Source organism: Limnothrix sp. HT2024, assembly GCF_059138625.1.
This window is the reverse complement of sequence record NZ_CM181121.1, coordinates 3,253,385-3,368,727: the sequence shown is the minus strand read 5'-3', so window position 1 is coordinate 3,368,727 and position 115,343 is coordinate 3,253,385. Positions and strand designations below refer to the sequence as shown.

Genomic DNA, 115,343 nt, shown 5'->3' with positions numbered 1-115,343 from the left:
TGCAAGCCCTCGAAGATGCCTGCCCCCATCGCGGCGTAGAACTGAGCCGGGGCAAGGTAATGGGCGACCATCTCGCCTGTCGTTACCATGGCTGGGAATTTGACGGGGCGGGCCAATGCCGCAAGATTCCCTACTTGCCGCCGAGTCAGAAGCTGCCCTGTGCCCAGGCCCAGAGCTATCGCGCGGTCGATCGCTACGGGATCATTTGGGTGTTTCCCGGCGACCAGAGCCTAGCGAATCAAGTGCCGCTGCCAGAAATCCCTGAATTCGATGATCCCCAATGGCTGGCTGTGCCGGTGACGGGGCAGTTTCGGGCCCATTTTTCCGTTTGTAATGAAAACTCGATGGATGTGTTCCACGGGTTTTTGCATGAGGAATTACAGGGTTGGTTTGATCCGGTGTTGCTGAAGCTCAAGGACGAAGGCAACGCGATCGTGGCTGATTACCAAGTGTCCTATAAAGGGCAAATGGCCAAGTTTTTGGGCTTTACGGACTCGGCCGATCAAGTCACCACCAAGACCGTGACGGTGCAATATCGCTACCCGCACTTTTTCAGTCGCCTGGAAGGGGTGTCTAGTTTGTACTTGATGCGCCTGCCGGTGGGGCTGCGAGAGAGCCGATCGTTTGCGATTTTCTTTTTGCGGTTGGGGCTACCCGGTTGGCTGGTGCAGGCGGTGCGACCCTGGGCCGCTAAGCTGATTGAGCAAAAAATCTTTATGCGCTTTCTGAATCAAGACATTGAAATGATGGAAAGCGAACAACGGGCGATCGATCGCGATCCACAGCGGCGGTATGTGGAAATCAACCCGGCAATTATTGCGGTTCAGCGCATGATTTTGCGCCAATATCAGCACTTTTTAGCGACTAAGCCCAACTCTCAAGGTGAATCAGCCCTCAGCCATAAGCTGGATCGCCAACCTAAAGCGGATCAGAAACCTTAAGCGGATCAGAAATTTGTGATCTACATCACTCTTTGATCCTGAGCGGGGGATCACCACAGCATCCCAATCACAACCGAATTGCCTCCATGCCCCAACTCGCGATCGGGGCCAGAAAACCTTGACAGAGACCTAGCTTCCAATCCCGATCAATCGGTAAACTAGGTTACGATCGCACCGATCGAAGTCAGGTTGTGGTAGAGCTTTCTTTCGATGCGGTCATGCTGCCCACCGTTTACTCTTCGCCTGTAGAGGTTCCTGCTCGTGCGATCGCGAAACGCTTCCCAAATTGACTCTTCGATCGTGCCTGTGACGCGGCGCACGGGCGCTTATGCTCTGCTCGATAGCCTGTGCCGTCATGGTGTGAAGCATATTTTCGGCTATCCCGGCGGCGCGATCCTGCCGATCTATGACGAACTCTACGGCTTTGAAGTATCGGGCCAACTGAAACATATTTTGGTGCGCCATGAACAGGGCGCGGCCCACGCGGCGGATGGCTATGCCCGCGCCACCGGTCAGGTGGGGGTTTGCTTCGGAACTTCCGGCCCCGGAGCCACCAACCTGGTGACGGGGATTGCCACGGCCCACATGGATTCGATTCCCTTGGTGGTCATCACCGGGCAGGTTCCCCGCACGGCGATCGGAACCGATGCGTTCCAAGAAACGGACATTTGGGGCATTACGCTGCCGATCGTTAAGCATTCCTACGTGGTGCGCGATCCGGCCGATATGGCGGCGATCGTGGCGGAAGCGTTCTATATTGCCTCGTCGGGTCGTCCGGGCCCGGTGCTGATTGATGTGCCCAAGGATGTGGGCCTCGAAGAATTTGACTATGTGCCAGTGGAGCCGGGATCGATTCGGCCGGCGGGCTACAAGCCGACCGTGAAGGGCAACCCGCGCCAAATCACCCAGGCGATCGAACTGATTCGCCATAGCCAGCGTCCCTTGCTCTATGTGGGTGGCGGGGCGATCGCGGCCGGGGCCCATGCGGAAATTGCCCGTTTGGCTGACCATTTCCGCCTGCCCACCACCACCACCCTGATGGGTAAGGGGGCCTTTGATGAGCATCACCCCTTGGCCTTGGGCATGTTGGGGATGCACGGCACGGCCTACGCCAACTTTGCCGTTACCGAGTGCGATTTGTTGATCGCCGTGGGGGCACGGTTTGACGATCGCGTCACCGGCAAGCTCGATGAGTTCGCCAGTCGCGCCAAGGTGATTCACATCGACATCGATCCGGCCGAGGTGGGCAAAACCCGTGTACCGGATGTGCCGATCGTCGGGGATGTGAAGCAGGTGCTGATTGAACTGCTCGATCGGGTGCGGGAGCTGGAAATCGCCAGCGATCCGGCCCAAACGGCCGCTTGGCACACCCGCATCAACCAATGGAAAACCGACTATCCCTTGGTGGTGCCCAGCTACGACAACGAAATCGCCCCCCAAGAGGTGATTGTGGAATTGGGTCGCCAAGCCCCCGATGCTTACTACACCACCGATGTGGGTCAGCACCAAATGTGGGCAGCTCAATTCCTGAAGAACGGCCCCCGTCGTTGGATTTCCAGCGCTGGCTTGGGAACCATGGGCTTCGGGATTCCGGCAGCCATGGGCGCAAAGGTGGCGCTTCCGGATCACCAGGTGATTTGTGTGGCTGGCGATGCCAGTGTGCAAATGAATATCCAAGAGCTGGGAACCCTGGCCCAGTTTGGAATCAATGCCAAGACCGTGATTGTGAACAACGGCTGGCAAGGGATGGTGCGCCAATGGCAGGAAGCCTTCTATGGTGAGCGCTACTCCTCGTCCAACATGGAAGTGGGGATGCCGGACTTTGGCAAGTTGGCCGAAGCCTTTGGGATCAAGGGCATTTTGGTGACGGAGCGCAGCCAGCTTGCGCCAGCCGTGGCGGAAATGCTGGCCTACGATGGCCCGGTGCTGTTGGATGTGCGGGTGCGGCGCGATGAAAACTGTTATCCGATGGTGGCTCCGGGCAAGAGCAATGCCCAAATGTTGGGTCTGCCGGAAGTGAAGCGGGAAACCCCCGTTAGCCACCAAACCTGCGCCAACTGCCAGACGGATAATCACCCGAGCCACCAGTTCTGTTCCCATTGCGGGGCCAAGCTGTAGGGCTTGAGAGTTGGCTAGTAGCGTGACAGGCTTAAGGCATTGGGTCAAAGTTGCGGAGCCAGTCGTGGTAACAAGGGGCTTGAGCATCTTGCTGCTTAACGATTGGGTGACGGTAACAGTCATGTAATTTGACCCAGCGAATTAAGGTAGCCGTGCTACTAGGAGCTGTTGAAAAAGCCTATTGGATCTACTGGAGTTGGATCTACTAGCTGGATCTACTGGAGTTGGATCTAATAGTTGGATCTAATAGACCGCTTTCGATGGGCCTATCCGATCAAAAACAATCAACAGGTTTCAACAGCCCGGCTCGCAATCACTGCCCAAGTCTGAAATTACAGCGGCGATCGACCCATTCTCCATACCAGATCTACGCGATCGGGCTGGAGATGAGTTGGTGGCCGCTCTTTGTTGTGGGTTTGGGTTCCCGGTTTCCCGATCGCCCGCACTGGCCCTTGCTGACGATCGCGTTACGGATCGCGCTCTTCAATCCACTCAATGCTTGATGATTCGATCAATACCCCTCCTGGATATGGTTGCCATGCCCTCTGATTTGCCCTGCAATTCCCAAGCCCCATCCCCGATCGCCCCTGGAACCCCGATCGAGACTGAAACACCCAAGCGGCAATCACGGATAGAAAACAACAATCTAAGTAATGATTTATACATCTCCTGGGAAGAGTATCATCGGGCGATCGAACGGTTAGCCTGTTCAGTACATCAATCGGGCTGGGCATTTGACCAAATCGTCTGCTTAGCCCGTGGGGGTCTGCGAGTGGGTGATATTTTCTCGCGCCTGTTTCACAAGCCTTTAGCCATTCTGTTTGCCAGTTCCTATGCCGGAGAGTTGGGGCGGGAGCGGGGGCAGCTCAAATTTGCCCAAAGCCTGGCCATGACGGGCGATCGCCTGGGGCCGAGGGTGTTGGTGGTGGATGATTTGGCCGACTCGGGAGCAACCCTAGAGGCTTCGATCCAGTGGCTGCGCGATCGCTACGATCTCAGCGACCTGCGCACGGCCGTGATTTGGTACAAGGGCTGTTCATCGATCGCCCCGGATTATTACGATTGCTATTTACCCCATAATCCCTGGATTCATCAGCCGTTTGAGCGCTATGACGTGATGGAACTGGCTGAGCTTGCTTCCTCGATCGAGGCAGATTAATCAAAGTTAACGACCATTCATGGGGCGATCGCATGACCGGGGCGCACCATTGGGGCATGTTACGCTTGGGGCGGAGCCTAGAATCTCAAAAATTCTCCGTAATTACTCGGATGACAAATCCAGTGCCATAATATTCTGAACATGGTCAGATTCAACGATGGCAACCCCCTAGGGGGCGAAACCCCGCTGAACCCTCCGTTAACTCTGTAATAACGTGGATGGTCAGTTCCGTTGCTCCGTTGCAATCCAGTTCCTTTCCTTCTCTGGTGGTTCCCGAATTCGGCTTTTGCGGAGGGACGCATCTGGATTCTGCCCTGCCCTGATTGCGCTCCCGCTTGTATCCCTTGTCGTAGTAGAGGTTGGCTATGGAGAATCAACCGTCTCCCAGCACAGATCGATCGGTCTCGGGACAGCCAGCAGCCTGGCCCCGGTCGATCGGCCTTAAGCCCCTGGGTCAATACCTTGTGGAGGCGGGTTTGCTCGCGCCCGCTCAAGTCACGGTTGCTCTGAATGATCAGAGTGTGACGGGGTTGCGGTTTGGGGAAATTTTGTCGAAACGGGGTTGGGTTCGCGAACAAACCATCGAATATTTCATGGACAAAGTGATCGAGCCGGAACGTCGATCGCTCCGTCAGTCCATGGCTGCGGCAACCCAGCGCACCAGTGCCGCCCGGGCCGCCGCGCCCGCCAGTCCCCACCGCAAAGGGTTTGTCCGATCGGCCTCGACCTCGGTGGAACCTAACAAGCGGCCCCCGGCTCCCCCATCCGCCCGAATGCCGATTGCTGTGTCGGATCCGGCGGGCAGTTTCCGCACCGACGATGCTAGTTTGCGCCACCGCAAGCATTACGGCCCCACCAGCGCAACAACCACGGCGGGCTTAACTCCACCACCACCGCCGCCGCCTTCCTTTCCACCACCGCCGCCCCCACCCGATCGCCCCCGCGATGGTGAGGAGTCCCCGGAAATTACCACCTGTAATGGTGTGTCTGCGTCCGACGATTTTCGAGATGCGGCTGAGAATTTGGTCTGGATTGGCTAGCAAGTCGCTCAAGGTGAGTGAGAGCGCGACTAGGAAGCATGGGGGCGTTTGGGTAGTGCTGTAAGTGGTAGTGCCGTAATTCAGGCATGATCAGCTTGTGAAAGCCTTGCAGCGTCAACGATCGCTCGCCGTAAGTCACCACCTCACAGGCACTACCAAACGCCAGAAAATCCGCCCCAGCAGGGCCGGGCTTTTTCCCTTTTTTGGGGTCAGCTTCCCAGCTTGAAAGCCTCTAAGAACAGGCCGTAAACCATTCCTAATTTCAGTAAATTCAAAACCGACAGCCACAGGGGCGATCGCCCGTTCAAATCTGTAACCCGAGCATTCCAGCGGCGATAGACCACAATGCTCACCACCTCGCAGAACACCGCCAAAATGCCCGCCATGGACAAGTCCCAGGCGGCCTCTTGGCCCGCTGTGGTGATCAATGCGGAAGCCCCAAAGAACCCCACCAACACCGCCAAACACTGTACAGAAGTGCGCCGCCAAGGATTTTGGAGCCATCCTCCTAATCCCCGGGCGATCGCGCCTAGGAGGTTGTTGAGCCTGGTATCTTGCACGATTTCAACGCCAGCTTCAATAGATAGTGTTAACGCCGGTTCAATTCAATATCGCATCTCAATATCGCATTCCAATATCGCCCCAACAGCGCCTTAACATCGAATTGCCACCAACTCGCCACTCAATCAAGACTCAATCAGGACTCGCTAGCATTCAGGTTCCCAGATTGGAGGCTGCCCATAGCCGGCAATCACAAGCTCGCTCAACCCTACCCCAGACGAATCTGGGGCAGATCCTGGACTGCTGCCAAACCTATCCTGAGCAGTTCCGAAAGGGACTGAGATCTAGGAATGGGATTTGGGAATGATGATTGAGAACTGCTTGGGGATATCGTATTTTCGGCTGAACTCTCGGTCAAAGCTAGTTAAATCCTGCTGAAAAGTTCCGGCGAATTTTTGCTCAGTCTTCTCCGGATGATCCACCGCGATCGCACCAAAACGCCGCTAAAATGACGGCAGTTTTGCGCACCCATCCCCGATGATTGCGCTAAAGCAGTTGCACCTAGAGGTTTTCCCGCTCATACGGCCGGGCCGCTGTGCTCTGCTTCCCATGGTCAGAACGGTCAGATTGGTGTCTGGGCAGCCACCCCACACCGCACTTCCAGCGGTTCTCAGAGCCTCATCAAGTGGAGATTGCCCTGCCAGAGCCACCCGAGTGCCCCTGCCCGATCGCCCATTCAGTGCGCTACTCTCTCATCAACTCTCCGCCCTTGACCCCCTTTTGAGGAACTCCGTGTCCACTCGCCATTCCAACCGCGCCTCCTCACCCTTGACCGATCGACATTCCCAACCCCACGCTACCGATATGTCTCGCTCCCAAGCGCCGCAACCCAAGCCTCGGGCCAATCGCTTCCGCTGGTTCTGGTTGTTGTTTAGCCTCTTGGGCGTGGCCACCATCTCCGCAACCACGGGGGCGTTGCTGGCCGTTTCCCTCAGTTCCCCCAGCCTCAGTCAACGGGAATTGAGCAAAGAGGAAAAGGCGGTTTTTGGGAACAATCAACCCATTTCCAGCCTGGGTCTGCAACTGCCGCAACTGACCCGGCCGGTCAATATTTTGGTGCTGGGGATTAAGGTCATTACCTCCGACGTGGATGATAGCCTCAGCCGCAAGTATGGCTACCATGCGCTGGTGAACTCCTTTGAGGGCTTGTCGGACACGATGTTTTTGGTGCGGTTTGACCCCAGCCAGAAAAAACTATCGGTGCTGTCGATTCCTCGGGATACGCGGGCTTGGGTGGATGGCCTGGGGATGACCAAAATTAATGCCGCTAACAGTCGTGGTGGGCCGGCCCTGAGCGCCAAGGCGGTGAGTGAGCTGCTGGGGGGTGTGCCGATCGATCGCTACATGCGGATTAATGTCCAAGGGGTGGAAAAGCTGCTGGATGCCTTGGGGGGCTTAACGGTCTATGTTCCCCGCGACATGAAGTATCAAGACGACAGCCAACACCTTTACATCAATTTGAAACAGGGACGGCAACACCTGAACGGGGAGCAGGCGCTGGCGTTTTTGCGGTTCCGCCACGATGAGTATGGAGACATTGGCCGGGTACAGCGCCAGCAGATGGCCATGCGCAGCCTGAAGGAACAGGCCCTGAACCCCACCACGCTGCTGAAGTTACCGGACATTTTGTCGGTGATTCGGGAGAATTTGGACACCAACCTGAGCATGGAGGAGATTGTGGCGCTGGCGGGCTTTGCCACCCAGGTCGATCGCCAAAATGTGCAAATGCTGGTGACTCCGGGGGATTACGGCGATATTGCCCGCTACGGAACGAGCTATTGGTTGCCTTACCCGAATCAGATTCGGGACATGATGGCTAAGCATTTTGAACATGGGGTCGGTTCCGGCGACAGTCGATCGATGTCGCAGGTGCGCGTGGCGGTGCAAGATGCCAGCGGCAATCCGGAGGCGGCCAGGGCGGTGGCGCGGCAATTGGAAGCCATGGGCTATCGCCAAACGTTTGTGGCTCGATCCTGGAAGGAAACGATCAGCACGACGCGGGTGATTGCCCAAAATGGGGATGCGGATACGGCGGAACAGGTGAAGGCGGCGATCGGGCGGGGTGATGTGCGGGTGGATAGCTCGGGCATTTTGGGATCTGACGTGACGATTCAAATCGGCAGCGACTGGCAAGGCACGGGTTCCAACGCAAATCCTTAAGCGCCCATTCGCGGGGCCTGGCAATTGCGGCCGCGGCAATGGCCCTTAAAATGGCCTTTTTTCCATGGGTTCTGTCATGGCTGATGTGCGATCGCCCCTAGACCACTCACCAAACCAGGAAGCTCAAGCCGATCGGGGGGATTTTCCAAAATCCTCCCGGTTGCGATGGGACTGGGAATCTGATTGGTGGTGGATCCTGGGGGCGATCGTGCTGGTGGGGGCGATCGTGCGGTTTTGGAATTTAGGCCACCTGAACACCTTGGTGTTTGATGAGGTTTATTTTGCCCAGTTTGCCCGCGATTACTTGGTGGGAAAACCCGTTGAAGATGGCCATCCCCCCCTCAGCAAGTATCTGATTGCGATCGGGATTGCCATCAGTGAGCATTTTCAGTGGGGCCGCGACAACACCAACCAGGCCACCGGTTCCCTGCTAGCCACGGTCAGCTATCGCTGGCTGAATGCGCTGGTGGGATCTTTGATGCCGTTGGTGGTGGCTTGGTTGGCTTGGTTGATGTCCGGGCGGCGGCTGTTGGCCCTGGTGGCGGCGGGGGCGATCGCCCTGGATGGGCTGTTTTTGGTGGAATCCCGCTATGGGTTGAATAATGTTTATCTGGTGACCTTTGGCCTGTTGGGTCACTGCGGTTGGCTAATGGCGGCGCGGGCCATGGCCGGGCGATCGCGCTATCACTGGCAGGTGTGGGCCTGGTTAGGGCTGGCGGGCTTGGGGTTTGGTTGCACGGCCAGCGTGAAGTGGAATGGCTTGGCCTTTTTGGTGGGGGCTTGGGGCAGTTGGGCCCTGTGGCGGGTTTGGCATTGGCTCGATCGCCCCGGTTTCACGACCCGGCAATCAACTGAGCCGATCACTGAGCCGATCGAGAATGCCGAACCACCGGAGAGCATGGCCAACAGCCCCAGTTCCCGCACGGGGCGATCGGTCGCAAATCCCCTGACACTCCTCCAGCGCTTCAGCCCGATCCAAATGGGATTGATGTTGGGACTGCTGCCGTTGGTGATTTATTGGCTGCTATGGATTCCCCATGCTCAACTGAATCCCGGCAAAAGTATTTGGGAGTTTAACCAGGATCTATTGCGCTACCACCATCGGGTTGGGGGTGATGATGCCCATCCCTACTGTTCTCGGTGGTTCACTTGGCCCCTGCTGTTGCGCCCGATCGCCTACTTCTATGCCCGCACCAGCGGCCCCACCGCCCCGATCGATTACCAAAACCCGATCCCCAAAGATCTTCCGGCCGGCACGCCAACGGTTTATGACGTACATGCCCTGGGAAATCCACTGCTTTGGTGGCTGACGGCGGGGGCGTTGGTTGTGGCCCTATGGTGGTTGGGGCGGCACTGGTGGCGATCGATCGCGCAACCGGCCGCTTTGGCACCCCCCCTAGTCAGCACCGATTATTTGGAAAGTCCCGTGGTGCGGTTGGGATCCCACCGCTGGCAATTGCGGCTGATGTGGGAGCGATCGGGCGCGATCGGGGCCGCCGTGCGATCGCCCGAAGTCTTGATGTTGACCTATTGCCTGGTGAACTATGGGGCGAATTGGTTGCCCTGGGCCAAGGTCTCCCGCTGCACGTTTCTCTACCACTACATGGGCGCGTTTGTGTTTTCGAGCTTGGTCTTGGCTTGGCTGCTCGATCGGCTCTGGCAATCCCGCCCCGATCGCCCCCTTTCGATCGCCGCCATGGTTTTGATTGGGCTGTCTTTTCTGTTTTGGCTTCCCGTTTATCTGGGCTGGCCTCTCACCCCCTTTGACTGGCAACTGCGGATTTGGGGAATTGAGGGTGTGCGCTGGTTGCCTTACTGGATTTAACGATCCTCGGGTGGGCCGTAGCGGGGCGATCAGGCCGATCATGATCAACCGCCGCGCCGCAGGAAGTCACAAGCTACGCCTAGGTGTATCACCCCACAAGTTCCCCCGAGAATGCCAGAATCAAACCACCGTCCTCAACGAGTCTGATGCCTGCGCGAAGGCTGCAACCCAGACTCGTTCAAGTCTCGGCACGTTTTTCATCGGAGCACTTTCGTCGGCTGCTGCAATTTGCTGCGCAGGTTTCTTTCAGCCGCAACAAATTGCAACATGGAAACCCAAGCGAGGCCTGGTTTTCCATTCCTGATCCTGACCATGCCCCACCTGCACCGTTAGACACCCTATGAAACTCGTGCAACCCATCCAGTCGATCCCGAAGCGGTTCCGACAACTACGCTTGCGCTGGTTGGTCGTGCCGCTCGTCCTGCAAGTGGCCGGGGCCGTTGGACTCACGGGATGGCTCTCGCTGCGAAATGGCCAGCGGGCCGTGAATGACCTCGCAGCCAGGCTCAGTGGCGAAATTGCGGCCAAGGTGGAACAGCATGTGCAGGGGTATTTGGGCACATCCGAGCTGTTTTTGCGCATTGATGCCGCATCCGTGGCGGCGGGCAACCTCAACCTCAACGACTTCACCGCCCTTCAGCGCTATTTTTGGCATCAGGTACACATCACACCAGCGGTTTCCGCCCTCTACTACGGCAATGCGGAGGGTAATTTTTTGCAGGTTGAGCGCGGCAACCCTTCCACAGTTTCCGTGCGCACAACGGCCACGGCCCCCAACTGGAGAATTTACACCCTGAACAAACAGGGTCAGCGCGATCGCTTCGTCAGCTCTCGTCCCTACGATCCCCGCAAACGGCCTTGGTATCGAGCCGCCGTAGCACGGGGTGGCTTGGCCTGGTCGCCCATTTACGTGTTCACGGAGCCACCGGTTTTGGGCATTACTCCGGCCTTGCCCATTTACACCAGCAATTCCAGTACGGTGACCGCCAGTGGCACGCCGCTGACCACGGAAACCCTCAAGGGCGTGCTGGCGATCGACCTTCCCTTGGAACAGCTTTCCACCTTTTTACGGGGTTTGAAGGTAGGGCGAACCGGAGAAATGTTTATTGTGGAACGGTTGACCGGGGCCCTGGTGGCCACGTCATCTGAGGAACCCCTGTTTTTACGGGATGCCCAAAACCAACCCCAGCGGCTGAAGCCGGAGGAGAGCCGCGATCCTCGAATTCGGGCAGCGGGCGAGTTTTTGCGAGAGCGCTTTGGCACCTATCGCCAGGTCAGCAAGCGATATCAGGGCATTGTGCGACCGAAGGGGAGCGATCGTGTCTTTATCGATGTGTTGCCCCTGGAAAATGACTATGGACTCGATTGGGTGACCGTGACGGTTGTTCCCGAGCGGGATTTCACATCCCAAATCCAAGAAAATACCCGCATCACCGCTCTGCTCTGTTTGGGCGCTTTAGGCTTAGCCGTCTTAATGGCGATCGCCACCACCCGCTGGATTGTGGATCCCGTTAGTCGCATCAGCCGGGCCGCCGAGGCGATCGCTGAGGGCAACTTGAATCAGACCGCCGCCGCCAGCCCAATCCTGGAGGTCGATCGCCTGGCCGAGTCCTTTAACCGCATGGCTTTTCAGTTGCGGCAGGCCTTCGCCGCCTGGGAGGAGGCCAACCAAAATCTAGAGCTGAAGGTGCAACAGCGAACAGCCGCCCTCACCCTTTCGGAAGCCAAGCTGCAAGAAAAGGAACGATATTTGCGGCTCATTCTCGACAGCATTCCCCAACATGTGTTTTGGAAAGATACCGATCTGGTCTTTCAGGGGTGCAACAAAAACTGGGCAGAGGCGGCGGGACTGGAAAACCCGGAAGCGGTGATTGGGCTAACGGATTTTGACCTGGTGCGAGATCCAGAGGCAGCGGAGGCCTTTCGGGAGCAAGATCGCCGGGTGATTGAGAGCGATCGACCCGTTTGGCACGCGATCGCCCCCAAGCAAAAACCGGGAGCCACGGGCGAAACCATTTGGCTCGATATCAGCAAAATTCCGATTCACGACAATCAACGCCGCGTGATTGGGTTGTTGGGGGTGGTGGAAGATATCACCTTACGCAAACAGGCCGAAGAAGCCCTGCGCCGGGAACAGGAAAAATCGGAGCGATTGCTGTTGAACATCCTGCCCCGCACCGTGGCCGATCGCCTGAAGCAAAATGTGCAGCCCGATGGATCCACGGAATCGGAACCGATCGCCCAACATTTTGAAGAAGTCAGCATTCTATTTGCGGATATCGTGGGCTTCACGCCCCTGTCTTCCCAACTGCCCCCGATCGACCTAGTGACCTGGCTAAACCGGATCTTTTCCCAGTTTGACCACCTGGCAGAACGCCATCGCCTGGAAAAAATCAAAACCCTCGGAGATGCCTACATGGTGGCGGCCGGGCTGCCCCTACCCATGGAAGATCCCACCGCCGCCATGGCCAACATGGCCCTAGATATGCAGCGGGTGATTCAAAGCTTTCAGGAAGAGTTTCAGCAAACCTTGGGGCGATCGCTGGAAATTCGCGTGGGCATGAACACCGGGCCCGTAATTGCAGGTGTGATTGGCATTCGCAAGTTTATCTATGACCTTTGGGGCGATACGGTCAACATTGCCAGCCGCATGGAGTCCCAGGGCTTGGCTAGCCGAATTCAGGTGACCGAAACGGTGTATCAGGCCCTCCGCGATCGCTATGAGTTTGAATCCCGAGGCGAGATTGACGTGAAGGGCCGCGGCCCCATGCGCACCTATTGGCTCACGGGTCGCAAAACTACCGCTGCTTTGGATGTGGTGGCCGCTGTGATCGACTCTGGCCCAGAGTTGTAGCGCTCGCTCGCTTCAGAAAATCCTCATTATTTGTTGATTAACCCCTGGCGATCGCTCCTCTGGGCCCGATCGAGGCCCAATTGGCGATCCTGACTTTCCCCCAACGGCTGCGAAGTAATCATTTGGCGGATTCGATCGCCCGATCGAGTCCTTCCGTTGGCACTCACAGTCTTCCGTTGGAGAAGTTGGTTATGGCTTGCAAATGGACTTGCGCAGTGATGGGTTCGATCGCCCTTTTGGCCACCACCGCCACCTTGGCCCCCTTGCCCGCCCGGGCAGAAATGCCGGAAGTGGTGTGGATGGTGGGGCCCGCTGAGAATGTGGAAATTGTGACCGGCGAGATTCAAGATTTGGTGGGCGATCGGGTGCGACTGTTGCTGACCGATGGTTCCACGCGCTTGGTGGGCATCACCCAGCTCGATCGCACCCGTCTGGGCTTGGATCCGGGAGATCAAATCACCTTGGCCTTGGTCGATGGTCGTTTCTTTGCCCAGGCCGTGGCCCTGGGAAACGATGCCCTCGTGATTCGCAATGGCTACATTCAACTGGCCAATGCTGACAGCGCCTACGTCAGCACCAGTCAAGCCAGCGTGACCACAACCACCACCGTTCAACAACGCACCGTGCAACGCAGCGGCCAACAAACCACCGTTCAACAAACTACCGTCACCCCCGATCGCCCCGCACAACCGATTCGCGGCATGTGGTAACTGTTGACTGACCTGATTAACCCACTGACTGAGCTATTTTTTCGCTCCCTGCTGTCCCAGGTTGCCTAGATCGAGAGCACAGCACAACCCCAAACCCCCACCCCTGCAAACACATAAAAAACCAGCAACGCCCACTGATCAGCAGCCTGATCGCGGACGTTGCTGGATTTTTTTGAATTGGAAGCACCCAGGGCCGCACAAGGCCATCGCGCAAGAAGCGATCGCGCTTAGGCCCGTCGTCAGTCGGCTATTGAGCTTTTTGCTAATGAGAGATTGATGTGTCAACTGTGATGCACTCGATCGTCCATTGGCGCTGCGACATGAGAGTCGATCGCCAATTGAAAATCAACAGTCATCACCCACCAATCAATAACAAATCACCAATTAATCCACGTTTCCGTGCATCCATCCCCAAGACGATTTGCACCTCAACTGGGCCCGAATTGCAGAGCAGCCACGACCTCAAACGTCTGATTTCAGGCTCCACACAACGCGGATTTCAGTTTTGTTGCCATGGACTTAGCGAGCCGCAGCGGCCACCATTCCCAAAGCAGGCACATCCCCTTCTTGATCGCCCCAGAGCCGAAGACTCGGGAACAGGAAGTGGTTTTCTTCAACGTATTGCGCTCCGAACAACCCTTTTTCGGCCCAAAAGTAGCGATCCGTGGTGTGTTCGTTACGCTTTACCAACACCAAAGCGGGGGGATGAATTCCCTCTGCCTTAATGAATTTGCGAGCGGCCGTGACCGGCTTATCTTCGCCACATTCGATGCTATACTGTGGCACATTCTCAAGAATCCGTCGCCCTTCTTGCCGCCGACGGCTCTTGCGCTTGCGTCTCCTTGCCAACCTCCTTACCTCCCGTGCCAAGATAAGTGTAGTGACGGTTACAAAAGCCGTGCAAAGTATATCGCCTTTGCGCCAAAATTTCAACTTGTTTTAATTGATCGACATGGATTCAATTACAATTGTTTATTCTGTCGATTTCTTAGCAGTTTCATTTTGAGCGCCGGCCCATCCAGAAACCTAGAGGCTGCCTGGATTTTGCACAATTGCCGCCCCAGGTTCTTGCGATCCCTCGCGGCTTTTTAATGATTTTTAATCAGTTTAAATGGAGCAATTTGAATAGAAGCGGTTTGAGATAGATCCAGCTTAAGGAGTTCTCAAGCCTTGGGGAGAGCAACGCCGTAATTCTTCACAAAGCCGGCGATCGCCCCATGCGGGAAACCGGGTGCGGCCGCTCCCCAATCCCTGGCAACCGCGAATGTTCCCCGATGGAGGCCCCCAGGGGGGAGTGGCGAGCAATGGCGAGTTCAACCTTTTTGGCCCTGTGCCAAGCGCAGTTAGCCTTGATGGCGGAAACGCTGCACCTGGGACGGGGTGTGGTTTATCTGGCGCAGGATTGGTCGGGAACGGCGGAACCGGCTTGGATGCCGGTGTTGGAATATCCGGCTCGGGCCAATACGCAGCTTTTGGGGGAAGCGGGAACGGGCCGATCGCGCGGTCGGGGCCGATCGCGGTTGCTGTCGGGGTCGGGCCCTTGGGCCATGGCTCCTGCGGAGATTACTGCTGCGATCGCGCCCGGGGCCGAGGTTACGCACCAAGGGGGCGATCGGCCGGACGTGGTGGACTTCTCGATCGCGCCGGAAGCATTCCCCCCGGCGGCCAATCAGATCACGGATGCTGACCATTCGGCCTCTGCCCGTTCCACCGCGCCCCCAATAACCGATTTTGACCATTCGGCCGTTGACCCCGCACTGAATCCCCTATTCAATCCCCAACCCCACCCGGGCCGATTGGTGCTGCCCTTGGCCCGAGGGGGGATGATGTTGGGGTTGTTGGTGCTCGATCGCCCTAAACCTTGGACTCCCAAGGATCGCCAACAGGCGGGCCGAGTGGCGGTGACCTTGGCGGCGGCCTGCGAACTCGATCGCCGCAATCAATTGTTGGAGGCGGCCTATCGCCAACAACAGACCACGCAACAGCGCCAGGCGGAATTACTACACAATTGGCTGCACCAGTTTCGGAATCCCCTGACGGCCATTCGGACATTTGGCAAGTTGGTGCTGAAGCGGTTGGGCGGCGAGGATCGATCGCGCCCACATCTGGAGAGCTTGCTGCGGGAGGGCGATCGACTCCAAGGCATGTTGACGGACTTTAGCCAAGTAATTGACACACCGGATTGGACGGGCCCAGCGGCCCCCAGCACCGAACAGCCCCCGCCGTCGGAGTTGCCCGCCGCCACCGAAAACAGGGCGGCCCTGCTGTTGCCGGGGGTGACGCTTGCCCCTTGGCCCGTCGATGCCTTGGTGATGGATGCGATCGCGGCGGCCGAGGCGGTGGCGATCGAGCGCGGGCGATCGTTTCAAATTTCGTTACCCGCCGATTTGCCGCCGGTTTTGGCCGATGGCACGGCTTGGCGAGAGGTGTTTAGCAATTTGCTGGATAACGCCATTAAATACGCCTGCGATCGGGGTCGGGTGCAGGTGCTGGCCCGGGTCGCTGCTTGGCAGGATGCGCCCGCGGCCGGCTGGGGGCTGGCGCTGGTGGTCAGCAATCAGGGCCACAATATCCCGCCAGCGGACTTGGAACGGCTGTTTCAGCGTGGCTTTCGGGGCATTCAGGCCGCTAGCGCGATTCCGGGCACGGGGTTGGGCCTGGCGATCGCCCGTCAGTTAATGGTGCAAATGGGCGGCCGCTTGGAACTGTTTAGCCCCCCGATCGCCCTATCTGCGCGGTTGCGGTTGCGGGAAACCCCCGATCGACTCCTTCCCCCGATCGCCCAGGGAACGATGGTTGTGGCTTGGTTGCCCCTGGCAGAAACGAATCCAGCGCCTCCTAAATCACCCCCTGAATGAACGGCTGAATGAATAGCTAAGTCAGCGGCTGAATCCACCGCTAAACCGACTGGTTAACCGGCCGAATGCCCACCGCACTGAATTGGGTGACCCAAAATTCCAAATCCGGATCCGGCAGGGCCGATCGCGCGGCGGCCTGGATTTCCTGAGCTTGGCTAGCGGATTCGGCCAGGGCAAAAACCGAGGGGCCAGAACCGGACATCATCGCTCCCAGCGGAGCCAGGCGATCGAGCAAATCCCGCAACTGCGCAATTTGGGGATGGGCCGGCAACACCACCCGTTCCAGGTCATTGCGCAACAGGGGCCGCAACCCCGAAAGTCCCGCCCGATCGCCCGCAGCCAAGGCCTGGAGCGATCGCACGAGGGGCCCGGACTTGGCCGCCGTATGCCGGGCCGCTTGGGCCTCCGGGGTGCGAGCATAGTCCGCCCCAAATTGAGCGCGATAGGTTTGATAGGCCCAGGGTGTGGAAACGCCCAAACTGCGATATTTTGCCAGCACTAACCACACCTGATCCACCCCCGCGAGGGGATCCAGCACCTCGCCGCGTCCCGTGGCCAAAGCTGTCCCCCCGCCCACACAGAAGGGCACATCGGATCCCAACTCAGCCGCCAACTCCTGCAATTCTCCTTGGGTGAGGCCCAGGCCCCAGGCCAAGTCCAGCCCCACCAACACCGCCGCCCCATTGCCCGATCCTCCGGCTAAGCCAGCGGCCACGGGAATTCGCTTTTCAATTTCGATCGCCACGCCCCCAAATTTGGCGAAGGCTTCGGGGAACCGCTCGCTCATCAGGGCGGCGGCCCGATAGGCTAAATTGCTGGCATCGTTCGGCACCCCCTCGGCGGCGCACTCCACTTGGATCACGCCCTGCATTCCCGATCGCACATGGACGAGATCCGCCAAGTCAATGCTCTGGAACACGGTGGCCAACTCATGGAAACCATCGGGACGATCGCCCACAATTTCCAAATAGAGATTAATTTTGGCGGGCGATCGCAGCGAATAGGATTTCATCGGCACACAAGCATCAGGACAAAAGCGTCCCCATTGTCTCAGAAGGGGCCCACGAGACCATCGATGGTTGATTAACCTTGCCTAGCTTGGGGGCGATTGGCGCGATCGGGGCGATCGGCGCGGCTTGCTCAACTGCTCCACACTCAGCAGCGTCACCCCAAGGGTCACCAACCCAATGCCCAGCCACTGCCCCCCGGCCAGGGATTCTTGGATCAAAATCCAGGCCGCCAGCGCCGTTAGGGCATTACCCGAGGCACTGAGAATTGCTGTCCAAGCGGCCCCCACCCGCTGCACCGCCAAGTTATTGAGCAGGTAGCCCCCCAAGGTCAACAGCCCCAAAATGACTCCACCCAACAGCAGTCCGCCCCAAGTTCCCGGCAACACCTGCACCGTCACCGCCTCTGGCCGTGCAATGAGTCCAAAGCAAGCCAGCACAAACACCCACAGGAAGGAAACCAGGGTGAATGGCACGGGATGCAAGGTTTTGGTTCCCCATTGCACCGTGAGCAGATAGCCCGCAAAGGCTGCACCGGCCGCTAATCCACTGGAAAGACCCACCCAGTTATCGCCTGCGGCCGGGCCGCCCTCAGGCAAGGCCAAGCCGCCCCCCAACAGAATCAGGGCCGTGAGAAACAAGCGCAGGGCCGTGGGTCGATCGCCCAATAACCACCAGGACAGGGGCAAGGTAAAGACGGGATAGAGAAAAAAGAGGGTGACCGCCAAGCCCGTCGGCAAATTCCCGATCGCCACATAGAGCAGCACTTGGGACACAAACATGAAAAAGCCGTTCAGCAAAATCATTTGCCAAGACCGACGATCGCGGCTTTGGCAGAGGTGGCGAATTTCCTGCCAAGTGGCGGGATACAGCCAAGTGGCCAGCACCGGAAACACCAGCACGATCGCCAGGGTGCGCAACAGCAAAATCAGCAGGGAATTGCCCAGCCCCGGCGCAATGATGCCGGGTAGGGTCACCACCCCTAATAGGGTTTCCGGAGCATTGCCCGTAAACAACAGCTTCAGGGCGACATTGAACAGGGCCAACAACAGGGCCGCCACCAGGGCCAACAGCCAGCCCGGTTGCCGCAGGGTCTGAGGATGGGGGACGGAGGGTTTCACGGCCGCAAGGGGGTGAGGGAACAAAACGGGAGCCGGAGCGGGCAAGGGGGCGATCGGGGAGGCGGCCCGATCGGGCGCGGTTGATCCAGGCTCAGGAACCGCAGAATTGGGAACCGCAGGATCAGTCCCAAGGGAATCGGGGGCGATCGGGGTTTCCCAACGAGCCATCAACTGCTTCAACAACAATTCCCCCTGCTGTTGCCGACGGGCCAACCGGCTGAGTCGTTGGGCCAGCGCCTGTTCATAGGCCGCTAAGTCTTGATGGAGATGGGTGAAAACTTGGGCCAGGGTTTGATCCAGCGCCATCAATTGTCGCTCGATCGCAGTGCTGCTGAGACGACCATGAATCACCACGGGCGCGCCGATCGTGGCGGCATCCCCCGATCGCAGTTCTTGGGCCAAGGCCTGAAACCGTTGGTCGATCGCCCTTTTCAGGTGGGATCCCATATGTTGAGCCAGTTGTTTTGCCCACTGTTGGGCCCAAGCTTGGCTGGTGGGATCCAGCAGGGATTGGCCCGGGGCAGGCTGTGCTCGCAGTTGTTGGCGATAGCGAGCGAGGCGATCGAGATCCAACAGTAATTGGGTTTTCTCGGCGCTCAGGCGATCAAGATCTTGGGCAAGCTGGTCAAGTTGCGATCGCTGAAGAATCTGCAATTGCTCCATCACTGCCGACCAATCCGGTGCTGCTTCTGGGTCGATTGGGGCCAGGCTCGATCGATCATCACCAACATCCCCCGCCGCCGATCGGGTGGGATCCAGATTGGGATTGAAACCCATAGGGTCGATCGCGGGTTCTTCAATGGGCAAGGGTGGTTGCTCCGATGGCCTGTTGATTAACCCCATGGAAATGGCTCAGGTCAGTGGCTCAGGTCAGTGGCTTTGCGGTTGAACAGCTCCGCATTTTGCGCCTCTAGCATTGCTCAATCATGATGGCTCAATCCTGGGCCAATTGGGCATGGCCGCCTTGGGCCCGGCTCAGCGGGACAGCCTCAAGATGGCCCAGCGGTGACCGATGCGCTGAAGTGCTGGAAGCTGGCCGATCGCCCGATCGGCTCGATCGCCCCTGGATCCACCACCCAGGCGATCGGCTGCTGCGTTAACGCCTCTGGATCCGCCTCTGGAGCCACCATCTCTCCCACAATGGCCGCCGAACCGCCCAAGGACTGCACCAAAGCAGCAGCCAAATCCGGCGGTAAACACAGCACCAATTCAAAATCTTCGCCCCCGTAAAGCGTCCAATGGCGGGCCCGCGCCAGCCCCACCGCCGCCGCTAATCCCGCCGGAATGGGCAGCCGATCGCCCCACAGTTTCGCCCGCAGTCCGCTGGCTTGGGCCAATTGCACCACCGCATCGGCCAGCCCATCGCTGGAGTCCATGGCAGCCAGGGAGCGATCGGCCACCAGGGGTCGCAGTTGATCCAGCAGTTGATCCAACTGAGCAATTGCGTCCAACCGGGGAATTGGGTATTGGTGGGCCTGAATCCAGGCCGATCGCGCCGCGGCCGAAGGTTCCACAGCCTCCGGGGGCCAATCAGCCCACAGCAGGGCCAACCCCGCGCGGGAAGCCCCGTGCTCACCCGTCACCACGATCGCATCTCCCGGTTGGGCTGTGTGGCGCTGGAGGGAGCGATCGGGCAAAACCGACCCGATCGCCGTGATGGCCACCGTGGCCACGGTCGATCGCGTCACATCACCCCCCACAATCGCCCCGCCAAACTGCGCTAAACAATCGGCCATCCCCCCATAGAGGGACTCCACCCAGTCGATCGTACAATTCCCCGGCAGAGACAGCCCCACGGTAATTGCCCGAGGCGTTGCCCCCATGGCCGCCAAATCGGACAAATTAGCCGCCACCGCTCGCCACCCGATCGACCTAGGAGGCGTGGTGCGATCGCTAAAATGCACCCCGTCCACCAGCACATCAGTCGTGACCACGAGCGATCGCCCCTCGGGCCAATCCAACAGGGCCGCGTCATCACCCACCACCGAGCGATCGCAAAAGGCAAACAACCGCGCCAGTAGCCCCGCTTCTCCCACATCCGCCAACCGCAACGATTCCACCGCGTCCACAACCTCCCGCACTCACTCCAAGCGCACCCAACCAAAACATAACGACTCTGCAACCCAGGCAACCCAGCCCATCGGAACGGTTCCCAACGCCCAAAGCAAAGTCCCCCTTGGCATCCAGGCCAAGCGGGGACTCAATCCTCGGGGAGGCGTTCGCTGCAAGACAGGTTCCGAGCAAACGGCATCACTCAGAACCTGCTGTCACTCATAGGACTTACGCAAAACTTCAGGGGAGTCAGCATTCTTCCAGTTCCCCTCGCCCTTTTTGGGAGAGGGGCTAGGGGTGAGGGTCTTAGCAAATCCTGCGTAAGTCCTGACTAACTGGGCTGCACCAGATTTTCCAGCCCATCCACCACCGTTGCCTTCACCACCTTGTCACCGGGGCGAATCTTATCCAGCACCGCCTTGGCATCGCTAATCGAATAACCAAATACCGCATAGCGACCATCCAGCAGGTTGGCCCCGGCGGGGGTCAGTTCCGGTTCAAACAGGAAGAAAAACACCTGAGACGAACCACCGTCGGGATCCGGCTCCGGTCGGGCCATGGCCAGGGCCCCATAGGACGAGAAGGGCAGCACGGGCAAATCGCCATAGCGGCCCGCATCTTCAAGCGTGATGCCGTAGGTGGGTTCTTTGTCGCCGCTGGCCAGAATTTCTAGGGGAATGGCGCGATATTCGTTGGTTTTGGGATCGATGAAGCCTTCGGCGGGGCCGGCCGGATCGCCAAATTGCAACACGTAGGAATCTTCGGCGCGGGTGAAGGGCAACCCGTCATAGAACCCCCGTTGCACCAAGTCCACAAAGTTGCCGGCCGTGACAGGGGCGCTGTAGCCATCCACCACCACGGTGACGCTGCCTTTGCTGGTTTCAAGGTCGATCGTGGCGCGGCCCTTCAGTTGGGGCAAGTTGGCATATTGGGCGGGCACTTCAAAGGGGAAACCCTGCACCATATCCGCTTCGATCGCCCCCACTGCGTCCAGAATCTCCCGGCGCAGTTCCCAAACCGTGGATTTATCTTTGGTTTCCACGGCGGCTTGGGCCTTGGCGATCGTCTCGCTAATTTGACCGAGCTTTTGGGCGGCGGCTTCCTGGCGATCGGGACGAACGGCCGCCAAAATTTGGTCGCGCTTGTAGGTCACCGTCCGATCGGCCGTTTTCAAGCTGCTGGCCATGGGACTCCAACGCTTAGCCCGCAGGGAACCGGCGATCGATTCCACCTCCGATTGCACCTTGCGAATGGGCGCATTGTCGATCGGCAAGGAGTAGCGCAGCAGGGCCTTACCGTCGGTGATCGCATTCCCGGCCGGCAGCGCTGCCCAAGCGGGAGCCACCCCGATCGTCCACAGCACCATCACCAGGCTCAGGGCGATCGCCCAACCGCCCATCCCTCCTTGCTCCCGTCGTTGCAGTTGTCGATCGACCACCGCTGTCCAGGTTTCGATCGTCTTCGCCCACCCGGAGCGGGTTTGCCCTGCCTTAAGTCGCCTTGGAATAGCCATGATCGAAGATAAATCGAGGTCAATCGAAGTGAATGAAAAATATTGCTGGCTGAACCATGCTGGCTGAACCACGCTGGCTGAACCGGCAATTTCGGTAGCCAACCCGCAAGCCAGCCCCCAGGACTCGCAAGGAAACCAGCCCTAAAAACTAGCCCGCCAGCCCGAAAACCATCGCAACAGCATTAAGCTTGATCGCCAGTTTTCACTAGCCCATCGAGAGGCTGCCAATCTTCCAATCTTGCCATAGCCCGGTCGATTCCAGATTCCTGGCCCCAATACCCAACGGCCCCAAAAAGCGGTAGAGTGTATCCCGTCCTATGCCCGCCTGCGGTGCTTTGTAAACCAGCTTCCGATGATTTCCAGTAACGATTTCCGCCCCGGTGTCACGATCGAGCTAGACAATGGTGTCTGGCGAGTTGTCGAGTTTTTGCACGTCAAACCCGGCAAAGGCGCAGCGTTTGTTCGCACGAAGCTGAAAAACGCGCAGACCGGCAGCGTGGTTGAGCGCACCTTCCGCGCAGGGGAAACGGTTCCACAAGCGACCCTGGAAAAAAGCGACATGCAGCACACCTACATGGACGGTGAGCAGTATGTGTTCATGGACATGAAGACCTACGAGGAAATGAACATTTCCGCCGCCCAAATTGGCGATCGGGTCAAATACCTGAAAGAAGGGATGGAAGCTCAGGTGGTGACCTGGAACGGCAAGGTGATTGAAGTGGACTTGCCCAACACCGTGGTTCTGGAAGTGGTGGAAACGGATCCCGGCGTGAAGGGCGACACCGCCACCGGGGGTCAAAAGCCCGCCAAACTGGAAACCGGCGCAACGGTCATGGTTCCCCTGTTCATTTCCGTGGGCGAAAAATTGCGGATTGACACCCGCGAAGACAAGTACCTTGGCCGCGAAAATTAATTTCCTTCCAAAGCTCCTGGCGATTGGGCCCTGGAGCACCACGACCGATCGCCAGGGGCTATAGGCAATTAGTGTTACAACCGATACTGAATCAGCCCCTACCCCTGGTCTGGGCAACCCTTGGGAATCCGCAAGCGATCGTCCTCAGGCCAGGCAGCTCTCTAAACTAAATCCTGACTAAATCCTGCATTTTGCATTGCCTTGGTTTGCATTGCTTTAGATTGCCTCTTTTTCAACTCGGAGCCTGGGCCCAAGGCCCCATAGACGGCTCTTTTTTGAATCCCTTTAACGCTTTAACATTCTGCGATTAGGAGCGAGACGACCCGTGCCGCTGGACTTTGACGAATTGCGGGAACTGCTGCTGGTTCTGAACCAGACGGACATTGCCGAAGTGACGCTCAAGCAAGGTGACTATGAGCTGACGGTGCGCAAGGCAGTGGCGGTCGCAGCAGCAGGCACGGCGATCTCCCCGGTGGCCATGGCAGCGGCCCCGATCGCCCCGGCGGCGGCCCCGGTGACCATGGCAGCGCCCCAGGAGCCAGCAGCGCCGCCCGCCTCGCCACCGCCCCTCAACGATCCCAAACTGCTGGAGATCAAATCTCCGATGGTGGGCACGTTCTACCGGGCCCCGGCCCCTGGCGAGCCGCCCTTTGTGCAGCCGGGCGATCGGATCACCTCGGGGCAAACGGTTTGCATCATCGAAGCCATGAAGCTGATGAACGAGCTAGAGGCCGAAGTCAGCGGCGAAGTGGTGGAAGTTTTGGTGGAAAATGCCCAGCCCGTCGAATTCGATCAAGTTCTGATGCGGGTGCGGCCCGCCTAGATCACCTGCCCCCATCAAGCGCATGGATAGTGAACCCAGCAACCCTAATTTTCCCGCCGATGACTCCTCCAGCGGCAACCTGCGATCGAGCCTCACGGAATCGATCGACCTAGCCGAATGGGATTGGCTGAAGCCCCACATCGGCCGCGATGCCGTGATCGTAGTTACGCCAGATTTGGACTTAGCCGAAGTGGGCGAAGCCCTGGCCAGCGACAACACCGCCGTCGTGCAGCGCTGGATTGATGAACAGGCGATCGCAAAACCCACCCAAGCCGAACTCGCGGAATGGGATCGATCGGGCAATGCTCGCTTTCAGGCCATGATTGTTGCGCCCTTTGTGCTGGTCAAGCTGATCACTGACTAGGTTCGCTTCATTCCTCTAGCCATGTCACCGGACTGCATCACCGGACTGTATTACCAGACTGTTTTCGGGGCAGATCGCGGAGCTTCAGAGCACAGCTATTTCCCGGAATGAAACCCTACAAAACCCAGCGGAAAACCGGGGTATACTAGGATCGCCCCGAAGCTATCTCGATCGACTCCCAGATCAACGATTCAGATCCATGATTCAGATCCATGATCACAGGGCGATCGCAGGCTTGGGGATTTAGCCTCGCTCCTAGGTTCTCCACCCGTGGAACTGTCATCCAAAAGCGAATATGCCCTCCTGGCCCTGTTGCAACTTGCCGATCGCTACCAAGACGACGAGCCATTGCAAATCCGCCAAATTGCTGCCGATCAGGACATTCCCGATCGCTACCTTGAGCAACTCTTAGCCACCCTGCGCCGAGGCGGTTTGGTCAAAAGCCAACGCGGAGCCAAAGGCGGCTATCTGCTGGCGCGATCGCCCTGGACGATCTCGCTGTTGGATGTGCTGCGGTGTTTAGAAGGAGCCGATGCCAACATTACCAACGACGGTGGCCGTGATCGCCCCCTCGAAAGCGCCATCATTTACGAGATTTGGGTTGAAGTGGATCAAGCCGCCAACGACGTGCTGCAACGCTACACCCTCCAGGATCTCAAGGATCGTCGAGATGCCCGCAAGCAACTCGACTTGATGTATTACATCTAGGCTCTGGGGATCATGGCTGCCCAGGAGCACCCACGAGAACTCAAAAGATCCTGGGGAGGCTCAGGGTACTTTTGGTTGCTTGGTTTTTGCTGAATCGCTGGCTTCATTGCTGGATGATTCAACCGCTTAATTCACTGCTTCGTTGTTCGATCCGACCCATGCCATAGGGGCGATCGACCCCCTCAGACCTGACGAGAGAGTTCCAGCCAGATGCCCATGAACGTCGCCAACAACATCACCGAACTGATTGGCCGCACTCCCCTAGTTCGGCTCAACCGCCTGCCCCAAGCGGAAGGCTGCCTGGCCGAAGTGCTGGTCAAGCTGGAAAGCATGAACCCTTCCGCTTCGGTGAAAGACCGGATCGGCATCAATATGATCGAAGCCGCCGAACAGGCCGGCACGATCATTCCGGGTAAGACCGTTTTGGTGGAACCCACCTCCGGGAACACGGGGATTGCCCTGGCCATGGCCGCCGCCGCCAAGGGCTATCAACTAATCCTGACCATGCCGGAAACCATGAGCGCCGAGCGGCGGGCCATGCTGCGGGCCTATGGGGCGCAATTGGAGCTGACTCCAGGGATTGAGGGCATGGGCGGTTGCATTCGGCGGGCCCAGGACATTGCCAACACAGTTCCCAATGCCTATATGTTGCAGCAGTTCCGCAACCCGGCAAACCCGGAGATTCACCGTCGCACTACCGCTGAGGAAATTTGGGCCGACACGGACGGCAAGATTGATTTCTTGATTTCCGGTGTGGGCACGGGCGGCACGATTACGGGCGTGGCGGAAGTGATTAAGCAGCGGAAGCCGGAATTTCAGGCGATCGCGGTGGAACCGGCTAACAGTCCGGTGCTGTCCGGCGGATCGCCGGGGCCGCACCGGATCCAGGGGATCGGCGCGGGGTTTGTGCCCGAGGTGCTGAAGGTGGATTTAATTGACGAAGTGATCACCGTGACCGATGATGAGGCGATCGCCTATGGTCGTCGGTTGGCCCGGGAAGAGGGCTTGCTGTCGGGGATTTCCTCGGGCGCGGCGATTTATGCGGCGATTCAGGTGGGCCGCCGCCCAGAAAATGCGGGCAAATTGATTGTGGCGATTCAACCCAGCTTTGGGGAGCGCTACCTGAGCACGCCGTTGTTCCAAGACGCGGAGCCGGTGACGAATATTCCGTTGTAGTGGCGGGAGCGATCGCCCTTGCCAGGTTGGCGGAAAAAGCGGCTGGGAGTCTGTCGTTAAATCGCCTAGAACCCTAATTCCAGCGTGACGAGATCGTGGGGGACAAGGGGCTTAAGCCCCTTGTCTATGGTAATTGGGGTGAAGAATCAGCCTCACTTGCCTCAAATGAATTCGGCACGCTGGGGCTGGATGGGCCATTACAAATCAGGGAAAACCGCTTGGACGGCTGGATGTTCGATCCGGCCGTCTTTGATGTTTAGTCCCTTGGCTAGGGCCGGGTCGCGATCGAGCGCGGCCAGTCCGTGATCCGCCAGGTCCAACACGTAGGGCAAGGTGCTGTTTTCCAGGGCTTGGGTAGAAGTGCGGGGCACAGCACCCGGCATGTTCGGCACACCGTAATGCACTACGCCGCACTCGGTGTAGGTGGGATGGCTGTGGGAGGTGGGGCGCAGGGTTTCGATGCAACCGCCCTGATCGACCGCCACATCAACGATCACGGCTCCGGTGGGCATCTGTTCCACCAGCGATCGCCCGACCAAGATTGGGGCCCGCCGCCCGGTCACCAACACCGCCCCGATCAGCAAGTCCGTGTCCGGCACAACGGCTTCGATCGCGGCGCTGCTGCTGTAGAGCAATTCCACCCGCGAGCCAAACAGGGTTTCCAGATCATTCAGGCGATCGACATTCACATCCAAGATCCGCACCTTGGCTCCCAAGCCCACGGCCATCTTGGCGGCTTCGGTGCCGACCACGCCACCACCCAGGATCGTGACGCGGCCCGGCGCAACCCCCGGCACGCCGCCCAGCAAGACTCCGCGCCCGCCCTGTTGTTTTTCCAGGTAGCGGGCCCCAAACTGCACGGACAACCGACCGGCGATCGCGCTCATGGGGGCCAACAGGGGCAAGCGGCGATCGGGCGTTTCCACCGTTTCATAGGCGATCGCGCTGATCCCCGATCGCAGCAAGGCTTCCGTTAAGCCCCGCTCCGCCGCCAAATGCAAATAGGTGAACAGCAGGGGCGTGGTTTTCAAAAAGCCATATTCACCGGGCAGCGGCTCTTTGACCTTCACCACCAACTCGCAGTCCCAAGCCAAATCCGCCTCGGGCACAATCTGCGCCCCAGCCGATCGATAGTCCTCATCGCCGAAGCCCGCACCCGCACCGGCCTGGGTTTCCACCCGCACCGTATGCCCCCGATCGACCAAGGCCCGCACCCCTTGGGGAGTCAAACCCACCCGAAATTCCAGATCCTTAATTTCCTTGGGAACACCGATTTCCACGGGGACTACCTCCTGTTGAAGCGGTCGTAAGTGGCTAAATGCGCCCGATCGCCCCGTTGCGATTTTGTTGCAGAAACCTTAAGGATTTTGCCCCAAAATCAAAAATCATGGGCGATCGTGCATCTGTATGGGATCCCCTCTAAGCTAACGGGTCGATCGAAGATCACGGTGTGCCCCTCGTCACAGATGCAGTTTCCAGAGGCCATGACCCGATTACCCAGCCCCGGCCCGGCCAGCATCCGGGCGATCGCGCCAACCCCTATGCTGTTCAAGCATCCAATTTTTGATTAACAAACCAGCCAACCATGACCATTCAGTGGCAAACCGTTAAACCCTACGAAGACATCCTCTACGTCAAAGCCGACGGCATCGCCAAAATCACGATCAACCGCCCCCACAAGCGCAACGCCTTCCGCCCCAAAACGGTGTTTGAACTCTACGAAGCCTTTTGTGATGCGCGCGAAGATGCGGCCGTGGGCGTGATTTTGCTGACCGGCGCGGGGCCCCACACCGATGGGAAATACGCCTTTTGTGCCGGTGGGGATCAGAGTATTCGCGGGGAAGCGGGCTATGTGGATGAGGCCGGCGTGCCCCGGCTGAATGTGTTGGACTTGCAGCGGCTGATGCGATCGATCCCCAAGGTGACGATCGCCCTGGTGGCGGGCTATGCGATCGGGGGTGGCCATGTGCTGCACCTGCTCTGTGACCTGACGATCGCCGCTGATAACGCGATTTTTGGGCAAACGGGCCCGAAAGTCGGCAGCTTTGACGGTGGCTTTGGGGCTAGCTATTTGGCCCGCATTGTGGGCCAGAAAAAAGCCCGCGAAATTTGGTTTTTGTGTCGGCAATACGACGCGCAACAGGCCCTGGACATGGGCCTTGTGAACACCGTGGTGCCCGTGGCGGAACTGGAAGCGGAAGGCCTGCGCTGGGCCCAAGAAGTGCTCGAAAAAAGCCCGATCGCGATTCGTTGCCTAAAAGCCGCGCTGAATGCCGATTGTGACGGGCAAGCGGGCCTGCAAGAACTGGCCGGCAACGCCACCATGCTCTATTACATGACCGAAGAGGGCAGCGAAGGCAAACAAGCTTTTCTGGAGAAGCGATCGCCCAATTTCCGCCGCTATCCCTGGCGACCCTAGGGTCTATCGTCATTTCCTAAGATCAGGCGAAAACCATTGACTTTTCATATCCCAATCGTCATTTCCTAGGATCAGACGGAAACGATTGACTTTTTATGTCCCAATCGTCGTAACAAGGGGCTTAAGCCCCTTGTCTTCCACGATCTGCTAACGGTGGGATCAGGGTTTTAGGTAATTTGACAACAGGACTAAACCCCAATGGACAGACCTTTTCAGGTTTTTGGGTCTCAAAATTACCCTAATCAAATCAGCACAGGATCCCAGCCTAAAAAATAAACCAGGAGATTCAAGTCCTCCTGGTTTATTTTCCACTTTTGAATGACCGATGACAGGGTGTTGACCCAGTGACCTCAATCAGCCGCCAATGGTGGGTCAAAATTGATTTCAGCCGTTGTTTCAGTCCCTAGCTCAACCCGTATAGCGATCTTTAAGTATTCATTCTGACAAAGGAGCAACGCGCTAGGGAATGGCTGTCAGAAACTTATGGTGTTGGCTCGCCAATGAATTGAGGTCATGATCTACCCTGAAACCATTATTCATCAGGCCTTGATTGCCAACGACATGACTGATCCCCTAGGCAATGGAAGCAGAAGCATTCGATCGCAAAACCGGCGTGGTGGTTGCCAGAGCCGCTTCATTTTTAAACTCCACCGTCGCCACGATTGCCACGCCCGTTTCTGCGGGGCTGTGAACCAACCGCTCTAACGATTCCCAAGATGGAGCGAATGCCGGCATTGCGAGCGGACAAGCCTTCCAGCCCGCACGAACCACTGCATCAAACTGACCGCAATATCCACCACGTCGGCCTTCTGGGGTGTAGTAGCGACAATGGCGGCAAGCAGAAACTTGGAAGGGCGTAGCACTCATATTTTGCACTGCCAACGCAGAGCGCCGCTGAGAATTTGCTAACTTCATTATGGAATTGAGACGAATAGCTATAAAAGTCCTTAAGACCTAGATCTGCTCTGAGATTCAGCGATCCCAAACACTTTTAGAAATTTAGATTATCTTCAGCTTCCGCTTTGGCTTTTTCAGAAATCCTCGTCAGCAGCCCATTGATTTTCCTAAAAAATCAGCTAGGGGATCAAAGGAAAACGGTCTAAAATCAGGCATTAATCATTTTGGCGAGTTTTTGTCAATTGCTTTAAAAAGTCTTTAAAAAGCATCGTTAATTTCTCCAATGATGCTAGAGATCTAGGTTTTTCGTAATGGTAAGTCATGGCAGCCTGGGAGTAAACGGTTACCTGGAATACCATTTTCCAAGAGATGTCATCATACAAAACGCAATATTCAGCAACATCTCTTGAAACTAGCGAGGGTAACACATTCAAGATCAATTTTTTTTGGACATACTGTTAGATCGAGCAGTGTTTGGATTCGCTATGAGTTTGCAATTGGGATCAATTGAGCCAAGGTTCTTTTCGGTCACTTTCGCAGGACATTTTCCAGGGAACCTGCCCAGGATTTTGGCGAGTTAATTCTGCAAGGAATTCCTGCACCAAGTTTCTGATATTTTCCGGAAGCCATCGCCCACACCCACCGCCGCCCACACTCATATGATTGTGGGGTTGTGGTTTCTATAGTTCTGATTTGTGTTTCCGGTTTCCGTTAATCCCTTTTTCAGGCTAGGTTCCAAGTCCAGATGCAGGGCAGCTTCCAAATTCAGGCTTCCAAATTCAGACTGATATCAAGATCCAGGGCCGGATGAACGGGATTGAGACCAGCGTTCAACCATGCACAAACTACAAACTCCCCAGCGCTCTAATTCCGCTGGTGGGGTCGATCGCCCGCAATGGGGACAGCAATCATAGCGTTTCAGTTGACTTTGCACGGAAGCGGCCCATTGGGTGAACGCTTCGGTGGCGGTGGCGGGTCGGGGTCGATCGGGGGGTTGTTGGGATCTTTGGGGCGATCGAGCAGCGGGCCCCAGGACGATCGACTGAGACCGATTTTCAAACCAGCGGGCCGTCGAAAATCGCGCGTCGGTCAGGGGCGGGTTGAAGGGGGGCGTAATCGATTGGTTGATTTTGGTGATCAAGCGCGATCGCTCAAACATCAGGGTTTGGGCCCAAGCGGAATTGGACACCGCCACCCACAACACCCCCTGATGCACGGAAATGGGGCGGGTGTGACCGGCCAAGGCCTCGCCCACAATGACTCGCCATTGCGCACAAAGTTGCAGGAAAGATCGGTTTGACTGCCAAGCCGGGTGTTGGTCAAGCCGTTTCAGCAGTCCATCGATCGGGTCAAAGGCCATGGGCAACGCACTGGGGAGCAAAGGGGTTAATCAGCAGGGATTTGGGAAATAACCGGGATTGATCGAGCCAGTCAGCCCTCCGGATTCAGCCCATGGCCCTGCTCAACAATTCCGCAAACCCACTGACAATTCGCAGCGCAGGGTCAGTTCGATCGGGTTAAATTCGATCAGTTTGATCAGATTGAACCAACTCGGATTGAGTTTGCCCAGGCTGCATCAGCTCAGATCACATCGGCTCAGATTCAGAACCTGTGGAAAAGCCTCATGGGCTAAGCAAACAGCGTTTAATCTGGACAAACGCTTCGCAAAATCTAAAATAGGCGAGAAGCAAGCCCGCTGAGAGGATGTTTGAAAAATATCTTGCAGCCCTAGTCAAGCCCCAATCATTGTCGGGGCAAGGGGCTTAAGCCCCTTGTCTGTGTTGATCGCTATTGATCGCTATCGATCGCTGGGGAAAGCGGTGTATCCATTTTGGCTTGTCAGACATCCTCTGAGGCATTCGTTTAATCTTTTTGGGTCACATCTTTTCTGGTCACATCTTTCCTGGTCACGCTGAACCATTTGGGTGATTATTTAACCCTGCACCGAGGAGCCTCGAAACCGCTATGAAATTCCGCCCAGCGCGCCAACAACCCGCGCGATCGGAGACCGAGCCAGCCCTACACCGTCGCCTGTCCTTGGCGTTGGAATGCATGGAGTTGGACTTAGACGCGGAACTCGCGCGCTATCGCCGCCTGCGGGGCCCTCGCCAAGGCATTGTTCGCCGCTTCTTCCTGAAGCCACCGGAACGGGCCGGAGAACCGCCGCTGTTGGCTTCTGCGGAGGCGCTGGAGGCTTCTGGGGCCCTGAGCTTGCCCCCGGTTCCTGATACTAGCGATTTACAAGCGGCTTTGGTTCAGCAAGCCCGCCGCCCGGCTTCGCCTCGATTGCTGACGGCGGCAGATGAGTTGGGCGAGGATGCATCCTTGGCGGCGAAGTCCGTGGTGCAGGCGGCGATGCTGCTGGAGGGGGCCCAACCGGTGGCCCATGGCAATGGCTGGGATCGACGGCGGGTGCGCCGGAGGCAGGAACCCACCTGGACGGGAATTGGGGTCGGAACGATTTTGGTGATGCTGTCGGGCACAATTTGGACTTACTACAGCAACTATCCCGACAGTGACAGTTGGCTGAAGGTGGGCGGATTTTTGGAACGCACGGGCCGGGCGATCGGGCTGAATCAACCGGCCACTCGATCGCCGGAACCGGTTTTGGCGGAATTACCCCCGGCGGAACCTACCCCTTTGCCCACGGCTCCCACTGGGGTAACGGTGGATTTGACGCGGGATGAGTTTGCTGATTTGAGCCTGGAGAGCCTTTCGGTTTTGGGCGATCGCCCGCCAATGCCCACGGGAACGATCGGGGCGGCCGCCCCTGCCGGAGCCAACTTGGCCCCGCAACCGGCCCTCAGCCCCTTACCGTTTCCCCAAGCCCAGCGGGCCCCAGCCAATTCCCCAGCAGCCCCAGCAGTGGCTAATCCAAGTGCCGATGGGCGCTGGTACGTATTAGGGCCTTACAGCGGGCCCGCCAGCCTGATTGCCGCGCGTAAACAGGTGGCCGATGCCTATGTGCGGGAATTGCCGATCGGGCGGCGAATTCAGTTTGGGGCCCTGGACAATGCACAACAGGCCAACCAGCTCATTCAGCAACTGAAGGCGGCTGGAATTCCCGCCACGGTCTATCGCCCCGCCGCCCCCAGTCCGGCCGCTGGCCCAGGGGCCAAACCTAGCCCGAATGCGAATAGTGCCAATCGCAACCAACCCAATAATCGCAACGCCACTAATCGTAACCAGCCCAATAATCGCAATCAATCTGCGGCCGGCAACCGTTCCCAACCCAGCTCCAGCCCGAAGCCCAGTCCCCGAACCAATCCGTAAACCAGCCGGCCATCCGCCGGTCAAGTCAGCAGCCAGCAAGGAAGTCAGCATCAGTCAGCAAGTGATGATCGGTTGATCGGTAATTGATCAATTGCTGACGAATGCTGACGAACCGTATCGGCATCACCCCCCAGAGGCCCCACCGAACGATCGAAGCGATAGGATCGGGGCAAGAGCCAGAAGGAGATCGAGCGTGGGACTATTGCAGCGACTTGGGAAGCTGGTGCGCGCCAATGTGAACGCGGCGATCGCCCAGGCGGAAGATCCTGAACAGGCCTTGGATCAGGCCCTGATGGACATGCAGGATGATTTGGTGCAGTTGCGCCAAGCGGTGGCCCAGGCGATCGCCACCCAAAAGCGCACGGAGCGCCAACGGGAGGCCGCCACCCAAGCCGCTGAGGATTGGTATCGGCGGGCCCAACAGTTACTGAATGTTGGCGATGAACCGGGGGCGCGATCGGCCCTCAGCCAAAGTCACGGTCAGCAAGACGCAGCCGCCCACCTTCAGGAACAGTGGGAAACCCAACGGGAGACGATCGCCCAACTGCGCAGCACCCTGCGGGATTTGGAAGCCAAACTGCTGGAAACTCGCACCAAGCGCGATTTGTACGTGGCCCGCGCCCGATCGGCCATGGCCACCCAGCGAATGCACGACACTCTGAATTACCTGAGCCGGCCCAACAATCCGCTGGAGCGTTTGGAGTCTTGGACCATGGAACTCGAAGCTCGTGCCCAGTTGTCCCAAACCGCCGGTCGCGATCCCCTGGAGCAATCTTTTCAAGCCCTAGAATCTAACCAGCGCCTAGAGCGGGACTTAGAACAACTGAAAGCCCGTCGTCCCCCAGAGCTTCGGTAATTCAGCAGCAACACAAGTCCGCCCTAGGGCAACTCCCGGCAGCAATTCCCAGCGGCGATTCCCAAACCTCCTAGCCGCCAAAATCCCCGGTCTTGGGCAATTGCACAGGGCCCGGGCCCATCGGCCCCCCAATAGCCGATCGCGGCGGGAGAGCTAACCGAACTTGCCATGGGCCGCTGATTTTCGGTATCTAGGCTAATAGGACGATCGCAACTGCCGGTCTTGATCACGCGGCCGTTGACCGATGGAGTTGGTAGTTTGGATAAAGCAGTTGGCCTTGGGGCCAAGCTTCCCAATCCCGATCGCTTCCCCGATTTAACCAGCAGGAGAGCCACCGTCATGGGCCTTTTCGATCGCGTCAGCCGCCTGATTCGGGCCAATGTCAACGACATTGTGAACAAAGCCGAGGATCCCGAAAAAATCCTTGAGCAATCGATCATCGACATGCAAGAAGACCTGGTGCAAATGCGCCAGGCCGTTGCCCGGGCGATCTCCGCTCAACAAAAAATTCAGCAGCAACATAACCAGGCCCAAAGTGAGGCCAACCTGTGGCGACAGCGCGCCCAACTGGCTCTCCAAAAAGGCGATGAAAGCTTGGCTCGCGAAGCCCTCAACCGCAAAAAGGTGCAAGAGGAAGCCGCCACCACCCTCAAGGCCCAACTGGATCAGCAAGTGGGAATGGTGGATCAGCTCAAGCGTAATCTGATCGCCCTGGAAGGGAAAATCTCGGAAGCCAAAACCAAGAAAGACATGCTCAAGGCCCGGGCCCAAGCTGCCAAGGCCAACGAGCAACTGCAAGGGGCCCTTAGCTCCATGAACACCGGCAGCGCCATGGCCGCCTTTGAGCGGATGGAAGAAAAAGTGCTGGAAATGGAAGCCCGTTCCACGGCAGCTTTGGAATTGAGTGGCGCTTCATTGGAGCAACAATTCGCATCCCTGGAAGCCGGGAGCGATGTGGATGATGAACTGGCGGCCATGAAGGCACAAATGTTGGGCGGTTCCCCAACGCCAGCGGGGGCCCTGCCGGCCAGCAATGCCGCACCGGCCACGGAGGCAAAAGACGCAGCGATCGATGCCGAGTTAGAAGCCCTGCGCCGTCAGCTCAACGACACCAAGTAGGCAGGACACCAAAGCCACCAAACCAAAACCGCGATCGAGTCCGGGCGGGGGCGTGCGGCCGTGCGCCCCTATGCATTGCCCATACAGTGGGTTCAATAACGCATTTTGCGACCTAACCCGCAGGCGGCCGCCCCCTCGAAATATGGCCCTTACCGCCAAGACACCTGTGGATTTAAGATGCAAAAGGCGAATTTTCAGAAGCAAGGACAACGATCGTGAGTCAAGTGCGAGTCATTTCGGATGCCGAATTTGAAAGCGACGTGCTGGGAGCCTCGGGAACGCCCGTTTTAGCGTATTTTTGGGCATCTTGGTGTGGGCCTTGCCGGTTGATGAGTCCGAGTGTGGAATGGGCGGCGACCACCTGGGGCGATCGGCTTCAGATCGTGAAGTTGGAAGTGGACCCCAACCCCGTCAGCGTCAAACATTGCCAGGTGGAAGGGGTGCCCGCCCTCCGACTGTTTCAGGATGGCCAATTGCTGGACACCAGCGAAGGGGCCCTGACCAAGGAGAAGTTGGCGGACTTCCTCACGCCGCATGTGGGCGCAGTGCCCAGCGCGGTTTAAGGGACATCGCAGCAGCATCCTGAGGCTTCAATCCATGCAATTTGCCGATCGACTGAAACCGCTGCAATTCAACGTGTTTGCGGAAATGGATCGGGCGAAGGCTGCGGCGGCTGAAACCCACGAGATTGTGGATTTATCGCTGGGATCGGTGGACTTGCCCACTTCGCCCCACGTGCTGGCGGCGATCGGGGAAGCGCTTCAGGATCCCAGCACCCACGGCTACCAACTCTTTCGCAATACGGCGGCCTTTCGACAGGCGGTGGCCGATCGCTACGAGCGGCAATTTGGCCTGGCGATCGACCCGGAAACGGAAGTGCTAGCCCTGATTGGCTCCCAGGAAGGAACCGCTCACTTACCCCTGGCGGTTTTAAACCCGGGGGATGTGGCCCTGCTGGGCGATCCGGGCTATCCCTCCCACTACGGTGGCGTGCATTTGGCGGGCGGTGAGGTTTATCCCATGCCGCTGTTGGCGCAACATGGCTATTTGCCCCAGTTTGACCAAATTCCGGCGGCCGTGGTCGATCGGGCACGGCTGATGGTGCTGAACTATCCCCACAACCCGACCACAGCGGTAGCTAACCTGGACTTTTTCCGGCGGGCGGTGGCGTTTTGTCAGCAGCACGGCATCGTGTTGATTCATGATTTTGCCTACGACGGGATGGCCTTTGGCGATCGCCCGCCGTCGGTGTTGCAAGCGGATCCAGACAAGACGGTTTCGATCGAGTTTTTCACCCTGTCTAAGGCCTTTAATATGGGCGGCTTTCGGGCGGGCTATGCCATCGGTAACCGCGACTTGATTGCAGCCCTGCGCAGTGTCAAGGCCGCCGTGGACTTTAACCAATACCAAGGCATTTTCAGGGGGGCGATCGCAGCGCTTCAGGGGCCCCAAGCCGATGTGCAGGAACGGTTAGAAATTTTTCGCGATCGCCGGGATGCGTTTGTGGCCGCCATGAATCGGATTGGTTGGCCCCTGGAAACGCCCCAAGCGACGATGTTCGCCTGGGCTAAGTTGCCGCCGCCTTGGGAAAACCAGTCGATCGAATTCTGTAAGCAACTGGTGGCTGCCACGGGCATCGCCGTGGCCCCGGGGGTGGGCTTTGGCCCTTCCGGTGAAGGCTATGTGCGTTTTGCCCTGGTGCAAACCCCGGAACAGTTGGCGCATTCGGTCGATCGCATCGCCGCCTTTTTACAAACCGGCTTGCCAGCCGACCACAAAGGTCAGGGCCTGTTGTCACTTCCTGGAATCCAGTAAAAACGGCTGATCTTCCATACCCTAACCACCCTAGACAAGGGGCTTAAGCCCCTTGCCCTTACGATCCAACCACCCTAGACAAGGGGCTTAAGCCCCTTGCCCCTACGATCCGCCAACGGTGGAATCAGGGTTTCAGGCGATTTGACGACAAGCCCTAATCACTGCAAGGGTTAGTCACCACAAAGGTTAATCAACGGCTGAATGATTGCTGAAAGGCGGATTAACCTTTTGCTTTTGCCCTCAGTCCCTACCAAGGATTGCTGAAAGTGCGCACCGGTCGCCCGCCGATGTTGGATTGGGATGGCTGCGTCACCGGTTCCGGAGCCACGGCCGGTTGGCTGGGCGGCGGGGCGATCGCGGGGCTGTTGGGAACCGTGTTGTAACCGGCGTTTAAGGGTACACCGGAACCCGTGGAGCCATAGCCTGGCATCGGAGCCGTTGGGATTTTGGGCAAAGTGCTGCCCGCCGTTGCCGGGCCGGAGCCATAGCTGGGATAGCCCGTGGGACTGCCAAAGCCGCCATAGTTCACATTGCCAACCCCAGCATTGGGAACCGCCACATTCGGCAGTGTGGGATTGGTTGTGCCGCTGCCGATGGTGGGAGTTGTGCCGCTGGAACCCGTGACGGGAACCGTGGGCGTTGTGGTGTTGGTGCTGCTGCTGGGGGTTGTGCCGCTGGAATCGCTGCTGCCATCACCATTGTTCAGGTAGAGGCGATCGAGCGCCGCTTGCAGGGGACTCACGGGCTGGCCGGTGGTTGTCCCATTGCCATTGAGCATGGTCGAGCTGCCTCCCACACCGTAGCTGCTGCCATTGGCATTGGCGGCCCGAGGGTCATTGCTCAAAAATTGATTCACCGCCCTTGGGGCCAAACCACTGCCCTCGCCACCGCGCGATCGACTGCCCACGGGGCCCGCCGAACCACCACTGAGCAACTGCAAAATATCCGCTAGCTCAGAGTTGGCGTTGTTCGCCGTTTTTTCTTCATCCTGGCGATCGCGTTTATTGCGATTGTTCCGGCGCTGGTTTTGGGGCAGGGTTAGCTCCGTTGCCAACACATTAGACGAGTCAATATCAGCCGCCACCGAATCATCATCGGGCTGAGACTCCAGAATCGAGAGCCAATCTACCTTGTCCGGCTCAGGTTCGGCATTAGTCCAGCGATCGGGATTTTTCCAAAACACCCAAGCCCCCAAGGTTGCCATCGAAATCGCCATGGCCGGCAACCAGATGAAGGGTTCGCCCAACCAGCGCAGATTTCTGAGGACCAGCGTTAGGCTGAAGGTTTCGCGCAGTTGCGACACCCAACCCTCATGGGTTCCTGGCTCATGGGTTCCTGAGTGCGCCTTGTGGCCGTGATGACCCGCCGGGTGATGGCTCGATGGGTGATGGCCCGATGAGTGATGGTGATGCTCGGACATAGTTAGGGTCACCAGAGCAGGATCAGAGAGTGGTTGGAGAGCGGGTCGGGGCTGGGGAGGCTGAGCGAGAGCCGCTGGACGGAGACAGGGTAGAAGCGAGCGAAACCCCTAGACGAGAACGAGCCTTGGAGCGATGGCTCATTTTTAGGTAACAATTGCTGCTTCCATTCTATCGGGTCTGGCAACCCTGAAGCCAGGGCCTACCCCCAACGCCCATCCCTAACACCCCTCTGCCGCTGGGGCCCGCCCCTGAAATTCGCCAGTACCCAAACGGAGAACCGACACCAGCGATCGCCCCAAACGGCCCAACCTTGGTTTAGGGTGGCTTCTGGCTGATCAGTTGCCGGGATTCCCGAAAGGTTTGTTGGATGAAAAACGCATGGGCTTGGATAGGAGCGCGATCGGGCGATCGACGCTGGAGCATGGTGCTCAGTGGAGCCATGGCGTTGTTTTATGGCTGGCAATCGGTGCAGTGGGCCACCCGCAATCCCTATATCGTGCAAGACGATGTGCGCCAGCATGTGTTTTGGGCTTTTCGCTACCTGGATCCTGGCCTCTTTCCCGGTGACTGGATTGCTGACTATTACCAATCCGTTGCGCCCCTGGGCTATCAATGGCTCTATCACGGAGCCGCCCTCCTGGGCTGGGATCCCCTAACGGTCAGTAAATATTGGCCGGTGATTTTGGGTCTGGTGACCACGGCCCTGACCTGGCGAGTGATGATTCGGCTGTTGCCCGTGCCTTGGGTTGCCCTGTTGGGTTGCATTTTGGTGAATCAAAGCCTGTGGATGGAGGATGATTTGGCCTCGTCCACGCCGCGAGCCTTTGCCACGCCCCTGGTGTTGGCGGTGATGGATGCGCTGCTGAGTCGATCGCTCTGGGGTTGTTTAGGGGCGATCGCCCTCAGTGGCCTGTTTTATCCGATGGTGGCGGTGGTGGCGGCGGCGGCCTTAGCGGTGAATCTGGGTCGGCGCTGGTGGGCCACCCGTCGAGGGAGATCGCATCCCGAGGCCCTGACTCCCCTGGACTGGCGCTTGGCGATCGGGGGCATTGCCATGGCGGTTGCGATGCTGTTGCCGGAATTGCTTACCAGCAGCGAGTTTGGTCCCGTGATCAGCCGATCCCAAGCCGCAGTTCTGCCGGAATTTAACTTTGTGGGTAATGAATACGGGCGATCGTTCTTTTTTCACCCCAATCCGCTGATTTTTTGGCTGTTTGCCCCCCGTAGCGGCTTCCTGTGGGTGGGATTTGTGCCCCCGATCGCCCTGGCGGCCTTGGCCTTGCCCCGTTGGTTGAGCCGGCCCGCCCGCGCCCATCAATTTCCCTTAGCCAGTCGCCTTTCGCCTCACTTCGCCATGCTGGGCGACTGGGTTTGGGGTGGTTTGGGACTGTTTCTCGCTGCCCATGCCCTGCTGTTTCGGTTGTATTTACCCAATCGCTATGGCTATGTGCCCTTGCGGGTGGTGTTACCGGTGGCAGGGGCGATCGCCCTGGGCCTGTGGCTCGATCGGCAAATGCAAGCCACCCAACCCCAAAAGCCGCGTTGGTTCTGGCCCCTGGTGAGCCTTGTTCTCAGCCTGTCGATCGTTGTGCCCATGGTTCCTAACCTAGCCGTGTCCAGCCAATTGCAAATGGAAGGACGCATGGCCGAAGTCTATGAATTCCTGCAAAAACAACCGAAGGATATCCTAGTGGTTTCCCTGTCCAAGGAAGCGGATTTCATTCCTATCTTTGCCCGGCGATCGATCCTTGCTAGCCGCGAATTTGCCCTGCCTTACCATTGGGGCTATTACCGAGTTTTGCGTCAACGCATTGAAGATACCATCCGCGCTCAATACACCAGCAACCTATCAGAGGTGAAAGCTTTCTTGCGGAAATATCAAGTGAATTTTTGGTTATTAGAACCCTGGTCACTCTCAAAGTCTGACTTGGCGGATAACACTTGGTTACAACAATTTCAGCCGCTCATTCAAGACGTGAGTAATCGGCTCGATCGCGGTGAAGCCCCAGCTTTGGAACGGGCGATCGCTCCCTGTTCAGTTCTCGAAAATAAGCGTCTGCAACTGCTCGATGCCCGCTGCATTTTGCAGCTACCATCAGAACCCTAGGGTCTATTTCCATTCGCATTGATCAGCGGCATGATCAATGCTTCTAGCTCGATAATATCTCGCTGTACAACATCCCACAGAGTATTGATATTAATACGATCATATTGATGAGCCAAAATATCCCGCATTCCTGTAATCTCCTTCCAAGGAATGTGGGGTGTTACTGTTCTCATTTCGGGAGATAACCGTTTTGCTGCTTCACCAAGAACAATGATCTGATAAAGAATTGCAGATTGCTTTTCTTCGTTGTTACGAAAATCATCCTTACTCAAATCTCTTGTGAATGCTTGAATTCGTCTAATTGCATTCAAAATATCGAGCAAATGGGCATCATCACGATTCATAAATAATTACTGCGGTACTTAAAATTTCCTGGCGACGAATCCAGTTGCTACCTTCTTGAATCGCCTCTTTGATGACCAGATCAACAGGGCGATCGAGCAGATCTTCGAGTTGATGCTTGATTCTAACGAGGGTCAATAATCCTTGAGGAGCATCGGGCGCGAAGGAAATCAACAGATCAATATCGCTATTTTCTCGAAAGTCTTCTCGCAAAACAGAACCAAACAGAGCTAGTTCAGCAATGTTCCATTGCCGACAAACTTCGATCAGCTTCTCCTCAGGAATTGCAAGGCGATTTGTTGGGAACATCCTAACTAAAAATATCGGCGACTTTCAAGGTGAAATCAGCGAATAGGGGCGAGGTTAATTCGTCTTCGGCGAAGAGGGTGAAAACGAGTTCTAAACGGGCTTGCGATCGCCGATAGATCTCCACGGTTTGTTGTTGCCAATCCACGATCCAATACTCCCGCACCCCGACTCGGGAATAGAGCTTGAGTTTCACCTGGCGATCGCGCGCAATGTCTTGGGGTGCTTGGGAAATCACCTCAACGACTAGCTCGGGAGCTGCCGTGAAATGCCCCGCTTCATCAACACAGGTTGCCAGCTTCTCGTCACTAATCCACACAAGGTCGGGGATAACATTTTCTTCCCCGGCCAAGATGACACCTGGCGACTGCAACACTTTGCCTTGTTGATGCTGCTTTGCCCAGAGCGCAAGAGACGTGTGCAGGTTTCCTAGAGCGTCTTGGTGTCTCCAGTGGGGGGCGCGGGTCACGTATAGGTCTCCGTCGATGATTTCGTAGCGATCGCCGGTGTCGGGGAAGAGTGCTAAATCGGCGGTTGTCCATCGATTTTTCGGGTCAGCATTGGCAACCATGGGGGTTCACGCTGGGTCGATTGAATGTGGTTCAAAGGGAGCTAAATATAATGCCTGTCGATAACAGTAGTTGTAAGGAGTAAAAGAACAAGTTGATTAATGATGGCCAAGTTTAAGATTGGCGAGGTGTTGCTAACGACTAGCATAGGCGAGGTCATCGTCTAATTCTTCATGGCTGTAATGCCGCAGAACTTCGCGCTGGGCAAGCAGTTGACCAAATTCGTATTTGTCCATTTCAGCAAGTTCGCGGGCTTTGCCGAAGGCGAGCAGGTTTTGGGCATAGAGGGCGATCGCGAGTTCGCGCCGGAGTTCGCGCTCAATGCGGGGTTCTGGCAGGCGAATGGCCTGCACAATTGAGTCGGGAATGGAGAGTTGTAGTCCCATAGTTTTTTGGAGCGATCGCCTGATTGCTGTTGGTCTGTGGGTTGCGGCGATCTTAGCATTGCTGAAATTGGGGCGGTGGGGCGATCGCTGGCCCCGGTTGGCGGGTGGCTAAAATGATGGGGAACTGGTTTGGCACTGTCGAGGCTGGGGATTAGGAGGTTGTCGATGCAAATCACGATTACTTTGCCGCCAGATTTGGAGGGATATTTGCTGCGTCAAGCGGCCCAAAGTAACCTTCCTTTGCCGTTGATTGTGCTACAGATTCTTCGGCAGCTAGTCCAGATGCCGCCGGTTGCTACGACTCAGTGGCCAGAGGCTGTTTTGAGTTATGAGCCAGATCCCGATTTCCCTGAGTTTGAGTCCTATCGCAACGAATTGATTGATCCCCAAGAAATTGAGTTATTTTGATGCGCTATCTTTTGGATACTTGCGTCATCAGTGACTTTGTTAAGGGTGATGCAGCAACGACAGTTCGGTTTCGGAGTACGCCACCAACGGATATTGCAATTTCGGCAATTACGGTGATGGAGTTACGTTATGGCTTGGCGATTAATCCACAACGTGCGAGGAAGGTTGAACCAATAATTTCTGGCATTCTTTCATCTGTAACCATATTGCCATTTGGGCTGGCTGAAGCGGAAAAATCGGCTGAAGTTCGGGCTGTTTTGAAATCACAGGGTCAACCAATCGGGGCTTATGATGTGTTGATTGCGGCGACGGCGCTTGCACATCAATTAATTATGGTGACTGCTAATCAGCGGGAGTTTGAGCGCGTTCCTGGGCTGTCAATTGAAAATTGGCGACAGGCGGTATAGGTGTTGCTGAAACGTTTCTGGAATTCAGTAAGTTTTTATCAAGTCAGCCAGGGTTTTTGAGTCTGGGGATGTGGGTTTTACGTGGTGAGTGGCTATGATTCAGAAAGGATTTGGTCAGGCGCAGGAGGCAACTAGTCCGCCTGCGGAGAAGCTGATTTTGAAGTTCAAAGCTCAGTTTCCTGGGGGAGCATCTGACCTGACAAAAGTTGAACGATTTTTTGAACAAAGAGAAATTGAAATTAATGAAGCGTTGCTGGAAGCGCTGCCTAAAGTTTTCAAGAAGCTGACGAAGCATCCATCCCGACAAGAGCAGGAAAAAATCGCTGCCCTGTTTCGGAGTTTTGGCATCGCGCTGTACAAAGTCCCCGTGGGAGATCGGCAGCTTAATTTAGAAATTTTCTGGGTCTGTCAGCAGTTGGCGCTTCAGGTTTTTACACGTCAGAAGTCGGCTCAGAATTGGGCAGGAACCCAAAACAACCTGGGAACTGCTTACAGCAATCGCATCCGAGGGGAGCGGGCCGACAACCTGGAACGGGCGATCGCCGCCTACGAACAAGCTCTGGAAGTCTATACCCGCGAGGCATTTCCCGAAGATTGGGCAATGACCCAAAACAACCTGGGAATTGCTTACAGCAATCGCATCCGAGGGGAGCGGGCCGACAACCTGGAACGAGCGATCGCCGCCTACGAACAAGCTCTGGAAGTCTATACCCGCGATGCCTTTCCCGAACAATGGGCAATGACCCAAAACAACCTGGGAACTGCTTACGACGATCGCATCCGAGGGGAGCGGGCCGACAACCTGGAACGAGCGATCGCCGCCTACGAACAAGCTCTGGAAGTCAGAACCCGCGAGGCGTTTCCTCAAGATTGGGCAATGACCCAAAATAACCTGGGAAATGCTTACAGCAATCGCATCCGAGGGGAGCGGGCGGAGAACCTGGAACGAGCGATCGCCGCCTACGAACAAGCTCTGGAAGTCAGAACCCGCGAGGCGCTTCTCGAAGATTGGGCCATAACCCAAAACAATCTGGGAACTGCTTACAGTGATCGTATTCGAGGGGAGCGGACAGAGAACCTGGAACGGGCGATCGCCGCCTGCGAACGAGCACTGGAAGTCTATACCCGCGATGCCTTTCCCGAACGGTGGGCAGCAACCCAAAATAACTTAGCCCAAGCACTGATCAAACAATCTGAACTGACCAATGCCCCAGAGGACTTGGAAACTGCGATCCAGCTTTTGCAAGCGGCCCTCACCGTCGCAACACCCCAGAGTCCAGAGTTCATCGCGACGCAATACGCCCTGGGCCATGCCCTGACCCAACGCCATGAGCGCAGCAAAGATCTCGATGACCTGCGAGCCGCCGAACGGGCCTACCGGGCTGCCCTAGAGGCCATCAGCCCCGAACACTACGACATCGAACAGTATCGCAACGCCCTGCCCGCCATCCAATCCGTGATGGGTAGCCGCCTGGTGCGCGATGGCCAGTGGCAACAGGGCCTGCAACTCCTGCTGGACAGCAACCGGCAACTGAGCCAAAGCACTGACAAACTCGCCCACGCCAACGCGCTCTACCAAACCGCCAAAGCCCACGAACACCTCACCGACTGGGACAACGCCCGCACCTACTACCGTGATGCCCTCCGCCTCTACAAATCCCTCAAGAACGATCCCGGCATGGCCAAAAGCCATGAGGGTTTAGGCAACGTCCTGGCCACCCAAGGAAACCTCGCCAAAAGCCTGGTTGAACTCGCCCAAGCCCGCGAACTCTACGCAAAACTCGAACGAAGCGACAAAGTTTCGGAGATTGATAAACTCTATCAATCCGTCGAATGCGTCCTCGCCAAACAACCTCACCCAGACTCGACCTATGGCCAGTGCTGACAGCCTACTTCAACAGTCCAAAAACAACATTCGCCGCCTGGGATTGTCCGCCATTCCCTTCACCGAAAGTCCCACGGGGTTTGACGACACTGCCCAGCTCGATCGCACCTTCACTGGCCGTGAAAACGAGCTAAGTCAAGTTTTTAATCTCTTTCAAGGTCTCGATCGTCGCCGCATTTTGATCTACGGTCGAATTGGCATTGGCAAAAGCGCTTTCTTGCTCGAAGCCCTCGCAACCTTAAAAAAAGACTCGCCCAAAAGGCTCTTTACCTACACCTCTTTACCGGCTGAATTGGACTTGGCAACAGCGGCACTCATTGCCCTGGCGCAAGAATTACCCGACGATGATTGGGCCCAAAACACCCTGCATCAAATGGGGATTCCCACAGCCAAAGCCATTAAAGAACGCAGCAGAGAAGTAGGTGGTAGCTTGGGACTGAACGCAAAAGTCACCGAAAAGAATGCGCCTCAAGGCAAACTCCAATATCCAACCGCTGCCCTGGATACGCTGATCGATCACGCCCTCAAAAAATATCCCGAAGGGGTGGTAATTGCGATCGACGATCTCGACAAGCAAAACCCCGCCCGCGTTCGCCAACTGATGCACGATGCCCAAGGCATTCTCAAAGGTCGTGCTTGGTTTATGCTCACGGCTCATCCTATTGGTATGACTGCTAATTTGCTCACCACTGAACGCGGCCTATTTGATCTACGAATTGAACTGAAAGAACTAGATCAGGAAACCACTTACCAAATGCTGGTGAACTATCTCAACAGCGTTCGGATTGGTAAACCATGCACTGACCCCAACGACCCGAATAGTGTTTTGCCCTTTTCCCCGGAAGCTGCCCGCCACTTCTGCCAGGTTTCCAAAGGCAAACCCCGCCTATTCAACCGCCTGGGCACAATTATTCTCGACTATGCTGCTAACCAGAAGGCAGACAAAATCACCTTTGAGGTTCTCCAAGCAGGGCTACGCATGGCGGCTCCCAAACTGCAAGAACAAGCTGCTCTTAAATTCCAAGAAGAGCGTGTTCGTAAGCTTCTGCAAGAGCGCAGTTCACTCTCTGATGAAACAATCACAATCGAAGATCTTGAACAACTTGGCTTCTCATCCTATAGCGATCTGTTGCCAATTTTAGAAAAGCTGGAAGATGCAGATCTAGCCTATCGAACCTCATGCAGTGATGCACAAGAATTTGCTTCTATTGACCTACCCTTTGGCGAATTCATCGACGCTGAATAATCGGCCGCTGTAGGAGTATGAAGCCTATCCTCTGAAATAAGTATGAACCCTAGAGTCGTCCACGTACTGGCACGGGATCACTACAAACTTGAAATCCAGTTCACCAATCAAGAAGTGCGAATTTATGACTGCTCAACACTTTTAGATTTTGGCATATTTCAAGAACTCAGGGACGAAACTTACTTCCGGAAAGTCAAGGTATTTAACGGCACAGTTACTTGGCCAAATGAGCAAGATATTTGCCCAGATACGCTCTATCTAGACTCTAGTCCTGCACCGATCGCAGCCCAACCGTTGTCAGCATGAACACCACCTACGATCGCGATTTCTATGCTTGGACACAGGAGCAAATTGTGCTGCTGCAAAACCGAGATTTCGGGGCGATCGACCTCCCCAACTTAATCGAAGAACTCGCCGCCATGGGTCGCCAAGAACGTGAACAACTTGTTAACCGTTTAGGCGTATTGATTGGTCATCTATTGAAATGGCGCTATCAGCCTGATATGCGAACCAACTCCTGGATCGGTACAATTCGCGAACAGCGGCGACGGATTCAGCGCTTACTCAAAAATAATCCAAGCTTGCAGCCATTTCTAGATGAAGCCTTCCGCGAAGCATATCTTGATGGGCGAGATCTGGCTATTCAAGATACTAACCTAGAGGATTCAGTCTTTCCAAAAGCTTCACCATTTACGCTGGAATTTGTCCTTTCGGACAATTTAGAGGAATCAATCTAATTATCTAAATCACCTTTAAAAGCTCCCTCTTTCCAAACTACTCCATGCTCTACACTGACGAAGATCTACTTGAGGCAGCTCGCACCATTCGCAGCGAATTACCGGATTTGTTGGCTCCCGAAACCGCACAAAGCCTAGACGATCGCCTCGCTAAACTACTAAATCAAGTGCCCCTAGATTTACGTGATCTGCATTACGAAACCATCAGCGCGATCGCCACTCAAGTTGAAGAGTCTTTAAAGACACACGAGTCCACAAAGACTTGGCTAAAATCCTTTTTGATTGATTCATCCAATCACCAACGCCAAAGTTTTGAACCTCTTCCCGGTAATGCCAGTTACGTGGCAACCGATAAATATATTTGTCCCCACGGCGACTATCGCTGGTCTCGGCGCAGCGTTGGTCAACCGATTCCCCGCTGTCCAACCCATGATGTTCTCCTAATCCCGATCGCCGAATTTCAGCAGTTACGGTCTAGCTCATCCCAGGAGAACCCATGACCGCCAAGGTACTTGAAGGTGCAGGCGGCAAGGTTGCAGAACAGTGGATTTCGAGTCTGCTGACTTCTGCCATTGTCTTTTGGGCTGGGGGCTTGGTGGCGGTTATTCAGCGATTTGGCTGGCAACCTTTCACAGACTGGTTCACCAAACAGCCGGAGCCATTACAGTTGGCTTTGTTGGTCGCCGTGCTGGGTGGAGCGATCGCCTCAGCCGCCGTAGTCGAACGGTTTCAATTGATGGCACTACGCGGACTTGAGGGCTACTGGTATCCTATTTTTAACGGGTTTAAAGATCACTTTATTCGTCGGCAAATCAAGATTAAGGGAAAACTTGAATTACAATTTCAAGACTTAGATAACCGCCCAAGACGCACCAGTCGTGATCGCCAATTACGCATCAAACTCGATCGCCAACTCAGTGATTTTCCCACCCAAGATATTGATATTATGCCCACGCCATTGGGAAATATCTTGCGGGCGGCAGAGTTGCGATCGCTCGACAAATATGGGTTAGATGCGGTGATTTGTTGGCCGCGATTGTGGTTGTTATTACCCGAGTCTGCCAAAGCAGATTTACAGGCAGCACGCGCAGAACTGAACGCGATGGCTCGGCTGTGGATCTGGAGTTGGCTATTTTGGGTTTGGGCGTTTTGGGCTTGGTGGGCAGCCCCGATCGCCATTATTTCGGCGTGCTTTGCCTATCACTGGGCGATCGCGGCGACCAAAACCTACGGCGACTTGATCGAAGCCAGTTTTGATCTTTATCGTGGCCTGCTCTACGAGGCTTTGCGATTACCCTTTCCGAAGCAAGCAGACCAAGAACCAGCCGCCGGACGGATGTTAACTCAATATCTTTGGCGCGGTACTTTGCCAGAGTCCTACAAATTCATTGCAACTTCAGAAGTTTCTCCAGTCACTGATCAGTAAAAATCCATAAAAATCCATGCATGAACATTAATCCCATGGCTTTCCCGCCTCAGGCGATCGAGCACGGTTGTCTTCCTGAATCTCGATCGCAACAAACATAGGCGACAGGCTGAGGCGCGATCGCAGACCCGTAATGATTGACGGCGAGGGGGATAATGACCATTCAATCCCCCGATTACCCTGGGTGACGGGGCAAGGCTAGGAAGCTTTGGGAAACTCGTATCGCTTCAATTCCGTGGTGGTTTGCAGCGCATTGCTGGCATCCCAAATTTGCCACTTCACCGGCCCGACCCGATCGGCGTACCACATCACCTTGCGGAAGGCCGTTCCCGCTTTTTCGCCCGTAATTTCCACCCGAATCGTATTAAATTTGCCCGCCGGAACCGTGACTTCTTCCGTTACCGCTGCTTTGTAAGATTCGGAGGCATTCGTGGTGGCTGCGCCCACCTGTTGACCAGTCCAAGACCACTGATCGCCCACTTTAGGTGGATTTTTTAAGATGGGCTTAATCGGCTCATTCACCGTTTCGTTGGTGATGCCGTTGCGAGCCAACACAAACTTGATTTCCCTGACCCAACCTTCACCCTTGAGATAGAGCAAATTAGACGGCCCAAACCCCAAGTCTTGCTCCGTGGTGTAGCGCATTTGCGAACCGTCGCGATCAGCCCCAATCACCTTGATTAGCAAGTTGCCCGTTGTGCCCTGTGCCGCATTGGTCGTGGCATATTCCCAACGACCATTCAAGGGAAAGGGGTAATAGTCGGGTGGAGGCGGCGCGGCCCACAGGCCCGTTGCCGTTAACAGTGCGATCGCCAGGCCCACCATAAACCCCACAGCCCAACGGACTCCCACAACCTCCCTCAGCCGCTGCCAATTCATGGAACTAGCTTGGTGCTGGGTTTGATGTGGCCGATGTTGCGCAATCTTAAGCCAAGAAAACATCTTTTCAGATCCAGAACAACTACTCCCATCAAGATAGGCATTACTTGCCTGATTGCACAGGAAATATGTTGATCTGTTAAGTGTCAATCCAATCAATAAAAATGAAGAGACTCTTTCTGTAATCTCTGATGATTTTGGTTCTGAAATTTTAGGTTTTTGATTTTAAAGGTTTAAGTATCGATGAGGCTTTGGTTTCTGAATTTTGGGTTGAATGTTGTTGAGTCTCAAGAATTTTCAAAATTGGATCAATTGGACTGAATTGGAGTACGTTGGGCAGGTCAGCGGCCTTAAGATTGATGCAATAACCCGCCCAGAAAACCAACATGAAATGGGCGGGTCGATCGCCCGGATCAACCCACCCGATCGGGCGTTGGAAACCTAGCTCAAGTGCGATCGCACCACGGCCGCCAGGCGATCGGCCCAGTGGCGCACCAAATCCGCTTCGGCCGCTTCCACCATCACCCGAATCACCGGCTCCGTTCCCGAGGCCCGCACCAAAATCCGGCCCGCATCGCCCATTTGGGTTTCCGCTTGGGCGATCGCCTCGGCTACGGGGGCGCAATCTTGCCAGCCTAACCGGCGCGCGCGATCCTCAACCCGCACGTTTTCCAGCAGTTGCGGGTATTTCTGGAAGCTGTCATCCACCCAGGCCGCGAGCGATCGCCCGGACTGTTTCACCAGGGCCGCCAGGTGCAGCGCCACCAACGTGCCATCCCCACTGACGGCGTAGTGGCGGCAGAGGATGTGACCCGACTGCTCACCGCCCAGCATGTAACCGCGATCGAGCATCGCCTTTTGCACGTACTGATCGCCCACGGCCGTGCGGATCAGGTTGCCACCTTGTTTTTGCCAAGCCCGCTCAAAGCCCAGGTTCGCCATCACCGTCGAAACGATCGTCGCTTCCGGCAGCTTGTCGCTCGATCGGAGGGTTTGCCCCCAGAAATAAAGGATGTAGTCACCATCGACCACGCGCCCCTTGCCATCCACCGCCAGCACCCGATCGGCATCCCCATCAAAGGCAAACCCGAGATCCGCTTGATGTTCAACAACAGCCGCCTTCAGGGACTCTAAGTGAGTGGAGCCGCAATTCACATTAATTCGATCGCCGTCCGGTTCCCCGTGCAGCACAATCACCGTTGCGCCCAACTCCTCAAACACCGCCGGGGCCACCTTGGCGCTCGCGCCCCAAGCCGTATCCAACACCACTTTCAAACCCGCCAATGGGCGATCGCCCCAGCCCTCTTGCTCCAGGGTTTGTTCCAAGGACACCGCATAGCCGCGCACCAGCTCGGGCCGGAAATAGCCGCGCCCGCAACCGGTCACGGGTTCCAAACCGGGCAACACATGATGGCGCAAGGCCGATTCAATTTGTTGTTGGGCTTCTTTGGCCAGCTTGTGCCCATCGGGGCCGAAGAACTTCAAGCCGTTGTCGCCGGGCGGGTTGTGGCTGGCGGAAATCATCGCGCCCCCGATCGCCCCGGTCGCTTCCACCAAATAGGCCACGCAAGGAGTTGGGCAGAGGCCCACGTTCCACACCTCCAGCCCGGCCGCCGTCAGCCCCGCCGTCAGGGCCGCCGCCAACATTTCGCTGGAGTTGCGGGAATCTTGGCCCACGACGATCGCCCCGTTGCCCGATCGGGCCGCAAACACGCGCCCAGCCCAGTAGCCCACATGCAGCGCCAAGCTGGCGGTCAACACCTCACCTACGCGCCCGCGAATCCCGTCGGTTCCAAACAGGGGCACGCTTTCGGGAATTTCCAGAGGCGACAACCCATGCAGATTCAGGTTCAAGCTTGGTTGCTCCAAATCCTGGGGTTTTTGGTTCAACCCAAGTTCGCCCGATTCGCGACCCAACCGAACAGGAGACGTAACCATAATTGCGCTCACTCCACACCAAGGGTTTGTGTTGCTTTCCACACCAAATCGATCTTGCATCCGCACGATCGACATAGTTCGCAACTCGCCTGAAGGATAGCACGGGCCGATCGAGGGGGTCGATCGCCCCGGATACCATGGCGGGGTCTGGGGGAGTGAGTAAACTTAAAGCAGATGTGAGGAGCGATCGCCCCTGTTTGCCCCAACTAAGAAGGATTCGATCGCCACAAAATCACAGCAAAACCGCAGCAAATTAGGTCAGGCGATGGAACCCACAACATTGGCACTAGCAGGCATCGTGGTTCTAATAGCTAAAAAGTCCGCAGAAAATGTTTGAAGTTCGTCGCTATATTACAGAGCAGGGGCGAATTCCCATTGCTGAATGGCTAGATAGTTTCCGCGATCGCAAAATCCGCCAACGTATTCAAAATCGATTATTGCGTTTAGAAGCGGGAAACCGTGGAGACTGTAAATCTTTGGGGCAAGGGCTTTGGGAACTGCGCTTAGACTTTGGCTCAGGCTATCGTATCTATTACGGTCAAATAGAATCAGTGATTATCTTGCTGCTTTGTGCAGGAGATAAAAGCAGCCAACCGCGTGATATTGAGCTGGCTCATAGCTACTGGAGGGACTATGAAAGCCGTTGCCCTAACGACGAATGAATCGACGAGCGATCGCTGGTTTGAGGCATTGGTTGAGTCGCTCCAAGACCCTGAGGAAGCGATCGCCTGTTTAGCGGTTTTGCTAGAAGAAACTGAAGATGATCCAACGGTGCGCGATCGGGCATTTGTGCGAGCAATGGTGGCGGTGACGGAAGGGCAAATTGCAGCGGGGCATTGTTCTGAAGCGGCGCGGGAAGCATTGCAGCAGTTTGAGCAAGGCTTGGCAACGCCGGGATCGGGAATTATCTATGCCTGGGTGGCTTGGTTACGGGCGATCGGGTTTGGGTTGGTGATTCAACAAGGGCAGGCGTAAACCATGGGCGATCGTCCCGAAATCCAACAAGGCATCATTGCCAACGATCAAGCCAAGATCGAGATCGACAAGGTTGAACAGACGATGGGCGATCGCACTGAGCAAAACCACAGTGGCTCGGGCGATAACGTTGCGGGCGATAAGGTTTTGGGCGATAAGCACGTCCATCTGCCGCAACAGTCGCCCGATCGCACCGGTTCTGAGCCGCCGAATAATTTGGGGTCGCGGGGGGTCGATCGCGATCGCTTCTTTGGGCGCGATGACGTATTGCAGGATTTGCACGATCGGTTGGGGCGATCGGATCGGGTGGCGGTAACGAGTGTGGCGGGCATGGGCGGCGTGGGCAAGAGCGAGCTGGCGGTGCAATATGCCCGGTGGCGGCTGCGGGAGGGGGACTATCGCGGCGGTGTGGTGTGGCTGGCGGGGGAACGATCGGGGATTGAACTGCTGGGGTTTGCAAAAGCGCAGTTTTTCCCGGATGTAGATTTGGCGCGGTTAGGCGATTTACGCGAACAGTTGACGTTTATTTGGTCGCGTTGGCCGGTTCCTGAGGTTCCGCCGGAGTCGGTGCTGTTGGTGTTTGATGATGTGACGGACTATCACGCGCAAGTTGAGGCGATTTTGCCGAGTGATGCGCGGTTTCGGGTGTTGGTCACAACGCGGAAACGGTTCATCGAAGATAGCCAAAACAATGCAATTGATTACCTCGACCTCAAGGTTTTAACGTCTGCCGCTGCTTTGGCGATGTTGCAAAGCATCATTGGGGCGGAACGGATAGCAACCGAGGCAGAAACGGCGGCGACCTTGTGCGAGTGGCTGGGCTATTTGCCTTTAGGAATCAAATTAGTCGCTAATTTGCTCGTGCAGGAGCCGGACTGGTCGCTAGCGGAAATCTTGCGGCAACTACGAGCCGAAAAGCTGAAGCATGAGGCGATGAGCAATGTGGAGGTGGCGTTTAATGTCAGTTGGCAACGGCTGACGGCGGCGGCCTGTCAGTTGGCGGGGGTATTGGGATTGTTTGCCCATAATGCGCCGATTCCCTGGAATTTGGTTGAGGCGGTGGTTTCGTCTTGTGAAGTGCCAGCCGCACCGCGCGATCGCAAGCGGGACAAGTTACGGCGCTGGGTGCTGCGTCAACCCGCACCCGAGGTCAAAACTTGGGATATTTTGCTAACGCCCCAGGTGATGAATCCGGCGCGGCGAGAGTTGGTGAACTTGAGTTTGTTGGAGCGGGTTGGCGAGGAGCGCTACCAGTTGCATCCGCTGATTCGGGAGTTTTTTGCGGCGAAGTTGGCGGCGCGGGCGGAGGCGACGGCCTGGCGGACGGTGTTTGCGGTGACGTTGACGAAGATTGCGAAGACAATTGAGCAGACTGTGACGCTGGAACAGCAAGCCCTGGTACGGGAGGCGATGCCCCATCTGGAAGCTGCGACGGACTATACCAACCTTCTGAGCGATGAAGATGACGAATGGGCCTGGCCGTTTGTTGGTTTAGCCCGGTTTTACACAGCCCAAAGCCTGTTCGAGGATGCCGAGCGTTGCTCTCAGCAGTGCCTCGCGGTCAGTGAAACCCGCTTCGGAGCCGACCACCCCGCTACCGCCACCAGCCTCAACAATTTGGCGCTTTTGTATGACTTGCAAGGGAAATACGATCGCGCCGAACCGCTCTACCAAGGGGCCTTAGAGATCAGGGAACGGCAATTGGGAGCCGACCACCCCTTAACTGCCTCCAGCCTCAACAATTTGGCGGAATTGTATTATGCGCAAGGGAAATACGATCGCGCCGAACCGCTCTACCAACGCGCCTTAGAGATCTGGGAACGGCAACTGGGAGCCGACCACCCCGACACCGCCACCAGCCTCAACAATTTGGCGGAATTGTATTATGCGCAAGGGAAATACGATTATGCCGAACCGCTCCTGCAACGTGCCTTAGACATTCAAGAACAGCAACGGGGAGCCGACCACCCCTTAACTGCCTCCAGCCTCAACAATTTGGCGCTTTTGTATTACGCACAAGGGAAATACGATCACGCCGAACCGCTCTTGCAACGCGCCTTAGACATCCAAGAACGGCAACTGGGAGATGACCACCCCTCTACCGCCACCAGCCTCAACAACTTGGCGGAATTGTACCGATCGCAAGGGAAATACGATCACGCCGAACCGCTCTTGCAACGCGCCTTAGACATCCAAGAACGGCAACTGGGAGCCGATCACCCCTCTACCGCCCAAAGCCTCAACAATTTGGCGGCATTCTATTACGCGCAAGGGAAATATGATCGCGCCGAACCGCTCTACCAAAGCGCCTTAGAGATCTGTGAACGGCAACTGGGAGCCGACCACCCCAACACCGCCATCAGCCTCAACAATTTGGCGGAATTGTACCGATCGCAAGGGAAATACGATCGCGCCGAACCGTTCTACCAACGCGCCTTAGAGATCTGTGAACGGCAACTAGGAGCCGACCACCCCTTAACCGCCACCAGCCTCAACAATTTGGCGGTGCTGTATTTCTATCAAGATCGCTGGGGCGAGGCGGAGCGGTTACTGGTGCGGGCGCTGCTGATTCGGGCGCAGGTGTTGGGCGAGGAACATCCCGACACGCAAAGCTCGATTCAAATTTTGCAATTTCTCATCAGGCAAGCCCTGAACCAGGGACGCGCCGCCGACCTCTCCGACCACCCCCTCACCCAATCGATCCTCCAACAACTCACTACCCCACCCAACCCGTAGGGGCACATCGCCATGCGCCCTCCGATACGCGAGATCTGCGATGACCCATTCGTGGCAACCGATCGACCCGGTTGGAGGGCGTACAGCGGTACGCCCCTACCCGATCGCCCCGGCCGAACCGTAGGGGCGCATCGCCATGCGCCCTCCGATACGCGAGATCTCCGTAATCCAATTCGTGACAAGCGATCGACCCTGGCGGAGGGCGTACGGCGGTACGCCCCTACCCGATCGACCCACCCAACCCGTAGGGGCGCATCGCCATGCGCCCTCCGATACGCGAGATCTGCGATCACCCATTCGTGGCAACCGATCGACCCGGTTGGAGGGCGTACAGCGGTACGCCCCTACCCGATCGCCCTTCCCGCCAAAAACCGGATCGGGATCCCGAGGGGCGATCGACGGTGCGTGGGAGACAAACCCGCCAAACCATTACCCCGTAAGCGTTCTCCCACACACCCTACCCGTCGGCCATTGATGCGGGAACATGGACAAAATGAACTACCCCCAACTGGTGCAACAGGCCCTCGACTATCACCACCAACACAGCCAAACCAGCAGCGACCTAGAAACCCACGCCATCTATGACCAACAACGCGATCGCTACCAACTGCTGCGATTTGGCTGGCAGGGGAGCGATCGCACCTTTGCCTGTGTGGCCTACGTGACGATCGAAAACGGCAAAATCTGGATTCACCGCGACTTCACCGAACCCGGCATCGCCCATCAACTGCTCGAACAAGGCATCCCCAAAACCGATATCGTCCTGGCTTTTCACGCCCCCAACCTGCGCCCCTACACCGAATTTGCCATCGGTTAACCCCCTCGCTGGGGGAACCCGATCGCCCCCTGATCGTCGCCAAAACCGACCAATTCCCGTCGGGGCGCATCGCCGTGCGCCCTCCGATCGGCGAGATCTCCACAAACCAATTCGTTTCCATGGATCGACCCGGTTGGCGGGCGTACGGCGGTACGCCCCTACCCGGCGCGGGGTGATTACAACGGGCGATAGACGCGGTAATTCACGTTGGGGAAGATGTTGTCGATCGCCTCCACCTTTTGCAGCCAGCCCGAATCCACCTTGCCCGCGCGAATATCGTCGTAGAGCTTCGTGAACCGCATCATGTGCGATCGCGTCCGGCGCACCGCGTAGGGAACCATTGTCCCCGTCCGCATAATGAACGCCCAATCCGATGACTGCGCCAACAGTAATTCCCGCGCCGCTTGATTCAGCGCCCGCCACTCCAGCTCATCGGCCGGCTCCAGTTTGGATAGCTCAATCATCCGCTCCGCGCCCTTGTGCAGGTGCGGATAAATCCAAGCGTTGGTGTCGTTCAGCCAATATTCATGGAAGCCCTTATAGCCCCAACTGGATTGGGACGGGCGACAAACTTGCTGGGTCGGCTGTTTCTGCAAATAATCCGACAGGTGGGTCATCTGGAAGGTGTTTTGGTCAAACCAAGACTTCCGGAACAGGAAATCCAGGAACCAAGGGCCCTCGTACCACCAGTGCCCAAACAGCTCCGCATCGTAGGGCGACACCACGATCGGGGGACGTTGCATCAACCCATTCAGATAGGAAACCTGTTGGCTGCGGTTGAACATGAAGTTGGTCGCATGTTCCGCCGCCTTTTCCCGCGCCCAGTAGGGATCGTAGAGCGCCTTATCGGACAGGCCCGCCGTGCGGCTAGTGATTTTGTGGTATTTGATGCCCACATTTTTTCGTTGGCCGTTGGGCATGATGTAGGGCTTGATGTAGTCGTAGTCAGCTTCCCAGCCGATGTCTTTGTAAAACTCTCGGTATTCGGCCGCGCCGGGATAGCCCACTTCGGAAGACCACACCTGTTGCGAAGATTCGTGGTCGCGGCCAAAGGCGGCCACTCCGGCTTCCGTGAAAATGGGCGAATAGGTACCGAAGCGAGGGCGGGGCCGAGCGTACAAAATCCCGTGGCCATCGGTGAGGAAGTAGCGCAGGCCGGCATCGGCCACCATCCGTTCCAGGCCTTCGTAGTAGGCGCATTCGGGCAGCCAAATGCCTTTGGGGGCGCGGCCGAAGTTTTCTTCGTAGTGGTCAACGGCCACTTTCAGTTGGGCCCACACGGCTTGGGGATACATCTTCATCAGGGGCAAATAGCCGTGGGTGGCCCCGCAGGTGATGATGTCGATGTTGCCGGAGTCTTGGAATTTCTTGAAGGCGGTGACGAGATCGCGATCGTACCGTTCCCAAAGTTCCCGCACTTCCTGGAATTCTTTGATGTAGTGCTCGGCCAGGTAGCGCAGGTGGCCGTTGAATTCATTGTGGACGTATTCTTTTTCGACGAGTTCTTGCAACTGAGCGAGGTGCTGATCGTAGCGGTCTTGCAAGAGGGGGTCGCGGAGCATGGACACCAGGGGCGGGGTCATGCTCATGGTGATTTTGAAGTCTACGCCATCGCGCTCGAGTCCTTCAAAGGCGCGTAACAGGGGGACGTAGGTTTCGGTGATGGCTTCGTAGAGCCACTCTTCCTCTAGAACGTAGTCGCTTTCGGGGTGCCGAACGAAGGGCAGGTGAGCGTGCAGGACGAGGGCGACATAGCCAAGGGTCATAGCAATTGTCCTAGAGCGCAATTAATAAGGCTGAGGCGATCGCTCGTGGGATCGCCCTGGCCGGATCGGCGTAAAGCTTGGCTTAAGCTTTAGCAGATTTTAAGGCGAAGTGCGACCGGGGGTAGGTCGTGAATTTGACCAGATGTTGGGCAATCGGGATCTATGGGGATCTGGGGGGATCTGTCGGGATCGGTTGGGATCGGTTGAAGTCTCGGGAGATCCCAGGCAGAAGGGCAGCAAACAACCCCCTGGCCACTGTAGACGGGGAGACGGCGTGAACTAACGGTGTGCGCCGGGCGTTGTTAATCAATGGGCTGGCGATCACAGGCGATCGGGTGTTGGCTTTCGATCGCTGGGGAGGGGTTCGGCTGCCCGTTCGCAGCGTGGCTGGGCGGTTGCTCCCAATCAGCGTTGGCCGCGCCAGAATGGAGATGATTCCAGTTGTGCTCCATGGGCCACCCTGCGCCGAGCACAAGGAGCAAAACCCATGCGTTTAAGCCTGATGGGCGATTCCCTCAGAATTGACTTGGAGGGTTGGGAAAAGCTGTGGGCTTTTCATTGGCCCCTTTATTTGGAAGTCCCGATCGCGCAAATTCAAGCCGTGCAGTTGGGAGCACCGCCCAGCGACTGGCGAGAACTGCGTGCGCCGGGTACGTTTCTGCCGGGTGTGATCAAAGCAGGAACCTATTACACAAGGCGTGGCCGGGAGTTTTGGTATGCCACTCATGATGGCGGAGAGTTTCTGACGTTGAGGCTGACGGGTCATCAATACGCTCAGGTGGTGTTGACGCTGCCGGATGCGGCTGACTGGCAACAGCGCATCGATCGAGTCATCCCGCCGCCGACTCCCGTGGGCTTGGAGCAACTCCAGTTTGGCTCGCTCTAGCTTTGGCCCGCCCTAGCTTGGATCGCGATCGCCCATGGACGACTGGCGCTGGGCCCAGGTTGGCGATCAGAATTCGGCGGTGAGGGGCAACCACACTTCAAAACTGGTGCCGGGTAAATCGAAGGGGCGATCGGGATAGGTTTCTGGCCAACGGGGCGATCGCAATCGGAGGTGGCCCCCATGGCGCGCAATGATTTCGTGGGTGATGGCCAGACCCAGGCCTGTTCCTTTCCCGATCGGCTTGGTGGTGAAAAAGGTCTCAAAGATTTTGGTCTGAATGGCTTCGGGAATGCCGGGGCCGTTGTCGGCAATTTCCACCATCACCCAGCCCGTCACATCCATGGTGCGGGGTTCCACCGCCGCGATCGAGGCCGGCTCGATCGCCGCCAAATCCGCCGGCAACTCGTTCATGCATTGGGTGCGAATCATGATTGTCGGCTGCCAGCGTTGTCGCTCCAGTGGCGGAATTTGGTTTTGCACCTCCAGCAGCGCATCCACCGCATTGGCCAGCAGGTTCATAAACACTTGGCTCAGGTGTCCCGACTGGCAAGCCACCAGGGGCAATTCTCCATAGGTGCGGATCACTTCCACCCCTTCTCGCAGGCGGTTGTTGAGCACGATCAGAGTGCTCTCAATACAATCGTGCAGGTCGGCAGCCTTGAAGTTTTCCGACCCCACATGGGAAAAGCTTTGGAGACCGGCAACGGTTTTTTTCAGTTTGTCTGCCCCGATCGCCATGCTATCGATCAGTTTGGGCAAGTCCTCCCGCAGGAAGTCAAACTCCATGGTCGATCGCAACCGTTGCAAGGTCTCGGGAACTTCCGGCAGCAGGGCTTCGTAGGCCGTCACCAGCTCAATCAAATCTCGGGCGTATTGGGTCAGATAAACCACATTGCCCGAAATGAAATTCACCGGATTTTTAATTTCATGGGAAATGCCCGCCACCATCCGCCCCAGGCTGGCCATCTTCTCCGCTTGAATCACCTGAGCGCGGGTCTGTTCTTGAATCCGTTGCATGGCTAGCTCGTGAATTTGAGATTGAGCCACCAGCAACTGGTGAATATCCAGCAGACAATAGCAGCCTTCCTGGGATTCCACCGCCAACGGTTCATAGAGCAAATCGGGCGATCGCTCCAGGGCCGCCCGCCCCGCCTGCACCACGAGCGTGCTGCCCGACAACACCAACAGCGGCACATGGGCGTATTGATACATTACGCGCAGGGGCCGATGTAGAAATAACTCCGGGCCGTATTGCCGGCTCAGGTGCTTAAAAAAACGCCGCCGCGACAGCAGCCCCGCAAAGGCTCCTCGATCGAGCAATACGGCCCCTGGCAGCAGGGGATCCGCCTCCAAGGCTTGGGCCAGCTCAATTCCCGGCTGTGACAAATCCATGGCAAAGCAGGATAGGCACAGGTCATTGAGCGTGGACTCCAAATTCAGCGAGGCAGCAAGATTGGGCAGCACAGCCGGAGCAGCCATGGTTGAAGTGGAAGTGGCAAGCATAGGAAATGAGGGTGCAGAGGGACGGGCGAGCAGCCAACAGGCTCAGAGCATTGCACAGGGGGCTTTGGGCCAATCTCGGGGCCGAGATTTCATGGGGAAAAATGAATCAGGCTGGCACGCTCGATCGAAATCGCCTTAGATAGCCCATACAACCCCAAGAAAATCCAGTGTTGATCAACTAATTGCCTTGGCCAAGGGCCTCGGTCAATTGATTCAGTTTAATGAATCGATCGCTTGGAATCGGGGTCTTAAGATTACTTGGTTGCAGGTAAGCGTTCCCGACTTCTATCCTTTTCAAGGCTAACATCTTACAGCAGGAAAGACAGAAAAGATCTACCATAAAATCTTGTCAAAGCATCTGATTTCAATCAGCCCAGCGTTTTCAGGGCAAGGCTTTGCCGTGACAGCAAGTTCATTATTGAATCGTCGGTTCAAGAGATCTTCATGATCTTTTTTGGGGATATTTTTAGGAAATGGGCTAAGGGAATTTTTATTGAAATTTGGTCTGTTGATAATATGCGTTTAACCAATATTTAAACAAATGACAGTAACAATCTTTTCTGCGCTAGGTTTTGCTACCTGGAGCTGTGGCGGCCTTGTTCGATCCTGATTGTTCGATTTTGATTGCCCGATCTTGAGGTTCAGCACTACTTTCAGTGCTGTTTTTGGTGCTGAGCCATGGGTTCGATCGCGCTCTGTTCGATCGCGTTCTTGAGCCAATTCCCGATCGAGGTTTGGATATCGCCATTCGATCGGGAATCGATCAGACCCGATCGCGACCATGAGGGTTAATCAGCAACCTAGCAAAGGGGATGGCGAGCCGATTGGGAACGGGGCAAGGAACGAATGGCCGGTGGCAATCCGGCATTGAGAAACAGACCGGCTTCCTCGGCGGGCACGGCTCTGGAGAATAAATAGCCCTGGCCAAAGCCGCAGCCCAAGTCTCGCAGGTGATCAATTTGGGGCTGGGTTTCAATGCCCTCGGCAATGACGCTGAGGCCCAAATCGTTGGCTAAACCGATGACGGCACGGACGATCGCCGCGTCGCGCTGATTTTCGAGCATGGCTTGAATGAACGATCGCTCGATTTTGATCGAGTCGATCGGGAATTCCCGCAAATAGTTGAGGGAGCAGTAGCCCGTGCCAAAGTCATCGAGGCAAATTTTAATCCGCCGTTCCCGCAGTCGATCGAGACAGGCGCGGCTGGCGTTGGGATCCAGCGCCAAGGAGGTTTCGGTGATCTCTAGGCGCAGTTCATAGCCTTCCAGATCGTAGGCATCCATCAGCACTTCAATCAGGTCGGCCAATTCGGGAACCAGTTGCCGGGCCGAAAGGTTGACATTCACCCAAATGGGGAACACTTCGGGCATTTGGGTTTTCCAGATGGCAATTTGCTTGCAAGCGGACTGCAACACCCAATTCCCGATCGGGACGATCGCCCCGCGATCTTCCGCCAACCCAATGAAAGAAGCGGGCATCATTAACCCGTGGCGCGGGTGTTGCCAACGAATCAGGCTTTCAAACCCCACAATCGATCGGGAGTCGAGGGAAACAATCGGTTGGTAATGCAAACAAAATTCCCGCCGCTCGATCGCCCAGCGCAAATCCGTTTCCAGTTGCAAGAGCTGTTCCGTGTCCGATTGCAGGGCCGCATCAAAAATCACAAAACTGCCATTTCGCTGTTGTTTGGCCCGATGCAAGGCCGCATCCGCATCGCGCAAAATCCGATAGGGCTGGTCGGGGCGCGAATCTCCGTGGGAATCGGGGCGGCAAACAATGCCCATGCTCGCTTGCAAAAACACATCGCGCCCATCCACCACAAAGGGATCGCGAAACACATCCTGAAGGCGGTGGGCGGCGGCCTTGGCGGCTGCCAACTGCCCCTCGTCGGAGGTGGCGGCGGACTCCACCAACACCACAAACTCATCACCCCCCGTGCGAGCCAGCACGTAATCGGGGGAAATGGCCTTTTCCAAACGGCCCGCCAGCATCATCAGCAGCCGATCGCCCACCCAATAGCCCAGACTGTTGTTAATCCGTTTGAAGCCGTCAATATCCAAGAACAACAACACAAAGCGAAACTGCGGATCGCGCCGCCCCCGAGACACCGCTTCCACCAACCGCTCCAAAAACCAAGACCGATTCCACAGGCCCGTCAGCACATCATGGGAGGAGTTGTATTGCAATTGGGCTTCTACCCATTTGCGGGAGGTGATGTCTAGCAGGCATCCTTCGTAATAGAGCAATCGTCCGTTGCGATCGCGCACGGCCTGGGCCCGTTGATCCACCCAAATACGTTGGCCGTCTTGGCAATAGACCTGACATTCAAAGTTGCAAGCATCCTGACTTTGTTCCAACAGCTCCAGAAAGCGCACTTCATCGGCCGGGCGCACATAGAGGCGGCGATCGGTGGCATTCAGGGCCCGCAGGGCCGCCTCAGGAGACTCATAGCCCAAAATGGCCGCAAAGGCAGGATTGGCATGGAGATAGCGACCATCGGGAGACACCTGAAAAATTCCCTCGATCGCCCGTTCAAATAGGTTGCGGTAGCGGGCTTCGGCCTGTTTGTGCTGCAAAATGGGCCCCAGTTGGGCGGTGACGATCGCCAACCGGTTCAGCAAGGTTAAGTCCCGCTCTCGGGGGCTGGTGGCAAACAAAGTCAGCACCGCCAACACCTGATCGCCGGTCAGAATGGGCAACACCACGCTCGATCGCAAGCCCACCCCCAGGGCCATTTGGCTGCGGCTGCAATGGTCGATCGACTCCAGCTCGTAGTTGCTGATCCATTCCGGGCGTTTGGTTTGCCAAACTCGTCCCGGTGGCTGGCAACCCAGTTTCAGGGTCAAATCCAAGCTAGCCTGCCGAAACAAGTTCACCCCCTCGATCGCACAGAACCAAGCGGGGCTGCAAACCAACGACGCACCATCCAGGCTGGGCACCCAAGCTTCGCCCGCAACCCAGCCGGTTTCTTGGCCCAACACTTGCAACGCTTCTTCCAAAGCGGAGTCAAAATCAGCCGCCGCACTGGTCACGGCCACAACCCGGTTCCACAAATCGGCATAGGCCGGGGATTGGGCTTCGGCTAAGGATGAAGCTGCCGCCGCAGCAGCGGTGGAAGGGCAAGATTCCGCGCTGGCTGCACCACCCATGGGCCCCATGGAACGGTTGCCCCCCTGCACCACCCCATCACCCAAGGCCTCAGGATTGGCATGGGCCAGAAAACGGGGCAATCGGAGCGATCGGGGAAATTGGGGCGATCGAACCCGAGGCCAGCGCCACCGGCCCAACGAACCAGGAACCGCCCCCAAGGAATCCGCCGCCATCAGGCTTGGATCCAAAACCTTCAGCAGGCGATGGCGCAAGAGGCGATCGCTCAGCCACAGCACCAGGGACAAACCCGTTAAGCCCAGGGGGCCCCACAATTCCGTGTAGGGGCTGCGAGGCGGCAATTCTGCGGGCCAAGGGGTTGTGGGCGTTGGGCCGGTTCCCAAATCTTGGGGCGATCGCGCCATAGCCGATCGCCCCACCCCCTCAACACAACCCAAGCAGACCACCAAGGCCACAGCCAACCCTAACGGGAGAACCGATCGTTGCGGACGACTTTTACCCCCCGGCCGCCGGATTCGGCAGCTCGATCGGTGATTTTGTTGACTGCGCACTACACCCCAACCATTTCGTCCTTGAGTCATGCCTGCCCCTACTTATCAGCGACATCAGCCCTAGTTTTGGTAATCCCGGGCCGTCGTTTTTGAGTGCTAGCCAGCCATCGCTCATCGATCGTCTACCCCATGGTCGATCGGGAATAACCCAACCAACGCTTTGCAGAATTGGCGAAAAATCGATTGGCGTTTGGGATTAGCGTTCAATTTTTCGCGCCCAGCTTTTAGTGTCCTCTATTTAAATTGTGACCTTCAAAGCATGATCTTTGGCCAGTCGTTGATCGCGCCGCACCAACCGACCGTTAAACCCAACAATTTCCCGAGGTAGCTGATCATCACGCAGGGAGCGGAAAGGATTGAGTTGATAACTGCTATACCGCAAATTGGGAGATCCAAACCGTGCATCAATGACGGTCAAAGTGCGGATTGGAGTGCTAGAGGTGCCCAGCCACGATCGCGCACCGCCTCCCAAACATCCCAGGTGTAATAGATCGACCGTACCCATGCGCGCCGGAAAGTAAGCATGGTGATGGCCCGTGATGTAGGCCGTGACTTGGGCCCGTTCCAAGAGCGATTGCACTGGAGCCGTATCTCGCAACACATTTCCCGGCTGGTTGCGTTGGGGAGTAACCGCATGGAGTGGCATATGACCCAACAACAATCGCACCTGGGCTGCTCGGCCGACTTCTGAGGTAAACAACTGTTCAGCCCGTAATAATTGTTCCGTACTAATGACGGGCCCCGAAGCATCCCAGGAGACAATTAGGGCATTTCCCATCCGAAATGCATAAAAAAAAGGGAACCAGGCATCATCCACCCAGTCCCAATTCATTGTTGATCGCTGCCTTCGCCAATAGGCTGCGGCTTCGTTTCGATCGAGTGCATATTTAAAAGTTCGATCGGGCAAGGTGATGTTTGAAGCGTCGTGATTGCCCAAGGTGAACGCAAAGGGAATCCCCCCTTGGCGCAGCGGTTGATAGATGGTGCGATCGAACCCGGCCCACATGGCTTGGAACTGCGATCGGGTGAGGCCCAGCTTTTGGCCCGCCACCATGTCCCCGCCACAAACCACCAAATCCGGCTGCCAGCGCTGAATCAGGGCGATCGCCTGATGAACCTCCGCGCGGTAATCCGTTTCGCCATAGCCATTGTTCAGATCGCTGATGGCAATGATCCGCAAATCACCCCGATCGGGCGGGGGCGTTTGCTCCAAATTGGGAGGACTTTGGGCCCAGGTGCGATCGGCCCGTTGCAGCCAGGTCGCCGCCCCCGTGGCCAGCACACCACCGGCCAATAGATTTTGAACAAACTGACGACGGGATTGAGTCACAATGACGGCCTCTGGGGGGTAATCAACCGTGATTGATTAACTTGCTTGATTAACTTGCTTGATTAACTTGACTGATTAACTTGCTTGATTAATTTTCGGTGGAGCCAGTCACCTCCGGCCGCAAGACTCCGCGAATGCCCACCAGAATTTGATCCACCACTTGGGCGGGGGACTGCTCCGGCTCGATCGCCACTTGCAAGTCCGCTTGGGCATATTGGGCCGATCGACGATCGCGCAATTCCGCCAAGGCCGCCACCGGGTCGGACGACTGCAACAGGGGCCGCTGGGCAATTTCGGCCGGATCCGCCTGCAAGCGGCCCACGATCGTTTCCAGGGCTGGATCTAACCAAATCACCAATCCATGGCGCAAATAACCCCAATTTTCCGGTTGGGTGACAATGCCGCCCCCGGTTGCCACCACCAATCGCTTATAGGCGGACAGTTGCGCCAAAACCTGAGTTTCCAGTTGGCGAAAGGCCGCCTCGCCTTCGGTAGCAAAAATTTGGGCGATCGACTGGCCCGCAGCCTGCTCAATCAACTGATCTGTGTCAAAAAAGCGATAATCCAGGGCGGCAGCTAACTGGCGGCCGGTGCTGCTTTTTCCTGCCCCCATTAGCCCGACTAAATACAGACTGGTGCCCCGAATCAAGGTGGCGAGATGTTGGGGATTGGGTGGATCGGAAAAGTCAGTCATGGGACAAGGCAAAAAATGGTGCGGTCTATCGTGCGGTTGCTATAGAACACGATAGGGCAGGACAGAGCAAGGCAGAACTAGACAAAATTAGACAAAACTACGAACCAGGTCAATGAATCACTCGGAAAGTCTGTGGGAGGCGGCTTGGCGACGATTTTGTCGCGATCGGCTGGCCCTGTTTGGGCTAATTTGCCTGGGGGCGATCGGGTTGGCGGCCCTGGTGGGCCCGTGGCTCTATCCCCTTTCGCCCACGGACTTGGACTATGGCCGTGCCTACCAAGGCCCCAGCCTGGCCCATTGGTTGGGCACGAACGATCGGGGGCAGGATTTGTTGGCGCGGGTGCTGTCCGGTGGGCGGGTGTCCCTGACGGTGGGCATTGCCTCGATGCTGGTGGCGGTCACCCTGGGCACGACGATCGGGGCGGTGGCGGGGTTCTATGGCGGCTGGGTGGATGGGCTGTTGATGCGGCTCACGGATTTGTTTTTGGCCTTGCCTCAGTTGCCCCTGTTGTTGCTGCTGATTTATCTGTTTCGGGAACCGTTGCGGGCGATCGCGGGGCCAGAATTGGGGATTTTTCTGCTGGTGATTGGGGCGATCGGCGGGCTGAACTGGATGAGCGTGGCGCGGTTAATTCGGGCTAATTTCCTGACCCTGCGAGAACGCAATTTCGTGTTGGCGGCCTATGCCTTGGGGGCCCGATCGGGGTGGTTAATTTGGCGGCATATTTTGCCCAACGCGATCGGCCCGGCCATTGTTGCGGCTTCCTTGGCGGTGGGCACGGCCATTTTGACGGAATCGACCCTGAACTTTTTGGGGCTGGGGTTTCCGCCCGATGTGCCCACTTGGGGGCGAATGCTCTACGATGCCCAGAATTTTTTGGAAACCGCGCCGCATATGGCCATTTTTCCGGGGCTGGCGATTTTTATGACGGTTTTAAGCGCCAATTTCATCGGGGATGGGCTGCGGGATGCGATTGACCCACAACAGCGATCGTCCTGAGGTCGCCCTGACGATCGCCCAGTTACCCTGTTTGAATAGGAACAGCGTTTTCATTACCCATGGGCGATCGCATGATTCGACAGTTGACGGCGAGCCTGGCAGCCGTAATGGTGGGCAGCACGATCGCGCCGCCGGGTTGGGCCAGCCAGCCCAGCGAACCCGTCACCCCCGCCAACGTGGTCAACAAAATCGAAGCGTTGTGGGAGGGGGAATACGAACGTCAATTCAACCGCGACTTACCCGCCCGACGCATTTCGGCGGCGATTGTCTCGGAGCAGTTGCGGGAAATGGAACGGCGCACCGGCCAGCGATCGGCGCTGCTGTACATGATGCCCCGGGACAACGATGTGGAATTGGTGTTGGTCACCGGCCGCAGCGAACCCAGAATTGAAATCATTCCCGGCGCGTCCCAAGCAACCGTCAATGAAGCGGTGAAGCTGCTGACCGTTGCGATCACCAATCCGGTGCAGCGGAACGGGGTGAACTATTTACCCTATGCAAGACGCTTGCACAATTGGCTAATTGCCCCGATCGAGTCACAGCTCCAGGCGGAAGGGATTGAGCTGCTGATTTTTTGCCCTGGGGAGGGGCTGCGATCGGCTCCCTTGGCAGCCCTGCACGATGGCCAGCGCTTTTTGATTGAAAAATACGCGATCGCTCGAATTCCCGGCTTCAGTCTCTTTGATCCACAAGCGGGCAACCTCCAGCGATCGCGGGTGCTGGCCATGGGCGCTTCGCAATTTGAAGACACCACCAACCTCAGTCCCTTGCCCGGCGTGCCGATCGAGCTGGAAGCAATTGTGGGCAACGGCGATCGGCCCGGTCTGTGGCCCGGTCGTTATTTCTTGAACAATCAGTTCACCTTGGGCGCATTGCAACGGGAACGCCAACGCAGCGACTACGGCATTGTGCATTTGGCGACCCATGCGGAATTCAAAGCCGGTCGCCCCGAAGCGTCGTTTATTCAGTTTTGGCAAGAGCGATTGAGCTTGGCACAAATCCAGGCGATCGACTGGATCAGCAAGCCGGTGGAATTGTTGGTGCTCAGCGCCTGTCGAACCGCCGTGGGCGATCGGGAGGCGGAGTTGGGCTTTGCGGGCATGGCGATCGCGTCCGGGGTCAAAGCCTCGATCGCCAGTCTTTGGTACGTGAGCGATCGGGGAACCCTGGCCCTGATGAACGAGTTTTATCGCCAATTGCGCCAGGCCCCCACCAAGTCAGAAGCCCTGCGCCAAGCCCAATTGGCCCTCCTGCGCGGCCAGGTGCGCATTGAGGGCAATGAGTTACGCGGCTCCGGGGCCCGGGGTGGCACGGTGTTTCTGCCGCCGGATATTGCGGCCACCGGTCAGGAACTGCTATCGCACCCCTACTATTGGGCCGCGTTCACCGTCATCGGCAATCCTTGGTAGCGTCTGGCCCCGCAAAGGATGCCTAAACAGCCACCATCACAACTCTGTGCGCCCCCAAGATCAACCCAGACAAGGGGCTTAAGCCCCTTGCCCCCAGGACGGTTGATGCTTGGATTGATGCTTATGTTGGTATCGATCAATCGCCCATCAGAGGGTCAATCGCCCATCAGGGGGTCGATCGCCCCGGGGCCCGTAATGCATTTAGTGATGTAGTCATTCACTAGGTGATAGGCTTCGGCGTTGAGTTCCGGGTGCAACACCATGTCTTGGCCATTGTCCGGCAACCAAAACACCAGCCGCCCATTAGCCGATCGGGAAAAGGCCCGAATCGTTTTCAGATTGATGGTGTATTCCCGTCGATCGTAAACCAAACTCACCCAGTAACAGTCGGCGTTGGCATCCGGCAGGCGATCGATAAATTCCATCACCTGCCGGTAGGCCGTTGGATGATCCTGGGGAACCAAGACAACGGGCATGGCAGAGTCCGGCAGCCAAAACGAGATCCGCTGGCTGCTGTCACGCGCAAAAAACCGAATACTCGCCAAATTCACGAGATATTCGTTGCGTTCGTAGGAAAACTGAATCCAATGTGCCACAGCCGCGCGATCGCCCGAACGACATCAACCTTACTCTACAAGACTCTACAAGTTCGCCAGTTCCGCCTCTGCATTACTGGCAAAAGTGGACAGGGGATCTTCTGCCGGATCCTCCATGGCATTCACCACCTCTAGGGATGCCAAAGCCGGTTCCGGCGGGGCGATCGGGGCTGGGCTGCTGGGCGCTTGTCGGGCGATCGCTGCTTGCACAAACCCCAAAAACAGGGGATGGGGCCGGTTGGGCCGCGACAAAAACTCCGGGTGAAACTGCGTGGCCAAAAAGAACGGATGGCTTGGCAGTTCCACAATTTCCGCCAGCCGACCATCCAACGATGTGCCGCTAATGCGGTAGCCGGTTTCAATCACCTGCGATCGATAGGAATTGTTGAACTCATAGCGATGGCGGTGGCGCTCATACACCACCTCCTTGCCATAGAGCCGGTGGGCCAAACTGTCGGGTTGCACTTGGCAGGGATATAGCCCCAGGCGCATCGTGCCGCCCAAGTCCACCACGTCTTCCTGTTCCGGCAACAGCCCAATCACGGGATTTTCGCATTGGGAATCAAATTCCGCGCTGTTGGCCCCCGGCAGGCCGGCCACATTGCGGGCCCACTCAATCATGGAACATTGCATTCCCAGACAGAGGCCCAGGAAGGGAATGTGGTTTTCGCGGGCGTAGCGGATGGCGGCGATTTTGCCGTCAATGCCTCGAATCCCAAACCCACCGGGCACCACGATGCCGTCCACGTCGCTGAGGTATTTTTCGGGGCCCTCGTTTTCCAGGTCTTCGGAACTGACCCAACGGATGCTGAGTTCGCTGTGGGTGTCGATCGCGCTGTGGCGCAAGGCTTCCACCACGGACAGATAGGCATCGCTGAGGCTGACATATTTACCCACGATCGCCACGGTCACGGTGCGCACAGGGTTATGCAGGCGATCGACCAAATTTCGCCAACGACTCAGATCCGGCTGGCGAGGCTCCATCCCCAAAAGATTGAGGGCCTGGTGGGCGAGGCCCTCCTCTTCCAAACTCAGGGGCACATCATAGATGCTGGGCTTGTCCATGGCCGGAATCACGCAGCTTTCGGGCACATCGCAAAATTCCGACAGCTTGGCCCGTTGGTTGGCCGGTAAGGGCTGAGAACACCGACAAACAATGATGTCAGGCTGAATCCCGATCGATCGTAACTCCTTCACCGAATGTTGCGTGGGCTTGGTTTTCGTTTCGCCCGCCGCCGGAATCCAAGGAATCAGCGTCACATGGACATAGAGCACATTGTTGCGCCCCGCATCCTTCCGGAACTGGCGCACCGCCTCCAGGTAGGGCAGCGACTCAATATCCCCCACGGTTCCGCCAATTTCCGAAATCACTACGTCGGAGTTGGTGTTGCGGGCCACCCGATGGATGCGATCGCGAATTTCCCCCGTGATGTGGGGAATCACCTGCACCGTGCCGCCGTTGTAGTCGCCGCGCCGCTCCTTGTTCAGCACCGATTGATAGATTTGGCCGGTGGTGACACTGTTGAGCCGCGACATGTCCGTATCGGTGAAGCGCTCATAGTGGCCCAAGTCTAGGTCGGTTTCGGCTCCGTCGCCGGTCACGAAGACTTCGCCGTGTTGAAACGGACTCATCGTGCCGGGGTCAACGTTGATGTAGGGGTCGAGCTTGAGAATGGAAACCGAGTAATTCCGAGACTTGAGCAGCCGACCGAGACTGGCGGCGACGATTCCCTTGCCAATGCTGGAAACGACACCACCGGTTACGAAGATGAATTTGGTCATGGCTGGCAAAAATTTTGGTGCTTGTAGCGTCGGTGCGCGTGAGGGGCGATCGGGTTGCCGATTAACTGACAGATGATTAACTGACAGATCAATCGATCATCTCAACAGATCGTCAGAAGATCGTCAGAAGATTGTCAGATGAAACCCGTCGGGTTTGAACAGCCGGGTTGAACGCCCGGGTTGAACGCCCTCAATTCTGCCATAGGGCCTTGGTGCGATCGCTGGGATTTTAGGGCGATCGCCCCTGGCCCCAGGCACTCAAAACGCTCAGTCTCCCTTGCTAATCGGCGGCGATCGTGTGAATTTTCAGGAAATTGGTACTCCCGGCCTTGCCAAAGGGGACACCGCCCATCACCAAAACCTTATCCCCCGGCGCTGCATATTGACGAGCCAACAAATCTTGCTCCACCAGCGCCAACGCAGAGGCCAACGTTTCCCCATTAAATCCCTTCAGCAAAATGGGTCTCACTCCCCAACTTAAACTCAAGCGGTGATAAACCTTGGGATCGGGCGTATAGGCAACGATGGCGGTTTTAGGACGTTCCGCCGATGCCAGTTGGGCGGTGTATCCCGTTTCGGTGAAGGCCACAATGCATTGCAAATCGATCGTTTCATCGATCGCGTGCAGGGCTTCACTGATGGCATCCGTATCCTCATTTTGATTGGGTGGATAGTTCACAAATTGAATCGAGGGTTCCACCTCCGTGGCAATCCGCGCCAACATTTTCACAGACTCGATCGGGTAGCTGCCCACCGCCGATTCACCGGACAACATCACCGCATCCGTACCATCCATAATCGCATTCGCCACATCACTGGCCTCCGCCCGCGTGGGTCGCGGATTATGGATCATGCTGTCCAACATTTGGGTTGCCGTAATCACCGGAATTCCCTTTTGATTACAGAGGCGAATGATCTGTTTTTGAATCAGGGGCACTTTCTCCGGGCGCATTTCCACTCCCAAGTCCCCTCGCGCCACCATCACCGCATCACATTCATCAATAATTGCCTGCAAATTGGCGATCGCCTGCGGTTTTTCCAACTTGGCTAACACCGGAATTTCCGCGCCCCGAGCCGCCAACAATGCCTTCAAAACCTGCACATCTTCTGGCTTGCGCACAAAGCTCAAAGAAATCAGATCAACCCCCTGCGCAATCCCAAATTCCAAATCCCGTTTATCTTTGTCGGTAATGGAAGGTAACTGCAAATCTAGGCTGGGAAAATTCACCCCTTTGCGACTTTTGAGAATGCCACCTTCGATGACCTGGCAATGAACCGCATGACCATCAATCTGTTGCACAGATAACTCCAACAGCCCGTCATCCAGCAACACTTGCGTGCCGGGTTCCGCTTCAGCAGCCAAGTGGGGATAGTCAATGCCGACGGTGTTGGGTTGATTTTGATACTCCGCAATCGGGACGAGGGTTAAAACTTCTCCTTCTATGAGGGGAATGCCTTCGGGTGGTAAATCACCCACGCGGATTTTTGGCCCTTGCAAATCTTGCAGCAACATCAGAGGCAAATCCAGTTCTTCGGACGCTTGCCGCAGTCGCCAAATTCGCTCCGCATGATCATCATAGTGACCATGGGAAAAATTCAACCGCGCCACATTCATGCCCGCCAACAGCATTTTGCGGATCATCTCTGGAGAATCGCTGGCCGGCCCGATCGTGGCCACAATTTTGGTGCGATGGGTTAACGGTTTCATATCATTCTTGCCTAACTGACAATACCGGCATCAAATGCGGAACCTGAAGCGATTCACCCTAACGCAATATTCCTCATGATTCAGACCCAATCATTCAGATCAGAACAGCGGCAACTTCAGCACCTTTAGCAACATTAATGTTGAATAATGAAATTAAACGTTAATGTTGCTGATGGATAGCAAATTGCGCCACGGGAATTGATCGCGGATCCCTAAAAATTGGATCATCGATACCCCAATCTTGGTTTTAAAGACCGAGAACTGTCAATAAAGAAATTAGGAAGATTTGCTTACTGTGCTCTGCAATACCAAACTTGCGAAATTGATCGTGAATTCAATTTATTATTAAATTTCATGTTAAGTCTATGATTATATTCATCCTTAAATTTGTTCATTCAATCATTGGTCTATAGGGTGAACAATGCTCACCAATTAACTGCTTGATGGTAGTAAAAACATGAATTGCTAATTCATTTTAAGAAAAAATCTTCTTCATGTATTTATTATTTTTTTGAGATGAGTAGCTATTTAATTTGAAATCAGAATTATCAACTCAAGTTTTTTGATTTCTTACGCTGATTCTAAATTTTTACGCCAATTCAGGGATTGCGTGATTTTCGGAATGCTATCTTAATCAGGTCATTGACAGACCGCCTATTGAACTAATGATCATGAATAAACTATCGGAAATTGCGAATGCGGTCATTTTTGTGGCGCTGCTGAGTTTTATTGGTCTGAGTCTGTTTCGGATTGGGGCCCATTTTTGGCCGATCGTGACGGGAGGTTAGGGGATGAGTTTGGACGATCGCCCGAACATGAACCGATCGGGGCGAGTGGTGGTGGTGGGCGGCGGGGCCGCGGGCTTTTTTGGGGCGATCGCCTGTGCGCGATCGAATCCTGACTTGGACGTGACCATTTTGGAGGCGGGGCCCCAATTTCTGAGCAAGGTGCTGATTTCTGGGGGCGGCCGTTGCAATGTGACCCACGCTTGCTTTGAGCCATCCCAGTTGGTGCAGCACTATCCACGCGGAGCCAAGGCCCTGCGGGGGGTGTTTAGCCGGTTTCAACCCCGCGATACGGTGACTTGGTTTGTGGGGGAGGGGGTGTTGCTGAAAACAGAGCCGGATGGGCGGATGTTTCCGATTACGGATCGATCGAGCACCATTGCCGATTGCTTGATGCGGGCGGCGGAAAAAGCGGGCGTGCGGCTGCGATCGCGGGCGGCGGTCAGCAATATTACCCGCGAGGCGGGACAATTCCAAGTTCAGTTGCGATCGGGGGAAACTTTGACAGCCGATCGGGTGTTGCTGGCCACGGGCAGCCAGCCGACGGCCTACCGCTGGGCGGCGGGGTTGGGCCATCCGATCGTGTCGCCGGTTCCCTCGTTGTTCACCCTGGCCATTCCCGATCCCCGGCTGGACACGCTGGCGGGGTTGGCCGTGGAGCGGGCCCAGGTGCGGCTGGTTTTGCCGGAGGCCGATCGGGGCAGCAAAGGCAAAAAGCCGCCGGACTCGGAACAAATTGGCCCGGTGCTGATTACCCATTGGGGCCTGAGCGGGCCGGCGGTGTTGCGGTTGTCGGCCTGGGCGGCGCGATCGCTCCACGAAGCTCACTATCGGGCCCTGTTGCGGGTGAACTGGCTGGGCACGGCTTCGGCCGAAGAGGCCCGCGATCGGCTGCGGGTTCTGAAGCAACAAAACCCACGCAAGGCCGTATCCACCGCCGGGCCGCCGGAGTTACCGAAACGGCTTTGGCAAAAATTGGTAGAAGCGGTGGGCGTGGCGGCGGATTTTCGCTGGGCCGACTTACCCAAGGGGCCGATCGAGGCGTTGGTGCGCGAGTTGGTGCAAGGAGAATTCAAAATCACCGGCAAGGCGGTCTTCAAGGAAGAGTTTGTGACCTGTGGCGGCATTGATTTGAAATCCGTGGACTTCAAAACCTTGGAAAGCCGCTCTTGCCCAGGGTTGCACTTTGCCGGTGAAATTTTGGACATTGACGGCATCACGGGTGGGTTTAATTTCCAAAGCGCCTGGTCTACGGGTTGGATTGCGGGCCAGGCGATCGCCCAGGGAGCCGTTGCCGTTGATTAGCCCTGCCTTAGGGGGTTAGGAGTCGTGGATTTGCGACCTAAGCCGACAAGGACGGCACGCTACAAACATTGGGCCAGTCGATCGCCGTGGCAGACTCGATCGGGCGATCGGCCGGCTCCTGTTGCCGTTTAATCACAATCAGGGTGATGTCATCAAAAATCTTGGCCTCACCAATGTGGCGATACACATCATCCACAACCAATTTACAAATCTCCTGGGGGGTGCGATGGTGCTCGGTTCGCAACAACCGACAGAGGCGATCGGCCCCATAAAGCTGATTGCTGTGGTCGGCCGCCTCGGTCAGGCCGTCCGTATACAGCACCACCAAATCGCCAGGATGGAGATAGACCTCCGCCTCGGCAATGAAACTACTGACATCCGCTTCAATCCCGAGGGGAAAGCCCAAATCTAAGGTATCGACCCGATCGATCGCGCCATCCGCCCGCACCACGATCGCCTCCTCATGCTGACCGCTCAGGCGCAGGGAACCCCGTTCATAGACCAACAGGGAAAGGGTCATGTTTCGGTACGATCGCATCCGCCTGGTGTTGTCATACACCAAGCGATTGAGGGTGTTGATCGTTTTCACCTGATCAATTTCGCCCACCGCTTGCAAGGTGCGCACCGCCGCCTGCACCATCAGCATCACCATGCCGCTTTCCAGACCATGGCCCGTCACGTCGCCAATGCTGATTTCCACCCGACCATCCCGGTGCAGCACGTCGTAGTAATCGCCGCCCACCTCATCGGCCGGCTCCATGTAGGCGGCAATTTCCAAATCCGCCGTATTCAGCAAATCTTCTTCCTTAGGCAGAATCATTTGGTGCAACCGACGCACCACAGACAACTCCGCCCCCATTCGGCGATTTTCGTCCGCGAGCTGTTGGTTCAGGGTCACAATTTCTTGATTAGCCCGCGCCAGGTCGTAGGTTCGCTCAGTGACGCGCTGCTCCAAGGTTTCCAAATGCACTTGCAGTTGGGTGACCATCCGCGCAAAGGAGGTGGCCAATGCGCCGATTTCATCTTCCCGATCGGTGGGTAAGGGTTGATCCCAATGGCCACGGGCGATCGCCTGGGAAGCCCGATTCAGGGCCACAATTGGCTCCACCAACCGACCCGCCATCCAATAGGACACCACCACCACCAGCAACAGCACCATGCTGGACACCATCAGGAGCGATCGAGTTTGGGTGGCCAAGGCCTCCTGTAGGGACTTCAGCGAGAGGGTGACCAGGGCGGATCCTTGCAGGGTTTGTGACTGATCGCGCAACGGCACAATCACATGCAGCAGATTGCCATTCACCACGCGGGCCGTGGCCTGGGTGGTGAGGCTATTGCGCAAGAGAGACAATTGCTGCTCGGCCAATTGCTTCCCGAGTCCACTTTCCGGGCGAGCTTGACCCGCAATCACCTTGCCTTGCAAGTCAATCACCCAAATGCCCAGCACGTCCGGTTCCCGCAGCAATTCCTCAATTAGGCGATCGAGACCCAGGGCCTGGCGCAGGGATTCCAAAAAGGCCACATGGTTCCCCACTTGCACAATGCGGCGCTGATCAATCCCCGGAACCCCCACATATTGAAAGACGCGATCGTCAATTTCCCGCCGCCGAGGTTCTTGAATCACCATCTTGGCCTTGCCCGTCAACAGAGGCCAAAACACATGGGCTTGGGGTTGTTTTTTCGGATCGGGATTAAAACAAAAAACCGCCTCCCCGGGCGGTCGCAAGCGGGCACATCCATCCGCATCAGAAATCCAAACTTCATCAATGATCGAATCAGCCAGGATTTTGTTAATTCGTTGTTGGAGTTGGGCGGTTGGTTCGCCGCGTTTTTGGCTCAAATCCACCAGTTGGGCTAAGGCCGTGGCCGTGGCGGCCATTTGCTGGCCCAATTTGTTTTCCACCGTGGTCGGCACATCCCGCAACACCGACAGGGCCCGGCTGAGGGTGTTGGCCAAGCGCACGCCGTCCGTTTCGGAGCGCCGAATCAATTCGTGATGGGTGTTCCAGTGGAAAATGGCAATGGTGGGTAAAACGGCCACCACCGCCACTCCCGCCATCATGAATAGCAAGCGTCTTTGTAAATTCATACGTAAATGTTACTTAAAAAAATTTGTTATTTAAAATGTTTGTCCACCCTCCCAATCCTAGTCCATGTGATCAGTTGCGCTCCAAGATTGACCCTATGCAAGACCAGTCAACTTTGGGATTAACGCAGTTCAAAACCCCATGTAGAACCTAGCTCATTCAGAGCCAACCCTAATGAATTCGCATTTCAACGGCCGATCGAAGGGCGATCGTTTCGTTGCTGAGTTCGTCAGCCACCACCACCCGATCGCGCCCCTGTTGTTTGGCGGCATACAGGGCCCGATCGGCCCGGGACACCAACAGGGTGGGCGAGGTGGTCAAGGAGGGCGAGATGGCCGCCACCCCAACGCTCACCGTCACACAAGGGTTAACAACCGATCGGGGATGGGGCAGGCTCAACCCCAACACGGCCTGGCGAATGCGGGTTCCCACCAATTCCGCCTGCTGCAAGGTGGCGCGGGGCAACAAGACCGCAAACTCTTCGCCCCCATAGCGAGCCACCAAATCCGAGGTCGATCGAGCCACCTGGGCGATCGCCATTGCCACCTGCTGCAAACAAACATCCCCCGCCACATGGCCCAGCAAATCGTTGTAGGCCTTGAACGAGTCCACATCCACCATCACCAAGGCCAACGACTCAGACCGACTGCCGCGCGTCTGCCATTGCTGTTCCAAATATTCATCAAACCGCCGCCGATTGGCCACGCGCGTCAAGGCATCCATCGTGGCCTTGGCTCCCGCTTCCGTGGCTTGCACATAGAGCTGCTCAATCATGGCATCCCCATGCTCAATAATCAGCCGCAGCACATGCTCCAGGTCTTCCCGTTCCCGGGTAATGGTTCCCAACAGCGATTGCAGTTTTTGTTCCGCGTTCCGGTGTTGATGGGCCTCGAGGGTTAACCGCTCATTGGCGCTCAACAGCTCGTTTTCAATCACGCTGCTATGCTCGATCGTGGTTTGCAAAACCCACTCCAGATCTCGCTTCTGTTGGGCCACTTGCTTCAAAATCGTCTGCAATCGCTGCTGTTGGCGACGGTACAGCGACAGGGTGGACTGTAGTTCGTTTTCAATACAGTCACCATGGATGGCGGTGGTTTCAAGGGCGATCTGGAGATCGCGGTTGCTTTGCTCTAAAGCAGCCACCTGCTGGCGAAGGCGTTTGTTTTCTTCAATCAACGCTTGTGGATCAGACGATGCCGCCGGATCGGGCAGCGACTGGGGATCGCGCACAGTATCTCCAAACAGACGCGGTATAGGCCGCTTGTAGAGGGTAGAGCCGAGGGAGCGATCAACATCAACGCCACAGCCTAGGGATTGAACCGATGGATGTTGAACCAAGCGTTGCACAGACCTGGAAGGATCAAGGGCGATTCAGGGAACCCATGCTGCGTGATCGATGCCGTAGGATTGCTCACCGCAGGATTACCCACCGAAGGATGGCTTGTCATGATGATGACTCAGTGGTGACGACTCAAGGTCGATCGACGTTGAGCGATCTACTCCGAGCGATCCCTTCTGAGTGAGCCATTCTGAGTCATCTCTTCTGAGCGAGCCATCCGGTCATGACCCACGAAACTATCTCCAAGCTCATGATTGCTAAGTTAGCACTAGTTCAATGCTGGGCATGAGGCGCTGGAGATTTTTGAGCGATCGCGTTTGCCAAACAATATTAGCGGATCCTTTAAAAGTTAACTTTGCTGTCCCCCGCTGCCGCAACCGAACTACAAACATAGACAGCATACTGATACCGGAGCTATTGAGGAATTCGAGTTCCTTGAGGTCAACAATGATGTGCTCGGACTCTTCCGCCGCCGCTTCCAAAATATCAAGCACAGGACGGTAAGCCTCAAGGCCGTCCAGACGCAGGGAACCCCGACAGAGAATCGTTGACGTGGCGGGGTCATACTGAATGCTGTAGTCCGGTTGTTTTAGTTCCATACGAATGAGTGGTGGGAAATTGCGGAGGACTGGGGCATTGGAGAAAACCAGGAGCTAAGGGGTATTAATGAAAAGATAGGGTCATGATGTCAGGCGGAAGGGCTGGGGGCGAACCACTGAGAAGGCGCGATCGAATCGTGATCTTGCGGTGATGCTTGACCGGTGTGGCCGCATCCTCAGATCCCGTTGGTAGATCCCGTTACTAGATCCAGTCACTAGATCCAGTCAGTCACGCGAATGAGCTATCGCAGTTGGTGCAGTTTCACCATGCGATCGAGCCTTAACTATCCTTACATGAACTTGCTCTGGGCCATGCAAGGTTTCGGGATCCCCCCATCACCGAAATGCTGGCAAGAGTTTGACAATATCTTGATCTCTTTGCTCAGTTCCAGGGCGATCGACATTTTAATAGTCAATCACTACACTGTGAGTCGGGCCATCACACTGATCGCAACGGAGTTGTCATCATTAGTAGATGGTGTAAATCGCCACCCCATTTTCACTCCGTAATCTGCCATGATTGAAATTAGCCCCAGGCAGGATTCATTGGACTCCTCACGCCCCATTTGCTCTAGTCGCTGAGCATAAAGCAGGTCAAGATCAGTCGTCAAAATATCATGGATGTGCTTCTGAAACCGGATGGCGCGATCGGCCGTTGTGCTGTTGCAAACCAGCAGCAAGATGCTGGATTCATAAAGATAGAGGGAAATGGTGACCGGGCTGTTCACCTGCTCATTGCTGAACTTAATTGCATTCTCAATGAGTTCATTAGCAACATAGCTAATACAAGCCTTAACATTCTCTTGAGTGCTGGAGCTATTGGCCGCGTCCTCATTATTGCCCGGGAAAAAGGTGGCGAAATAGTCGCCCAAAAAATCGGCCGATAGTCCATAGTTGCGCCAACGAATTTTGCGAGCTTGCGCACTCGGTGAAAATCCCAAGGTTAGGTATTCTTGGGTATCAGGTAGGGAATCGTAGAACTCGCCTAAGGTTACATTCATCACGCTTATGCATTGACCAAGCTAAGAACAGGATAAGGCAAAATTTTCCGAGAGTAGAGGGCTGAATTCAGCATCAACAATGTTTTGGAAACTCCAAGTCATACCTTAAGCTACCAAAACATTCGCACCATCACAGTTTTGCTGGCTGGTTCAGGAGAGCCTGGATTCAGCCCTGGTGCATGATTGAAGGGCTTTCTCCTGGCGCGATCGAGGGCAATGGTTGACTCAAAATCATGACTTCAAAGGCTCCACCGAATTTTTAGGATGATCTTTTAGGACGATCAGCAGGATGATCAGACTTTCCAAAACCCGATTCTCTCCAGTGACCCCGATCGCGCTTCGGTTAATGAGTCGGCAGGCGCTGGCGATCGCCCGGCGGATTTTGCAGGAGTTATGGCGACGCAAGCGCAGTTTGGTGTTTTGGTCGCTGTTTCCGGCGCTGGTGTTGGTGCTGAATGGATTGATTTTGGCGGAGCGGGCCCAACTACCGATCGCGGCGGCCTTTGAGCGGGCGGCTCCGGTTTCCTGGGTGGGGGCGGCCCTGTTTTTTAGCTGCCTGGGCGGCACGGTGGCAACCCTGGTGGGCGAGCGAGAGTCGGGCACGTTTCGGCGGCTGGGCCTGTCGCCCCTGGGTGGCATGGCTTATTTTTTGGGAATTAGCCTCGCTCACGGAGCGATCGCCCTAGGCCAGGCGGTCATTGTGGGGATCATTGCCACGGCCGTGGGGGCCCAATTCCAGGGGGCCTGGTGGTTGGGCGGGGCGATCGGGCTGCTGAGTGTGTTGGCCTATGTGGGGGTGGGCTTTGTGCTGGGGGGACAATTTGCCCGGCGCACGGAGGATGTGAATGCGTTGGTGGCGGCCTTGGGCGTGCCCCTGCTGATTTTGGGCGGCAGCTTTGTGCCCGCTTGGCTGTTTCCGCCCCTGTTGCAACAGTTGGCCCGTTTTGACCCGATCTACCACATGAATGAGGCCCTGCTGCGGGTGGCCAGCGAGGGAGCCACGGCCGCGGAGATTGCCTTGCATCTGTGGGTGCTGGGCGGGGTGGCGATCGGGGGTTTGGGCCTGAGCGCGGTGACCTATCAACAACTGTTACGGCGCGATCGTTGCCTTTAGAACGCTCCATTCTGGGGAACGCGCTACGCTGAACTTGCAGTCGTTTTGGCCCTTTCCGAGGGGCCTTGCTCCCAACCATGCCTAGCTATCCCGGAATTTCCAGCGAAGCCTTTCGTCATCCGCTCGATCGCGAAGCCGAGCAAGCCCTGCGAAGCCTGCCGGGATTTGACTTGGTGGCCCGCAAATTTCTAGAAGTGGCGGTCGATCGGCCCCAATATCTCTACCACATGGGCAACAGCGTCCAAGTGGGGCCCCGTCAATACGCCAGCCTGCATCAGCTCCTGCGGGAGTGCTTGCGAGACCTTGATGTGTTCCCAGAGCCGGCCCTGTTCGTCAGCCAAAGCTATCAGGTCAACGCCTTCACCATTGGTCAAGAACAGCCCACCCTGGTGCTCACCACCGCCCTGCTGGAATTGCTGAACGAAGCCGAATTGCGCGTGGTGTTAGCCCACGAACTGGGACATTTGAAATGTGGCCACAGCACCCTCACCCAAATGGCCATTTGGACGCTGTATGCGGCTTCCATGGTGGGGCAAATGACCATGGGCTTAAGCAACATGCTGATTAGCAACGCATTGGTCATGGCGTTTTACGAGTGGAAGCGCAAGGCCGAACTGTCGGCCGATCGAGCCGCCCTGATTGCCACCGACGATCTCGATACCGTCTTGATGACCATGGTGAAAGTGGCCGGCGGTAGTCCCAAACATTTGCAAGAACTGAGCCTTGCGGAATTCAAAAAGCAAGCCCGCGACTACCAATCCCTGGACGCGGATGCCATGAACCAGGCTTATAAATTCTTTCTTTACAACAACTTGCCCCAGGGCATGTACAGCAGCCATCCCTTCCCCGTGGAGCGAGCCAGCTATCTCCAAGATTGGGCCACTTCGGCGGAATATCAAGCCATTCGGCGCGGGGACTACCAACGGGATGTGGCTCAAGGGGCCGTGAATGTGACGGCGAATGCAACCACCACGGCCCGATCGACCGGCAACACCGAAGCCGATCGCCTGCGCCAACAAATTGAAGACCTGCAACGGGAACTCGATCGCCTGCGCCCAGCTCGATAGCAGCTTGTCGGCATTGGCAGGAATTTTGGGCCGATCGCAGCAATTCAGCAGCCATTGATCAGAGTTTGTGGGAATTCAATCGTAACGATCCCACCCTTCAACGACGCACAATCCCAAAAACAAGAAAAACAAGGGGCTTAAGCCCCTTGTCTCAAAAATTGAAAACAGAGAGCTTAAGCCCCTTGTCTACCCCCATTGGTACTAGGGGCATTTTGCAAGTTATTCTTCGCCCTTGCCGTCCACTTGCACCAGGCGAATGTGCTTGTAGCCCAGCTTGATCTCAAACTCATCGCCCGGCTTCAGACCCATGCTTTGGGTATAGGTCGAACCAATCACGATTTGGCCATTTTGATGCACCGTCACACGATAGGTCGGTTCGCGGCCCCGACCATCCTTGGCACTTTCCGGATCAATCCGCGTGCCTTTTGCTTCCAACAATGCATCATAAAACTCAGCCAAGTTCACCTGGACTTGGCCGCTTTTGGTCTCTTTGTAGTAGCCGCAGCGCTTTGCTTTTTCGCGACGGGGCAGATTCGAGAGTTCCTTCAGTTTTTGCAGTAGGGCTTTACCCTTCAGCGGTGTGGGTTGTTGAGCAGTTGCGGAATCACTCATTGCTGTCAAACATTCAGTTCAGTTAAAAAAGCCTAGCTCGGCTGAAGCGGGGTTCCTCAGATGCAATTGCCCTTTAACCCAAGAACGCCGCCGACTTAGCCTAGCGCGTCCCCTAGTCGAGGCCAATTGTTCTGAACTTCCCCAATTCAGACATCACCTCCTCAGAGACTCTTCGACTCATTGGAGGGTGATCAAACCCCGATCGATCTTGGCTGGATCGATTGTTCGATTTGACTGGATTAGCCCCCTCAAAAATCAGGGATTTGCCATAATCTGGCAAAATCCAGCGGTAATTCTACAAACGATCAAACCGCACAATCTTGCATCGAAGGATGGTCAGGGAGGATGTCTCTCTCGATCGGAATTAGGTTTTACCGGTGTTGATCATGCTCTGACAGGCAGCCTAAATTTAGACCGGCCAATGCCAATCATGGCTGAAGCCTAGGATTTACCCATAAAAATTGATCGCCTAGAGACTAAGCACGGAGATAAATTTTTGAGGCAGCTTAGATGCGCTCCTGGGCAGAATCCAGAAAAACACCGGAATCGAGATTGACTACCTTAAGACTATAGCCCCAAGCGGCAGAAATTTGAATCGGACTGCTCAAAATTTTTAGATTAAAAAAAGCTCTTGGCTCCCTATAGATTGATCTATCCCCCAGGGTGGGTTCGATTGCTTTGATCAGTTCGGGATGACGGCCTTTGCCGCTAAGGCTAAAGCGGGGCTGGCCAAAAGCAAAGACAAGGGGAGCGGAAAAAATAGAAAATGTATCCTCTTCAGGGAAGAAGCACTGCAAATTGGGTGTTTTCGGATGATTTTTACGAAAGGGGGCAAGGCGATCGGACGATGGGCGCGGGGTGCTCAAACCCTCCTCAAAAAACATTGCAGATTGTGTGATGGGGGAGCGGGTCTCCCAGCAATTTGCGACTAGACTAGTATCAAATCCCTGCCGTATTTGCCGAATCGACCAGCCGTGCAAGTCACTTTCCAAATCATGCGTCGGGAACCCGGATCGTCTCCTCGGGTTCAGTCCTATCGCCTCGACAATGTTTTACCCGGAAATACGATTCTGGATTGCCTGAATCGTATCAAGTGGGAGCAAGATGGCAGTCTTGGCTTTCGTAAGAATTGTCGCAATACGATTTGCGGAAGTTGCGCCATGCGGATTAATGGCCGATCGCGCCTGGCCTGTAAAGAAAATGTTTCGGAGATGTTGACCCGGGCGATCGGGACGGATGAGCGCGGTGAACCGGTGATTACTGTGGCTCCGATGGGCAATTTACCGGTGATTCGAGATTTGGTGGTGGATCTGCAACCGTTTTGGGCCCGGTTGGAATCGATTCACCCGTCGGTGAGTCGGGCAGAACAGTTGGCGGCGGCGGAAACGGTGGCGGCCCAGGAGCGATCGCCCCAGCAAAATCAGACAGTCCCAACCAATCAGGCCAATCAGGCAAGTCAATTTTTAGATCAACCTCTAGATCAACCTTTGCGGGAAACGCGCCAAACGCCGGATCAGCGGGCCCTGTTGGAGCAGGCGGGCAACTGCATCGCTTGTGGGGCCTGCTATTCGGAGTGCAATGCGGTGATGGTGAATCCGCAGTTTGCGGGGCCCCAAGCCCTGGCAAAGGCGCAACGGTTGGTGGACGATACGCGCGATCGGGCCACGGCGGAACGGTTAAGCCAGTTGGGTGAGGATGGCAGCGGCGTTTGGGGTTGCACGCGCTGTTTTGCTTGCAATGAGGTTTGCCCGATGGAGGTGAACCCGCTTGATCGCATCTCGCGCATTAAATCGGTATTGTTGGCGCAGGCGGCGACGGCCGGCGAGGCGATCGAACGACCTTTACGCCACCGCCAAACCCTGGTGCAGATGGTGCGCGAGGGGGGGTGGATTGATGAGCGTCAGTTTGCCATTCGGGTCATTGGCAATTCGGGACGCGATTGGCGGGGGTTGGTCAGTTTGGCTCCGGTGGGCTGGCGGATGGTGGCTCGGGGCAAAATGCCGCTTACGTTTGAAAAATCCGAGGGAACCGACCAAGTGCGGGGTCTGATTGATGCGGTGCGAGCGGTGGAAGCGGCCCAAGGCACGGCCCAGCCACCCCCGCCCGATCGCGAGTCCTAGGGATCGCGAATTCTAGGAAACCTGTTGTTTGGATCGTTGTTGGGGTTGAAAGCAGCCCCTAACGAGAACCAAAGGGATCGGGAACCGCTGGCCGGCCCAGCTTGGCCCACAGTTCCGCCTCAATGCGTTTGACGATCGACTGTTCATCCAAGGTGGCCAACACGCGCCCGATCGCAGCCCTTGGCCCGTCGGGGCCCCAGGAAGCGTCGTTGGCTAGGTAGGTTTTGGTTGCTTGGCCGATCGCATAGGAAGAAACCCCGGCGATCGCGGCTTGGGTGGCGGCGATCGACAGATAGGGCACGGTGGTGATCCCGCCAGTGGCGACGGTGGACAGGCCCAGAAATCCCTTAAGGGCACTGAGGCCCAATCGGGCGATCCATTCTCCGGCACTGAGGCCGCCTAGCCCGATCGCGATGGTTTTCATCAGGGCGATCGCACCCCGTTGGCCCATGGGAATTCCGTAGAGCCGCGAGAGGGCCAAAATGGTGGCCAGGTCGATCGCCGCGCCCCCCACCAAGTCCAACACCACCACGGGATTCACCGCCACGGCGATCGCTTTGGCAATCGTGCCATTCCAAATCAGCCGATCGGCAGAGCGATCCCGCAGGGCCAACTTGCGCGACAGGATCCGATCGCCCGCCGCTTGGGCATAGAGCAATGAGTTCAGGGCCACCAGGGCTTTGCCCTCCCTTGCCAACACCTCCAAAATTTTCAGCTTCAGACTTTCCACCTGGGGCGCGCCCCGTTGCAAATCCGCCGCGATCGTCCCGTCGGGCCGCTGCACCACCTGGGCCACCAGGGGAGCCGCCGCCACCATCACAATCTCATCGGGCGACAGCAACTCCCGCACCCGATCGTCCCGAATCTTTTCGTAAATGGCCTGTCGATCAGCCTCGGGAAACTGATCAATCTTGTTCAACACCAGCAGAATCGGCTTACCCGCTTCCCGCAACTGAGACAGGGCCTCGCATTCCACTTGGGTCATGTCCCCGGCCACCACAAACAGAATCAGATCCGACGCTTGCCCCACTTCCCGAGCCAGGGCCGCCCGCGCCGCCCCATTCACTTCATCAATGCCCGGTGTGTCCACCAGCTCCACTTGGCCCAAACTGGATGGCACTGTCCAATGGATGCTCCGGCTGGATTGGGTTACGCCGTGGGTGGGGCCCGTTTCAAAGACCGATCGCCCCAACAGGGCATTGAGCAAGGAAGACTTGCCGCGACTGACGGCCCCAAACACGGCAATCTGCACCCGCTGATCCTCCAGCTTGTCCAGCATTTGCGCCAAACCCTCCAGATCTGGCTCCAGGCCCGATCGCTCCCGGGGGGTCAAGTCCAACCGCTCCATCAGCGATCGCAGGGCCGATCGGGCTTGGCGATAGGCCAACTCCGCATCTAAATCCGCCAAAGACTCGATCGCCGCGTCCAATTCCCGATCGACCGCATCCCACTCATCTAGGCGATCGCTGCTCTCAAAATCATCACCCTCGAAATCATCACTCTCAAAGTCCCCGCGATCCAAGCCACTCCCATCAGCGTCAGTGGGTCGATCAATCGGCCCTTCCATGGCCTCAGAAAATTCAGAATTTGGCGGATTGGCAGCCATGGGCGATCGGGAATAACCATTAGGAATAGAAGTTGATTTAAGCCACACCTGTCAGAGACTGTCTGAAAAGTATCTTTGGACTACAAACCAGCGACAATAGTCGTGAAGGCAAGGGGCTTAGGGGGTGTCGTCAAATCGCCTAAAACCTTGATTCCGCCGTTGACAGATCGCGGGGGACAAGGGGCTTAGGGGGTGTCGCCAAATCGCCTGAAACCTTTATTCCGCCGTTGACAGATCGCGGGGGACAAGGAGCTTAGGGGGTGTCGTCAAATCGCCTGAAACCTTGATTCCGCCGTTGACAGATCGCGGGGGACAAGGGGCTTAAGCCCCTTGTTACAACGATTGGGGTCAGGATAATCAACTGTTTTCGCCTGACCCTCGGAAATGACGATAGCCCCTAAGCCCCTTGTTTTCGTCGATCACCGGGGCGATCGCTGGGACAAGCATGGTTTTAATATTGACTGCTCAGACATCCACTCAGCATTAAATCAGCATTGGATCAGACCTTTTTTGGCGATTAATAATTCCTGACCCGCCTTCGATCGCCGGCCTTGGGTATTGGTCATACTGTAGGGCTTAGTCCAGGGTAAACAGTCCGCCCAATCGGCCGGATAGAGATCCTGAATTGCTTCACAATTATCGATCGTCATTAGCCAATTGTGGGGACAGTCGCGCAAGGACTCGGCTAATTGTTGATGATTAAAACCCTTGTGTAAATCGCCCGATCGCCCATATAACCGCGATTGTTCCGCTGAAAAATAGGGCGGATCGAGAAAAATAAACACATCCTCACCGGGCGCATGGATCAGCTCCCGATAGTCGCCCAGAGTCAAGCGCACGCCCGCTAACCGACCCTGCAAATTTTCTAGCCGTTGAATGCTGGACTCGGTGAACCGACCGCAATAGGCCGCCGCTGTCATACCGCCGGATTCCGTGAGGCCGCTGGCGGTGCTGCGATTCAAAATAAAAAATCGCGCCGCATTATGGAGCCGATCGCCCGGTAAGTTCGCCAGTTTTTGTTGATAGTGATCGCGAAATGCCACCCATTGATCGCACTTGCGCCGCTCGCCGTCGTAGTCATCCCGCAGCGATCGCACCAACCGGGCCAGGGCGATCGCATCGATTTGCACCTGCTGCCAAAAATCCATCAACAACGGGTTCGCATCATTGGCCCAAAATGCTTGCGCTACGCCGGCCCCGATCGCATGGAGCAACACACTGCCGCCCCCCAAAAACGGCTCCCGGTATTCTTTCGCCGATCGAAAATAGGGCGTAAAAATCGGCAGGTCTTTTTGTTTCCCCCCCGGATATCGCAGGGGCGATCGCCAGTCGCGCCAGTCAACAGCGGTCACAGCGCGATCGGGTGAATCAGGAGTCATCGTTTTCATGGAGCGTTGATTGGCTAAGGGGGTGTCGTTACAATCGCCCAAAACCCTGGTTCTGTCGTTAGCAGATCGTTAGGCAGCAAGGGGCTTAAGCCCCTTGTTACGACAACTGGTGCCTGGAAAATTAATCATTTCAGCTTGTGACTCGCAAGCAACGGCAGGGCTTACGGCCGTGAGCCTCTAAGGATTTTGATGGGGTTGATTCGTGACCTTCAATCGCCTCCGCGCCAATCAACGGGCGATCGCCAGTGACGCGATAGAATAAGACCTCTGAATCGGCCCGGCAAGTTGCCCGCCGATCGCCCGTTTACCCCATCGGACTGACGCACCCCCAGCAACACTGGGACAAGGGGCTTAAGCCCCTTGTCTGAGTAGACTATCGCGCTAGTCCTCAATCTGAGAGATACACCCACCACAGAGCGATCGACCGTCATGAGCCAAGGAACCCTCTTCGACAAAGTTTGGGATTTGCACACCGTCGCCACATTGCCCTCGGGCCAAACCCAACTGTTCGTTGGCCTGCATCTGATCCACGAAGTAACCAGCCCCCAAGCCTTCGCGATGCTGCGCGAACGTGGGCTACAGGTTCCCTTCCCCCAACGCACCGTGGCCACCGTTGATCACATTGTCCCCACCCAACTGCAACAACGCCAGCGGCCCTTCGTGGATTCCCTGGCCGAGGACATGATCGTGGCCCTTGAGCAAAGTTGCCAAGAATTCGGGATTCGGTTCTATAACATCGGCTCCGGCAAGCAAGGCATTGTCCATGTGATCGCCCCCGAACAGGGCTTGACCCAACCGGGCATGACGATCGCCTGTGGTGACAGCCACACCTCCACCCACGGCGCATTCGGAGCCATTTCCTTTGGCATCGGCACCAGCCAAGTGCGCGACGTGCTGGCTTCCCAAACCCTGGCCATGACTAAGCCGAAAGTGCGCCGCGTGGAAGTGAACGGCAACCTGCGCCCCGGGGTCTACGCCAAAGACGTGGTGTTGCACATCATCCGTAAGCTGGGCGTGAAAGGCGGCGTGGGCTATGCCTACGAATACGCGGGCACGACCTTTGAAGCGATGAGCATGGAAGAACGGATGACCGTTTGCAACATGAGCATCGAAGGCGGCGCGCGCTGCGGCTATGTGAACCCCGACCCAATTACGTTTGATTATTTGCGAGGGCGCGAGTTTGCCCCCAAGGGAGCCGATTGGGATGCGGCGGTGGCTTGGTGGACAAGCGTTCGCAGCGACGCGGATGCTCAATACGACGATGTGGTGGTGTTCGATGCGGCGGAGATTGAACCGACCGTTACTTGGGGCATCACGCCCGGCCAAGGCATCGGCGTGACGGAAACGATCCCGACCGTGGAGGAGCTGGACGAGGGCGATCGCTCGATCGCCAAGGAAGCCTACGACTACATGCAACTCGCACCGGGCCAGGCGATCGCCGGAACCAAAATCGATGTGTGCTTCATCGGCAGTTGCACCAATGGCCGGATCAGCGATTTGCGCGAAGCCGCCAAAGTCGCCCAGGGTCGCCAGGTGGTCGAAGGGATCACCGCCTTTGTGGTGCCCGGTTCCGAATCCGTGAAGCAAGCGGCCGAAGCGGAAGGCCTGCACGAAATCTTCAAGGCGGCTGGGTTTGAGTGGCGGGAAGCCGGTTGCTCCATGTGTTTGGCCATGAACCCGGACAAGTTGCAGGGCAGCCAAATCAGCGCCTCGTCCTCGAACCGCAACTTCAAGGGCCGCCAGGGTTCCGCCAGCGGCCGCACGTTGCTGATGAGTCCGGCCATGGTGGCCGCCGCCGCTGTGACCGGCACGGTTACCGACGTGCGCGAGTTGCTGTAGCCGCGAGCAGGGCTTGTTCGCTGAAATTACGGGTGAGGGCAGGTTTCCATCCTGCCCCTACCGCCGGCCGTGCTTGATACAATTGCCGACATCTGCAAATCACGCCAATCAGGTGAACCTATGAGTGCAATGTCCCAACTGCAATCCGCCCTCGATCGCGGCCAAGCGCTGAAAGCGATCGCTGGTTTGAACAATTTCGACGGCGATCGGGTCGAAGCGATCGTCAAAGCAGCCGAGCTGGGCGGTGCAACCTTCGTGGACATTGCCGCCGACCCCGCCTTGGTGCAACGGATCAAGGCAATCACCAGCCTGCCCGTTTGCGTGTCAGCTGTGGAACCCGCCAAGTTTGTGGACTGCGTGGCGGCCGGCGCTGACCTGATCGAAATCGGGAACTTCGACAGCTTCTATGCCCAAGGCATTCGCTTTGAAGCGGCTGAAGTGTTGGCCATGACCCAAGAAACCCGCCGCCTGCTGCCCGATGTGCTGCTGTCGGTGACGGTTCCCCACATTTTGGCCCTCGATGAGCAAGTGGCTTTGGCGGAAGCTTTGGTGGCCGCTGGCGCAGACATCATCCAAACCGAAGGCGGCACCAGCAGCCAACCCGCCCACGCCGGTAGCCTGGGCTTGATCGAAAAGGCCGCTCCCACCCTGGCGGCTGCCTACGAAATCAGCCGCGCCGTGTCCGTGCCGGTGCTTTGCGCGTCGGGCATTTCGGCGGTGACGGCTCCCCTGGCGATCGCGGCGGGTGCTGCGGGCGTGGGCGTGGGTTCGGCCATCAACAAGCTGGACAACGAAATCGCCATGGTGGCTGCTGTTCGCTCGATCGTTGAGTCCCTGCAAACGGTGGCCACTGTGGGTGCTGGTTGCGGCATCGATCAGTAGACCGTGATAGTCCCGAAATAGTCCCGATCGCCCCCTCATTGCCCAGGGCGGCGGGCGATCGGGATTCAGCCTAAGCTCAGCCAGCAACCTCACGGATAGCTGATTTTTCCAAAACCTCAAAAATGAGTACAGAAGCCGCCTCTCAAGGGTGGCTTTTTTGGTCTTGTTTTTCTGATTTGATAGGATCAGTTGCGATCGTCCACCCATTCAGCAACGGCGGGATCATTGATGCTCACTCCTGATCAGCGGCGGGCAGCGGGAGCACCCCAGAGCGTGGCGGTGTTGGCGGGGGCCGGCACGGGCAAAACCCACATGCTGGCGGCGCGCTACCTGTACCATGTGACGGCGTTTGGCTACTCCCCGATCGAGGTTGTGGCGGTCACCTTCACCCGCAAAGCGGCGGAGGAGTTGCGATCGCGCATTCGGCAGGATTTACAACAGCTTTTAGCTACCGAAGCCGCGGCCCTGGCCAGTGGCCATCCATCAGCTCTGACTAGGCTCTATGATCGCTGGCCGGGCTGTGACCTATTGGCGGATTTGGAAGCAGCAGCGGTTAATACGTTTCATGCCGTGGCGGGACAAATTTGCCGAGAACAAGCACACCATTTAGAATTAGCGCCCAACTTCACGATTCAAGAGCCTTGGGAAACGAGTCTTTGGCAAAAGGAACAGCTAGATTTGGCGTTGGATGAACTGCCAGAGGTTCATTACACCGCTGTGCCCTATTCCACGTTGCGGCCAATTTTGGAAGGATTATTAGCCGATCGCTACACGGCGGAACAGGCCTTAAAGCGCGATCGCACCGATTGGGAAACACAGGTCAAAATTTGGCGACAAGCAGCGCTCGATCGGCTGGTGAATGCTCCCGGTTGGCAATCGGCACAACAGTTTTTATCCCAATATGCTGGGAAGCCCGGAGACGGAGCCGAGGAAAATCGGCAGCGAATTTTGGAATTAATGGATGCGATCGCCCAAGATCGCGATTCCGATCAATGGGCCGCTTGGACAAAGGCGATTGATTTTAGTAAAGGACGAGGCAGCAAGAAAAATTGGGATTCTGCGGAGCTTTTAGAATCCGTCAAAGCAGCGATGAAGGCTGTGAGAGGTCAAATTAACCAGGCCTTAAAAGAAGGAGCCATTCTTTGCAAATTAGGAGAAGTTGACGATCGCTTTGAGGAGAAACTGAAAACCATTCGTCAAGTCTATGTTTGGGTGCGTTCTCGCTTGGAAGTGGCGAAAAAGCAAGCCCGGCTCATGGATTTTAGCGATCTGGAATGGTATGCCCTCAAGGCGTTGGAGATGCCAGAAGTTCAAGCCTACTATCATCAGCGCTGGCAAGCATTTTTGGTGGATGAATTCCAAGATACGAATCCGGTGCAAAGTGCCTTGCTCGATCGCCTGCAACACGATCGGGCAAAGGTGACGATTGTGGGCGACAGCAAGCAATCAATCTATCGATTTCGCCGGGCAGAAGTGGGGCTATTTCAAGATTGGTGCGATCGCCTGGCCCGGTCTGCCGAGGGCGATCGGGTCAGCTTGTCCCAGAGCTTCCGCACCCATCGGGATTTGGTGGCCGCTGGGAATGCGCTTTGTGAGCCGTTGTTGAACGAGTTGCACCAACCCTTGCGGGGCGATCGGGCGGAACCACCGCTCGATCGGCCCGTGACCCTGTTGGCATTGCAGGCCACCACCAAAGCGCAGAAGGTTGCGACCCGGCGGGTGGCCGAGGCCCAAGCGATCGGCCAACGATTGCGCGATTGGGTTGATCAGGGAGTCCTAATTTTCGATAAAGGCTTGGGAACCACACGCCCGCTGGAATTTCGCGACATTGCCATTTTGGGGCGCACCCATCGGCAACTGAGCATCATTGCCCAAACCCTGACAGCAGCAGGATTGCCGGTAAATCTCTGCTCCGGTGATTTGCTGGATACCCGTGAGGCCCAGGATGGAACCGCTTTGCTCCGGTTTTTGGCGGATTCGCAAGATAGCGTGGCCCTGGTCACGATTTTGCGCAGTCCTTGGTTTGCGGTCAGCGATCGGGCCCTGTTTGCGGTCAGTCGCCAGTTTCCAGCGCCGGAACCCACTGCCCCTGATGGATCCCCCGCCCCGCGCCGATCGCCCAATTGGTGGGCCGCTCTGCAAGATTTGCTCACCGATTCAGCAACTTTCAATCAGTTAGACGAGGGCGATCAACAGGCCCTAAAACGGGCAGTGGCGCAGTTGCGGCGCTGGCGGGGCGATCGGCGGCGGGAACTGCCCTCCCAGTTGCTGCACCGAGCCGATCGGGCCACGGGCTACAGTGCCACGATCGCCAACCTACCGGACGGGGCCCGCCGCCTGCGGGATTGGCGCGACTTTGCCGACTGGATCGCCCAATTGGAGGAAGGGGTGGGCGACACCTTTGGCGTGGTGCGGCGGTTGCGACGCATTGAAACCGTGCGGCGGCTGAATTCTGGTGACCTGAAAACCCTCTTTGCCCGATCGCCCCTGGAAGCCGGGAACGCCATTGACCTGATGACCATCCATGCGTCCAAGGGGTTGGAATGGCCGGTGGTGGTGTTGCCGGATCTGAATCCCCAGCGAGATTTCCAACAGTCAACTTCTTGGCGAATGAGTGCGGAATTGGGATTCGTGTTCCAGTGGCGTGACCAACCCCAGGGAGATTGGCAAATTCCAGCCCTGTGGCAATTGCTGGCAGCGGCCGATCGGGAAGCGGCCCAGGCAGAAACCCGCCGATTGTTGTACGTTGCCTTGACCCGGGCCCGCGATCGGTTGCTCCTGAGCGCCAATTTGCCTTGGCAGGAAGAAAAATCCGGCAAATCCGAAGCTAGCGAGGACGAAACGGGCGATCGCTTCCGGCCTTGGGATTGGGTGCAAGGGGTGGCCCAGGCCCAAGGCTGGTCGATCGACTGTGTGATGATCCCCGAAGGCTCGCCAGATTTTCCCGATCAACCCAATCAAGCTGATCGCCTCAGTCAAGCCGATCCCCAGAATCCAAACCATCCACCTGCCCCCGTCGATCGCCCCCAAATTACCACCGATCCTTGCTCGGAAAATGGTCAGCTCCTGTGGGGTTGGGTGTCTTCCGGCTTGGATGAATTACCCGTGGTGGCCCTCAGTGAATATGCACGCTGTCCCCGGCGGTTTGCTTGGCGCATGGTGGACGATCGCCCCCCCAGTGGTGACGGGCCCGCCCGATCGCGCCGAATTGGCACGTTGGTTCACCGGGCAATCGAACGGCGCATTCAAGATGTTGCCACCCTAGCAGCCCAAGATCCCGGGTTAGATCTCGAAGCGGTCAGCGAAGCCCTGACCCTTGCCGATCGATTTTGGCAAGATCCCGCCTTGGCCCCCCTGAGTCACGATCCCCAAGCCCGGCAAGAATTGCCGATCGGGTTTGATTTAGCCCTGCCTCACGGTCAAACCTTACGGCTGAATGGGGTGGCCGATTGGGTGGGAACCGCCGGAGTTTTGGACTTCAAGACCGATCGCGATCGCGTGCCCAGTGAGCACCGACTGCAACTGTGGGCCTATGCCCATGCCCTGGGAGTTGATCGGGCTGCGCTGGTGTATTTGCGCCATCCCGATCGCCCAATCGAATGGTTCACTCAATCCCAACTACAACCCCTGCAAGCCCAAGCGATTGAAGTAGCCCAACGAATTCGATCGGGGCAATTTGACCCCACGCCGGGCCCCGCCTGTCGGTTTTGTCCTTACCAAGACACCTGCGATGCGGCTCTACGGGACATTTCAACCTAGGCCATTACCGAGAACTGGGGCGATCGCGTGGCACATCCCCCGCCAAGGAAGATGGTTGCCGGATTGCCTCATAGGGCAGCGCCACAATTCGATCGCGCCCTTGCTGTTTGGCTTCGTATAGGGAGCGATCGGCCCCAGTAATCAAATCAGAAATTTCATCTCCCGACTGGGGAATATGGCTCATGATCCCAATGCTTAAAGTCACATGGCTACTGACCTGAGAACCCCTGTGGGGAATCGCCAACTGATGAATTTGACCGCGAATTTGATGCGCTAATTGCACCGCTTCCACTAGCGTTGTATTTGGCAGCAAAATCGCAAATTCTTCGCCCCCATAGCGTGCCGCCAAATCACTACTGCGGCGGGCATGTTCCCGAAGCACTTGCGCGATCGCCACCAAGCATTGATCGCCCATGAGGTGACCATAGGTATCATTATATTTTTTAAAATAATCCGCATCACAGAGCATCAAAGACAAGGGTTGGGTCGATCGCAAACATCGATTCCACTCCGATCGCAGCACTTCATCAAAGTGGCGACGATTGGCAATTTGCGTTAAGCCATCAATGCGAGCTTGGTGAGCCAACTGCAATTCCAGCCGCTTGCGATCGGTAATATCCATCACCAAAAACCCAACACGATAGGGCTGATCATGCATATCAAAAATTGGAAAATAGGACACCAACCAGGTATTTTCGATGCAGGATTGAGCAGGCGACCGGGCACTAATTTCCTGATTCAAAATCGAATCACCCGTTGTGAAGACCGCTTGAAACAGTGGCTCCAGATTTGATCGCAACCCAGGAACCACATCCCAGATTGAACGCCCCAAATGTCCCGATTCCGGTAAGCCATTGATTTTCGCCAGCACCTGATTCACCCGCACATAGCGGTAATGATGATCAATAATTCCCATCCCCCAAGGGGCTGCTGAAAAAAACGCATCCAGTTGCGCTTCACTCAACCGCAAGTCAGCGGTGCGCTCTTCAATCCTGATTTCCAGCGTCTCCAGCATTTGCACCAAATCTGACCGAATGGCTTGGCGCTCTTGAACCGTTGCCGACAAAATTAGCCCCGTAATCGAAAGAATCCCGATAAAGGATTGCAACAGAATAATGGATTCATTGGGCGTGCGATCGGAGAAGGATCCTGTTCCTTGGGAAGTGGCGATAATTGCTGCCAAGGAAATGATCGCTACTCCCAACGCTGAAACCAGTTCTCCCAAGCGAAAAACACTCCAAATCAAAATCGCAAAGAGAACGTAAGCCAAAGGATAGCCATAAAAAAAGTCAATCCAAACAATGGCTGCGGTGAAAACCACAATGGCACTACTTTCAAAAGTCCAGCCCATTGCCCGCTTCAAGCTTGCAAAAATCTGTTGCCATCCCAATTCTTTTAACAATAAAATGGGAGGAGTAAAGATGAGGTGGGCCAAGGTACTCGCCAGCCACCAGGACAACCAGCAAACCCCGTAGTCTTTCCAAGTGATCGTGCCAATCCAATAGGAAATGGTGATGCCCATGGTGGCAGAAACAAAGGGCCCGGCAGCCGCAGCCATCACAAAAAATGACGCAGATTGGACTCGATTCAAGGCGCGATCGCGCATGGCTTTTTTCTGAAAAACCCAGGTGCTAATTAAGGGTTGAAAACAGTTAGCTAGAGTGCAAACTAAGTTTAAAAGAATAAAACTAGCGAAAGGAAATTTCCAATCAAATAATAGCGGAATCAAGCCAAACATCGATCCACAAATAATTCCAGGAATTGCTTTAAATCGGTAATAGTAAAAAATTGCGAAGGTAAATCCCGAGGGTAACCAAACTGAAGCAACCTTACCCGGCAAGGAGATAAATTCTAAGCTAATGGCTGCCAAGATAGAGTAAACAACGGCGATCGCTAGGTTAGCGCTAACAACCTTGAGAGAGTCTTGTCCAGAAAGATGCTGGCGATCAGAATCAATCTCATTGAGAATTCGTTGCCAAAATTTTCTCATCGTTTCATGGGTCTCTTGATGTTTATATACATGCCAATGCATATAACAGATTTGCAATATTTTAAGTTTACAACTTTTGTCTTATAGATTAATGATCATAAATCCAAAAAAATCAATGGAAAGATTGTTTTTTGATCAAATAGATCTTTTCATAAATTTGATTCAAAAATCTGATCTGATGAACACAATTTTAAGAGCCTTGAGAATACGCGATCGCGTAGCGTTGACCCACCTTGGAAAAAGCACGAAAGAAATGACAATCCTTAAGAATTTCACCTATTTTTACCCATTGTCGATCCCAAGATCACCAGCCTAAGATAGGCGTTGCGTTTATACAGCATCCAGCGCTGCATTCTGGTTAACGAATTAACGAAACGTTGACCGAATGCCGATGGATTGTTCACGGAAGTCCTCGATCGAGCAACAAGGACATTTTTATGAAATCAATGATTGGACTGGGTTTTGCGAAAACATTGGTTGTCACCCTGCTGACAACGGGGGTCGCCCTGCCGGCGGTGGCGTTGCCGGTGGCCACAGCCCACAGGGCAACTGCCACGCAGACCGACAAACAAACCCAAAAGAAGCGGATTGTGGTGCTGGATTTTTATTACGGCAACACGGGTGACACGGGCTATTGGTCAAGCTACCGAGGCGGCGCTGCGGGCACGGGGGTGAGCGAGTTGGTGACCAATGCACTGGTGGATGGGGGTAAATATCGGGTGGCCGATCGCAGCCAGGTGGCCCGCACGAACGGAGAAGTGAGCACGGCGCAGGCGGTGGAAATTGGCAAGGTCAACGGGGTGGATGCGGTGATCATTGGTACGGTGACGCAATTCACGGTGGAAAGTCGGCGGGCCAGTGGGGGCGCTTTTGGCATTGGCGGCAACTCGGAAGAGACGATCGCCCGGGTGAAGTTGTCGGCCCGCATTGTGGACACGGCCACGGGCGACATTTTGGGCACGGCGCGGGGTGAAGCGGAGGCCAGTTCCCGCAGCGGTGGCGGCTCGGTATTTGGCGTTGGTGGCAGCAGTAGCAGCGCCGATGGCAACGCCCTGTTAAGCAAGGCCGTCGAAGAGGCTGCTGGTAAACTGGCAACGGATATTCAAGCGAAGTTTTAAGCGGCTTGGGCGAATCTTGTGCGCTGGTGCTAACCGATGCTCCCAAATGGGGATCCAAACCGATCGCCCTGTTCCATAACTCTTAGCCCATGACTCTTAGAGGGGGCCTGAAAAGCCAAAACTGCCACCTTGCGGGTCTCATCGATCGACAAAGACAAGGGGCTTAGGGCCTCACGTCGTTTAACCCGAAACCCTAGATCTGCCGTTAGCGGATCTCGTGGGGGGCAAGGGGCTTAAGCCCCTTGTTACGACGATTAGGGCAGGGAAGATCAACCGTTTCAGCATCACCTCGAAACATGACGACCCCCCTAGGGCGTGTCGTCAAATCGCCTGAAACCCTGATTCCACCGTTGGCAGATCGTGAGGGACAAGGGGCTTGAGCATCTTGTTACAACAACTGGGACATGGAAAATCAATCGTTTTCACCTGATCCTAGGAAATGACGACCCCCCTAAGCCCCTTGCCCCCACGACTAGATGCTTTTCAGACATCCTCTTAATCCATGGCGAAATCGTCGTTTCGATCGCGCCGATCGGGGTTTGCTTCTCGCCTGCCGCCGGTCTCGCCCCCTGCCCTGCCGCCCGAGTCTGCCCCACCGTCTCCTGTCCCGGTGCAGGAACCTGTTACGGCCCTCGCGCCGCTGGCCAATCCCTGGCAACTGACTTGGGGCCATGACTTGGCGCGATCGGGCGATTGGGACGGTGCGGCGATCGCCTATGGTCAAGCCTTAGCAGCCTACCCGGGAGATGGGTTAGCGGCGTTGGCGTTGGCACGGGTGGAACTACGGCGCGATCGACCCGCTGCGGCCTGGGCCGTTTTGGAACCCCTGTTGCCCCAATGGCCCAGCGCCGGGCCCCTGCTGCTGACGGCCAGCCAAGCCCAAGCGGCCCAAGGAGAACCGGCCCTGGCGGAAGATTTGGCATTGCGGGCCTGGTTGGCGAATCCCGATCGCCCGGAAGCTCGCCGTTGGTTAGCCCAGCTCGATCGCCTGGCCCATTCCCCCTTTCAGCTCATCGATAGCTGGCGGGGGCGACTGGCGGATCACTGGCTTTGGGCCCTGGCCGATCGGTTGGGCCATCAAGAACAGCTCACCCGTCTGGAAACCCCGACCCCCTTGGACGATCGCCCCTTTGCGGCCCAGGTGGAGAATGGATCCCTCTGGCATTGGCGAGGAATGGTGGGGGTGTTTGATGCCCAGCAACGGTTAATTTTGGAACTCTCCGATGGGGCCTTGCCCCATTGGTTGCAGACGCAGCCGCCCAGGCCCATGCCAACCGTGCAGGTGGCGGGTCGGGTGGCGGTGGTGGCCAGCGGTGCAGGGGATGCGATCGACCGTTGGTTTCAAGAACTGTTGCCCCGGCTGCAGGTTTTGCAAAGCTTGGAATCGGAGGGGGGAGCCTTTTGGGAACCCTTCGCGGCGATCGTGGTCGATCGTTTGGCCCATCCTTGGCAACGGGAAACCCTCGATCGCCTGGGCATTCCCCCCGATCGACTGCTGGAACTCGATCAACACCTGCAAATCCAAGCCGACAGCCTGATTGTGCCGCGCCGCTTTAACGGCCCTTCCAGCTATGGGGTAGCGGCGCTGCGGGAATTGGGAGAAAGTTTTGAGCGATCGGCCCTGGTTGGGTTTCGGCGCAGTTTGCCAAGCTGCCGTCGTTGGGTGCTTTGTGCCAGTGATGGGCGCGATCGCCCTTGGTTAAACGGCCCCGCCGTGGCCCAAGACTTGACCCGTTGGGGGTTCAGCTTGCTAGATCCGGCCGCCTGCTCGTTGGCGGAATTAATAGCAATCTTTCAAACGGCAGAGGCGATCGTCTCTCCCAGTCATCCAGCCCTAGCCCTGTTGCCCCTTTGCCCAGCGGACACGATCATCCTGGAAGTTGGCTCCCGCACCTATCAACCCTTGGTACAACTGGCAGGACTTCAGGGGCGATCGATCCCTGCGGAACCCGCACCCCCAGGCAACGCCAGCCCAGTGCTTTGGGTGCGATCGGCCGAAGTGCGAGCCGTGCTAGCTCGTTGTTTGCGGGGCTTGCGGGTTTAGCGCCGCAATTTGCAGGCTAATGCTCAGGCGGAGCGCCGCAATACCCATCCAAAACGCCCATCAAAAACGCCCGTCAAAATCCATCAACACTGCTCAAAATCGAGCAACAATACAGCCTTTACCTAAAATAATTGGCACGCCAGATCGCAAATGCCATTAAGCAACGATTCGGTGGACATTGCCCACCCTACTGGCGCGGCTGCCTTAATTTACGGGGTTAAAGTCGCGAAGTCAGTCGTAGTGACAAGGGGCTTAAGCCCCTTGCTGCCTAACGATCTGGTGACGGCAACAGTCATTTGATTTGACCTATCAAAATAAGCTTGACACGCCACTACGGGCAGATCAAAAAAGTCGCGAAGTTAGTCGTAGTAACAAGGGGCTTAAGCCCCTTGCTGCCTAACGATCTGGTGACGGCAACAGTCATTTGATTTGACCTATCAAAATAAGCTTGACACGCCACTACGGGCAGATCAAAACTGATCAAACATACTCATCAGAAAAATATCCATAAAAAAATGGGAGCCGTTTAAAACTCCCACTCACCTGACTTTAGAGACCTTAGAGACTAGAGAGACTGGTATCCGAATCACGACAGTCGCTATCTGCCTTCGTGCTGCCGTTAGCGCAGTCCCCAAAAGTGCATGACCCCTTGTCGGGAAAGCAATTCTGTGACCATGGCCGCGAGGATGCCGAGCATTGCCAAGCGACCATTCCAAACTTCGGCGGTGGCGGTGAAGCCCCACGGATGGGCTGTGCGACTGTTGGTTTTCATCGACCAACTCCTATTTGTAAAATAATGTAACAAATACTTGTTGATCGTGCAACTTTGTTTCTCAGGTGCTTGCCAAATCGACGGAAATGGGCATTTTTTGACCGTTGATTAGCCCCATGGATCAGCCCTGTTGATCCATGTTGATCCACCCTGGTAGCCGCATGGTCGATCGCAATCATCGCCTCAGGGTTGAGTGGTCAGCCCAAACCTGACCACCCCGATCATCCCTGCGATCGCAAGAGATCTTCAATGGACGATCGCAGGGGCAAGGCATCGATCGCCCCCGGTTTGGTGGTGGTCAAGGCTCCGGCCGCGCTGGCAAAGGCCACGACCGATCGAGCAACGGCCGGATCGGCCAAGGCCGCCAGCCCCCGTTCCAACAGTTGCGCCACAAACCCCGCCGTGAAGGCATCGCCCGCACCGGTTGTGTCCACCACAGGCACATTGAAAGCGGGCATCACTCCCCCATGGCCACTGATCCAGTAATGACAACCGCGCTCCCCGTCCGTGACCAGCACGGCTTCTAGGTGATCCAACTTGTCCGCGATCATCATGGGATCGTGGGTATGGAACAGCCAATCGGCCTCCTCCCGTGCCAACTTCAGAAAATCCACCCGCTCCAGCAACGGCATCATCGATCCCGGTGCAATGCCTGGGTCGGGCCAAAAGACCGATCGCCAGTTCACATCCAACACAATTTTGAGATAGTGCTCATCGGCCAAGTCCAAGGCCCGGCGGATGGCGGCGCTACTGTCGGGATAGGCCAAGGCCAAAGTGCCCAACACCAAGCAATCGGCCGCTTGGAACTGCCGCGCCAACAGCAAGGAAGCTTGCAGCCGGGTATCGGCAAATTCTCGGGTGTCGTGGCCAATGTATCCACCGCTGCGAAAGGCGGCAAACTGGCGATCGCCCCGATCGTCCCGCAAGACGCAAACTTCACGGGTGGGGGCGGTGGGATGACGTTGCACTCCGTCCAAATTCACCCCCAAACTTTGCAGTTCCCCCAGCAGGCGATCGGCCGACTGCTCACTGCCCACACAGCCCACAAACCCAGCCGACACCCCCAACCGGCTGAGGGCACAAGCCACATTGGCCGGCGCACCACCGGGGTAGGTTGTCCAAGACTCCACCGCTTCGATCGATCGGCCGGGTTGATCAGCCAGACAGTCCCAAAGCAATTCACCCACGCAAAGGACTTGCGGGGAGGAGACGCGCGCAGTCGTCATGATCTCTCCTCGGTTAAGCTGGATTCGATCGGCCAATGCCGATCTATCTAGTTATTGGACTTATTGGACGGTTGATTGATTAGACGGTTACTCGTGGTTATTCAGCCGTAGATCACCGCCCCATGGTGTTCCCGCCAGTCACGAAGGCAATTCAGCAAATTTGATTTCAATTCAGCCAATTCAATTCAGCGGATGTTGCCACTCCCATCGGCAATCGGCAGGGTCTTCCGAAGACCGAGGGTTTTTAGCCCAGTTCAATGGGGTCTGTCCTCTGAATCCAGCATAACAAGCCACTTCTAGGCTGCTTGTGACAAAAAATGAATCTCTGTTAACGAGTGCATCCCTCTGTTAAAAGCAGTTGATTTAGAAGCAGTTGATTAACCTGTTGATTAACCCTTGCCCAGGCCTTCATGAGGATCATGCCGCAGCGATCGCCTCTCTCAACCCCAGCCCCCACCGTTCACCCTCGCCCCGCTGGACTAACGGGAACCGGGAGGCGGTCAAACAGTGGGCAAAGTCGGAAGCGATCGAGAAGAGCGTGGGGGTTGCGCCCGTTGCGGGTGTTGTTGGTGATGGTTTGGCTGGTGCTGCTGGGGGGCTGTGTGGATTTGGATACGGAGGTGCGGTTTCCGGATGCCAACCATGGCGCATTGGTACAAACGGTGCGGCTGAGTGAAGGGTGGCAGGTGTGGGGCGAGGCCACGGCCAAGGCCTGGCTCGATCGCTGGGCCGCCCAAGCCAAGACGATCGGGGGTCAAGTGTTGGAACAAAGCGATCGAACCCTGACGATCGCCATTCCCTTCCAGAACGGGCAAGATTTACAATCCACCTTTCAGACATTCAGCCAAACCCTGGGAATCGTCGATCAAGAGGCGGCGAAGTCTGGCGATCGCTCCGGCCACCAGACCACCGCCGCCCAAACGAGATCCCTTGCCAGAGGGGGCGATCGGTTAGCCGATCAAACGCCAAAGGTGAATGGGGATTCGCTGCCGGATCCGGCTTTGCTCGATCCCTTGGCCTTTCCCAGCCAGTTCCAATTGCAACAGCAAAATTGGTTGGTCGCTGTCCGAAACCAACTTCGCTACGAGGTGGACTTGCGATCGCTGGCGGCCCTGGGCGGCGAGCAGTTGGCCCTGGTGGACACGAGCCGGCTCTTGCGTTGGCAATTTGGCTTGCGAGTGCCCCATTGGGGCCAAGGCACTATCCAACCGCCCCACCCGGAACCCGACTGGAACCCCCAAGCAGGACAACCGGGCCCGATCCAGCCCAACCGCCCCAGCCCCCAACGGCAACAGGGCCGCTGGGCTTGGACTCTGGAACCGGGCACGGTCACCACGATCGAAGCGGTGTTTTGGGTTCCCAGTTGGGTGGGCATTGGCGGCCTGATGATTGGGTTATTCGGGGCGATCGGGTGGTGGCGTTGGCGACCGATCCCGACCAGTTCTCTCTCAAAAACGGAAGCCGCCGAAACCCCCAACCCAACCGATTCCACCCCTGCCCACTGAGCCGTTTCCGTGCCCATCGGAACCCGATCGCCCCAACCTCGGCCCTGAAAATGACTCTGAAAACTGTCGCCTGTGAACCTTGCGGATCGGGGGCATTTTTTAGAATAACCTCCACAGAACCCGCGCCCCAATCACTCCCGGATCCAGGCTTGGATCGGGGTTTAGACCACGGCTTGTTTGCTCAACCTCGGCCTACACACAACCTGACACTGTTATGACCGCCCAGCTTCGCATTCTGATGTGCTCGCCTGACCACTACGATGTGGATTATGTGATTAATCCCTGGATGGAGGGCAATGTCCACAAGTCCTCGCGCGATCGGGCAGTGGAGCAGTGGCAAAAACTCTACAAAGTGCTCAAGGCCCGGGCGATCGTCGATTTGGTGGAACCGGCCAAAGGTTGGCCCGATATGGTGTTCACCGCCAACGCCGGCCTGGTGCTGGGAGACAAGGCCGTCCTCAGTCGCTTCTATCACAAGGAACGGCAGGGCGAAGAACCCTACTTCAAAGCCTGGTTTGAGCAAAACGGCTTCACGGTTTACGAACTGCCCAAGGATTTGCCCTTTGAAGGGGCTGGCGATGCCCTGTTCGATCGCGAAGGGCGTTGGCTCTGGGCGGGCTATGGCTTCCGCTCCGAATTGGACTCGCATCCCTACCTGGCCCAATGGCTGGATATTGAGGTGTTGTCCCTGCATTTGGTTGATGAGCGGTTCTATCACCTGGATACCTGCTTCTGCCCCCTCGAAGGCGGCTACTTGCTCTACTATCCCGGTGCATTCGATGCCTACTCCAACCAACTGATTGAGCGACGGGTTCCGGCGGCCAAGCGGATTGCGATCGAGGAAGCCGACGCGGTGAACTTTGCCTGCAACTCCGTCAACCTGGGCCAAGTGGTGGTCATGAACAAGGCCAGCAACAGCCTGAAATCAGCCCTGGCGCGGGCCGGGTTTGAGGTGGTGGAAACGCCCCTCACGGAATTCCTGAAAGCGGGCGGCGCGGCCAAATGCCTGACCCTGCGGGTGAATGAGCCGGTGATGGAAGATCGCCATGCGGTGGCCGGCGTTGAAACCCGTGTGATCCAAATGCAAGGGCACTTGCTGGACTCGGGGCTAATTAACCGCGCCCTGGACTTGATTGTGGAAGGGGGCGGCAGCTTCCAAGTGTTGGATTTTCGGTTGGGTGAGCAGCGCCAAAGCACCTCCGCCGCTCGGATCAAGGTTTCCGCGCCATCCCATGAGGTGATGGAAGAGTTGATGGCCCAGTTGATCGATCTGGGGGCCGTGGCTCCGGACGATCGCTCCGAGCGCGACGCGCAGTTGGAACCCATTGAGCTGCCCGGCGTAGCTCCCGATGACTTTTACGTCACCACCATTTACCCCACGGAAGTGCGCGTTCAAGGCCGGTGGATTCGCCTGCAAAATCAACGGATGGACGGGGCGATCGCGATTGCGGGCCTGAACGAAGGGCAACCGGTGGCTCGCTGCAAACTGCTGCGGGATCTGGAGTTGGGTGAATATGTAGTGACCGGCATTGACGGGATCCGCACGGTGCGCAAGGCAGAGGCCCGGGGCGATCGCACGGCCCGCGAATCCCAGGAATTTACCTTCATGGGATCCGGCGTTTCCAGCGAGCGCCGCGTGGAGCTGGTGGTGGAACAAATTGCTTGGGAACTGCGCCAGGTGCGGGAACGGCGCGGCAAAACCGTTGTGGTGGCCGGGCCGGTGGTGATCCACACGGGCGGCGGTGAACACCTTTCGCGGCTGATCCGCGAAGGCTATGTCCATGCATTGCTGGGCGGCAACGCGATCGCCGTTCACGACATGGAACAAGCCCTGATGGGCACTTCCTTGGGGGTGGACATGAAGCAAGGAATCGCCGTGCGCGGCGGCCACCGCCACCACCTGAAGACGATCAACACCATTCGCCGTTGCGGCAACATTGCCAAGGCCGTTGAACAGGGTGTGTTGACCAACGGGATCATGTACGAGTGCGTCAAGCAGGATGTGCCCTTTGTGCTGGCGGGATCCATCCGGGATGATGGCCCCTTGCCGGATACGGTGACGGACATGGTGGAAGCCCAGCAGGCCTACGCCAAGCTGCTGGAAGGGGCAGACACCATCATCATGCTGTCTTCGATGCTCCACTCGATCGGGGTGGGCAACATGACCCCGGCAGGCGTGAAGCTGGTTTGCGTGGACATCAACCCGGCGGTGGTGACCAAACTGGCCGATCGCGGCTCCCTGGAGTCCGTGGGCGTGGTGACCGATGTGGGTCTGTTCCTGAGCCTGCTGATGCGGCAGTTGGATAAGCTGGAAAGCCCCTACGAACTGGCAGTTTAGGCGTTGCAGTTTAGGCGTTGCAGTTTAGGCGTTAGGTATTAGGCGGGCTGGGTTTCGGAGCCATCCACTTTGGCGACCGATCCCAGCCCCTGTCAGTCCATGGCTGCCACAACCGGCCTAGGTCTTGAGCAATCCATGCATTCCCGCCAATAACACCCAGCCCAATAAATTCACCCGCAAATCAAATAGGGTGACATCCAAGAGATGGTAAGCGGCGAGATTGGCGAATCCTAACCCCCAAGCGGCCAAACGGGTTTGGGAGTCCCGATCGCCCCAACGGCCGATCGCCCGGGTGAACTGGGCCATGATCCAGCCACAGAGGCAGATCAGCCCCAAAGCCGCTGGCCAGCCCGTTTCCATGGCCAACATCAGGGCCAAGTTGTGGGGATGGCCCAGCCAATTGCCTGTGGCCCGTTCATACAGTCCCGTGAAGTTGCCCAAACCCCAACCCGTCCAAGGCCGCTGGGCGGCCAAGTTCCAAGCGAAGTCCCACTGACTCCGGCGCAGGGTGGCTTCGGGGCGATCGGGATACAGGGCATCATTCAGCCGGCCCCAAATGGCCTTCGGGACGATCGACCTCAGGGGCCCGGCGGCCGGTTCGGGGCCAAAGGCCGCTCCCAGCACCAAGGCGATCGCCCCGCCCGCCAGGGCCAACAACCAAAACCAACCCACGTATAACCCCGCCGCCAACAGGTCGATCGCGGCCAGGGCCCAACCACTGCGCGAGTCCGTCAGCCCGATCGCCCCCAGCAGCAACAGCACCGATAATCCATTGCCCAGGATCACCCCCCAACCGAGGGCAGCATGGGTCGATCGGTGGGTTTGCGCCCGTCGCCACCGCTCCCCATCCATCACCAACAACCCCAGGGCCAGCACCAGCGCCACCCCAAAGTAGCTGGCGGTTACGTTGGCATATTCAAAAGCCGAAGACAGCCGCCCTGGCGGATTGCCGCCCGCAGCCAAAATCCAGTCAATCACCGGCACGATGCGCACCGGGCCGCGCCATCCCCCAAACAATTGCCCCAACCCCAACCCCACAGCGGGCAGACAACCCCACACGATCGCCTGAGCCAAGGGCCGCAGGTGCGATCGATGGGTGATCAGTTGGCTGAAGGCCCCAAAGGCCCAAAAAAACGGCAAAAAATTCGCCAGCCCCAACGCCGCCCGCTCCAGGTTGGGCGAACCGGGCAAGGACAGCAACATCACCAGGCCGATCGCCCCCCAGGCCCAAACCAGCCGATCGCACCGGATCGCATCCCAGCGTTGCCAGTAGGTGGCAATGATCCCCAACCCGATCGCCACCGCCCCCAAGGCCGGACTCAGGGGCAAAACCAACAGCCCCCACCAAAGCCCCGCCCAAGGCCCCAACAGGGCCGGGTCAATCACAATCGAGCGCGTGGGCCCCAGCCAAACTCGCTCCAGCGCGGCCAACTTCTCCATGGCCTAGGCTCGCTCCCTAGGCAAATCCGTAGGCGATCGCGTCATCGCCGCGCGTCATCCGAATTTGGGCCAGGGCAAACACCGCCGGCACAATCCGCCCGTAGTTGGTGGCGATCGTTCGCCAACCCAAATCTGCAAAAAACCAGCCCCACATCAGGGGCCCCATCACTGCCAACACCGTTTGCGCAGCGCCATAGCGAGCGGCCGTCATCATCATCCCCCGCTGGGCCATCTTGGCCGCCACTTGGGTTTCCAGGGCCGCCGCCGCACCGCCGGAAGCCGCGATCGCCACCTGGGCCGACTGATATCGCACCATGTGGGTCACAAACTGTTGGGCAATTTGCCGCAACACCAGGGGCCGCACCACCGCATCCAGGGCGATCGCGCCGCCCCCTTCCAACAGCAGCCGCACCGGATCGCGCCGCAGGGCTGCGGGAATGGCATCTACACCGGGAATCGTGGCGATCGACCGTTGCAAATCCTTGGTCAGGGCGGCCCGTTGGCGCTTGGGCAATCGCTTCCAGGCCCGATCGAGCAAGTGTAGAAAAACTTCCGCCTCCAGTTCCGTGGCTGTCCAGGTTTCACCGTAGGGCAATCGCAGATGTTGGCAAACCCTGACCAACACATCGCGGTAGGTCACCTCATGGAACCGCCCCCGCAACACCGTTAACCCGTCGGCGGCCAAGTAGCGAAATCGACGGTCGATCGCATCTAACCAAGCATCCCGATCGCGGCTCTGTACCGACAGGGGATCGGGCGTGGCAACGTAGTCCAAGGGGTTAAACTTCCGCGCGAACAGCATCTCCGTCAGTTCGCGTAACTCATCATTAGTTGCTAATTCCAATGCTGCTCGCAGTTCGTCCACAGCCCCCACTCCGCATCATTTTCAGCGTGATTGCCAGCGTTTAAATAGCGTTTGAATCGCCAATGAATGGCTCGCTAATAGCCTGTTTATGGCTTGGTTTCTATGGCTTGGGTGAGTCAGCGCCAATCGTTCCCAAGGGTGTTACACAAGGGCGCAGGAATGACAACTCAACGCCTAAATTTGCTTCGCCTTGGGGTCAGCCCCATTGTACAAAGGGATGGGAAAACGCCCATGACCTTGGCGCAAAATCTCGCTACAATCTTTAGATTTTCTTTGCATTCCGTCTTTGGTATCTGAAGTTCAGTTAACCCTGACAGTTGGCTTGACCGTTTGGCCAGTGATGCTGGGTTGCCCCAAAAATAACGCAAAGTCTCCGTAAAATTCCTGGCCCGATCGCCCCGATATCAAGCCCCTATGACAACGCTCCCCCCGGCTTTAACTCCCTCTAATTCTGTCGTGGTGATTGGCGCAGGTTTGGCGGGACTCACGGCAGCTCACCATCTTCAGGCGGCCGGGCGATCGGTCGTGGTGCTGGAAAAGTCCCGGGGTCTGGGTGGGCGGCTAAATACCCGTCGCCATTTGGACAGTCGGGCCGATCGGGGTGTGCCCTACCTGGAACCCCAGGGGCCCTTAACCGATGCTTGGATTCAGGAACTGCAAAGCACCTGCGACCTGCAACCTTGGCCCCAACCGCTCCATCACCTGACCGCCGAGGGCTTGCAGACCATCCCAGGGGATCAACGCTGGGCCATGCCCACTGGCTTGAGCAGCGCGGCCAAGCAGTTGGCCACTGGGTTAACAATCGCCCGTGGCCACCGGGCCATTGCCCTGACGGCTCCGGCAAACCCGGGACAGCCTTGGACGATTCAGTGTGATTTTCCGGCGGCGATCGAACCGGAGGAACAGCAGGAATTTTGGACTGCTGGGGCGATCGTGCTGGCCATTCCAGCTCCCCAGGCGGCAGACTTGCTGGAGTCGGTGGCTCCCGACTGGGCCAAGCGGGCCCGCCAAGTGACCTTCGATCCCTGCTTCAGCGTCACGGCCGCCTATCCCCCCGATCGGGAATTGCAGTTGCCCGGAGGGAAAGCTTGGCAGGGAATTCGGGCCCAAATTCCCACCGATTGGCGCTGGTTAGCCCGCGAAGACAGCAAGGCCGACGGGATCTGGGCCATGGGGCAACCGGTGTTGCTGTTGCAAAGTTCGGCCGCGGTGGCCGAGCGGCTGTGGGATGTGCCCACCCTGGAGGCCGTGGGGCAAGCGCTGCTCGATCGGGCCGGGGCTGATTTGGGCTTGGATCTGCAACAGCCCGAATGGATTCAGGTACACCGCTGGCGCTACGCGATCGCCCGTAACCCATTGGCTGAGGGGTGCTGGATTGATCCCGATCGGGCCCTGGCGGTGGCGGGGGACTGGTGTGTTGCTCATCCCCCGGGGCAATCCCTGGAAGCGGCCCTGCGATCGGGACTATCCGCCGCCCAAGACCTGCTAGCCCATTGTTTTTAGGGCCTCGCTGGTTTAAGTCCCTGCCGTCGATCGGGGTTTGAATCGATCGCGCCCCCTAGGTTTGGGGAATTAGACCTGGGAAATTAAATCTGGGGAATCGCCTCGCCGGGAAACGCTTCCTCATATTCCGCAATCAAATCATCCAATTCTTCCAAGGCCTGGTTCACATCAATCCGAATCGGGCCCAAATCGGCTCGATCGAGCAGAGACAATAGATAATCCCGTTTGGCCACAATCGATCGCACCTGATCTTTCAGCACTTGCACATCCATGGCAGAGTCATCCTCAGCTTTACTGGGGCGTTCTAAAGGGTTGGGGCAAAAGGTTTCGGGCCGGCTGTCCAGTCCTATTGGTGCGGAGTTGGGGATCGCCCCATCCGCTGGACGAATGGGCCATTCCATCTCAGAATTTACATTAGTTCACGAATGGAACGCGATCGTGTTTGGCAGCCTTCCCCTTGCTCGAATTTTGCTTTATGCCGGTGGAGCCTTAACGGCGATCGCGGCAGTGGCCTACGTCATTGGTAACTCAACCCTGAATCTGATCACCTTTTTTTATGGCGTGCCGGTGCTGTTGGGGGGCTTGGCCCTGAAGGCTGCGGAGTTGAAACCAGCCGCCTACAAAACTCCCACGTCTCCGGCAGTGGTCGCCCTGCGCGATCGCCTGGCCACGCCCACCCAAAACCAAGTCCGCAAGGACGTAACCCGCTATCGTTACGGCGAAGAGGCCCATCTTTCCTTGGCGTTGGAGCGTTTGGGCTTGGCCCCCACGGATCCTGAACGGCCCAAGTTGGTCAGTGTGGAAGAAGTGGATTTGCAGGGAGATTATGGGCTGATCTTGGAGTTTGAATCTCCAAAAATGCCCTTTGAAACCTGGCAGACCAAGCGAGACAAGATTGAGCGCTTCTTTGGCCCCAACTTGCGAGCAGAGGTGGCCCAAGGCGAGGGTGCGATCGTGATTGTGTCGTTGATTTCACCAGCCCCAACGGCCTAGATCTCCCCACGGGCCTCGATCGGGGGCTGCTGCTGCCTAAGGTTCTTCAATGGCGGGTTGATCGCGCCGTTGCACCCCTAACCCTGGCTCGATCGGGGGCAACAATCGACCACCGGGCGCGATCGCCGCGCCCACAAAGGGATCGTCCATCAAGTTCAGATGACTATCCAAGTCCAAGTAGTCGGCCCAGGGGCCCAAATGCAGGGCGGCGGTGTTGGCCAAGGCACTGTCGGAATAGCAGCCAAACATCACTTGCAAGCCACAGGCCCGCGCCGTGGCCATCAGCCCTTTGGCCGCCGTCAGTCCGCCGGATTTCATCAGCTTGATGTTAATGCCGTGGATGTGGGGCGCAAGCTGCGGAATATCTCGCTCATCAAAACAGCTTTCATCCACAAAAATCGGCAGGGGCGATCGCGCCTTCAGTTCCGCGAGTTGGGTTTCTTGGCCCACCGGCAAGGGCTGTTCCAGATACACCACGCCCCGATCGGCCAACCAGCGGGCCATTTCGATCGCCCCGGCCAAGTCCCAGCCCCCATTGGCATCCACCAAAATCTTGGCCGCTGGTGCTTCCGCCAACACGGCCTCCACCAGGGCCCGATCGGCCGCCAACCCCTCAGGGCTACCGAGCTTCAGCTTCAGCCAAGGGGTTGCAATCACCGATCGCCACTGTTGAACCCGCTCCCGGGCCGCGGAGGGAGAGCCAATCCCGATCGTTACGGAAATGGGCGGAATCCGTTCCCGATCGCCCCCCCACAGTTGCCACAGGGGCAACCCCGATCGCTTGCCCACCCAGTCCCACAGGGCCAGATCGATCGCCGCCCGGGCCGCCGAAGGCAGTGAGCGCACCCGATCGGCAATTTGCTGGCGATCGAGCGGGTGGCAGCCGGCCAGTTTTGGCCCAATCGACTCCAGAGCTTTGGCCAAGGCCTCAGTGGTTTGGGCGTGGGCCCCATGCACCACCGGGGAAGCCTCGCCCCACCCTTCGTAGCCCTCTGCAAAGATCCGCAGCCAGAGATTGGTGTTGCCGTGGTTGGTGCCGCGACTGATGGTGAGGGGCGATCGCTTGGTGACCGTGAAACGTTCGACGCAAATTTGCATTGCGAGGGAATAGGGTAATAAATGGCTAGGGGGCGACCCATATCCGATCGCCCCATTAATCAAACGTTAATCCGCCATTAACCCATCCAACTGTGCTCAGGCAACCTCTTGCAAACTCTTTCAATCGCCCTGATGCAAGTGTGCCAAGATCCCCTAAACTCTAATTGAGTAGTTTTCTCAATAAATCAAGCCTGATGGGCTGAAGCGGGGGTGGCGATCGACGTGCCCCCTTTGTTTAGCCTCCCTTATTGCAAATCTTTCTGGATAGTTGGAGGACTTCGTGAAGCCGTTTTCGTTCGATCGCCCCTTGCATAACGCCCATAATCCTTTCAACCCCGCCACGCCCCCTCGGCTTGGGCTGCAATCGGTCTTTTATCCCTTTAAAAAACGCCAATTTTTCCAACTGAGCGGTCGCATTTGTGCCACCCACACGGACAAGGCCGGCCGCTGCAAGGCGCTTCAACTCGAAACCGACGGACGCATCGAACAGATCAAGCTGGCCAAGCCGTTGCGATCGCGCCTGGGCCACACCTTGCATGTGGGCAGTTGGGTTTCCCTGGCGGGCACGGCCAAATGTCATCCCCACAAAGGGTGGGTGAAGTTCAAGGCCAAGGCGCTCACGGGATCTTCGGTGCAACCCATGGAACCCATGGGGCGATCGCCCTTCAGTCGTTCGGCCAATTTGCCCTGGACTCGGCAACCGGCAGCGCCCCCAACGCGCCCCGCTGCGGCTCCCATGCCCCAACGGGCCCCCTTCGCGCCGCCCGCACAGTCCACCTCACCCGATCGGTCATTTGCGCGCCCAACCGATCGCTCAACCGATTGCTCAACCGATCGCCCCACCACGGGCCCTTCCAACCGCCCCGTTGGCAGAATTCTGATTTGTCAAAAGTCCAGTTGTCGGAAGCGGGGCAGCGATGGCGTTTGCCGGGCCATTAACCAGGCGTTGGCCGATCGGGGACTGAGCGATCGGGTCAAGGTACAAACCACGGGCTGTCTCAAGGAATGTAGCCGCGGCCCGGCGGTGGTGACCCTTCCGGACAAAACCCGCCACACCCGGATCTCGCCCGATCGGATCCCCGAGCTGATTGAAACCCACTTCGGGCAACTGTCTTAGGGTTTGTCCTCCAATTCCTCAAACCCTGATGCCACCGTTAGCCGATCGGGGAGAACAAGGGGCTGAAGGCTTGTCGCTAAATAGTCCACAACCCTAATGCCACCGTTAGCCGATCGGGGGGGACAAGGGGCTGAAGGTTTGTCGCTAAATAGTCCACAACCCTGATGCCACCGTTAGCCGATCGGGGGGGGACAAGGGGCTTCAGCCCCTTGTTACGACGATTGGGGCATAGAAAATTAACCATTTCTGCTGGATTCCAGGAACAAGCGACAGGCTCTAGGGTCTGTCGTTTTCTTTCTGAAACCCTGATGTTTGCGTCGCGAGACCTGGAAAAACGGAGGCATTGCCGAGAGAACTCGCATTTTGGTAACTAACCAATGCAAAGTTCTACAGTCTGTTAAAAATTGCGAGCGATCGGTCACAACTCCTTTCCATCTCAGGATTTCACCGATATTCTGGGGTTCAGAAGCGGTAGATAAAAATCGAGTTGGATCTTCTCGGCGGGGGTGTGTAACATCTCTGCCGATTGTTTTTCTCAGTTCCTCAACCGTTCTTGATCCGTTTCTCAAGGTTTTCCAACTTATGAAGCAGTCGATGATGTCTCTGCCGGCGATCGCCTTGGCCATTGGACTCGGTTTGGCAGTTCCAGTGATTGAAAGCGCGATCACTCCGTCGGTGGTTTTGGCCCAAAGCTTGCCCACCGGCACATTTTCCGATGGGGAATGGACGGTGCGCCTTGCTTACCAAGGCAACGCTCTTACCTATTACGGCCGCAATGAAAATAGCGGGGATTCATTGTTTTTGAGCGGGGCTTCCGTGGGCGGCAATGCCAGCCGCCGCACCTACACCTGGAACAATAGCGGCCATCGCTATCGAGTGAGCTGGCAACCGTCGGATCCGGACACGATTCGGGTGGAAGTGTTTTCGCCCAATGGTCGCAACATTCTGAATCGACTGCTGTATCGCTAGGGTTGCAAGACCTGGGAATGATCGCCAGAGTGATGCCCTCTCAAAACAACAGGCGCGATCGCAGTCGGTCTCCCCATTGATTGAGCTGCTCTAGCCACTGACCACCCCGATCGCGCCATTGTTGCCAAGTTTCCGCTAAATTCACCAGTCGATCGACCCGCAGATCCACATTTTGGGTCGGGTACTTTTGCAGTAACTCCAACAGGGAAACTTGACCGTCATTCTCCGCTGCGGCCATCAGGGCCCGGCGGAGATTTTGATGGTTGTCGGTGCGTTTGGGCCCCTGCAACACTTGGCTCAACTGCTCCAACAGGATTGCGCCCTGGGAACTGGCCAGGGCCCGATCGAGCAACCCAGCAGGCATGGTCACCCGTTGGGTCAAAATTTGGCGCACCCGATCGGGTCGTTGCTGGCTCAGGATCAAATAGGTTTCCAAATCATCCGAGAGTTCTCCCCGATCGGCCCAAGTCACCAAATCGGTGACCGGCAAGGCTCCCCCCAAAGGGCCGTAGCGCAGGGTGATGGTTTCCGCCGCGATCGCGGGGCCAGTCCCGGCTCCCCAGGCGATCGCGAGGCTGGAGATCGAACCGGTCATCCAACGGGCCAGGGCGCGATCGGGTAGCCGGGCGTGATGAATGGAATCAAGGCGAGCTGCTCGCTTAGGTCGATCGAGACAGGGGCGATCGGGAAGAAAGGTCGGCACTGGAATTGGAATTGGATGAAGAAGGGTCGCGGGAAGAGTTGGGGAACGCGGGCAATTCATGAACCGACTCAGCGGGAGGATTCAGGGGCGGAGCCGGAGCCACCCGCTGGGCCGGACGGGGCAAATCATCACGCCAAGGGCCCAGCAGTTGCACCGAAACCCAGGCATAGCCCGCATAGGCCGGAATGGTGACCGCCGCGAGCAGGGCGGCAATTCCCCAACCCCAATTGCGGAAGCCGGGCCCTTGGTATTGGGTGCGATAGGGATCAAAGGGCAGAGCTGATAAGTCCAGTTCGTCGCGCAAGTGCAGCGGCCGGCGAAATCGCACCCGGCGATCATCAAACTTTTCCAACAAAATCCAACCGGCCAGGGCTTCTTCGCGACAAAGTTGGGCAAAGGTGACAGGATTGGCAAAGAGGGGGCGCTTGGCGCGCACAATTTTGTATTCCCACTCGATCGCCTGGCGCTCCGAAGGCGCGGTGTCCAGGGGGGGTAAGGCGGCCACGGCCGGATCGATCGGGCGGTGCAAACTCCGCAAAAACTCAACGCAATCGATTAAGTCGGGCTGTGGTGCGAGGTCGCATTGTCCGGCGCTGGGGTCTGCTGCCCGTAGCACCGATGTGAAGTCTTGGGGCGATCGGCTGGCGGGGGAACGGGGCATCCGGCGCGTGGGCCACAAGGGCACCTCACGGGAATCGGTATCGTAATCATCGCGATCGTAATCATCGCGGTAATGATCAAAACCTTCTTCGCGAGCTTCATCCGCCGAGGGAAAGCCGGAAGGATCGGGGCCGGATTGCACCGTCATTGCTGCTGAAGCCTGTTGGAATGCGTATGGTGGAATGCGTATGGTGAAATGCGTACCGTGGAAGATGTATCCGCTTTGGGCATTGGGTGGCGAGATGGGCCTCATTGTATCTGAGATATTTGCGTTGGTCGGTGGTGGGCTGGGCCAGACCCGGAGCCAGGAAACGGGTGATCGATCGACCCTTCAGCGATCGATCATTCAGGGGCGATCGGGCCCTTGGCGCTGGTTGCTTTGGGGGGCGATCGCCCTGGGGCCCGTTCTGATGCCCATCACCCATGCCCAAGCCGCTGAACCACCCACCCCCGAGGGCCACAGCAACCCCTGCGGCCCAGCGGTGCTCGATCGACTGGTTCGCCATCGGTTGGCCGCCGGAGAAACCGTCGAAAGCCTCGCCAGTCGCTATAACCTGCTGCCCAGCACCCTGCTGGCCCTGAATCCCAACCTGCGGGGCGGCCAACTGCCCAAACCCGGCACGGAAATTTTGATTGCTCCCATTAACGGAATTCGGGTGGAAACCCAACCGGGCGATAATTGGCAATCGATCGCCCAGCAATACCGCGTTCGGGCCGACTCCCTGTTTACGGTCAATGGTTGCCAGACCCAACCGGGTCGATCGGTCTTTGTGCCCGGTGTGCTTTGGTCCCCGATCGACCCTGGAGTCGGCGCGCCCCCCAGCGCCAGCGACCCGGACAACGACCTGCTGCGCTATCCCCTGTCGGAAATTAGCCGCCCCCTAACGGACTTTGGCTGGCAAGTGGGGCCCACCGGAGCCGCCGTCTTTAACAGTTACATCACCCTCGAAGCCCGACCCAGCGCCGTCGTCCTGGCCGTTGGGCCCGGAACCGTCGCCTTTGTGGGCCCCAACTCCGGCTATCCAGGGCAACTGGTGGTGGTCAACCATCAGGGCGGCCGCCAAACCCGCTATGCCAACCTGGGGGCCACCTCTGTCCAGCGCGGGCAACGGGTCAACGCGGGCAGTCGCCTGGGCACGATCCCCAGCCGCCCCGCCAACGGCCGCAGCCGTGGCCTGTGGTTTGAAGTTCGCTACAACTCCTCCGTGGGCTGGGTGGCGCAAAATCCTGGCCCCTATCTGCAACGGATGGAACCGGCGCGATCGACCCCGCCCAACCCCACCGCCCCCACTGGCAACCGACCCAGCCCGCGCCCAAGTCCGCCCCGTAACGGTTCCAGCAATCGATGACGGTTGGTCTTCGCTTCTGAATTGACCGCGATCGCCCGACCCGATAAGGTTCTAGGAGGAAATTTCTAGCGCAATAGGCAACCCCGAACCTTGGCTAAGACCGTCATTGCAGGCAACTGGAAAATGTATAAAACCCAGGCCGAAACCCTGGAGTTTTTGAAGCCCTTCGTTGAGCAAATCGCCGAAACCCCGGACGATCGCGAAATTGTGCTGTGCGTTCCCTTCACGGATCTCAGCGTGCTGTCCAATGCTCTTCACGGCAGCCGCATCCGCATCGGCGCGCAAAACGTCCATTGGGAAGCCAACGGAGCCTACACCGGCGAAATTTCGGCTGAAATGCTGACCGAACTGGGTGTTCGCTACGTGGTGGTGGGCCACAGCGAACGGCGGCAATATTTTGGTGAAACCGACGAAACCGTCAACCGCCGATTGAAGGCGGCCCAAGCGGCCGGTTTGATCCCGATTTTGTGTGTGGGCGAAACCAAACAACAGCGCGACGCAGGCGAAACCCAAACCCACATTGCCCAACAATTGAAGGCGGGGTTGGTGGGCGTGAACCTGAGCAGTTTGGTGATTGCCTATGAACCCATTTGGGCGATCGGCACCGGGGACACCTGCGAATCCAAAGAGGCCAACCGAGTGATTGGCTGGATTCGCGATCAACTCAATGGTGAAGACTTGCCGATTCAATACGGCGGTTCCGTCAAGCCCGAGTTGATTGATGAAATCATGGCTCAACCGGAAATTAACGGTGTGTTGGTTGGTGGCGCGAGCCTTGACCCGATCGGCTTTGCTCGGATTGTGAACTATCAATAATTGCCATCGTTATTGTCACAATCTGCTCCATTGCTTTTCCCTGTTTCTCTCATCAACTGCTAACCAATAGGCAGGCGATCGGGTCGGAATATCCGCTCGATCGCCTGCCTTGAGTATGGGAATTTTGTAGTCGC

Annotated in this window: 100 protein-coding genes (1 of these 100 cut by a window edge); 57 read left to right on the top strand and 43 right to left on the bottom strand. The window is 56.9% G+C overall.

Annotated features, from left to right (window positions below; all coding sequences use genetic code 11):
* The 5 genes from AC2IAX_RS13670 to AC2IAX_RS13650 all read left to right on the top strand — a co-directional run.
* Positions 1-941, top strand: the 3' portion of a protein-coding gene (locus AC2IAX_RS13670) for an aromatic ring-hydroxylating dioxygenase subunit alpha (protein ID WP_494387972.1). The gene continues 241 nt to the left of window position 1, outside the view; 941 of the gene's 1,182 nt are visible here — the last part of the coding sequence; the start codon falls outside the window, past its left edge; its stop codon occupies positions 939-941.
* Positions 942-1,202: 261 nt separating this feature from the next.
* A complete protein-coding gene (gene ilvB / locus AC2IAX_RS13665) occupies positions 1,203-3,059 on the top strand; it encodes a biosynthetic-type acetolactate synthase large subunit (RefSeq protein ID WP_494387971.1) in 1,857 nt (618 codons plus the stop codon).
* A 260-nt stretch (positions 3,060-3,319) separates the two neighbouring features.
* The gene (locus AC2IAX_RS13660; protein WP_494387970.1) at positions 3,320-3,562 is read left to right on the top strand and encodes a hypothetical protein; all 243 of its coding nucleotides are present in this window, start codon (positions 3,320-3,322) and stop codon (positions 3,560-3,562) included.
* 35 nt (positions 3,563-3,597) lie between these two features.
* Positions 3,598-4,218, top strand: a complete 621-nt coding sequence (locus AC2IAX_RS13655; RefSeq protein ID WP_494387969.1) for a phosphoribosyltransferase — start codon at positions 3,598-3,600, stop codon at positions 4,216-4,218.
* Positions 4,219-4,583: 365 nt separating this feature from the next.
* Entirely contained in the window at positions 4,584-5,258 is a 675-nt protein-coding gene (locus AC2IAX_RS13650) for a cyclic di-GMP-binding domain-containing protein, MshE-related (RefSeq protein WP_494387968.1), read from the top strand.
* Positions 5,259-5,467: 209 nt separating this feature from the next.
* Here the strand turns inward: AC2IAX_RS13650 and AC2IAX_RS13645 are convergent, their stop codons facing one another.
* Positions 5,468-5,818 (bottom strand): DUF565 domain-containing protein, encoded by a 351-nt coding sequence (locus tag AC2IAX_RS13645; RefSeq protein ID WP_494387967.1) that lies wholly within the window; start codon positions 5,816-5,818, stop codon positions 5,468-5,470.
* 733 nt (positions 5,819-6,551) lie between these two features.
* Between AC2IAX_RS13645 and AC2IAX_RS13640 the strand changes: the two genes are divergently transcribed.
* The 4 genes from AC2IAX_RS13640 (at position 6,552) to AC2IAX_RS13625 (ending at position 13,368) form a co-directional block, all read left to right on the top strand.
* On the top strand, positions 6,552-7,979 hold the full coding sequence (locus AC2IAX_RS13640; RefSeq protein WP_494387966.1) for an LCP family protein: 1,428 nt from the start codon (positions 6,552-6,554) through the stop codon (positions 7,977-7,979).
* A gap of 64 nt (positions 7,980-8,043) precedes the next feature.
* Positions 8,044-9,804: a phospholipid carrier-dependent glycosyltransferase gene (locus AC2IAX_RS13635; RefSeq protein WP_494387965.1), complete on the top strand. Its 1,761-nt coding sequence runs from the start codon at positions 8,044-8,046 to the stop codon at positions 9,802-9,804.
* Between the two features lie 340 nt (positions 9,805-10,144).
* Entirely contained in the window at positions 10,145-12,658 is a 2,514-nt protein-coding gene (locus AC2IAX_RS13630; protein ID WP_494387964.1) for an adenylate/guanylate cyclase domain-containing protein, read from the top strand.
* Positions 12,659-12,738: 80 nt separating this feature from the next.
* Positions 12,739-13,368, top strand: a complete 630-nt coding sequence (locus AC2IAX_RS13625; RefSeq protein ID WP_494387963.1) for a hypothetical protein — start codon at positions 12,739-12,741, stop codon at positions 13,366-13,368.
* 519 nt (positions 13,369-13,887) lie between these two features.
* On the opposite strand, the gene AC2IAX_RS13620 is transcribed toward AC2IAX_RS13625, so the two are convergent.
* Entirely contained in the window at positions 13,888-14,217 is a 330-nt protein-coding gene (locus tag AC2IAX_RS13620; protein WP_099534815.1) for a DUF3155 domain-containing protein, read from the bottom strand.
* Between the two features lie 455 nt (positions 14,218-14,672).
* On the opposite strand from AC2IAX_RS13620, the gene AC2IAX_RS13615 reads away from it, so the two are divergent.
* Positions 14,673-16,226, top strand: coding sequence for a sensor histidine kinase (locus AC2IAX_RS13615; RefSeq protein ID WP_494387962.1), 1,554 nt, complete (start codon positions 14,673-14,675; stop codon positions 16,224-16,226).
* 40 nt (positions 16,227-16,266) lie between these two features.
* Here the strand turns inward: AC2IAX_RS13615 and ispE are convergent, their stop codons facing one another.
* From ispE to AC2IAX_RS13595, 4 genes are all read right to left on the bottom strand, one after another.
* Positions 16,267-17,238, bottom strand: coding sequence for a 4-(cytidine 5'-diphospho)-2-C-methyl-D-erythritol kinase (gene ispE, locus AC2IAX_RS13610; protein ID WP_494387961.1), 972 nt, complete (start codon positions 17,236-17,238; stop codon positions 16,267-16,269).
* A gap of 81 nt (positions 17,239-17,319) precedes the next feature.
* Positions 17,320-19,161 (bottom strand): EamA family transporter, encoded by a 1,842-nt coding sequence (locus AC2IAX_RS13605; RefSeq protein ID WP_494387960.1) that lies wholly within the window; start codon positions 19,159-19,161, stop codon positions 17,320-17,322.
* A gap of 182 nt (positions 19,162-19,343) precedes the next feature.
* Positions 19,344-20,435, bottom strand: coding sequence for a thiamine-phosphate kinase (gene thiL / locus AC2IAX_RS13600; RefSeq protein WP_494387959.1), 1,092 nt, complete (start codon positions 20,433-20,435; stop codon positions 19,344-19,346).
* Between the two features lie 302 nt (positions 20,436-20,737).
* Positions 20,738-21,805 (bottom strand): peptidylprolyl isomerase, encoded by a 1,068-nt coding sequence (locus AC2IAX_RS13595; protein ID WP_494390391.1) that lies wholly within the window; start codon positions 21,803-21,805, stop codon positions 20,738-20,740.
* 466 nt (positions 21,806-22,271) lie between these two features.
* Here AC2IAX_RS13595 and efp point away from each other — a divergent pair, with 466 nt between their 5' ends.
* The 5 genes from efp (at position 22,272) to cysK (ending at position 25,903) form a co-directional block, all read left to right on the top strand.
* Positions 22,272-22,832 (top strand): elongation factor P, encoded by a 561-nt coding sequence (gene efp, locus AC2IAX_RS13590; protein WP_393009782.1) that lies wholly within the window; start codon positions 22,272-22,274, stop codon positions 22,830-22,832.
* A gap of 325 nt (positions 22,833-23,157) precedes the next feature.
* Complete coding sequence (gene accB, locus AC2IAX_RS13585; RefSeq protein ID WP_494387958.1) at positions 23,158-23,655, top strand: acetyl-CoA carboxylase biotin carboxyl carrier protein; 498 nt, start codon at positions 23,158-23,160, stop codon at positions 23,653-23,655.
* A 22-nt stretch (positions 23,656-23,677) separates the two neighbouring features.
* Complete coding sequence (locus tag AC2IAX_RS13580; protein ID WP_494387957.1) at positions 23,678-24,019, top strand: DUF2288 domain-containing protein; 342 nt, start codon at positions 23,678-23,680, stop codon at positions 24,017-24,019.
* A 270-nt stretch (positions 24,020-24,289) separates the two neighbouring features.
* The gene (locus tag AC2IAX_RS13575) at positions 24,290-24,727 is read left to right on the top strand and encodes an RrF2 family transcriptional regulator (protein WP_494387956.1); all 438 of its coding nucleotides are present in this window, start codon (positions 24,290-24,292) and stop codon (positions 24,725-24,727) included.
* 216 nt (positions 24,728-24,943) lie between these two features.
* On the top strand, positions 24,944-25,903 hold the full coding sequence (cysK, locus tag AC2IAX_RS13570) for a cysteine synthase A (RefSeq protein ID WP_494390390.1): 960 nt from the start codon (positions 24,944-24,946) through the stop codon (positions 25,901-25,903).
* Positions 25,904-26,100: 197 nt separating this feature from the next.
* On the opposite strand, the gene ald is transcribed toward cysK, so the two are convergent.
* Positions 26,101-27,183, bottom strand: a complete 1,083-nt coding sequence (gene ald, locus AC2IAX_RS13565; RefSeq protein ID WP_494387955.1) for an alanine dehydrogenase — start codon at positions 27,181-27,183, stop codon at positions 26,101-26,103.
* A gap of 30 nt (positions 27,184-27,213) precedes the next feature.
* On the opposite strand from ald, the gene AC2IAX_RS13560 reads away from it, so the two are divergent.
* Entirely contained in the window at positions 27,214-27,474 is a 261-nt protein-coding gene (locus AC2IAX_RS13560; protein WP_494387954.1) for a hypothetical protein, read from the top strand.
* A gap of 14 nt (positions 27,475-27,488) precedes the next feature.
* Positions 27,489-28,322: a 1,4-dihydroxy-2-naphthoyl-CoA synthase gene (menB, locus tag AC2IAX_RS13555; protein ID WP_494387953.1), complete on the top strand. Its 834-nt coding sequence runs from the start codon at positions 27,489-27,491 to the stop codon at positions 28,320-28,322.
* Positions 28,323-28,895: 573 nt separating this feature from the next.
* On the opposite strand, the gene AC2IAX_RS13550 is transcribed toward menB, so the two are convergent.
* A complete protein-coding gene (locus tag AC2IAX_RS13550) occupies positions 28,896-29,189 on the bottom strand; it encodes a hypothetical protein (protein ID WP_494387952.1) in 294 nt (97 codons plus the stop codon).
* A gap of 820 nt (positions 29,190-30,009) precedes the next feature.
* The gene (locus AC2IAX_RS13545) at positions 30,010-30,600 is read right to left on the bottom strand and encodes a DciA family protein (RefSeq protein WP_494387951.1); all 591 of its coding nucleotides are present in this window, start codon (positions 30,598-30,600) and stop codon (positions 30,010-30,012) included.
* A gap of 584 nt (positions 30,601-31,184) precedes the next feature.
* Between AC2IAX_RS13545 and AC2IAX_RS13540 the strand changes: the two genes are divergently transcribed.
* Both AC2IAX_RS13540 and AC2IAX_RS13535 read left to right on the top strand, forming a co-directional pair.
* Complete coding sequence (locus AC2IAX_RS13540) at positions 31,185-32,492, top strand: SPOR domain-containing protein (protein WP_494387950.1); 1,308 nt, start codon at positions 31,185-31,187, stop codon at positions 32,490-32,492.
* Between the two features lie 193 nt (positions 32,493-32,685).
* Positions 32,686-33,348 (top strand): PspA/IM30 family protein, encoded by a 663-nt coding sequence (locus AC2IAX_RS13535; protein ID WP_494387949.1) that lies wholly within the window; start codon positions 32,686-32,688, stop codon positions 33,346-33,348.
* Between the two features lie 23 nt (positions 33,349-33,371).
* Here the strand turns inward: AC2IAX_RS13535 and AC2IAX_RS13530 are convergent, their stop codons facing one another.
* Positions 33,372-33,518 carry a hypothetical protein gene (locus tag AC2IAX_RS13530; RefSeq protein ID WP_494387948.1) on the bottom strand — a complete coding sequence of 49 codons (147 nt, stop codon included), beginning with the start codon at positions 33,516-33,518 and terminating at the stop codon, positions 33,372-33,374.
* 169 nt (positions 33,519-33,687) lie between these two features.
* Here AC2IAX_RS13530 and AC2IAX_RS13525 point away from each other — a divergent pair, with 169 nt between their 5' ends.
* The 3 genes from AC2IAX_RS13525 to AC2IAX_RS13515 all read left to right on the top strand — a co-directional run bounded on the left by AC2IAX_RS13525 (position 33,688) and on the right by AC2IAX_RS13515 (position 36,282).
* Complete coding sequence (locus AC2IAX_RS13525) at positions 33,688-34,467, top strand: PspA/IM30 family protein (RefSeq protein WP_494390389.1); 780 nt, start codon at positions 33,688-33,690, stop codon at positions 34,465-34,467.
* Positions 34,468-34,679: 212 nt separating this feature from the next.
* Positions 34,680-35,030 (top strand): thioredoxin family protein, encoded by a 351-nt coding sequence (locus AC2IAX_RS13520; RefSeq protein ID WP_494390388.1) that lies wholly within the window; start codon positions 34,680-34,682, stop codon positions 35,028-35,030.
* 34 nt (positions 35,031-35,064) lie between these two features.
* Positions 35,065-36,282: an LL-diaminopimelate aminotransferase gene (locus tag AC2IAX_RS13515; RefSeq protein ID WP_494387947.1), complete on the top strand. Its 1,218-nt coding sequence runs from the start codon at positions 35,065-35,067 to the stop codon at positions 36,280-36,282.
* Positions 36,283-36,529: 247 nt separating this feature from the next.
* Here the strand turns inward: AC2IAX_RS13515 and AC2IAX_RS13510 are convergent, their stop codons facing one another.
* A complete protein-coding gene (locus AC2IAX_RS13510; protein WP_494387946.1) occupies positions 36,530-37,714 on the bottom strand; it encodes a hypothetical protein in 1,185 nt (394 codons plus the stop codon).
* Between the two features lie 356 nt (positions 37,715-38,070).
* Between AC2IAX_RS13510 and AC2IAX_RS13505 the strand changes: the two genes are divergently transcribed.
* Positions 38,071-39,810, top strand: a complete 1,740-nt coding sequence (locus AC2IAX_RS13505; RefSeq protein ID WP_494387945.1) for a hypothetical protein — start codon at positions 38,071-38,073, stop codon at positions 39,808-39,810.
* Here the strand turns inward: AC2IAX_RS13505 and AC2IAX_RS13500 are convergent.
* From AC2IAX_RS13500 to AC2IAX_RS13485, 4 genes are all read right to left on the bottom strand, one after another.
* Positions 39,807-40,154, bottom strand: a complete 348-nt coding sequence (locus AC2IAX_RS13500) for a HepT-like ribonuclease domain-containing protein (protein WP_494387944.1) — start codon at positions 40,152-40,154, stop codon at positions 39,807-39,809. The two genes, AC2IAX_RS13505 and AC2IAX_RS13500, sit on opposite strands and share 4 nt — an antisense overlap.
* Positions 40,144-40,461: a nucleotidyltransferase family protein gene (locus AC2IAX_RS13495; RefSeq protein WP_494387943.1), complete on the bottom strand. Its 318-nt coding sequence runs from the start codon at positions 40,459-40,461 to the stop codon at positions 40,144-40,146. The genes AC2IAX_RS13500 and AC2IAX_RS13495 overlap by 11 nt, the downstream gene beginning before the upstream one ends.
* Before the next feature lies 1 nt (position 40,462).
* Positions 40,463-41,029: a Uma2 family endonuclease gene (locus AC2IAX_RS13490; RefSeq protein ID WP_494387942.1), complete on the bottom strand. Its 567-nt coding sequence runs from the start codon at positions 41,027-41,029 to the stop codon at positions 40,463-40,465.
* A 132-nt stretch (positions 41,030-41,161) separates the two neighbouring features.
* Positions 41,162-41,413: a UPF0175 family protein gene (locus AC2IAX_RS13485; RefSeq protein ID WP_494387941.1), complete on the bottom strand. Its 252-nt coding sequence runs from the start codon at positions 41,411-41,413 to the stop codon at positions 41,162-41,164.
* A 165-nt stretch (positions 41,414-41,578) separates the two neighbouring features.
* On the opposite strand from AC2IAX_RS13485, the gene AC2IAX_RS13480 reads away from it, so the two are divergent.
* The 8 genes from AC2IAX_RS13480 (at position 41,579) to AC2IAX_RS13445 (ending at position 47,522) form a co-directional block, all read left to right on the top strand.
* Positions 41,579-41,821 carry a hypothetical protein gene (locus AC2IAX_RS13480; protein WP_494387940.1) on the top strand — a complete coding sequence of 81 codons (243 nt, stop codon included), beginning with the start codon at positions 41,579-41,581 and terminating at the stop codon, positions 41,819-41,821.
* Complete coding sequence (locus AC2IAX_RS13475) at positions 41,821-42,228, top strand: type II toxin-antitoxin system VapC family toxin (protein ID WP_494387939.1); 408 nt, start codon at positions 41,821-41,823, stop codon at positions 42,226-42,228. The genes AC2IAX_RS13480 and AC2IAX_RS13475 overlap by 1 nt, the downstream gene beginning before the upstream one ends.
* A gap of 94 nt (positions 42,229-42,322) precedes the next feature.
* On the top strand, positions 42,323-44,113 hold the full coding sequence (locus AC2IAX_RS13470; protein WP_494387938.1) for a tetratricopeptide repeat protein: 1,791 nt from the start codon (positions 42,323-42,325) through the stop codon (positions 44,111-44,113).
* Entirely contained in the window at positions 44,100-45,359 is a 1,260-nt protein-coding gene (locus tag AC2IAX_RS13465; protein WP_494390387.1) for an AAA family ATPase, read from the top strand. Before AC2IAX_RS13470 ends, AC2IAX_RS13465 begins: the two co-directional genes overlap by 14 nt.
* Positions 45,360-45,401: 42 nt before the next feature.
* Positions 45,402-45,665, top strand: coding sequence for a DUF2442 domain-containing protein (locus tag AC2IAX_RS13460; RefSeq protein ID WP_494387937.1), 264 nt, complete (start codon positions 45,402-45,404; stop codon positions 45,663-45,665).
* Positions 45,662-46,096: a DUF29 domain-containing protein gene (locus AC2IAX_RS13455; RefSeq protein WP_494387936.1), complete on the top strand. Its 435-nt coding sequence runs from the start codon at positions 45,662-45,664 to the stop codon at positions 46,094-46,096. Before AC2IAX_RS13460 ends, AC2IAX_RS13455 begins: the two co-directional genes overlap by 4 nt.
* A gap of 44 nt (positions 46,097-46,140) precedes the next feature.
* On the top strand, positions 46,141-46,596 hold the full coding sequence (locus AC2IAX_RS13450) for a hypothetical protein (protein WP_494387935.1): 456 nt from the start codon (positions 46,141-46,143) through the stop codon (positions 46,594-46,596).
* Positions 46,593-47,522 (top strand): hypothetical protein, encoded by a 930-nt coding sequence (locus tag AC2IAX_RS13445; RefSeq protein ID WP_494387934.1) that lies wholly within the window; start codon positions 46,593-46,595, stop codon positions 47,520-47,522. The genes AC2IAX_RS13450 and AC2IAX_RS13445 overlap by 4 nt, the downstream gene beginning before the upstream one ends.
* Before the next feature lie 198 nt (positions 47,523-47,720).
* On the opposite strand, the gene AC2IAX_RS13440 is transcribed toward AC2IAX_RS13445, so the two are convergent.
* Both AC2IAX_RS13440 and glmM read right to left on the bottom strand, forming a co-directional pair.
* Entirely contained in the window at positions 47,721-48,401 is a 681-nt protein-coding gene (locus tag AC2IAX_RS13440) for a TapB family protein (RefSeq protein ID WP_494387933.1), read from the bottom strand.
* 441 nt (positions 48,402-48,842) lie between these two features.
* The gene (glmM, locus tag AC2IAX_RS13435; RefSeq protein WP_494387932.1) at positions 48,843-50,339 is read right to left on the bottom strand and encodes a phosphoglucosamine mutase; all 1,497 of its coding nucleotides are present in this window, start codon (positions 50,337-50,339) and stop codon (positions 48,843-48,845) included.
* 329 nt (positions 50,340-50,668) lie between these two features.
* On the opposite strand from glmM, the gene AC2IAX_RS13430 reads away from it, so the two are divergent.
* The 5 genes from AC2IAX_RS13430 (at position 50,669) to AC2IAX_RS13410 (ending at position 54,867) form a co-directional block, all read left to right on the top strand.
* Positions 50,669-51,001 (top strand): type II toxin-antitoxin system RelE/ParE family toxin, encoded by a 333-nt coding sequence (locus AC2IAX_RS13430; protein WP_494387931.1) that lies wholly within the window; start codon positions 50,669-50,671, stop codon positions 50,999-51,001.
* Complete coding sequence (locus tag AC2IAX_RS13425) at positions 50,973-51,314, top strand: hypothetical protein (RefSeq protein ID WP_494387930.1); 342 nt, start codon at positions 50,973-50,975, stop codon at positions 51,312-51,314. Before AC2IAX_RS13430 ends, AC2IAX_RS13425 begins: the two co-directional genes overlap by 29 nt.
* Before the next feature lie 3 nt (positions 51,315-51,317).
* Positions 51,318-54,050, top strand: coding sequence for an FxSxx-COOH system tetratricopeptide repeat protein (gene fxsT, locus AC2IAX_RS13420; protein ID WP_494387929.1), 2,733 nt, complete (start codon positions 51,318-51,320; stop codon positions 54,048-54,050).
* A gap of 260 nt (positions 54,051-54,310) precedes the next feature.
* Entirely contained in the window at positions 54,311-54,490 is a 180-nt protein-coding gene (locus tag AC2IAX_RS13415) for a hypothetical protein (protein ID WP_494387928.1), read from the top strand.
* 53 nt (positions 54,491-54,543) lie between these two features.
* The gene (locus tag AC2IAX_RS13410; protein ID WP_494387927.1) at positions 54,544-54,867 is read left to right on the top strand and encodes a XisI protein; all 324 of its coding nucleotides are present in this window, start codon (positions 54,544-54,546) and stop codon (positions 54,865-54,867) included.
* 176 nt (positions 54,868-55,043) lie between these two features.
* On the opposite strand, the gene AC2IAX_RS13405 is transcribed toward AC2IAX_RS13410, so the two are convergent.
* Both AC2IAX_RS13405 and AC2IAX_RS13400 read right to left on the bottom strand, forming a co-directional pair.
* Positions 55,044-56,633: a glycoside hydrolase family 57 protein gene (locus AC2IAX_RS13405; RefSeq protein ID WP_494387926.1), complete on the bottom strand. Its 1,590-nt coding sequence runs from the start codon at positions 56,631-56,633 to the stop codon at positions 55,044-55,046.
* Positions 56,634-56,935: 302 nt separating this feature from the next.
* Complete coding sequence (locus AC2IAX_RS13400) at positions 56,936-57,085, bottom strand: hypothetical protein (RefSeq protein WP_494387925.1); 150 nt, start codon at positions 57,083-57,085, stop codon at positions 56,936-56,938.
* 35 nt (positions 57,086-57,120) lie between these two features.
* On the opposite strand from AC2IAX_RS13400, the gene AC2IAX_RS13395 reads away from it, so the two are divergent.
* Complete coding sequence (locus AC2IAX_RS13395) at positions 57,121-57,519, top strand: hypothetical protein (protein WP_494387924.1); 399 nt, start codon at positions 57,121-57,123, stop codon at positions 57,517-57,519.
* Between the two features lie 66 nt (positions 57,520-57,585).
* Here the strand turns inward: AC2IAX_RS13395 and AC2IAX_RS13390 are convergent, their stop codons facing one another.
* Positions 57,586-59,022 carry a sensor histidine kinase gene (locus AC2IAX_RS13390; protein WP_494387923.1) on the bottom strand — a complete coding sequence of 479 codons (1,437 nt, stop codon included), beginning with the start codon at positions 59,020-59,022 and terminating at the stop codon, positions 57,586-57,588.
* Positions 59,023-59,678: 656 nt separating this feature from the next.
* Between AC2IAX_RS13390 and AC2IAX_RS13385 the strand changes: the two genes are divergently transcribed.
* Entirely contained in the window at positions 59,679-59,807 is a 129-nt protein-coding gene (locus AC2IAX_RS13385; protein WP_494387922.1) for a hypothetical protein, read from the top strand.
* A 15-nt stretch (positions 59,808-59,822) separates the two neighbouring features.
* Here AC2IAX_RS13385 and AC2IAX_RS13380 read toward each other — a convergent pair whose 3' ends face one another.
* From AC2IAX_RS13380 to AC2IAX_RS13370, 3 genes are all read right to left on the bottom strand, one after another.
* Complete coding sequence (locus tag AC2IAX_RS13380; RefSeq protein WP_494387921.1) at positions 59,823-62,711, bottom strand: EAL domain-containing protein; 2,889 nt, start codon at positions 62,709-62,711, stop codon at positions 59,823-59,825.
* A gap of 208 nt (positions 62,712-62,919) precedes the next feature.
* The gene (locus tag AC2IAX_RS13375; protein ID WP_494387920.1) at positions 62,920-64,011 is read right to left on the bottom strand and encodes a metallophosphoesterase family protein; all 1,092 of its coding nucleotides are present in this window, start codon (positions 64,009-64,011) and stop codon (positions 62,920-62,922) included.
* Positions 64,012-64,099: 88 nt separating this feature from the next.
* Positions 64,100-64,705, bottom strand: coding sequence for a shikimate kinase (locus AC2IAX_RS13370; RefSeq protein ID WP_494387919.1), 606 nt, complete (start codon positions 64,703-64,705; stop codon positions 64,100-64,102).
* Between the two features lie 112 nt (positions 64,706-64,817).
* Here AC2IAX_RS13370 and AC2IAX_RS13365 point away from each other — a divergent pair, with 112 nt between their 5' ends.
* Positions 64,818-65,705: an ABC transporter permease gene (locus AC2IAX_RS13365; RefSeq protein ID WP_494387918.1), complete on the top strand. Its 888-nt coding sequence runs from the start codon at positions 64,818-64,820 to the stop codon at positions 65,703-65,705.
* 59 nt (positions 65,706-65,764) lie between these two features.
* The gene (locus tag AC2IAX_RS13360; RefSeq protein ID WP_494387917.1) at positions 65,765-67,114 is read left to right on the top strand and encodes a CHAT domain-containing protein; all 1,350 of its coding nucleotides are present in this window, start codon (positions 65,765-65,767) and stop codon (positions 67,112-67,114) included.
* A gap of 155 nt (positions 67,115-67,269) precedes the next feature.
* On the opposite strand, the gene AC2IAX_RS13355 is transcribed toward AC2IAX_RS13360, so the two are convergent.
* From AC2IAX_RS13355 to pyk, 3 genes are all read right to left on the bottom strand, one after another.
* Positions 67,270-67,710, bottom strand: a complete 441-nt coding sequence (locus tag AC2IAX_RS13355; RefSeq protein ID WP_494387916.1) for a hypothetical protein — start codon at positions 67,708-67,710, stop codon at positions 67,270-67,272.
* Between the two features lie 45 nt (positions 67,711-67,755).
* Positions 67,756-69,492, bottom strand: coding sequence for a CTP synthase (pyrG, locus tag AC2IAX_RS13350; RefSeq protein ID WP_494387915.1), 1,737 nt, complete (start codon positions 69,490-69,492; stop codon positions 67,756-67,758).
* A 280-nt stretch (positions 69,493-69,772) separates the two neighbouring features.
* Positions 69,773-71,200 (bottom strand): pyruvate kinase, encoded by a 1,428-nt coding sequence (gene pyk, locus AC2IAX_RS13345; protein ID WP_494387914.1) that lies wholly within the window; start codon positions 71,198-71,200, stop codon positions 69,773-69,775.
* 791 nt (positions 71,201-71,991) lie between these two features.
* Here pyk and AC2IAX_RS13340 point away from each other — a divergent pair.
* Entirely contained in the window at positions 71,992-73,290 is a 1,299-nt protein-coding gene (locus AC2IAX_RS13340; RefSeq protein ID WP_494387913.1) for a BaiN/RdsA family NAD(P)/FAD-dependent oxidoreductase, read from the top strand.
* A 37-nt stretch (positions 73,291-73,327) separates the two neighbouring features.
* On the opposite strand, the gene AC2IAX_RS13335 is transcribed toward AC2IAX_RS13340, so the two are convergent.
* The 4 genes from AC2IAX_RS13335 to AC2IAX_RS13320 form a co-directional block, all read right to left on the bottom strand.
* Positions 73,328-75,379 (bottom strand): PP2C family protein-serine/threonine phosphatase, encoded by a 2,052-nt coding sequence (locus tag AC2IAX_RS13335; protein ID WP_494387912.1) that lies wholly within the window; start codon positions 75,377-75,379, stop codon positions 73,328-73,330.
* 169 nt (positions 75,380-75,548) lie between these two features.
* Entirely contained in the window at positions 75,549-76,724 is a 1,176-nt protein-coding gene (locus AC2IAX_RS13330) for a GGDEF domain-containing protein (protein WP_494387911.1), read from the bottom strand.
* A gap of 249 nt (positions 76,725-76,973) precedes the next feature.
* Positions 76,974-77,315: a slr1659 superfamily regulator gene (locus tag AC2IAX_RS13325; protein ID WP_494387910.1), complete on the bottom strand. Its 342-nt coding sequence runs from the start codon at positions 77,313-77,315 to the stop codon at positions 76,974-76,976.
* A gap of 419 nt (positions 77,316-77,734) precedes the next feature.
* Positions 77,735-78,316, bottom strand: a complete 582-nt coding sequence (locus AC2IAX_RS13320; protein ID WP_494387909.1) for a slr1658 family protein — start codon at positions 78,314-78,316, stop codon at positions 77,735-77,737.
* A 346-nt stretch (positions 78,317-78,662) separates the two neighbouring features.
* Here AC2IAX_RS13320 and AC2IAX_RS13315 point away from each other — a divergent pair, with 346 nt between their 5' ends.
* Together AC2IAX_RS13315 and AC2IAX_RS13310 are read left to right on the top strand one after the other, a co-directional pair.
* Positions 78,663-79,430, top strand: coding sequence for an ABC transporter permease (locus AC2IAX_RS13315; protein ID WP_494387908.1), 768 nt, complete (start codon positions 78,663-78,665; stop codon positions 79,428-79,430).
* Between the two features lie 77 nt (positions 79,431-79,507).
* Entirely contained in the window at positions 79,508-80,497 is a 990-nt protein-coding gene (locus AC2IAX_RS13310) for a M48 family metallopeptidase (protein ID WP_190354458.1), read from the top strand.
* A 219-nt stretch (positions 80,498-80,716) separates the two neighbouring features.
* Here the strand turns inward: AC2IAX_RS13310 and AC2IAX_RS13305 are convergent, their stop codons facing one another.
* Entirely contained in the window at positions 80,717-81,109 is a 393-nt protein-coding gene (locus tag AC2IAX_RS13305; RefSeq protein ID WP_099534465.1) for an AbrB family transcriptional regulator, read from the bottom strand.
* A 506-nt stretch (positions 81,110-81,615) separates the two neighbouring features.
* Entirely contained in the window at positions 81,616-81,993 is a 378-nt protein-coding gene (locus AC2IAX_RS13300; protein ID WP_494387907.1) for a hypothetical protein, read from the bottom strand.
* A gap of 90 nt (positions 81,994-82,083) precedes the next feature.
* On the opposite strand from AC2IAX_RS13300, the gene AC2IAX_RS13295 reads away from it, so the two are divergent.
* The gene (locus AC2IAX_RS13295) at positions 82,084-83,229 is read left to right on the top strand and encodes a 2Fe-2S iron-sulfur cluster-binding protein (RefSeq protein ID WP_494387906.1); all 1,146 of its coding nucleotides are present in this window, start codon (positions 82,084-82,086) and stop codon (positions 83,227-83,229) included.
* Positions 83,230-83,287: 58 nt separating this feature from the next.
* Here the strand turns inward: AC2IAX_RS13295 and AC2IAX_RS13290 are convergent, their stop codons facing one another.
* Positions 83,288-84,835 (bottom strand): GTP-binding protein, encoded by a 1,548-nt coding sequence (locus tag AC2IAX_RS13290; RefSeq protein ID WP_494387905.1) that lies wholly within the window; start codon positions 84,833-84,835, stop codon positions 83,288-83,290.
* A 488-nt stretch (positions 84,836-85,323) separates the two neighbouring features.
* Positions 85,324-86,214: a DNA adenine methylase gene (locus tag AC2IAX_RS13285; protein ID WP_494387904.1), complete on the bottom strand. Its 891-nt coding sequence runs from the start codon at positions 86,212-86,214 to the stop codon at positions 85,324-85,326.
* A 438-nt stretch (positions 86,215-86,652) separates the two neighbouring features.
* Here AC2IAX_RS13285 and leuC point away from each other — a divergent pair, with 438 nt between their 5' ends.
* From leuC to AC2IAX_RS13270, 3 genes are all read left to right on the top strand, one after another.
* Positions 86,653-88,062, top strand: coding sequence for a 3-isopropylmalate dehydratase large subunit (gene leuC / locus AC2IAX_RS13280; protein WP_494387903.1), 1,410 nt, complete (start codon positions 86,653-86,655; stop codon positions 88,060-88,062).
* Between the two features lie 120 nt (positions 88,063-88,182).
* Positions 88,183-88,944: a DUF561 domain-containing protein gene (locus AC2IAX_RS13275; RefSeq protein WP_494387902.1), complete on the top strand. Its 762-nt coding sequence runs from the start codon at positions 88,183-88,185 to the stop codon at positions 88,942-88,944.
* A gap of 228 nt (positions 88,945-89,172) precedes the next feature.
* Positions 89,173-92,703, top strand: coding sequence for a UvrD-helicase domain-containing protein (locus tag AC2IAX_RS13270; RefSeq protein WP_494387901.1), 3,531 nt, complete (start codon positions 89,173-89,175; stop codon positions 92,701-92,703).
* 4 nt (positions 92,704-92,707) lie between these two features.
* Here the strand turns inward: AC2IAX_RS13270 and AC2IAX_RS13265 are convergent, their stop codons facing one another.
* Positions 92,708-94,693, bottom strand: a complete 1,986-nt coding sequence (locus tag AC2IAX_RS13265; protein WP_494387900.1) for a sensor domain-containing diguanylate cyclase — start codon at positions 94,691-94,693, stop codon at positions 92,708-92,710.
* A 437-nt stretch (positions 94,694-95,130) separates the two neighbouring features.
* On the opposite strand from AC2IAX_RS13265, the gene AC2IAX_RS13260 reads away from it, so the two are divergent.
* Positions 95,131-95,811 carry a CsgG/HfaB family protein gene (locus tag AC2IAX_RS13260; protein WP_494387899.1) on the top strand — a complete coding sequence of 227 codons (681 nt, stop codon included), beginning with the start codon at positions 95,131-95,133 and terminating at the stop codon, positions 95,809-95,811.
* 502 nt (positions 95,812-96,313) lie between these two features.
* Complete coding sequence (locus AC2IAX_RS13255; protein ID WP_494387898.1) at positions 96,314-97,855, top strand: glycosyltransferase family 61 protein; 1,542 nt, start codon at positions 96,314-96,316, stop codon at positions 97,853-97,855.
* A 619-nt stretch (positions 97,856-98,474) separates the two neighbouring features.
* Here the strand turns inward: AC2IAX_RS13255 and AC2IAX_RS13250 are convergent.
* Positions 98,475-98,627: a chlorophyll a/b-binding protein gene (locus tag AC2IAX_RS13250; protein WP_393010923.1), complete on the bottom strand. Its 153-nt coding sequence runs from the start codon at positions 98,625-98,627 to the stop codon at positions 98,475-98,477.
* 221 nt (positions 98,628-98,848) lie between these two features.
* The gene (locus AC2IAX_RS13245; protein WP_494387897.1) at positions 98,849-99,853 is read right to left on the bottom strand and encodes a carbohydrate kinase family protein; all 1,005 of its coding nucleotides are present in this window, start codon (positions 99,851-99,853) and stop codon (positions 98,849-98,851) included.
* Positions 99,854-100,398: 545 nt separating this feature from the next.
* Between AC2IAX_RS13245 and AC2IAX_RS13240 the strand changes: the two genes are divergently transcribed.
* Together AC2IAX_RS13240 and argZ are read left to right on the top strand one after the other, a co-directional pair.
* Positions 100,399-101,358, top strand: coding sequence for a DUF3153 domain-containing protein (locus AC2IAX_RS13240; RefSeq protein WP_494387896.1), 960 nt, complete (start codon positions 100,399-100,401; stop codon positions 101,356-101,358).
* A 214-nt stretch (positions 101,359-101,572) separates the two neighbouring features.
* Positions 101,573-103,696, top strand: coding sequence for a bifunctional arginine dihydrolase/ornithine cyclodeaminase (gene argZ, locus AC2IAX_RS13235; protein ID WP_494387895.1), 2,124 nt, complete (start codon positions 101,573-101,575; stop codon positions 103,694-103,696).
* A gap of 117 nt (positions 103,697-103,813) precedes the next feature.
* On the opposite strand, the gene AC2IAX_RS13230 is transcribed toward argZ, so the two are convergent.
* A complete protein-coding gene (locus AC2IAX_RS13230) occupies positions 103,814-105,136 on the bottom strand; it encodes an O-antigen ligase family protein (protein ID WP_494387894.1) in 1,323 nt (440 codons plus the stop codon).
* Between the two features lie 16 nt (positions 105,137-105,152).
* Positions 105,153-106,001, bottom strand: coding sequence for a YaaW family protein (locus AC2IAX_RS13225; protein WP_494387893.1), 849 nt, complete (start codon positions 105,999-106,001; stop codon positions 105,153-105,155).
* A 414-nt stretch (positions 106,002-106,415) separates the two neighbouring features.
* On the opposite strand from AC2IAX_RS13225, the gene AC2IAX_RS13220 reads away from it, so the two are divergent.
* The gene (locus tag AC2IAX_RS13220) at positions 106,416-107,504 is read left to right on the top strand and encodes an NAD(P)/FAD-dependent oxidoreductase (protein WP_494387892.1); all 1,089 of its coding nucleotides are present in this window, start codon (positions 106,416-106,418) and stop codon (positions 107,502-107,504) included.
* Positions 107,505-107,587: 83 nt separating this feature from the next.
* Here AC2IAX_RS13220 and AC2IAX_RS13215 read toward each other — a convergent pair whose 3' ends face one another.
* Entirely contained in the window at positions 107,588-107,776 is a 189-nt protein-coding gene (locus AC2IAX_RS13215; protein ID WP_494387891.1) for a hypothetical protein, read from the bottom strand.
* A gap of 166 nt (positions 107,777-107,942) precedes the next feature.
* Between AC2IAX_RS13215 and AC2IAX_RS13210 the strand changes: the two genes are divergently transcribed.
* A complete protein-coding gene (locus AC2IAX_RS13210; RefSeq protein ID WP_494390386.1) occupies positions 107,943-108,497 on the top strand; it encodes a DUF2854 domain-containing protein in 555 nt (184 codons plus the stop codon).
* Between the two features lie 36 nt (positions 108,498-108,533).
* Here AC2IAX_RS13210 and AC2IAX_RS13205 read toward each other — a convergent pair whose 3' ends face one another.
* Entirely contained in the window at positions 108,534-109,595 is a 1,062-nt protein-coding gene (locus tag AC2IAX_RS13205; RefSeq protein ID WP_494387890.1) for a dipeptide epimerase, read from the bottom strand.
* Positions 109,596-109,875: 280 nt separating this feature from the next.
* Between AC2IAX_RS13205 and AC2IAX_RS13200 the strand changes: the two genes are divergently transcribed.
* Positions 109,876-110,712: a (2Fe-2S) ferredoxin domain-containing protein gene (locus tag AC2IAX_RS13200; RefSeq protein ID WP_494387889.1), complete on the top strand. Its 837-nt coding sequence runs from the start codon at positions 109,876-109,878 to the stop codon at positions 110,710-110,712.
* A gap of 582 nt (positions 110,713-111,294) precedes the next feature.
* A complete protein-coding gene (locus AC2IAX_RS13195) occupies positions 111,295-111,681 on the top strand; it encodes a hypothetical protein (protein WP_494387888.1) in 387 nt (128 codons plus the stop codon).
* A gap of 40 nt (positions 111,682-111,721) precedes the next feature.
* Here the strand turns inward: AC2IAX_RS13195 and AC2IAX_RS13190 are convergent, their stop codons facing one another.
* Both AC2IAX_RS13190 and AC2IAX_RS13185 read right to left on the bottom strand, forming a co-directional pair.
* Positions 111,722-112,384: an alpha/beta hydrolase gene (locus tag AC2IAX_RS13190; RefSeq protein ID WP_494387887.1), complete on the bottom strand. Its 663-nt coding sequence runs from the start codon at positions 112,382-112,384 to the stop codon at positions 111,722-111,724.
* Positions 112,341-113,192 carry a hypothetical protein gene (locus tag AC2IAX_RS13185; RefSeq protein ID WP_494387886.1) on the bottom strand — a complete coding sequence of 284 codons (852 nt, stop codon included), beginning with the start codon at positions 113,190-113,192 and terminating at the stop codon, positions 112,341-112,343. Before AC2IAX_RS13185 ends, AC2IAX_RS13190 begins: the two co-directional genes overlap by 44 nt.
* 94 nt (positions 113,193-113,286) lie before the next feature.
* Between AC2IAX_RS13185 and AC2IAX_RS13180 the strand changes: the two genes are divergently transcribed.
* Together AC2IAX_RS13180 and tpiA are read left to right on the top strand one after the other, a co-directional pair.
* Positions 113,287-114,393: a peptidoglycan DD-metalloendopeptidase family protein gene (locus AC2IAX_RS13180; protein WP_494387885.1), complete on the top strand. Its 1,107-nt coding sequence runs from the start codon at positions 113,287-113,289 to the stop codon at positions 114,391-114,393.
* Between the two features lie 90 nt (positions 114,394-114,483).
* Complete coding sequence (gene tpiA / locus AC2IAX_RS13175) at positions 114,484-115,209, top strand: triose-phosphate isomerase (RefSeq protein WP_494387884.1); 726 nt, start codon at positions 114,484-114,486, stop codon at positions 115,207-115,209.
* The last annotated feature ends 134 nt before the right edge of the window (positions 115,210-115,343 follow it).

Excerpts from the sequence above, each read along its gene's own strand:
- AC2IAX_RS13635 (WP_494387965.1), top strand. The coding sequence starts at position 8,044 with ATGGGTTCTGTCATGGCTGATGTGCGATCGCCCCTAGACCACTCACCA.
- AC2IAX_RS13650 (WP_494387968.1), top strand. The coding sequence starts at position 4,584 with ATGGAGAATCAACCGTCTCCCAGCACAGATCGATCGGTCTCGGGACAG.
- AC2IAX_RS13310 (WP_190354458.1), top strand. The coding sequence starts at position 79,508 with ATGCCTAGCTATCCCGGAATTTCCAGCGAAGCCTTTCGTCATCCGCTC.
- AC2IAX_RS13410 (WP_494387927.1), top strand. The coding sequence starts at position 54,544 with ATGAACTACCCCCAACTGGTGCAACAGGCCCTCGACTATCACCACCAA.
- AC2IAX_RS13220 (WP_494387892.1), top strand. The coding sequence starts at position 106,416 with ATGACAACGCTCCCCCCGGCTTTAACTCCCTCTAATTCTGTCGTGGTG.
- AC2IAX_RS13440 (WP_494387933.1), bottom strand. The coding sequence starts at position 48,401 with ATGAATTGGCAGCGGCTGAGGGAGGTTGTGGGAGTCCGTTGGGCTGTG.
- AC2IAX_RS13255 (WP_494387898.1), top strand. The coding sequence starts at position 96,314 with ATGGCGAAATCGTCGTTTCGATCGCGCCGATCGGGGTTTGCTTCTCGC.
- AC2IAX_RS13305 (WP_099534465.1), bottom strand. The coding sequence starts at position 81,109 with ATGAGTGATTCCGCAACTGCTCAACAACCCACACCGCTGAAGGGTAAA.
- menB (WP_494387953.1), top strand. The coding sequence starts at position 27,489 with ATGACCATTCAGTGGCAAACCGTTAAACCCTACGAAGACATCCTCTAC.
- AC2IAX_RS13415 (WP_494387928.1), top strand. The coding sequence starts at position 54,311 with ATGCGCCCTCCGATACGCGAGATCTGCGATCACCCATTCGTGGCAACC.
- AC2IAX_RS13275 (WP_494387902.1), top strand. The coding sequence starts at position 88,183 with ATGAGTGCAATGTCCCAACTGCAATCCGCCCTCGATCGCGGCCAAGCG.
- ispE (WP_494387961.1), bottom strand. The coding sequence starts at position 17,238 with ATGAAATCCTATTCGCTGCGATCGCCCGCCAAAATTAATCTCTATTTG.
- AC2IAX_RS13485 (WP_494387941.1), bottom strand. The coding sequence starts at position 41,413 with ATGGGACTACAACTCTCCATTCCCGACTCAATTGTGCAGGCCATTCGC.
- AC2IAX_RS13395 (WP_494387924.1), top strand. The coding sequence starts at position 57,121 with ATGCGTTTAAGCCTGATGGGCGATTCCCTCAGAATTGACTTGGAGGGT.
- AC2IAX_RS13480 (WP_494387940.1), top strand. The coding sequence starts at position 41,579 with ATGCAAATCACGATTACTTTGCCGCCAGATTTGGAGGGATATTTGCTG.
- AC2IAX_RS13260 (WP_494387899.1), top strand. The coding sequence starts at position 95,131 with ATGAAATCAATGATTGGACTGGGTTTTGCGAAAACATTGGTTGTCACC.
- AC2IAX_RS13185 (WP_494387886.1), bottom strand. The coding sequence starts at position 113,192 with ATGACGGTGCAATCCGGCCCCGATCCTTCCGGCTTTCCCTCGGCGGAT.
- efp (WP_393009782.1), top strand. The coding sequence starts at position 22,272 with ATGATTTCCAGTAACGATTTCCGCCCCGGTGTCACGATCGAGCTAGAC.
- AC2IAX_RS13285 (WP_494387904.1), bottom strand. The coding sequence starts at position 86,214 with ATGACTCCTGATTCACCCGATCGCGCTGTGACCGCTGTTGACTGGCGC.
- AC2IAX_RS13465 (WP_494390387.1), top strand. The coding sequence starts at position 44,100 with ATGGCCAGTGCTGACAGCCTACTTCAACAGTCCAAAAACAACATTCGC.
- AC2IAX_RS13315 (WP_494387908.1), top strand. The coding sequence starts at position 78,663 with ATGAGTCGGCAGGCGCTGGCGATCGCCCGGCGGATTTTGCAGGAGTTA.
- AC2IAX_RS13195 (WP_494387888.1), top strand. The coding sequence starts at position 111,295 with ATGAAGCAGTCGATGATGTCTCTGCCGGCGATCGCCTTGGCCATTGGA.
- AC2IAX_RS13250 (WP_393010923.1), bottom strand. The coding sequence starts at position 98,627 with ATGAAAACCAACAGTCGCACAGCCCATCCGTGGGGCTTCACCGCCACC.
- glmM (WP_494387932.1), bottom strand. The coding sequence starts at position 50,339 with ATGGTTACGTCTCCTGTTCGGTTGGGTCGCGAATCGGGCGAACTTGGG.
- AC2IAX_RS13470 (WP_494387938.1), top strand. The coding sequence starts at position 42,323 with ATGATTCAGAAAGGATTTGGTCAGGCGCAGGAGGCAACTAGTCCGCCT.
- AC2IAX_RS13205 (WP_494387890.1), bottom strand. The coding sequence starts at position 109,595 with ATGCAAATTTGCGTCGAACGTTTCACGGTCACCAAGCGATCGCCCCTC.
- pyk (WP_494387914.1), bottom strand. The coding sequence starts at position 71,200 with ATGAAACCGTTAACCCATCGCACCAAAATTGTGGCCACGATCGGGCCG.
- AC2IAX_RS13390 (WP_494387923.1), bottom strand. The coding sequence starts at position 59,022 with ATGCTTGCCACTTCCACTTCAACCATGGCTGCTCCGGCTGTGCTGCCC.
- argZ (WP_494387895.1), top strand. The coding sequence starts at position 101,573 with ATGACCGCCCAGCTTCGCATTCTGATGTGCTCGCCTGACCACTACGAT.
- AC2IAX_RS13445 (WP_494387934.1), top strand. The coding sequence starts at position 46,593 with ATGACCGCCAAGGTACTTGAAGGTGCAGGCGGCAAGGTTGCAGAACAG.
- AC2IAX_RS13300 (WP_494387907.1), bottom strand. The coding sequence starts at position 81,993 with ATGTTTTTTGAGGAGGGTTTGAGCACCCCGCGCCCATCGTCCGATCGC.
- AC2IAX_RS13540 (WP_494387950.1), top strand. The coding sequence starts at position 31,185 with ATGAAATTCCGCCCAGCGCGCCAACAACCCGCGCGATCGGAGACCGAG.
- AC2IAX_RS13660 (WP_494387970.1), top strand. The coding sequence starts at position 3,320 with ATGGGCCTATCCGATCAAAAACAATCAACAGGTTTCAACAGCCCGGCT.
- AC2IAX_RS13595 (WP_494390391.1), bottom strand. The coding sequence starts at position 21,805 with ATGGGCGGTTGGGCGATCGCCCTGAGCCTGGTGATGGTGCTGTGGACG.
- AC2IAX_RS13630 (WP_494387964.1), top strand. The coding sequence starts at position 10,145 with ATGAAACTCGTGCAACCCATCCAGTCGATCCCGAAGCGGTTCCGACAA.
- AC2IAX_RS13505 (WP_494387945.1), top strand. The coding sequence starts at position 38,071 with ATGAAAAACGCATGGGCTTGGATAGGAGCGCGATCGGGCGATCGACGC.
- AC2IAX_RS13215 (WP_494387891.1), bottom strand. The coding sequence starts at position 107,776 with ATGGATGTGCAAGTGCTGAAAGATCAGGTGCGATCGATTGTGGCCAAA.
- pyrG (WP_494387915.1), bottom strand. The coding sequence starts at position 69,492 with ATGACCAAATTCATCTTCGTAACCGGTGGTGTCGTTTCCAGCATTGGC.
- AC2IAX_RS13460 (WP_494387937.1), top strand. The coding sequence starts at position 45,402 with ATGAACCCTAGAGTCGTCCACGTACTGGCACGGGATCACTACAAACTT.
- AC2IAX_RS13425 (WP_494387930.1), top strand. The coding sequence starts at position 50,973 with ATGAAAGCCGTTGCCCTAACGACGAATGAATCGACGAGCGATCGCTGG.
- AC2IAX_RS13180 (WP_494387885.1), top strand. The coding sequence starts at position 113,287 with ATGGGCCTCATTGTATCTGAGATATTTGCGTTGGTCGGTGGTGGGCTG.
- AC2IAX_RS13320 (WP_494387909.1), bottom strand. The coding sequence starts at position 78,316 with ATGAATGTAACCTTAGGCGAGTTCTACGATTCCCTACCTGATACCCAA.
- cysK (WP_494390390.1), top strand. The coding sequence starts at position 24,944 with ATGAACGTCGCCAACAACATCACCGAACTGATTGGCCGCACTCCCCTA.
- fxsT (WP_494387929.1), top strand. The coding sequence starts at position 51,318 with ATGGGCGATCGTCCCGAAATCCAACAAGGCATCATTGCCAACGATCAA.
- AC2IAX_RS13500 (WP_494387944.1), bottom strand. The coding sequence starts at position 40,154 with ATGAATCGTGATGATGCCCATTTGCTCGATATTTTGAATGCAATTAGA.
- AC2IAX_RS13490 (WP_494387942.1), bottom strand. The coding sequence starts at position 41,029 with ATGGTTGCCAATGCTGACCCGAAAAATCGATGGACAACCGCCGATTTA.
- AC2IAX_RS13515 (WP_494387947.1), top strand. The coding sequence starts at position 35,065 with ATGCAATTTGCCGATCGACTGAAACCGCTGCAATTCAACGTGTTTGCG.
- AC2IAX_RS13380 (WP_494387921.1), bottom strand. The coding sequence starts at position 62,711 with ATGACTCAAGGACGAAATGGTTGGGGTGTAGTGCGCAGTCAACAAAAT.
- AC2IAX_RS13365 (WP_494387918.1), top strand. The coding sequence starts at position 64,818 with ATGAATCACTCGGAAAGTCTGTGGGAGGCGGCTTGGCGACGATTTTGT.
- AC2IAX_RS13360 (WP_494387917.1), top strand. The coding sequence starts at position 65,765 with ATGGGCGATCGCATGATTCGACAGTTGACGGCGAGCCTGGCAGCCGTA.
- AC2IAX_RS13335 (WP_494387912.1), bottom strand. The coding sequence starts at position 75,379 with ATGAATTTACAAAGACGCTTGCTATTCATGATGGCGGGAGTGGCGGTG.
- AC2IAX_RS13370 (WP_494387919.1), bottom strand. The coding sequence starts at position 64,705 with ATGACTGACTTTTCCGATCCACCCAATCCCCAACATCTCGCCACCTTG.
- AC2IAX_RS13230 (WP_494387894.1), bottom strand. The coding sequence starts at position 105,136 with ATGGAGAAGTTGGCCGCGCTGGAGCGAGTTTGGCTGGGGCCCACGCGC.
- AC2IAX_RS13265 (WP_494387900.1), bottom strand. The coding sequence starts at position 94,693 with ATGAGAAAATTTTGGCAACGAATTCTCAATGAGATTGATTCTGATCGC.
- AC2IAX_RS13450 (WP_494387935.1), top strand. The coding sequence starts at position 46,141 with ATGCTCTACACTGACGAAGATCTACTTGAGGCAGCTCGCACCATTCGC.
- AC2IAX_RS13430 (WP_494387931.1), top strand. The coding sequence starts at position 50,669 with ATGTTTGAAGTTCGTCGCTATATTACAGAGCAGGGGCGAATTCCCATT.
- AC2IAX_RS13580 (WP_494387957.1), top strand. The coding sequence starts at position 23,678 with ATGGATAGTGAACCCAGCAACCCTAATTTTCCCGCCGATGACTCCTCC.
- AC2IAX_RS13340 (WP_494387913.1), top strand. The coding sequence starts at position 71,992 with ATGAGTTTGGACGATCGCCCGAACATGAACCGATCGGGGCGAGTGGTG.
- AC2IAX_RS13655 (WP_494387969.1), top strand. The coding sequence starts at position 3,598 with ATGCCCTCTGATTTGCCCTGCAATTCCCAAGCCCCATCCCCGATCGCC.
- AC2IAX_RS13405 (WP_494387926.1), bottom strand. The coding sequence starts at position 56,633 with ATGACCCTTGGCTATGTCGCCCTCGTCCTGCACGCTCACCTGCCCTTC.
- AC2IAX_RS13550 (WP_494387952.1), bottom strand. The coding sequence starts at position 29,189 with ATGAGTGCTACGCCCTTCCAAGTTTCTGCTTGCCGCCATTGTCGCTAC.
- AC2IAX_RS13455 (WP_494387936.1), top strand. The coding sequence starts at position 45,662 with ATGAACACCACCTACGATCGCGATTTCTATGCTTGGACACAGGAGCAA.
- AC2IAX_RS13270 (WP_494387901.1), top strand. The coding sequence starts at position 89,173 with ATGCTCACTCCTGATCAGCGGCGGGCAGCGGGAGCACCCCAGAGCGTG.
- AC2IAX_RS13290 (WP_494387905.1), bottom strand. The coding sequence starts at position 84,835 with ATGGCTGCCAATCCGCCAAATTCTGAATTTTCTGAGGCCATGGAAGGG.
- AC2IAX_RS13615 (WP_494387962.1), top strand. The coding sequence starts at position 14,673 with ATGGCGAGTTCAACCTTTTTGGCCCTGTGCCAAGCGCAGTTAGCCTTG.
- leuC (WP_494387903.1), top strand. The coding sequence starts at position 86,653 with ATGAGCCAAGGAACCCTCTTCGACAAAGTTTGGGATTTGCACACCGTC.
- AC2IAX_RS13530 (WP_494387948.1), bottom strand. The coding sequence starts at position 33,518 with ATGGCAAGTTCGGTTAGCTCTCCCGCCGCGATCGGCTATTGGGGGGCC.
- AC2IAX_RS13475 (WP_494387939.1), top strand. The coding sequence starts at position 41,821 with ATGCGCTATCTTTTGGATACTTGCGTCATCAGTGACTTTGTTAAGGGT.
- AC2IAX_RS13400 (WP_494387925.1), bottom strand. The coding sequence starts at position 57,085 with ATGGAGCACAACTGGAATCATCTCCATTCTGGCGCGGCCAACGCTGAT.
- AC2IAX_RS13245 (WP_494387897.1), bottom strand. The coding sequence starts at position 99,853 with ATGACGACTGCGCGCGTCTCCTCCCCGCAAGTCCTTTGCGTGGGTGAA.
- AC2IAX_RS13495 (WP_494387943.1), bottom strand. The coding sequence starts at position 40,461 with ATGTTCCCAACAAATCGCCTTGCAATTCCTGAGGAGAAGCTGATCGAA.
- AC2IAX_RS13525 (WP_494390389.1), top strand. The coding sequence starts at position 33,688 with ATGGGCCTTTTCGATCGCGTCAGCCGCCTGATTCGGGCCAATGTCAAC.
- AC2IAX_RS13325 (WP_494387910.1), bottom strand. The coding sequence starts at position 77,315 with ATGGAACTAAAACAACCGGACTACAGCATTCAGTATGACCCCGCCACG.